103 protein-coding genes (2 of these 103 cut by a window edge) are annotated in these 115,343 nt (G+C 43.8%); 70 read left to right on the top strand and 33 right to left on the bottom strand.

Going from position 1 to position 115,343, the window contains the following annotated elements; all coding sequences use genetic code 11:
* Nucleotides 1–482 carry the end of a hypothetical protein gene (locus KIT51_00955; protein UYN86885.1) on the top strand. Its footprint begins 742 nt before the window's first position, so the window shows 482 of its 1,224 coding nt (coding positions 743–1,224); the start codon falls outside the window, past its left edge; its stop codon occupies nucleotides 480–482.
* Between the two features lies 1 nt (nucleotide 483).
* Here the strand turns inward: KIT51_00955 and KIT51_00950 are convergent, their stop codons facing one another.
* Nucleotides 484–675 (bottom strand): hypothetical protein, encoded by a 192-nt coding sequence (locus tag KIT51_00950; protein UYN86884.1) that lies wholly within the window; start codon nucleotides 673–675, stop codon nucleotides 484–486.
* An 87-nt stretch (nucleotides 676–762) separates the two neighbouring features.
* Between KIT51_00950 and mfd the strand changes: the two genes are divergently transcribed.
* Both mfd and gldJ read left to right on the top strand, forming a co-directional pair.
* Complete coding sequence (gene mfd / locus KIT51_00945) at nucleotides 763–4,137, top strand: transcription-repair coupling factor (protein UYN86883.1); 3,375 nt, start codon at nucleotides 763–765, stop codon at nucleotides 4,135–4,137.
* A gap of 482 nt (nucleotides 4,138–4,619) precedes the next feature.
* Entirely contained in the window at nucleotides 4,620–5,870 is a 1,251-nt protein-coding gene (gene gldJ, locus KIT51_00940; GenBank protein UYN86882.1) for a gliding motility lipoprotein GldJ, read from the top strand.
* Nucleotides 5,871–5,921: 51 nt separating this feature from the next.
* Here gldJ and KIT51_00935 read toward each other — a convergent pair whose 3' ends face one another.
* The gene (locus tag KIT51_00935) at nucleotides 5,922–6,479 is read right to left on the bottom strand and encodes a ComF family protein (protein UYN86881.1); all 558 of its coding nucleotides are present in this window, start codon (nucleotides 6,477–6,479) and stop codon (nucleotides 5,922–5,924) included.
* Nucleotides 6,480–6,696: 217 nt separating this feature from the next.
* Here KIT51_00935 and KIT51_00930 point away from each other — a divergent pair, with 217 nt between their 5' ends.
* From KIT51_00930 to KIT51_00870, 13 genes are all read left to right on the top strand, one after another.
* Entirely contained in the window at nucleotides 6,697–7,038 is a 342-nt protein-coding gene (locus KIT51_00930; protein ID UYN86880.1) for a carboxymuconolactone decarboxylase family protein, read from the top strand.
* On the top strand, nucleotides 7,031–7,405 hold the full coding sequence (locus KIT51_00925; protein UYN86879.1) for a hypothetical protein: 375 nt from the start codon (nucleotides 7,031–7,033) through the stop codon (nucleotides 7,403–7,405). Before KIT51_00930 ends, KIT51_00925 begins: the two co-directional genes overlap by 8 nt.
* A gap of 109 nt (nucleotides 7,406–7,514) precedes the next feature.
* Entirely contained in the window at nucleotides 7,515–10,859 is a 3,345-nt protein-coding gene (locus KIT51_00920; protein UYN86878.1) for a hypothetical protein, read from the top strand.
* Nucleotides 10,860–10,876: 17 nt separating this feature from the next.
* The gene (locus tag KIT51_00915) at nucleotides 10,877–11,281 is read left to right on the top strand and encodes an ATP-binding protein (protein UYN86877.1); all 405 of its coding nucleotides are present in this window, start codon (nucleotides 10,877–10,879) and stop codon (nucleotides 11,279–11,281) included.
* The gene (gene ybeY / locus KIT51_00910; GenBank protein ID UYN86876.1) at nucleotides 11,281–11,700 is read left to right on the top strand and encodes an rRNA maturation RNase YbeY; all 420 of its coding nucleotides are present in this window, start codon (nucleotides 11,281–11,283) and stop codon (nucleotides 11,698–11,700) included. The genes KIT51_00915 and ybeY overlap by 1 nt, the downstream gene beginning before the upstream one ends.
* Before the next feature lie 127 nt (nucleotides 11,701–11,827).
* A complete protein-coding gene (gene mnmG, locus KIT51_00905) occupies nucleotides 11,828–13,690 on the top strand; it encodes a tRNA uridine-5-carboxymethylaminomethyl(34) synthesis enzyme MnmG (protein UYN86875.1) in 1,863 nt (620 codons plus the stop codon).
* A gap of 213 nt (nucleotides 13,691–13,903) precedes the next feature.
* Complete coding sequence (locus tag KIT51_00900) at nucleotides 13,904–14,572, top strand: class I SAM-dependent methyltransferase (protein ID UYN86874.1); 669 nt, start codon at nucleotides 13,904–13,906, stop codon at nucleotides 14,570–14,572.
* Nucleotides 14,569–16,296 (top strand): Ig-like domain-containing protein, encoded by a 1,728-nt coding sequence (locus KIT51_00895; protein ID UYN86873.1) that lies wholly within the window; start codon nucleotides 14,569–14,571, stop codon nucleotides 16,294–16,296. The genes KIT51_00900 and KIT51_00895 overlap by 4 nt, the downstream gene beginning before the upstream one ends.
* 295 nt (nucleotides 16,297–16,591) lie before the next feature.
* Nucleotides 16,592–18,505 (top strand): tetratricopeptide repeat protein, encoded by a 1,914-nt coding sequence (locus KIT51_00890; GenBank protein ID UYN86872.1) that lies wholly within the window; start codon nucleotides 16,592–16,594, stop codon nucleotides 18,503–18,505.
* Between the two features lie 199 nt (nucleotides 18,506–18,704).
* Nucleotides 18,705–20,117, top strand: a complete 1,413-nt coding sequence (locus tag KIT51_00885; GenBank protein UYN86871.1) for a fasciclin domain-containing protein — start codon at nucleotides 18,705–18,707, stop codon at nucleotides 20,115–20,117.
* Nucleotides 20,118–20,203: 86 nt separating this feature from the next.
* Nucleotides 20,204–21,229 carry a histidine kinase gene (locus tag KIT51_00880; protein UYN86870.1) on the top strand — a complete coding sequence of 342 codons (1,026 nt, stop codon included), beginning with the start codon at nucleotides 20,204–20,206 and terminating at the stop codon, nucleotides 21,227–21,229.
* The gene (locus KIT51_00875; protein UYN86869.1) at nucleotides 21,226–21,987 is read left to right on the top strand and encodes a response regulator transcription factor; all 762 of its coding nucleotides are present in this window, start codon (nucleotides 21,226–21,228) and stop codon (nucleotides 21,985–21,987) included. The genes KIT51_00880 and KIT51_00875 overlap by 4 nt, the downstream gene beginning before the upstream one ends.
* Nucleotides 21,988–22,020: 33 nt before the next feature.
* The gene (locus KIT51_00870; GenBank protein UYN86868.1) at nucleotides 22,021–22,374 is read left to right on the top strand and encodes a hypothetical protein; all 354 of its coding nucleotides are present in this window, start codon (nucleotides 22,021–22,023) and stop codon (nucleotides 22,372–22,374) included.
* Here KIT51_00870 and KIT51_00865 read toward each other — a convergent pair.
* Complete coding sequence (locus KIT51_00865; GenBank protein ID UYN88453.1) at nucleotides 22,371–23,459, bottom strand: site-2 protease family protein; 1,089 nt, start codon at nucleotides 23,457–23,459, stop codon at nucleotides 22,371–22,373. The genes KIT51_00870 and KIT51_00865 overlap by 4 nt on opposite strands.
* A gap of 25 nt (nucleotides 23,460–23,484) precedes the next feature.
* On the bottom strand, nucleotides 23,485–24,294 hold the full coding sequence (locus tag KIT51_00860) for an alpha/beta hydrolase (protein UYN86867.1): 810 nt from the start codon (nucleotides 24,292–24,294) through the stop codon (nucleotides 23,485–23,487).
* 132 nt (nucleotides 24,295–24,426) lie between these two features.
* Here KIT51_00860 and KIT51_00855 point away from each other — a divergent pair, with 132 nt between their 5' ends.
* The 6 genes from KIT51_00855 (at nucleotide 24,427) to KIT51_00830 (ending at nucleotide 31,450) form a co-directional block, all read left to right on the top strand.
* The gene (locus KIT51_00855; GenBank protein UYN86866.1) at nucleotides 24,427–25,758 is read left to right on the top strand and encodes an amidohydrolase family protein; all 1,332 of its coding nucleotides are present in this window, start codon (nucleotides 24,427–24,429) and stop codon (nucleotides 25,756–25,758) included.
* Nucleotides 25,759–25,777: 19 nt separating this feature from the next.
* Entirely contained in the window at nucleotides 25,778–27,223 is a 1,446-nt protein-coding gene (locus KIT51_00850) for a M20 family peptidase (GenBank protein ID UYN86865.1), read from the top strand.
* Between the two features lie 86 nt (nucleotides 27,224–27,309).
* Nucleotides 27,310–29,382 carry a S9 family peptidase gene (locus tag KIT51_00845; GenBank protein ID UYN86864.1) on the top strand — a complete coding sequence of 691 codons (2,073 nt, stop codon included), beginning with the start codon at nucleotides 27,310–27,312 and terminating at the stop codon, nucleotides 29,380–29,382.
* Nucleotides 29,379–30,041, top strand: coding sequence for a fused MFS/spermidine synthase (locus tag KIT51_00840; GenBank protein UYN86863.1), 663 nt, complete (start codon nucleotides 29,379–29,381; stop codon nucleotides 30,039–30,041). The genes KIT51_00845 and KIT51_00840 overlap by 4 nt, the downstream gene beginning before the upstream one ends.
* Before the next feature lie 124 nt (nucleotides 30,042–30,165).
* Nucleotides 30,166–30,987: a universal stress protein gene (locus tag KIT51_00835; GenBank protein ID UYN86862.1), complete on the top strand. Its 822-nt coding sequence runs from the start codon at nucleotides 30,166–30,168 to the stop codon at nucleotides 30,985–30,987.
* 55 nt (nucleotides 30,988–31,042) lie between these two features.
* On the top strand, nucleotides 31,043–31,450 hold the full coding sequence (locus KIT51_00830) for a hypothetical protein (protein UYN86861.1): 408 nt from the start codon (nucleotides 31,043–31,045) through the stop codon (nucleotides 31,448–31,450).
* Nucleotides 31,451–31,579: 129 nt separating this feature from the next.
* On the opposite strand, the gene KIT51_00825 is transcribed toward KIT51_00830, so the two are convergent.
* Nucleotides 31,580–32,818: a sodium:proton antiporter gene (locus tag KIT51_00825; GenBank protein UYN86860.1), complete on the bottom strand. Its 1,239-nt coding sequence runs from the start codon at nucleotides 32,816–32,818 to the stop codon at nucleotides 31,580–31,582.
* Nucleotides 32,819–32,975: 157 nt separating this feature from the next.
* On the opposite strand from KIT51_00825, the gene KIT51_00820 reads away from it, so the two are divergent.
* The 3 genes from KIT51_00820 (at nucleotide 32,976) to KIT51_00810 (ending at nucleotide 35,076) form a co-directional block, all read left to right on the top strand.
* Nucleotides 32,976–33,641: an NAD-dependent epimerase/dehydratase family protein gene (locus KIT51_00820; protein ID UYN86859.1), complete on the top strand. Its 666-nt coding sequence runs from the start codon at nucleotides 32,976–32,978 to the stop codon at nucleotides 33,639–33,641.
* Nucleotides 33,642–33,676: 35 nt separating this feature from the next.
* Nucleotides 33,677–33,901, top strand: a complete 225-nt coding sequence (locus KIT51_00815; protein UYN86858.1) for a CDGSH iron-sulfur domain-containing protein — start codon at nucleotides 33,677–33,679, stop codon at nucleotides 33,899–33,901.
* A 191-nt stretch (nucleotides 33,902–34,092) separates the two neighbouring features.
* Nucleotides 34,093–35,076 carry a cytochrome C gene (locus KIT51_00810; GenBank protein ID UYN86857.1) on the top strand — a complete coding sequence of 328 codons (984 nt, stop codon included), beginning with the start codon at nucleotides 34,093–34,095 and terminating at the stop codon, nucleotides 35,074–35,076.
* Nucleotides 35,077–35,108: 32 nt separating this feature from the next.
* On the opposite strand, the gene KIT51_00805 is transcribed toward KIT51_00810, so the two are convergent.
* From KIT51_00805 to KIT51_00780, 6 genes are all read right to left on the bottom strand, one after another.
* Nucleotides 35,109–35,642, bottom strand: coding sequence for an SHOCT domain-containing protein (locus tag KIT51_00805; protein ID UYN86856.1), 534 nt, complete (start codon nucleotides 35,640–35,642; stop codon nucleotides 35,109–35,111).
* A gap of 19 nt (nucleotides 35,643–35,661) precedes the next feature.
* Nucleotides 35,662–36,588 carry a hypothetical protein gene (locus tag KIT51_00800; GenBank protein ID UYN86855.1) on the bottom strand — a complete coding sequence of 309 codons (927 nt, stop codon included), beginning with the start codon at nucleotides 36,586–36,588 and terminating at the stop codon, nucleotides 35,662–35,664.
* Between the two features lie 105 nt (nucleotides 36,589–36,693).
* Nucleotides 36,694–37,167 carry a hydrogenase maturation protease gene (locus tag KIT51_00795; protein UYN86854.1) on the bottom strand — a complete coding sequence of 158 codons (474 nt, stop codon included), beginning with the start codon at nucleotides 37,165–37,167 and terminating at the stop codon, nucleotides 36,694–36,696.
* Between the two features lie 67 nt (nucleotides 37,168–37,234).
* Nucleotides 37,235–37,960, bottom strand: coding sequence for a Ni/Fe-hydrogenase, b-type cytochrome subunit (gene cybH / locus KIT51_00790; GenBank protein UYN86853.1), 726 nt, complete (start codon nucleotides 37,958–37,960; stop codon nucleotides 37,235–37,237).
* 10 nt (nucleotides 37,961–37,970) lie between these two features.
* Nucleotides 37,971–39,686: a nickel-dependent hydrogenase large subunit gene (locus KIT51_00785; protein UYN86852.1), complete on the bottom strand. Its 1,716-nt coding sequence runs from the start codon at nucleotides 39,684–39,686 to the stop codon at nucleotides 37,971–37,973.
* Nucleotides 39,687–39,688: 2 nt separating this feature from the next.
* Entirely contained in the window at nucleotides 39,689–40,819 is a 1,131-nt protein-coding gene (locus tag KIT51_00780; GenBank protein UYN86851.1) for a hydrogenase small subunit, read from the bottom strand.
* Nucleotides 40,820–41,006: 187 nt separating this feature from the next.
* Here KIT51_00780 and KIT51_00775 point away from each other — a divergent pair, with 187 nt between their 5' ends.
* The 12 genes from KIT51_00775 to KIT51_00720 all read left to right on the top strand — a co-directional run bounded on the left by KIT51_00775 (nucleotide 41,007) and on the right by KIT51_00720 (nucleotide 53,859).
* Nucleotides 41,007–41,219 (top strand): hypothetical protein, encoded by a 213-nt coding sequence (locus KIT51_00775; GenBank protein UYN86850.1) that lies wholly within the window; start codon nucleotides 41,007–41,009, stop codon nucleotides 41,217–41,219.
* 46 nt (nucleotides 41,220–41,265) lie between these two features.
* The gene (gene hypA, locus KIT51_00770) at nucleotides 41,266–41,610 is read left to right on the top strand and encodes a hydrogenase maturation nickel metallochaperone HypA (GenBank protein UYN86849.1); all 345 of its coding nucleotides are present in this window, start codon (nucleotides 41,266–41,268) and stop codon (nucleotides 41,608–41,610) included.
* A gap of 39 nt (nucleotides 41,611–41,649) precedes the next feature.
* Nucleotides 41,650–42,429 carry a hydrogenase nickel incorporation protein HypB gene (gene hypB, locus KIT51_00765; GenBank protein ID UYN86848.1) on the top strand — a complete coding sequence of 260 codons (780 nt, stop codon included), beginning with the start codon at nucleotides 41,650–41,652 and terminating at the stop codon, nucleotides 42,427–42,429.
* Between the two features lie 21 nt (nucleotides 42,430–42,450).
* Entirely contained in the window at nucleotides 42,451–44,781 is a 2,331-nt protein-coding gene (gene hypF / locus KIT51_00760; protein UYN86847.1) for a carbamoyltransferase HypF, read from the top strand.
* A complete protein-coding gene (locus KIT51_00755; GenBank protein ID UYN86846.1) occupies nucleotides 44,759–45,025 on the top strand; it encodes a HypC/HybG/HupF family hydrogenase formation chaperone in 267 nt (88 codons plus the stop codon). Before hypF ends, KIT51_00755 begins: the two co-directional genes overlap by 23 nt.
* 48 nt (nucleotides 45,026–45,073) lie before the next feature.
* Entirely contained in the window at nucleotides 45,074–46,174 is a 1,101-nt protein-coding gene (hypD, locus tag KIT51_00750; protein UYN86845.1) for a hydrogenase formation protein HypD, read from the top strand.
* 17 nt (nucleotides 46,175–46,191) lie between these two features.
* Nucleotides 46,192–47,223, top strand: a complete 1,032-nt coding sequence (hypE, locus tag KIT51_00745) for a hydrogenase expression/formation protein HypE (protein ID UYN88452.1) — start codon at nucleotides 46,192–46,194, stop codon at nucleotides 47,221–47,223.
* 150 nt (nucleotides 47,224–47,373) lie between these two features.
* Nucleotides 47,374–47,820, top strand: a complete 447-nt coding sequence (locus KIT51_00740) for a MarR family transcriptional regulator (GenBank protein UYN86844.1) — start codon at nucleotides 47,374–47,376, stop codon at nucleotides 47,818–47,820.
* A 73-nt stretch (nucleotides 47,821–47,893) separates the two neighbouring features.
* Nucleotides 47,894–50,293 (top strand): 3-hydroxyacyl-CoA dehydrogenase/enoyl-CoA hydratase family protein, encoded by a 2,400-nt coding sequence (locus tag KIT51_00735; GenBank protein UYN86843.1) that lies wholly within the window; start codon nucleotides 47,894–47,896, stop codon nucleotides 50,291–50,293.
* 94 nt (nucleotides 50,294–50,387) lie between these two features.
* Complete coding sequence (locus KIT51_00730; protein UYN86842.1) at nucleotides 50,388–51,563, top strand: acetyl-CoA C-acyltransferase; 1,176 nt, start codon at nucleotides 50,388–50,390, stop codon at nucleotides 51,561–51,563.
* A 28-nt stretch (nucleotides 51,564–51,591) separates the two neighbouring features.
* On the top strand, nucleotides 51,592–51,873 hold the full coding sequence (locus tag KIT51_00725; protein UYN86841.1) for a four helix bundle protein: 282 nt from the start codon (nucleotides 51,592–51,594) through the stop codon (nucleotides 51,871–51,873).
* A gap of 183 nt (nucleotides 51,874–52,056) precedes the next feature.
* Nucleotides 52,057–53,859 carry an acyl-CoA dehydrogenase family protein gene (locus KIT51_00720; protein UYN86840.1) on the top strand — a complete coding sequence of 601 codons (1,803 nt, stop codon included), beginning with the start codon at nucleotides 52,057–52,059 and terminating at the stop codon, nucleotides 53,857–53,859.
* A gap of 306 nt (nucleotides 53,860–54,165) precedes the next feature.
* Here the strand turns inward: KIT51_00720 and KIT51_00715 are convergent, their stop codons facing one another.
* Nucleotides 54,166–55,818, bottom strand: a complete 1,653-nt coding sequence (locus tag KIT51_00715) for a carboxypeptidase-like regulatory domain-containing protein (protein UYN86839.1) — start codon at nucleotides 55,816–55,818, stop codon at nucleotides 54,166–54,168.
* A 195-nt stretch (nucleotides 55,819–56,013) separates the two neighbouring features.
* On the opposite strand from KIT51_00715, the gene KIT51_00710 reads away from it, so the two are divergent.
* Entirely contained in the window at nucleotides 56,014–56,349 is a 336-nt protein-coding gene (locus KIT51_00710) for a hypothetical protein (protein ID UYN86838.1), read from the top strand.
* Here KIT51_00710 and KIT51_00705 read toward each other — a convergent pair.
* The 3 genes from KIT51_00705 to KIT51_00695 all read right to left on the bottom strand — a co-directional run bounded on the left by KIT51_00705 (nucleotide 56,339) and on the right by KIT51_00695 (nucleotide 58,238).
* Nucleotides 56,339–56,725: a hypothetical protein gene (locus KIT51_00705; GenBank protein ID UYN86837.1), complete on the bottom strand. Its 387-nt coding sequence runs from the start codon at nucleotides 56,723–56,725 to the stop codon at nucleotides 56,339–56,341. The genes KIT51_00710 and KIT51_00705 overlap by 11 nt on opposite strands.
* 122 nt (nucleotides 56,726–56,847) lie before the next feature.
* Nucleotides 56,848–57,828: a hypothetical protein gene (locus KIT51_00700; GenBank protein UYN86836.1), complete on the bottom strand. Its 981-nt coding sequence runs from the start codon at nucleotides 57,826–57,828 to the stop codon at nucleotides 56,848–56,850.
* Nucleotides 57,829–57,869: 41 nt separating this feature from the next.
* The gene (locus KIT51_00695) at nucleotides 57,870–58,238 is read right to left on the bottom strand and encodes a Rieske 2Fe-2S domain-containing protein (protein UYN86835.1); all 369 of its coding nucleotides are present in this window, start codon (nucleotides 58,236–58,238) and stop codon (nucleotides 57,870–57,872) included.
* A 17-nt stretch (nucleotides 58,239–58,255) separates the two neighbouring features.
* Between KIT51_00695 and KIT51_00690 the strand changes: the two genes are divergently transcribed.
* A complete protein-coding gene (locus KIT51_00690; GenBank protein ID UYN86834.1) occupies nucleotides 58,256–59,554 on the top strand; it encodes an amidohydrolase in 1,299 nt (432 codons plus the stop codon).
* Between the two features lie 2 nt (nucleotides 59,555–59,556).
* Here KIT51_00690 and KIT51_00685 read toward each other — a convergent pair whose 3' ends face one another.
* The gene (locus KIT51_00685) at nucleotides 59,557–59,937 is read right to left on the bottom strand and encodes a hypothetical protein (protein UYN86833.1); all 381 of its coding nucleotides are present in this window, start codon (nucleotides 59,935–59,937) and stop codon (nucleotides 59,557–59,559) included.
* Between the two features lie 53 nt (nucleotides 59,938–59,990).
* Complete coding sequence (locus KIT51_00680; protein UYN86832.1) at nucleotides 59,991–61,178, bottom strand: class I SAM-dependent rRNA methyltransferase; 1,188 nt, start codon at nucleotides 61,176–61,178, stop codon at nucleotides 59,991–59,993.
* Between the two features lie 66 nt (nucleotides 61,179–61,244).
* Here KIT51_00680 and KIT51_00675 point away from each other — a divergent pair, with 66 nt between their 5' ends.
* From KIT51_00675 to KIT51_00655, 5 genes are all read left to right on the top strand, one after another.
* Nucleotides 61,245–63,137: a tetratricopeptide repeat-containing sensor histidine kinase gene (locus tag KIT51_00675; protein ID UYN86831.1), complete on the top strand. Its 1,893-nt coding sequence runs from the start codon at nucleotides 61,245–61,247 to the stop codon at nucleotides 63,135–63,137.
* A 224-nt stretch (nucleotides 63,138–63,361) separates the two neighbouring features.
* On the top strand, nucleotides 63,362–64,843 hold the full coding sequence (locus KIT51_00670; GenBank protein UYN86830.1) for a Do family serine endopeptidase: 1,482 nt from the start codon (nucleotides 63,362–63,364) through the stop codon (nucleotides 64,841–64,843).
* 16 nt (nucleotides 64,844–64,859) lie between these two features.
* Nucleotides 64,860–65,033 (top strand): hypothetical protein, encoded by a 174-nt coding sequence (locus KIT51_00665; GenBank protein ID UYN86829.1) that lies wholly within the window; start codon nucleotides 64,860–64,862, stop codon nucleotides 65,031–65,033.
* Between the two features lie 104 nt (nucleotides 65,034–65,137).
* Nucleotides 65,138–66,358, top strand: coding sequence for a 4-hydroxy-3-methylbut-2-enyl diphosphate reductase (locus KIT51_00660; GenBank protein UYN88451.1), 1,221 nt, complete (start codon nucleotides 65,138–65,140; stop codon nucleotides 66,356–66,358).
* A 119-nt stretch (nucleotides 66,359–66,477) separates the two neighbouring features.
* Nucleotides 66,478–68,196 (top strand): alpha-glucosidase, encoded by a 1,719-nt coding sequence (locus tag KIT51_00655; protein ID UYN88450.1) that lies wholly within the window; start codon nucleotides 66,478–66,480, stop codon nucleotides 68,194–68,196.
* A gap of 4 nt (nucleotides 68,197–68,200) precedes the next feature.
* On the opposite strand, the gene KIT51_00650 is transcribed toward KIT51_00655, so the two are convergent.
* Nucleotides 68,201–69,412, bottom strand: coding sequence for an alkaline phosphatase family protein (locus tag KIT51_00650; protein ID UYN86828.1), 1,212 nt, complete (start codon nucleotides 69,410–69,412; stop codon nucleotides 68,201–68,203).
* Between the two features lie 71 nt (nucleotides 69,413–69,483).
* A complete protein-coding gene (locus KIT51_00645) occupies nucleotides 69,484–69,714 on the bottom strand; it encodes a hypothetical protein (GenBank protein ID UYN86827.1) in 231 nt (76 codons plus the stop codon).
* A gap of 212 nt (nucleotides 69,715–69,926) precedes the next feature.
* On the opposite strand from KIT51_00645, the gene KIT51_00640 reads away from it, so the two are divergent.
* From KIT51_00640 to KIT51_00610, 7 genes are all read left to right on the top strand, one after another.
* Nucleotides 69,927–71,975: a TonB-dependent receptor gene (locus KIT51_00640; GenBank protein ID UYN86826.1), complete on the top strand. Its 2,049-nt coding sequence runs from the start codon at nucleotides 69,927–69,929 to the stop codon at nucleotides 71,973–71,975.
* A 3-nt stretch (nucleotides 71,976–71,978) separates the two neighbouring features.
* On the top strand, nucleotides 71,979–72,863 hold the full coding sequence (locus KIT51_00635) for a fructosamine kinase family protein (GenBank protein UYN86825.1): 885 nt from the start codon (nucleotides 71,979–71,981) through the stop codon (nucleotides 72,861–72,863).
* Between the two features lie 41 nt (nucleotides 72,864–72,904).
* Nucleotides 72,905–76,009: a hypothetical protein gene (locus KIT51_00630; protein UYN86824.1), complete on the top strand. Its 3,105-nt coding sequence runs from the start codon at nucleotides 72,905–72,907 to the stop codon at nucleotides 76,007–76,009.
* A 65-nt stretch (nucleotides 76,010–76,074) separates the two neighbouring features.
* A complete protein-coding gene (locus tag KIT51_00625) occupies nucleotides 76,075–76,737 on the top strand; it encodes a PorT family protein (protein ID UYN86823.1) in 663 nt (220 codons plus the stop codon).
* 1 nt (nucleotide 76,738) lies between these two features.
* Nucleotides 76,739–77,365: a response regulator transcription factor gene (locus KIT51_00620; protein UYN86822.1), complete on the top strand. Its 627-nt coding sequence runs from the start codon at nucleotides 76,739–76,741 to the stop codon at nucleotides 77,363–77,365.
* 76 nt (nucleotides 77,366–77,441) lie between these two features.
* Nucleotides 77,442–79,838: an ABC transporter permease gene (locus KIT51_00615; GenBank protein UYN86821.1), complete on the top strand. Its 2,397-nt coding sequence runs from the start codon at nucleotides 77,442–77,444 to the stop codon at nucleotides 79,836–79,838.
* Between the two features lie 42 nt (nucleotides 79,839–79,880).
* Nucleotides 79,881–82,043, top strand: a complete 2,163-nt coding sequence (locus KIT51_00610; GenBank protein ID UYN86820.1) for a S9 family peptidase — start codon at nucleotides 79,881–79,883, stop codon at nucleotides 82,041–82,043.
* A 93-nt stretch (nucleotides 82,044–82,136) separates the two neighbouring features.
* Here KIT51_00610 and KIT51_00605 read toward each other — a convergent pair whose 3' ends face one another.
* On the bottom strand, nucleotides 82,137–83,495 hold the full coding sequence (locus KIT51_00605; GenBank protein ID UYN86819.1) for an amidohydrolase family protein: 1,359 nt from the start codon (nucleotides 83,493–83,495) through the stop codon (nucleotides 82,137–82,139).
* An 85-nt stretch (nucleotides 83,496–83,580) separates the two neighbouring features.
* Here KIT51_00605 and KIT51_00600 point away from each other — a divergent pair, with 85 nt between their 5' ends.
* Nucleotides 83,581–84,147, top strand: a complete 567-nt coding sequence (locus KIT51_00600; protein ID UYN86818.1) for a 2'-5' RNA ligase family protein — start codon at nucleotides 83,581–83,583, stop codon at nucleotides 84,145–84,147.
* 11 nt (nucleotides 84,148–84,158) lie between these two features.
* Here KIT51_00600 and KIT51_00595 read toward each other — a convergent pair whose 3' ends face one another.
* From KIT51_00595 to mutY, 6 genes are all read right to left on the bottom strand, one after another.
* The gene (locus KIT51_00595) at nucleotides 84,159–84,809 is read right to left on the bottom strand and encodes a hypothetical protein (protein ID UYN86817.1); all 651 of its coding nucleotides are present in this window, start codon (nucleotides 84,807–84,809) and stop codon (nucleotides 84,159–84,161) included.
* Between the two features lie 91 nt (nucleotides 84,810–84,900).
* Nucleotides 84,901–86,049 (bottom strand): aminotransferase class V-fold PLP-dependent enzyme, encoded by a 1,149-nt coding sequence (locus tag KIT51_00590; GenBank protein UYN86816.1) that lies wholly within the window; start codon nucleotides 86,047–86,049, stop codon nucleotides 84,901–84,903.
* Between the two features lie 196 nt (nucleotides 86,050–86,245).
* The gene (gldD, locus tag KIT51_00585; protein ID UYN88449.1) at nucleotides 86,246–86,836 is read right to left on the bottom strand and encodes a gliding motility lipoprotein GldD; all 591 of its coding nucleotides are present in this window, start codon (nucleotides 86,834–86,836) and stop codon (nucleotides 86,246–86,248) included.
* A gap of 19 nt (nucleotides 86,837–86,855) precedes the next feature.
* A complete protein-coding gene (gene gldE / locus KIT51_00580) occupies nucleotides 86,856–88,181 on the bottom strand; it encodes a gliding motility-associated protein GldE (GenBank protein UYN86815.1) in 1,326 nt (441 codons plus the stop codon).
* 25 nt (nucleotides 88,182–88,206) lie between these two features.
* Nucleotides 88,207–88,650, bottom strand: coding sequence for a single-stranded DNA-binding protein (ssb, locus tag KIT51_00575; GenBank protein ID UYN86814.1), 444 nt, complete (start codon nucleotides 88,648–88,650; stop codon nucleotides 88,207–88,209).
* Nucleotides 88,651–88,762: 112 nt separating this feature from the next.
* Entirely contained in the window at nucleotides 88,763–89,824 is a 1,062-nt protein-coding gene (mutY, locus tag KIT51_00570; GenBank protein ID UYN88448.1) for an A/G-specific adenine glycosylase, read from the bottom strand.
* Nucleotides 89,825–89,917: 93 nt separating this feature from the next.
* Between mutY and KIT51_00565 the strand changes: the two genes are divergently transcribed.
* The 3 genes from KIT51_00565 to KIT51_00555 all read left to right on the top strand — a co-directional run bounded on the left by KIT51_00565 (nucleotide 89,918) and on the right by KIT51_00555 (nucleotide 92,843).
* Entirely contained in the window at nucleotides 89,918–90,226 is a 309-nt protein-coding gene (locus tag KIT51_00565; protein ID UYN86813.1) for an integration host factor subunit beta, read from the top strand.
* 38 nt (nucleotides 90,227–90,264) lie between these two features.
* Nucleotides 90,265–91,071 (top strand): tetratricopeptide repeat protein, encoded by an 807-nt coding sequence (locus KIT51_00560; protein ID UYN86812.1) that lies wholly within the window; start codon nucleotides 90,265–90,267, stop codon nucleotides 91,069–91,071.
* 218 nt (nucleotides 91,072–91,289) lie between these two features.
* Nucleotides 91,290–92,843: an Rne/Rng family ribonuclease gene (locus KIT51_00555; GenBank protein ID UYN86811.1), complete on the top strand. Its 1,554-nt coding sequence runs from the start codon at nucleotides 91,290–91,292 to the stop codon at nucleotides 92,841–92,843.
* Between the two features lie 28 nt (nucleotides 92,844–92,871).
* On the opposite strand, the gene KIT51_00550 is transcribed toward KIT51_00555, so the two are convergent.
* The 6 genes from KIT51_00550 to KIT51_00525 form a co-directional block, all read right to left on the bottom strand.
* Complete coding sequence (locus KIT51_00550) at nucleotides 92,872–93,567, bottom strand: DUF1211 domain-containing protein (GenBank protein ID UYN88447.1); 696 nt, start codon at nucleotides 93,565–93,567, stop codon at nucleotides 92,872–92,874.
* 135 nt (nucleotides 93,568–93,702) lie between these two features.
* Nucleotides 93,703–94,410, bottom strand: a complete 708-nt coding sequence (locus tag KIT51_00545) for a PrsW family intramembrane metalloprotease (GenBank protein ID UYN86810.1) — start codon at nucleotides 94,408–94,410, stop codon at nucleotides 93,703–93,705.
* A 3-nt stretch (nucleotides 94,411–94,413) separates the two neighbouring features.
* Nucleotides 94,414–94,956 carry a hypothetical protein gene (locus KIT51_00540; GenBank protein UYN86809.1) on the bottom strand — a complete coding sequence of 181 codons (543 nt, stop codon included), beginning with the start codon at nucleotides 94,954–94,956 and terminating at the stop codon, nucleotides 94,414–94,416.
* A gap of 126 nt (nucleotides 94,957–95,082) precedes the next feature.
* Nucleotides 95,083–96,615 carry an alkaline phosphatase D family protein gene (locus KIT51_00535; GenBank protein UYN86808.1) on the bottom strand — a complete coding sequence of 511 codons (1,533 nt, stop codon included), beginning with the start codon at nucleotides 96,613–96,615 and terminating at the stop codon, nucleotides 95,083–95,085.
* Nucleotides 96,616–96,858: 243 nt separating this feature from the next.
* Complete coding sequence (locus KIT51_00530) at nucleotides 96,859–97,464, bottom strand: thioredoxin family protein (protein UYN88446.1); 606 nt, start codon at nucleotides 97,462–97,464, stop codon at nucleotides 96,859–96,861.
* A gap of 23 nt (nucleotides 97,465–97,487) precedes the next feature.
* Nucleotides 97,488–97,964, bottom strand: coding sequence for a TlpA family protein disulfide reductase (locus KIT51_00525; GenBank protein ID UYN86807.1), 477 nt, complete (start codon nucleotides 97,962–97,964; stop codon nucleotides 97,488–97,490).
* Between the two features lie 349 nt (nucleotides 97,965–98,313).
* Here KIT51_00525 and KIT51_00520 point away from each other — a divergent pair, with 349 nt between their 5' ends.
* Entirely contained in the window at nucleotides 98,314–99,264 is a 951-nt protein-coding gene (locus KIT51_00520; GenBank protein ID UYN86806.1) for a nitronate monooxygenase, read from the top strand.
* 3 nt (nucleotides 99,265–99,267) lie between these two features.
* Nucleotides 99,268–99,660 carry a VOC family protein gene (locus tag KIT51_00515; protein ID UYN86805.1) on the top strand — a complete coding sequence of 131 codons (393 nt, stop codon included), beginning with the start codon at nucleotides 99,268–99,270 and terminating at the stop codon, nucleotides 99,658–99,660.
* Nucleotide 99,661: 1 nt separating this feature from the next.
* Here the strand turns inward: KIT51_00515 and KIT51_00510 are convergent, their stop codons facing one another.
* Nucleotides 99,662–99,925, bottom strand: a complete 264-nt coding sequence (locus KIT51_00510; GenBank protein ID UYN86804.1) for a hypothetical protein — start codon at nucleotides 99,923–99,925, stop codon at nucleotides 99,662–99,664.
* 132 nt (nucleotides 99,926–100,057) lie between these two features.
* Between KIT51_00510 and recG the strand changes: the two genes are divergently transcribed.
* The 13 genes from recG to KIT51_00445 all read left to right on the top strand — a co-directional run.
* Nucleotides 100,058–102,151, top strand: coding sequence for an ATP-dependent DNA helicase RecG (recG, locus tag KIT51_00505; protein UYN86803.1), 2,094 nt, complete (start codon nucleotides 100,058–100,060; stop codon nucleotides 102,149–102,151).
* 39 nt (nucleotides 102,152–102,190) lie between these two features.
* Nucleotides 102,191–104,917, top strand: a complete 2,727-nt coding sequence (locus tag KIT51_00500; GenBank protein UYN86802.1) for a hypothetical protein — start codon at nucleotides 102,191–102,193, stop codon at nucleotides 104,915–104,917.
* Nucleotides 104,901–105,422 carry a DinB family protein gene (locus KIT51_00495; GenBank protein ID UYN86801.1) on the top strand — a complete coding sequence of 174 codons (522 nt, stop codon included), beginning with the start codon at nucleotides 104,901–104,903 and terminating at the stop codon, nucleotides 105,420–105,422. Before KIT51_00500 ends, KIT51_00495 begins: the two co-directional genes overlap by 17 nt.
* Nucleotides 105,419–106,717, top strand: a complete 1,299-nt coding sequence (locus KIT51_00490; GenBank protein ID UYN86800.1) for a D-alanyl-D-alanine carboxypeptidase — start codon at nucleotides 105,419–105,421, stop codon at nucleotides 106,715–106,717. The genes KIT51_00495 and KIT51_00490 overlap by 4 nt, the downstream gene beginning before the upstream one ends.
* A 2-nt stretch (nucleotides 106,718–106,719) precedes the next feature.
* Nucleotides 106,720–107,976 (top strand): glycoside hydrolase family 3 protein, encoded by a 1,257-nt coding sequence (locus KIT51_00485; GenBank protein ID UYN86799.1) that lies wholly within the window; start codon nucleotides 106,720–106,722, stop codon nucleotides 107,974–107,976.
* A gap of 18 nt (nucleotides 107,977–107,994) precedes the next feature.
* Nucleotides 107,995–108,306 carry a hypothetical protein gene (locus tag KIT51_00480; protein UYN86798.1) on the top strand — a complete coding sequence of 104 codons (312 nt, stop codon included), beginning with the start codon at nucleotides 107,995–107,997 and terminating at the stop codon, nucleotides 108,304–108,306.
* A 5-nt stretch (nucleotides 108,307–108,311) separates the two neighbouring features.
* A complete protein-coding gene (locus KIT51_00475) occupies nucleotides 108,312–108,584 on the top strand; it encodes a hypothetical protein (protein ID UYN86797.1) in 273 nt (90 codons plus the stop codon).
* On the top strand, nucleotides 108,572–109,384 hold the full coding sequence (locus KIT51_00470) for an N-formylglutamate amidohydrolase (protein ID UYN88445.1): 813 nt from the start codon (nucleotides 108,572–108,574) through the stop codon (nucleotides 109,382–109,384). The genes KIT51_00475 and KIT51_00470 overlap by 13 nt, the downstream gene beginning before the upstream one ends.
* A 793-nt stretch (nucleotides 109,385–110,177) precedes the next feature.
* A complete protein-coding gene (gene tnpA, locus KIT51_00465) occupies nucleotides 110,178–110,642 on the top strand; it encodes an IS200/IS605 family transposase (protein UYN86796.1) in 465 nt (154 codons plus the stop codon).
* Nucleotides 110,643–111,932, top strand: coding sequence for a formimidoylglutamate deiminase (gene hutF, locus KIT51_00460; GenBank protein ID UYN86795.1), 1,290 nt, complete (start codon nucleotides 110,643–110,645; stop codon nucleotides 111,930–111,932). It begins immediately after the preceding gene.
* 175 nt (nucleotides 111,933–112,107) lie between these two features.
* The gene (locus KIT51_00455; protein UYN86794.1) at nucleotides 112,108–112,725 is read left to right on the top strand and encodes a redoxin domain-containing protein; all 618 of its coding nucleotides are present in this window, start codon (nucleotides 112,108–112,110) and stop codon (nucleotides 112,723–112,725) included.
* 9 nt (nucleotides 112,726–112,734) lie between these two features.
* Nucleotides 112,735–114,675, top strand: coding sequence for a GAF domain-containing protein (locus KIT51_00450; GenBank protein ID UYN86793.1), 1,941 nt, complete (start codon nucleotides 112,735–112,737; stop codon nucleotides 114,673–114,675).
* Between the two features lie 101 nt (nucleotides 114,676–114,776).
* Nucleotides 114,777–115,343: the 5' end (the start) of a glycosyl hydrolase gene (locus KIT51_00445; GenBank protein UYN86792.1), read on the top strand. 2,589 nt of this gene lie beyond the right edge of the window; the window shows 567 of its 3,156 coding nt (coding positions 1–567); the start codon lies at nucleotides 114,777–114,779; the stop codon falls past the right edge of the window.

Genomic DNA, 115,343 nt, shown 5'->3' with positions numbered 1-115,343 from the left:
TATGCCATTCATCCTGGTTGGGTGAGCCCACAATTCATGCGGTCAATTTACAGGATAACGATAAAGAAGAATTCTCCTTTACACAAACTGAAGAAAGGGCTGCGGTTGCAGAATTCTCGGAACCCCTGGCCTATCTATACGAACCCAACGCTTCTATTCTTAAAGCGGGTGCCTTCAAGCTGGTGTCAGCAAAATTCAGATTGAATAAATTACATGCAAACACACACCTATACACCAGTAATGAATTTGTGAAGGATTTTCCGGGCCGTGTTTATAAAGTTAATGCCGTTGTAAAGCCTGAGCCTGCTGCAATCAGGGCATTTTTTATAACCGGCAAGGCCAACGTTGTTACCCGAAATTATCCACTCACCGCTGAGGCGCTGAAGAAAAAATTAAAGCTAAACGATGGGGGCGATCACTACCTGATTGGGTTTACAGCATTGGAAAAGAAATACACGGTTGTGGCTGATCGGCTGAAATAGATTATCCCACAAAACGAAGTCCGAGATATACCAGGTAACTGAGAAGCGCAATGCTTCCATACAGTTTTATCACCTTTCTTCGATTCTGTACATCCTCCCACCACAGCAGTAGCCACGGCTTAAACAAACCGGCCACCATAAATAACAGGGCGGCTAAACTCAGCAGCAGAAAAAAGAGGCGAACATTGTCCATTTACTAAAAGTAAGAAATTTAACATGGCTTTTTTGTAAGGAGAGGGTAAGCAACAGTACATTTACGCCTCGCTTTAAGCAGCACGATTTGAGGGCGAATGAATTTTTAGGTCTGTACTGTGCGGATGGTTTAGTGAAGACCGTAGCCGCAGGGATCGCTGCGCCCAATCACCAACCTATTCGAATTAAAGGTTTATCCGGCAGCCTGGATGCAGTATTGGTGGCCGCAACGTTTACACTGCACCCGCAGGATTACCTGGTTGTTTTACAGGATAAGGAAGAAGCTGCCTACTTTCAAAACGACCTTCAAAATTTATTAGGGCGCGAGATTCTCCTGTTCCCGATGTCGTACAAACGGCCCTATGAGTTTGACGAAACGGAGAATGCCAATATTCTCATGCGCACCGAAGTGTTGAATGCGCTTGCGGCAAAAACTTCTCCTCAAATTATAGTTACTTATCCGGAAGCCTTGTCGGAAAAAGTAATCAGCAGGCGATCACTCTCCTCTAATACATTCGCTATAAAAACTGGTGAACAACTTAATGTTTCCTTCCTGGAGGAATTCATGCACAGTTACGATTTCGAAAAAACAGATTTCGTTTATGAGGCAGGGCAGTTTGCGGTGCGTGGGGGAATCATTGATATTTTTTCATTTGCTCACGAATTGCCTTACCGGATTGAGTTGTTTGGTGATGAGGTAGAAAGTATTCGCTCATTCGATCCCGGATCGCAGCTTTCGGTCGATACGGTACAAGCCATTAATATTATCCCGGATATTCAAACGCGCTTGATGCACGAAGAGCGACAATCATTATTTGAGTTTATCGGAAGTGAAACCCGGGTTTGGTTTAAAGATTTTCGTTTGACTGTTGATGTTATTCAGAAGTCCTTCGACAAAGTCAGCGAATCCTTTCATCGCATTGTCGCCTCCAGCAATACGCAGGTGGTGTTAAGTCCGGAGAAACTTTTTGATGACAGTAATTCTTTTTTAAAGCTGACGAATCCCTTCACAAAAATTGAATTCGGTAATCGGTTTGAACTAAAGAATGCAGTAGTTTTTGAATGGCCATCATCCGCACAGCCTTCGTTCAATAAAAATTTCGAGTTACTTGCCAACAATCTCATCGAGCACCAAAACCAGGGATTTGTAAACTTTATCGCGGCTGATGTGCCCAAACAACTCGACCGCCTGCGTGGAATTTTTGAGGAGATTCATCCTGAACTTCACTTTACTGGTTTGGAATTTTCGCTCCGCCAGGGATTTGTCGATGCCACCTTAAAAATCCTTTGTTATACCGATCACCAGATTTTTGAGCGTTTCCATCGCTATCGTGCACGGGAAAAATTTTCGCGTTCAAAGGCCCTTACCCTGCGTGAATTACAAACGTTGCAGCCGGGCGATTTTGTTACCCACATTGATTACGGCATTGGAAAGTTTGCCGGGTTAGAAAAGAAAGAAGTAAACGGGCACGAGCAGGAAGCCATTCGCCTGGTATACCGCGATGACGATGTTTTATTTGTGAGCATACATGCGCTGCACAAAATATCAAAATACTCGGGCAAAGAAGGTGCTCCTCCACTCATCAGTAAACTTGGATCGCAGGAGTGGGAAACAAAAAAATCAAAAGCCAAAAAGCGTGTTAAGGACATTGCCAAAGAACTCATAGAGCTATATGCCAAACGCAAAGGTGCTCCTGGTTATGCTTTCACGCCCGATGGTTATTTGCAGGCCGAGTTGGAGTCTTCATTTTTATATGACGATACCCCCGACCAGGCCAAGGCTACAGAAGATGTAAAATATGACATGCAGCAACCGCACCCAATGGATCGGTTGGTGTGTGGAGATGTTGGATTTGGTAAAACGGAGGTGGCCATTCGTGCGGCTTTTAAATCCGCCACAGAAGGAAAACAAGTGGCTGTGCTGGTGCCCACCACTATTTTAGCGATGCAGCATTTTCGTACCTTTAAAGAAAGGCTTTCAAATTTTCCGGTAACCATCGAATACATTTCCCGGTTCCGCTCTGATAAAGAAATAAAAAAAATCATTCAGCAGGTGGGGGAGGGAAAAGTTGATATTCTCATTGGCACCCACCGCATTGTCAGCAAAGATGTTGGGTTTAAAGATCTCGGGTTACTGGTTGTGGATGAAGAACAAAAGTTTGGTGTTAAAGTTAAAGACAGGCTAAAAGAACTAAAGCATAATGTTGATGTGCTTACCCTCACCGCTACGCCCATACCGCGTACCCTGCACTTTTCATTAATGGGCGCACGCGACCTAAGCATTATTGCTACACCTCCACCCAACCGACAACCAGTAACCACAGAGTTGCACACGTTTAATGAAACCATTATTCGCGATGCTGTAAGCTTTGAATTGCGCAGAGGAGGGCAGGTCTTTTTCGTACATAACCGCGTAAACGATATTGAAGAAGTAGCAAACATCATCTACAAACTGGTACCAGATGCCCGCATCGGTATTGCACATGGACAGATGGATGGCGACAAGCTGGAGAAAGCCATGATGAAATTTATTGATGGCGAATACGATGTGCTGGTGTCAACCAACATCATAGAATCGGGTTTGGATATACCCAATGCCAACACCATCATCATTAACCAGGCGCACATGTTTGGTTTGTCCGATCTTCACCAGATGCGCGGCCGCGTTGGGCGCTCCAATAAAAAAGCATTTTGTTTCTTACTCACTCCACCGGCTTCACTGCTTACCTCCGATTCGCGGAAACGTTTGGCTTCGCTCGAAGAATTTTCAGATCTGGGTGATGGCTTTAAGGTAGCTATGCGCGATTTGGATATACGCGGTGCAGGAAATTTATTGGGTGCGGAACAAAGCGGTTTTATAAATGACCTTGGGTTTGAAACGTACCATAAAATATTGGACGATGCCATTCAGGAGCTAAAGGAAACTTATTTCAAAGATTTGTTTGCCAACGAACTGGCCGCGAAAGCAAAGCTTATTGTTCAGGATTGCATTATTGAAACTGACCTGGAAATACTTATTCCGGAAAGCTATGTAAACAATACGAGTGAGCGCCTTCAATTGTATGCGCGGTTGGATAACATAAAGAATGAGGAACAGTTAGAAAAATTCATTGGTGAACTTCGCGACCGGTTTGGGGAAATCCCTGTGTCGGTTCGTGAATTGATCAACTCCGTTCGGCTAAGGTGGCTGGGAGAAAAGGTCGGGTTTGAAAAGTTAACCCTAAAAGGAGGAAAACTTCGTGGGTATTTTGTGTCCAGCAAAGAAGAGTATTTTAACTCTGAAGTTTTCAGCAAAGTGTTACAGTATGTCCAAACACATCCGCGCAGTTGCAAATTGCGTGAACAAGCAGGAAAGCCTCTTTTAGTTATTGATTCGGTCGAGCAGGTAGAAAAAGCTATAGAAATACTCCATCATATGATTGGTCTTGAGTATAAATCAGCTAAGGAAATTGTGTCCAGGTAAGGTTCCAGGCCACGTGTACTTTCAAACGCATTTATCATCAACACTTTTTGATACTTGGTAGTGTAGTACACCTCTACAAAAAAATTATCAGTGCTGTAGAGAAAAACTTTACAATCACCTAATTGGCGAAAGGTTAAGTACTGCCCATCGTAAGTTACAATGTCGCACTTCTTCTCAAAGGGCATGGTGCGGAACTCTTGAACTGAAAGCATTTTATTGGTCTTTTGCACATGAGGCCGCTTAAATTTCATGCCATCCGATAGGCCCTTAATTTTAACTGCTCAACCCTCGGTTTTGATCGTTTATCGTTGCTTGCGTTTCCTGTTTTGGGATGGCTCCTTCCCGAAACAATACCCGGGTCGCCAATGCGTTCTTTAACACCAACCGTTATTGGATTAATGATTTATGAATAAAATGGCTTCTGCTTGGAAAACATGCATTTATGTCCATATATTAGCAGTTGCTTTAAAATCAACGTTACAATGAACAACTATCTTAAGGCTCTTCTATTTTTAGCCATCAGTTCAGTCGTGCTTTCGGCCTGTTCCCTCTTTGGCAGGGGCGGTGGAAAGCCAACCGCCCAAAACCCAGGGCAAGTAAGTACCGCCACTGGTCTTCGTTTTAATAACGAAGACGAAGGGGGCTTCATGGTCAATGCATACAAAGGCCAGCCCGATGCCCCAAACATGGTATTTATTGAGGGCGGCCGAACGGTAATGGGTTCTTATGAAGAGGATGTCATGTCTTTCCGCGACAATATTGAAAGAACGGTTTCTGTTGCCTCCTTTTATATGGACGAAACTGAAATCGCCAACATCCATTGGTTGGAATATCTTCACTACCTGGCGCGCGATTCTTCTCAGGAAGTATACCAGGCTGCCCTTCCGGACACAACCGTATGGGTTGGAAAACTCGCATTTAACGATCCTTATGTTGATCACTACCTGCGCTATCCCGGTTTCCGCTACTTCCCCGTGGTGGGTGTTAGCTGGACTCAGGCTACAAATTATTCCGTTTGGAGAACCCGCGCTGTAAACATTCAACTTGCTAAAAAAGCCGGCACGGAATACGCTGAAACCGATGGTCGCATACCGTTAGAATCGGGCTTTGTTATCCCTGCATACCGCCTTCCTACCGAAGCGGAATGGGAATATGCTGCCCAGGCCATGATCGGCACACAGTGGTTAGAAGAAATGCAAACCCACCAGCGCGTTTATCCTTGGGATGGCCACGCTGTTCGTAACCCCTATGGAAAACAAATGGGCTTTATGCTTGCAAACTTTAAGCGTGGTCGTGGCGACTATGCTGGTATTGCCGGCCGCTTAAACGATGGCGCCCTTATTACTTCCTATATTTATGAGTTTCCTCCGAATGATTTCGGGTTGTATAACATGGCCGGAAATGTTAGTGAATGGGTTCAGGATGTTTACCGCCCGCTCTCTTTCCAGGATGTGGATGATCTTAACCCGATGAGGCGTGATGGATTTTTAGATGATGCCAGCGGCTACAACAACCGCATCCTTAAAGATCCTGCAACGGGTGAGTGGACCGAAAGAAACCCTGAAAGCTTTACATCGCTTATTACCGACAAAGCACGGGTTTATAAGGGTGGAAGCTGGAAAGATGTTGCGTATTGGATGTCTCCGGGTACACGCAGGTTCCTCGATCAGGATAGCGCTACAGCAACAATTGGTTTCCGTTGCGCGATGATCAGGGCCGGATCAAACTACTAGAAAACTAATAAGTAATTATAAAAAAGCCCCCCTGAAAACAGGGGGGCTTTTTTATTCCTCAGCATAAGCCATGCTACAAATGCTTATCGTTTTGCAATGCGCCTGCCGCAAAGAAAGAGCACACGCTTCAACCGTTGCCCCGGTGGTAATCACGTCATCTACCAATAAAATACTTTTGTTCTTTATTACTTCCTGATTTTGAACCACAAAAACATCTTTTACATTTTCCCACCGTTTTAGTTTTGATTTTCGCGTTTGGGTATCCGTCTTTACCTGTCGGTGCAAAGCTTCGGTTACACAAGGCACGCGTAACTTATCGGCCAGGCCCAGGGCAAATTTTTCACTTTGATTATACCCTCTTTGCCTTTGCTTGGAGGGGTGGAGCGGAATCGGCAAAATCAAATCGAACATGCCGGCAAAACCATCCTTTGCAAGTTCGTCACCATAAACTTTGCCCATAACCATGCCAATTTCCGGGTGGTTATTGTACTTGAGCTCGTGCATGAGGCGTTGCACTTTACCTCCTTTGCTGAATATCAAAAATGAAAAAGCTGATTGAAGAGGAATGCGGCCAAATAATCTTTTATAAAGCGGGTTTTCCTTTGTCAAGTGGTAACCTGTTTTGGGCAAATCGTGTATGCAGCGGGTACAGATTAGTTCCTCACCTTTAACCAATCCCTCCGAACAAGCCAAGCAGTACCGGGGATAAACCAGGCTAACGAAGTCATTGAATATTTCCGTTAGGGTGGGCAAGGAGTAGTATATTTACGCGTTCAAACAGTTTTCGTATTTATAAATCAAGATACTAAAAGTTAATTGCCATCGCATGGGTATTGTTCAAGACTTTAACAGTTACCGAAGTAAAATGAATGATAAGATCATGGCCTCTGACAGCCTGATCATCAAAAGGATTTTCAACCTGGATACAAACGCCTATACCGAAGGGCACCTTGATGTTCGAAGCAAGGAGCTTATTGGATTAACCTGCTCATTGGTTTTGCGTTGCGATGATTGTGTGCGGTATCATTTGGGAAAGTGTAAAGAGGTTGGTTTAACCACCAATGAAGTTAACGAAGCGATGGGTATAGCTACATTGGTTGGGGGGACGATAGTGATACCACACCTTAGGAGGGCTTTCGAGTATTGGGAAGAACTTAACCATGTTTAAACGCGACCTTGACCAGGAAAAAAGCTGGCAGGAATTGCTCCGGTTTATTGAACACACGTTGGGCAAAAAGCCAAAAGACCTTAACGGGGTGCTTTTTCTTATTGGCGTTCAGGAGTTGGGGCAGGGGTATCGCCTCTTTTCAAAGGAAGAAAAACAAGACCTTCTTCACATCGCTATTTGCAAAGTACTAAGCCTGGCGGGGTATTATGAACTTGAGGGACTTGATCGGGAGGGTTGGCCACATTGGAAGTTAGTTAAAAAATTACCACACTTTGATTTACTGGAGCAGGAAAAGCTGCTGAAAATGCACGTGCTCGAATATTTTGAAATTGAGCACCAATGGAAATTCCGACCCGGGTCTATCTGATCTCGCTTATATAACCAGCATTGCTTGCATAAGGATAAGCCACTATCTTTAGTGATCGTGCAAACTTTAAAACAGGTTGGCTCGTTTTGAATTGTATTAACCCCGGGCAATGCAAGGAGGATTTGAAAAAGTTAAAGCAAACATTAATTCATTCAGGCGCAGGTATTATACCGACCTGTTATTGAGAGGGGCTTTGCTCTCCATTACCATACTAACTTTCTATTTTATTGTTGCGGCCTTGCTTGAGCATGCGCTTTGGCTTGCCCCTTGGGGCCGGTTGTTGCTCATTGTGACATTTGTCGCAACAGCCATTTTTTGCATTTATCGTTTCCTGAAAGAGCCCATTGAATTTTGGGTCGCAAAAAAGGGAATGGGCGAAGAAGAGAGTGCGCGGCTAATTGGAACTTACTTTCCTCAAATACAAGACAGGCTACTAAACCTTATCCAGCTAACAGGACTAAATCAAAAATCACCACTTGCCATGGCCAGTGTGGCGCAAAAGTCAGGTGCCTTTGAATCCTTGCGGTTCGATTCGGCAATTGATCTTCGTCAAAACAAAAAGTACATAAAGGTTTTGCTTGTACCGGTTGGTGTTATTGTTCTCGTTGCCTTTTTCAATAAGAATATATTAACACAAAGCACCCATCGCATTGTAAACTTTAACCAGCAGTTTGCCCCACAGGCCCCATTTAATTTTGTAATCCAAAACAAAGAGCTTGTTGGTTTCTTTAATGAAGACTTTACGCTTTCGCTTTCGCTGGATGGCAGCGCTATACCAGAATCGTGCTATCTGGTAACGAATACCCAACGCCTGAAAATGGATGCCCTTGGCAATGGAAATTTTCAATACACTTTTAACAAACTGCAGGAAGGAAAGAAAATTCAATTTGAAGCGGCCGGATTTTATTCCCGGGCATTTGAAATTACGTTGGCCAATCGACCAGAACTAACACAACTCAGGCTAAGCCTGGAGTACCCGCGGTACCTTCAGCGAAAAAATGAACAACTTGTTAACGCTGGCAATCTCGAAGTTCCGGAAGGCACGGTGGCCACGTGGCAAATACATACGGCCAACACCGTCACTGCCTCCATAGCCTTTGGTTTAACAAACCAACCCAGCGGCATGCAAAGCGTTGATAATCAGGTTTTTAAATTCAAGAAAGGGCTGCAAGATCCGGATCAGTATGAAGTTGTTTTGGAAAACGAACACAGCAAAAACAAAGAACGCATAAGCTACCGTATTGACGTTATTAAGGATCAATACCCCCAGCTTTCAGTCAACAATTTTCGCGACTCCATTCTTTATCAACGCATTGTATTGGGGGGCATCGTTTCCGATGATTATGGCTTAAGCAAACTGACGCTTCAGTTCCATGTGAAAAGCAGTACACAGCAAAAAGTTTCAAAAGGTTCCGTAAATCTACCTATCGGTGCAAACCAAATTCAACAGAGTTTCTTTTACAATTGGCGATTGGATTCCCTCAAGTTAAAACCGGGCGAATACCTTGAATATTTTCTACAGGTTTGGGATAACGATGGTGTGAATGGACAAAAGTCAACACGTTCGTCTGTCTATACATTCTACGTTCCAGAAAAGGATCAACTGGTAGGTGAGATTTCTAAATCACAATCACAAACTGAGCAAAAAATTGAACAGAGTTATTCCAAGGCCCGTGAACTCCAAAAACAGATTGAAGACGCCCAGCAAAAAATGAAAGGCAAGCAGTCGCTCGACTGGCAAGACAAAAAGAAGATTGAGGACATTCTTGAGCAAAAGAAAAACCTGGAGAAAATGCTCAACGAACTGAAGGAGCAAAACAAGTTGCTTGAACAAAAGAAAGACGCTTTTACGGAGCAAGATGAACGCATACGTGAAAAAGCGGAGCAAATCCAAAAATTAATGGAAGAGCTGCTTGACGATGAAACCCGAAAACTTCTTCAGGAACTGGAGCGATTGCTAAAAGAGAATGCTGATACAAATCAGCTTCAGCGCTTAATGGACAAGCTCAACAAAGATTCAAAAAACCTGGAGAAAGAATTGGAGCGAACCCTGGAGTTGTTCAAGCAAATGCAATTTGAATACAAAGTTGACCAGGCTATTAAAGAGCTTGGCAAAAACAAGGAAGAGCAAAAGGCGCTATTGGAAAAAACTGAGTCGCTGGAAAAAGAACAAGAGAAATCCAACAAAAGCAGGAATCAGGATAAAGGTTCAGAAAACCAAAATGCTGAAAAATCTAAAGAGCTGGCAAACGAGCAGGAAAAATTGAAGCAAGATTTCAAAAAAACTGAAGAAAAGCTCGAGGAGCTACGAAAGCTTAGCGAAGAGTTGAAAAACAACGATGAAATACCGGATCAAGATCAAACCCAGGAGGTAGAGGACTCTCAACAAAACAGCCAACAGAACCTCGAAAAAGGAAAACCATCCCAATCGAAAGGGGATCAACAAAAGGCCATCAAAAAAATGGAGCAAATGCAACAGCAAATGGAAAGCATGCAAAATTCCATGAGCATGCAGATGGATATGCAAAACCTGGAAACCCTTCGGCAAATTATCCATGGACTGATAAAAGTATCGCACGACCAGGAGGGGCTTATGAAGCAATTCAGTGAATTGCAGGCTAATGATCCTCGCTTTAATGCATTGGCACAACAGCAACTAAAACTCAAGGATGATGTTAAAGTATTGGAAGACAGCTTGTTAGCTTTAGGCAAACGCGATCCCATGATGGGCTCTTTTATTACAAGAGAAGTAACCGAATTAAACGACCGGTTAGATAAAACTATTGAGGCTTACAGGGAAAGAAGGAGGCCTCAGATATCAACGGAAATGCAATTCAGCATGACTTCTATAAATAATCTTGCCCTAATGCTCGACAGCCATTTTGATATGATGATGAACATGATGGCAAATGCCAAGGCCTCAGGCAAAAAGGGAAAGCAAAAGGGCAGCCAGCCGAATCTTAGTCAAATGCAACAACAGCTTAACAATAAAATCGAGCAATTAAAGAACAGCGGAAAGGGTGGGCGAGAACTTTCAGAGGATCTTGCTGAAATGGCTGCGGAACAAGAACGAATAAGAAGGGCGCTCCAAGAGATGCAGAAGAAAATACAGGAAAAGGGAATGGGGCCACCGGGTGGTGATCTATCGGAACGGATGGAAGAGACGGAAATCGACCTGGTGAATAAAAAGCTGACCGATCAGCTTATTCAACGACAGCGCGACATTTTAACCCGGTTGTTGGAAACAGAGAAAGCACTACGCGAACAGGATATGGACGAAGAGCGTAAAGGAGAGAGAGCAAAGGATTATGATAAGGAAGTGCCCAAAGCAATTGAAGATTATTTACGGTTAAAGGAAAAAGAGGTAGAATTGTTAAAAACTGTGCCCCTTAAGCTTTACCCTTTTTATAGAAAAGAAGTGAATGATTATTTTAAACGCATTCGGGAGAACTAAAACTTTTTAACCACCAGATGAACACCATCAGCATTCAGATTCCCTCCATTATTGATAATATCCGGATGATCGAAAGCTTTATTGACAATGCCAAAGAGCGCTTTCATTTGGATGATGATATTTATGGGAACATAATGATTGCTGTGACTGAGGCCGTGAATAATGCCATAAAGCACGGCAATGCGGGGGATTCCCTTAAAAATGTTTACCTAAGCTTAATGCTAAATGATAACCTGCTGAAGTTCGTTGTGAAAGATGAGGGCGAAGGTTTTAACTATCATAACCTGCCAGATCCAACGGCACCCGAAAACATTGAAAAGCCTGGTGGAAGAGGGATTTTCTTAATGAAGCACCTTTCTGATGAGGTTGAATTCAAAGATGGGGGTAAAGTTGTGGAGTTAAGCTTCTACATGAATGCCTGATGGGCTCCGTTTTCTTCTTCTCTGAAAAAACAAGGTTTAAACTACAAAACCCCAGAAAAACCTCGGGCTGGCTAAAAAAAGTTATTCGCGCAGAGGGAAAAGAACTCTCCTCTTTAAACATCATTTTCTGCTCTGACAGCTATTTGGGCCGAATAAACCTTCAATACCTTAATCACAAAACCCTAACAGACATTATCACCTTTGATCATTCAGGTTATGAAGGGCTAATTGCGGGTGATATCTTCATCAGCATTCCAAGGGTTAAAGAAAACGCCAAAAAATTTCACTGTCCGTTTGACATAGAGCTGCACAGAGTAATGGTTCATGGAGCACTGCATTTATTGGGCTATAATGACAAGTCAGATCGCCAAAAGGCCGAAATGCGTAAAAAAGAGGACTCTTATCTATCTTTGCGTTAAAGATTAGGTTCCACGTGAAACCAATATTTACCGCTCAAAACCATTGTGGATAATATTTGTGGAAATGTGGAATACCTCGGAAGATTGAATACTAAATCAAAGGATTGTTTCACGTGAAACAAAAGGCATGTTCCAGAATTATGATGTAATTGTTATAGGTGCCGGGCACGCGGGTTGCGAAGCTGCAGCTGCTGCCGCAACTATGGGCTCACGGGTATTATTGGTTACCATGAACATGGGCACAATTGCCCAAATGTCGTGTAACCCAGCCATGGGAGGTGTTGCAAAAGGCCAAATTGTGCGCGAGATTGACGCCTTAGGAGGGTTATCCGGAATTGTTTCCGATAAGTCTATGATCCAATTCCGCATGCTGAATCTTTCCAAGGGGCCGGCCATGTGGAGTCCACGAACCCAAAACGACAGGGCGCGCTTTGCTGAAGAATGGCGGCTAGCGTTGGAAAAAATGCCAAATCTTGATTTCTGGCAGGAAATGGTAAGTGAGTTGCTGATTAAGGATGGTAAGGCTGTTGGCATTAAAACATCACTAGGAATTGAAATACAAGCAAAGGCTGTAATCTTGACAAATGGAACTTTTCTTAACGGTAAAATCCACATAGGCGAAAAGCAGTTTGGTGGTGGCAGAACTGCAGAAAAAGCCGCCACTGGACTTACAGAACAGCTTGTTTCGATTGGCTTTGAATCGGGCCGGATGAAAACAGGAACACCGCCACGCGTAGATGGCCGATCGCTCGATTATAGTAAAATGGAGGAGCAAAAAGGGGATGAGCATCCCGGTAAATTCTCCTATGCTGATACTAAACCGCTTACCCGGCAAATAAGCTGCTGGATAACCTACACCAACGATGAGGTACATGAAACCCTGAAGTTGGGGTTTGAACGCTCACCCATGTTTAGCGGGCGCATCCAGGGTCTGGGCCCACGGTACTGTCCATCAATTGAAGATAAAATCAATCGCTTCGCAGAGCGCGAAAGGCACCAGATATTTGTTGAGCCCGAAGGATGGGAAACGGTCGAGATCTATGTGAACGGATTTTCAACTTCACTTCCGGAAGACATTCAGTATCAAGCTCTTAGAAAGATAAAAGGGTTTGAAAACGCTAAGATGTTTAGGCCCGGCTACGCCATTGAATATGATTTCTTTCCGCCTACACAACTTAAGCTAACACTGGAAACACAACTAATTGATAATCTGTACTTTGCAGGACAAATTAACGGTACCACAGGGTATGAAGAAGCCGCCTGCCAGGGCCTGATGGCAGGAATTAATGCACATAACAAAATCTCAGAAAAGGAACCCTTTGTACTAAAGCGCTCCGAAGCCTACATAGGTGTACTTATTGACGACCTTGTAAACAAAGGCACGCAAGAGCCTTACCGGATGTTTACTTCACGCGCAGAATATCGAGTGCTGCTAAGGCAGGATAATGCCGATATCCGATTAACCGAAAAGGGTCATCAAATCGGGCTTGCCAGTGATAAAAGATTGGACAAGGTTTTAGATAAAAAGAATGGTACCCGGAAACTTGCCGAACTGCTTAAAAAGACCAAAGTCGATCCTGACCAGGTCAATGAAAACCTATCTCAAATCCAAACGGCTACAATTCGTGAAAAAATAGCTATTGCTAACTTGCTTAAGCGGCCAGAAGTAAGCATACGTGATATACGAAACTTAAACCCTGAGCTTGACAGCATCATCAATGAATTTAGTGATGAAATTCAAGAACAGGCGGAACTGGAAATCAAATACGAAACCTACATTGAGCGCGAGCAGAAGTTGGCAGAAAAGATCGGAAGTTTGGAGAACTACAAAATCCTTTCAGATTTTGACTACGATCGTGTAAAAGCACTATCCTCGGAAGCTCGCGAAAAACTCAAAAAAATAAAACCTGAAACAATTGGTCAGGCATCACGCATCAGTGGGGTTTCGCCTGCAGATATATCCGTGTTAACCGTTTACATGGGCAAATAAATGGTAGAAGTAGCCGAATGCCCGGTATGCACAAGTAAAGACTTTGCAGATCATTACACCTGCAAAGACACAACTGTTTCACATGAAACATTCCATATTAAGGTTTGCCAAAATTGCTCACTTGCCATAACTTCCCCCAGGCCTGAAGAAAAAGACCTTGGTAAATATTACCTATCTAACACCTACATATCACATTCAGGCAAAGCATCCGGATTGATTGGTTCAGCATATAGAGTTGTCAGAAAATTTACACTCAACTGGAAATACCGGTTGGTTGCATTACATAGTAAAAAAGGCACACTGCTTGACTATGGTTGCGGAACGGGTGAGTTCCTAAAAACCATGCAAACGTATAATTGGGATGTATGTGGTTTGGAGCCATCTGAAATCGCCAGAAAAAAAGCCAGACTATTGACGGGTAAAACAATTGCAGAAACTCAAGAGCAACTGCCAAAAAAATTATACAATGCCATCACGCTTTGGCATGTGCTTGAACATATACCTGATTTGAACCTGGTGCTTCAAACGTTTAAAAATTCCCTACACCACAATGGCATCATTTTTATAGCAGTGCCTAACTACCAATCACCTGAGAGTTTACACTATAAAAACGATTGGGCCGGATACGATGTGCCACGGCATCTATGGCACTTTTCAAAAAAGAGTATGGAGCTTTTGCTCGATCAAAATAACTTTAAACTGCATGCCGTTTGTCCAATGCCTATAGATGCATATTACATAAGCCTACTTAGTGAAAAAAACAGAGGAAATACAGGGCTGAATGGAATTCTACGCGCTATAATTCAAGGTATGCACTCCAACACTGTGGCAAAAAAGACATGCAACCACTCCAGCCTTATCTATATAGCTAAGCTAAAATGAAGATTTCTAAATTATATATATTAAGTATTGTGTTCCTGCTTGCACAATGTGCCAAACAAACACAGCCCACCGGTGGGGCAAAGGATGATACACCACCAAAACTTATTCGTTCCAATCCTGCAGACAGGCAAACCAATTTCAAACAAAACGAAATTGAACTCTACTTTGACGAAATGATACAGGTGAACGGGGCGCGCGAACAATTGATCATTACACCCGCTGTAGGTAAAAAGTTCGAAGCAGAGGCAAGGAAAAATAAAGTTACTTTGAAGCTTAATGCAGACTTAAAAGAAAACACTACCTACACCATTTCCTTCCGAGATGCTATTCAAGATGTTACCGAACGAAACTCTGTAGTCAATCTAAAATTAGCCTTTAGCACTGGTGATCATATTGACTCCCTCTCCATTAGCGGCATGGTATATAATCCCTTGGAAGATAAAGCCCTAAAAAATTACACCGTGGCTGCCGTGTTACATCATGATACAATAAACATCTTTAAACATGAGGCCCAATGGATAACCTTTACAAATGAAAAAGGTGAGTACATACTAGACAATCTAAAAGCCGGCACGTATACACTCTATACCTTTGAGGATAAAAATAAAAACCTGATTGTTGATAGTAAGACAGAATCCTATGGGTTTATCGGTGAAACGTTATCGATTACTGAAGGAAACATAAAGAAAAATATACCTGTAGTCCGCTTAGATTCACGCGATCTAAAACTGATTTCATCACGTCCCATAGCTACATATTTCAACATCAGGGTAACCAAAGGGATTAAGGAATACACCTTGCTGAACACAACCAACGATTCGACGCTTTATCATACCCTTGAAGATGCCTCCACTATTAAAGTGTTTAACACGATTCATAACCTGGATAGTATAGGAGTTAAGTTATCCGTTAAGGATAGCATAGGAAATCAACTGGATACATTATTGAACATAAAATTTGATACACGCTCCACATCACGCGAAAAATTTACAGCCAAGGTGGAATACCTTGACTTTCTAAAAAATAAATCACTCCTCAAGGGAGAAATAAATTTTTCAAAACCGGTAGGATACGTTTTGATAGACAGTTTTTTCATTAAGTTAGATTCTGCCAACTTCTTAAGATTTAGCAAAGCCGATTACACATTTGACGAACACAAAACACAATTAACATTTGAGAAAAAGCTAACCAAAGAGATAGACTTTACAACACAACGGACTCCACAAAGCCGCGGTACAAGGGAAAGATCAGTATCTAAAGAAGAACCAAAGAGCCAGGTTAAAGAAATACCCCTAAACAACCTTATTGTTCCAAAAGGTTCTATCATATCTATAGAATATGACACCGCTTCTACTATTCAGTCGCCCATTAGGGTGATAACTCCCGAAAATTCAGGAACTATAATATTAGAAACCGACTCGAAAGATGAAGAACAGGTCATCATTCAAATCGTGGACAAAAGTTTTAAAGTTGTTCAATCATCAATATCCAAAAAAGCCAGATTTGAAAACCTACCACCAGCAGATTATATGATCAGGGTAATTGTTGATACTAATGCAAATCAAAGTTGGGATGCCGGAAACTACTTTAAAAGAATTGAGCCTGAGCGAATAATTTATTATAAGAACGAAAAAGGAAACCCATCTGTAAACCTAAAAGCAAATTGGGAGGTAGGGCCATTGTTGATAAGTACGCAACAAACTGTGGAAAACCCGAAGAATTAAACAATTAAGGCCTGAAGTTCCCCAAATTCGTAATACTACTGTACGCTTTGTGAATAAAGGGGCCTCAAACCAAAATCATCCACAGCACGTTTAGTAAACATAAACCCCTTCTAAGGTAATACACAAATGTTTACAACTCCTTTAAACCGCTGATTACAAATTGAATACAATCCATATTAAATTAACGTAATTTCCACGACTAAAACCCATTGCTCCTTGTCCACATATCAACATGCTTAATAACAATAACAAAATATATAAATATATAATAGTAATTACTCTACTCACCCAATTTGTGTACAATTTCGCGTTTGCGCAAAATCAGTCAGAAATACAATTAGCAAATGAGTATTTACTAAAAGGCGATAAGCAAAAAGCGATAGAACTTTACCGGGACCTTGCAAAAAGCGATGGTAACCTTCCGTTTATACACAACAACTATCTAAACACACTCTTGGATTTGGGCGATGGCGATGAGGCCCAAAACTACATGAAGCGTGTTTTGCGAAAAGATCCGGACAATATTCAATTTAAAGCCGATGTTGGGATCATCTATGTTCGTACCGGTGACTTGACCAAAGCCGAAAAGTATTTTAAGGACCTGATCAGTAATTACAAAGGCAACGTTTCCCGCATTAAAATCCTGGCTGATTATTTATCAGGAAAATCCCTTTCGGAGTACTCGATTATGGCACTTACAGAGTGCCGCCAAACAGTAGGTAATCCATACTTATTTTGCCTTGAATTGGCCATGCTTTATCGCATAAAAGGCGAGAAGGAAAAAATGGTCCAGGAATACCTTAATTATGTAACCCAGAATTCGGCCAATATCCAATATGTTAAAAATGTTATGCAGGCGCTGCTTACCAAGCCCGATGAGTTGGAGAGCTTGGAGAAAATTTTGTACGATCGTGTTCAGCGCTACCCCGACCTGGATGTGTACTCGGATTTGCTGATTTGGGTAACGATGCAACAAAAGAATTTCTATGCATCATTCATACAGGCCAGGGCATACGATAAACGCTACAAAAAGTTGGGCGAACGTTGCATGGAAGTGGCCCGTGTGGCCCTGGATAATGAAGACTATGACAATGCTTTCAGAAGTTATAATTACGTAGCCAGGGAATACCCAACAGGCCCATACTTTTTACAAGCCCGCCTTGGCCTGGTAAAAACCCGCGAAGCCCGCGTGCGCAATACATTTCCTGTTTCGCCAGATTCCGTAAAGCGATTGATAATCGATTACCGGAAATTTATTGAAGAATACAGGGATAACCCCAATGCCCATGAAGCACAACGCAGTGAAGCCTTGCTGTACGCAAACTATCTGGATGAAAAAAATAAAGCCATTGAGTTGCTCAATAACCTGATTGATAACCCACGTGCATCCCTGCAGATAAGGTCAAAATCAAAATTGGATTTAGGTGATATCTATTTACTAACCGGAGAAACGTGGGAATCATCGTTACTATATTCACAGGTGGAGAAGGCCCTTAAAGAAAGCCCTTTGGGGTATGAGGCCAAATTAAAGAATGCCAAGCTTTTTTATTACCGCGGAAATTTTCGACTGGCACAAGAGCACCTAGACATATTAAAAGAAGCCACAACGCGCGAAATTGCCAACGATGCCATGGAGTTGAGTATGCGTATTAAGGAAAACATTGCTTTTGATTCCATAGGCGATGCGCTTAAAGCATATGCATCGGTTGAACTTTTATTGTACCAAAATAAAACCGAGGAAGCACTTGAAGTGCTTCACGAATTGCGCGGGGGCTATGTTCTTGTGCCAATTTACAATCAGCAATTATTGATTAGCCATGATTGGGAAGCAAAACTTTTCAAAGCAAAAGTTGGTGACACTGTAAAGGTAGCGGGCCAGGCAATCAAAAAACCCATTTCAAACCACACCATTCTTGACGATGTGTACTGGCTTGAGGCCAACCTGCGCATGCAGCGTGGTGAATTTGAACAATCATTGGGGTTGTTACAAAGAATTTTGGACGAATACCCGGAAGATATCCTGGCCGATGATGCCTATTTTTTACAAGGCGAAATTTATGATCGTCAATTGGCCAACAAGGATAAAGCCATGGAAATATACCGGGAGTTTCTAAACAAATACCCCGGAAGTGTTTTTGCCGCAGAGGCGCGCAAGCGCTTCCGTACACTTCGCGGGGATTTTATCAATGCCGAACAACCGCAGCTATAAATCGGCCCCGACCAGGATTGCTACCAAATAGCTGAACAAATTGTAAAGAGGCTGCAGCCTAGCAGCGCTGGTTCACTCCGCTGATTCGTCAATCCACTCCTTTTTAAATGCCACTTGATCTGTAACGTATAGCCGGTTATCCATTTACCGGGTTTAAGAGTTGTTGAATTTTTAACCAATAACTTTAAACATACCCATTATGAAAGCAAAACAAAGTCTTCAAAAAAATTGGCTTGCCCGTGGTAAAGCCTTATTACTTGCACTTGCCTTTGTATCGTTTACAATTTCCAGTTGTAACGATGATGACAACGGGGCAATGCCCACCCAAAGCATTGTAGCCCTTGCACAGGGCAACAGCAACCTATCAACACTGGTTGCAGCACTTGTGAAATTTCCCGACTTAGTTACAACGCTCAGCGGTAGCGGTAGTTTTACCGTATTTGCACCCACTAACGATGCATTTGCCTCTTTATTAACGGCAATCGGCCAAAGCAGCCTGGACGATATTCCTGAAGATGTTCTGCGCGATGTCCTTCAATACCATGTTATTGCGGGAGCCTCTGTTAAATCAACGCAGTTAACGGCAGGTCCTGTTGCTACGGTAGGGGGTGAGAATATTACTGTAAGTTTAACTGGGGGCATTAGGCTAAACGGAACAGTAAACGTTGTTGCGGCCGATGTTGAGGCAACTAATGGCGTTGTGCATGTAATTGATGCTGTTCTTGTGCCGCCTTCTATCACCCCAATTGTTGGCACAATTGTGGCTCCCGCTTTCTTTAATAAAAACTTCACCACTTTGATTGCCGCGGTTAAAGCAGCATCTCCCACAGTTTTACAAACATTACTCAACTCCGAAAAGAAAACCTTGTTTGCACCAACTAACGCTGCTTTTTCCGCAGCAGGAATTACCTCGTTGCCAAATCAGGCCACATTAAATGCTGTGCTCACCTACCACGTGCTAAACGGTGAGGTGCGTGCAGCCGACATTACGAATGGCAGCTCTTCAGCGGCAACGCTAAACGGAAACATCTTCCTAAGTAAAGGTTCGGCCGGTGTATTTATAAATGGAACAACACAAGTAACGGCAACGGATATTTCAGCCTCCAATGGAGTTGTTCATGTAATCAATAGAACCTTATTGCCACCATCACAAACAATTGCAGAGATCGCTGTAGCAGCGTCAACAGCTTCATCGCCCCAGTTCACCCAACTGGTAGCGGCTCTGGCTAAAGTTCCTTCGCTGTTAGATGCGGCAAGTGCTCCCGGTAACCTTACGGTATTTGCCCCAACGGATGCTGCATTTCAGGCACTTTATGCTGCCGCTGGCGTAGCCGATATAAATGCTCTTGAAGCAGCCATCGGCAACACCAAACTGGCCGAAGTATTACAGCACCATATTGTTGGCGCACGGGTATTTTCAACGGATTTATCAACGGGTTCAGTCACCACACTTAATCAAAATGTAACGGTAAACGTGGGCAACCTAACCATTACCGATGGTAGCGGTAGCACACCGGCCGCAAACCTGGTTGGCGCTTCTTTGAACATTCATGGAACAAACGGGGTTATTCACACGATAGATAAAGTGCTTATTCCGACAGGCATTTTGTAGGGTTGAGGGGTAGGTTTAGGAGGGAGAGTCCCGCACCTTGTGCGGGACCTCTCTGTTAAAATGTATCGCACATTCGGCTAAATTTTATGTTTAAAGTCCGCTATCGATATATCTTCATTTTAGGATTGGCCGTTTATTCTTTCCTGAATATTCGCTATACGGTAGGCGACAAGCTTTTTGATTTCACCATTTCAAACACCTTACTTTTTATAACCCTTACTACGGTAATTTCAGGGATTTGGGAGCTTAACCGTTTAGTTGAAGCCCGGCTCGGCACGCTTTATCTTTTTTTCAAAAGAAAACTTCATCCCCTGTTAATACTTTTTGTTTTAAGCCTGCTTAATGTAGCAGCAGTCTGCTTCATTGCCATGGAGGCGTTATATGCGTTAGCCGATATACCGGTTCAAATAAATACAGCACACTTAACTTTGTTAATGGCTTTCGGTTTTCGCGTTAATCTTTTTTTGAATTGTATTAATGCCATCGTGTTTTATATGAACAAGCTAAAAAAAACACAACTGGAAGCCGAGCAGCTGAAAAAAATTTCCATTGAGGCTCAATTCGAAGCCCTGCGCAACCAAATTAATCCACATTTTTTATTTAACTGCTTCAACGTGTTGTCAACCCTTGTGTACAGGGATGCGGAAACTTCGGCAAAATTTATTGATCAGCTTTCATCAGTATACCGTTACCTGCTATACAATCAGGAGAAGAAAATTGTATCCCTGAAAGAAGAGCTTGCATTCATTGAATCCTACCTGTACCTGCTCAAGATCAGGTTTGGCGAAAACATTTCAATTAAAAATGAAATTGATCGGGAAGGTGAAAAATTTTACGTAGCCCCTGCGGTTCTTCAAATGCTGATTGAAAATGCGATAAAACACAATGTGGTTTCGCGTAAAAGCCCGCTTGAAATCTCCCTTACGGCTGTAAATGGCTCCATTATAGTAAGCAACACACTGCAGCCAAAAGCAGTAAAGGAGGAATCAACCCGGATTGGCCTCAAAAACATTCAGAGCCGTTATGAGTTTTTAAGTAACCGAAAGGTTGAAATAAGCAAAACTGAAAATCGCTTTACGGTTAAAATTCCATTATTGGAACTGGACGAATGAAGGTTTTATTAGCAGAGGATGAGCCCCTGGCAGCCGATCGACTGATTGGCCTGTTAGGAGAATGCGAACCAGGAGTTGAGGTAGTTGACCATGTGGACAGCGTGGAGGACCTGATACGTTTTTTTAAAAACCCGGCCCCGGTTGATTTATTGCTGCTTGATATTCAATTGGCCGATGGAAAGAGCTTTGAAATTTTTGATAAAGTTCAGGTTGATGTACCCATTATCTTTACCACGGCCTTTGATCAATACGCGTTGCAGGCATTCAAGCATTTTAGTATCGATTATTTACTAAAGCCCGTTCGAAAACAGGAACTGTGCTCAGCCCTGGTTAAATTTAACAAGCTGGTTTCGGCTCCGAAACAAAATGTGCCACTGGAAGAACTGAGGGAATTTTTAAAACGGTCAAACACAACTTTTAAGGAGCGTTTCCTGATCAAGTCGGGTAACAAACTCCAATTTAAACCGGCTGCCGAAGCCGCTTATTTTTTTGCCGATGGCAAAGTAGCCTTTCTTGTTACCAAAGGCGATAACCGAAAGTTTATACTTGACCACACCTTGGAAGAGCTGGAACGATTGCTTGACCCACGCATGTTCTTTCGCATTAGCCGTAAATTTATTGTGAATATTGATGTGGTTGTGGAGGTGAAGGGGTTAATGAGTTCGCGACTGGAAGTAAAACTAAACCAGCCTTGCGAACACGATTTGTCAGTAAGCCGCCACCGTGCAAGTGAATTTAAAACTTGGCTTGATCGGTAACGGAAATTATCTTCGCAATTACTTTAAGCGTATATGAAGGCCGTTGTATTTATCCTGTTTTTGGTTGCACCTCTTTTTGTTTTTGCCCAAGATGTTGCTACAGACGTTGATGAATTGAAGAAGGAGATCCTGCAACTTCGAAACGATGTTGACCACATTCAACTTAACCTGCAAACATCGCAAAATAAATTTAAGCGAGGCATTGCCATTGCTACTATTGGCTACTCAGTTACTATTGCCGGGGGGTTAATGCTCGGCAGAAAAAATGATGACCTCGGTAAAGGCCTCTTGATTGCCGGGGGCGCAACCGGCATAACCGGCACTATTCTTATGGTAGATGCTTTTAAATACCTGGGCAGATTTAACAACAAAAGCAGAAAGCGTTAGCCCTGTTGCCTGGCGCGCGCTTCGGTGATCATCAGGAACTCAGCCACATTTTCAGTGTCCAACATCCCTACCAGTATTCCGTTTTCGAAAACGGGCGAGACAGATTTTTTCATGGTCTGGAGACGCGTCCAGGCCTCTTCAAGCGAGGATGTTTTTTCAAGGGCAAGGAAATCACGGCTCATGGCCTCAGCTACCGGGTGACTGGCCTTCCCCTGACGAAGGGCTTTGATAATTTCATCGCGACTTAACGTGCCCACCACCCCGGCTTCATCAGCAACTATAAAATTCCGGTTTTGTGTGTCCAGCAGCCGATCCGAACTATGTTCAATGGTATCGGTGGGATTTAACAAAGGCACATCACGCATTAGTGCATCGGCAACGGTATAACCTTTTAATAACGACTTTGCTTCGGCAAATTGTGCCTCGGCCTGTGCTCCCAGAAAAATGAATATACCAATAAACACCAGGAACGGGTTATAGAAAAAGCCAATGAATACAAAACCCACAGCCAACAACTGGCCGACTGATGCCGCTATACGCGTGGCCACATTCCGCTCAAACTTAAAGGATAACAACGCACGGAAAACACGACCACCATCCATAGGAAAAGCGGGAATCATGTTGAAAACCGCCAGCCAGATGTTTACCACCATTAATGAAAATAAAAAATTATGATGGCTGAGGCGGCTTAAGTCCATCTCTTCAATCAGGCTAAGGCTTAGTTTAATAAAAGGATACAGCACTGCTGCAATAACAATATTTACAGCCGGTCCAGCCAGCGCCACCACCAACTCCTCTTTGGGTTTCTCAGGTATCGATTCGAGTTGGGCCAATCCGCCAATGGGCAACAGGGTTATGTTTCTGGTTTTAATGTTGTACCGTTTGGCAGCTAAGGCATGCCCCAGTTCGTGGGCGGTAACGCAGGCAAACAAAGTAAGGATAAAAAGCACGCTCCAGATGATATCCACCGTGCCCATGCCTTGCTTTAGGTTGATGTACACAATCCATCCAATCAAGATCAGAAATGTCCAATGAACAAAAATCTGTATTCCGGCAACACGGCCTAACGACAAGGAATATTTCATTTTCATAGAGCGAGAGTTTAGGGGCTTACGAATAATGGCCAGTTTTTACATGGCTCAAAAACCTTTCAAGAGTAGCATTAACCAACTTAGGTTGTTCAATTGTTGAACTATGACCGGCACCAGGAATAATTTCCAACACCGATCCGTTAATTTGCTTATGTATGCGCCTGGCTTTTTCGGGTGTTGTGGCCACATCTTCATCACCAACAATAACCAACGTTGGTTTTTGAATCGATTTAATTTCGTCAAACACACCGCTTCGGTTAATCACACCACTTACGGCACGGGTAACGGTTTTTGGTAAAGTCATCATTTTGCTTTCCCAGTATGATCTTTCCCCGGCCCTTTCCGGATCGTTCATGAATGTTTTTCCGAAAAGGATATTCATGATTTTTTTTGCAATGGGCTTACTTCCGGCAACTTTAAAAATCATATTTAACGCATGGTATTTCAGTTTATTCACTTCTTCATCGGCCGAGGTTTCCATAAGCGTTAGGCTCTTTATCAAGTGCGGTTTACGGGCCGCCAAACGCATGCCCACAAAACCACCCATGCTTAAGCCAACAAAGTGAACAGCGCCCAACTGTAAATTTTCAATCAGTGCGGCCGCATCAATGAACAAACTGTCCATATCATATCCGGAATCGGTAACCTCACTATCGCCCTGTCCGCGATGGTCGTATGCAATACAGCGGTAGCGGTCTTTGAAATAAGCGATTTGCGCCCGAAACATTTCATGTGAAAAGAGCAGGCCGTGAGAGAATACAATGGTCTCCTCACCGGTTCCTTCATCGCTATAATATAAACTGGCGTTATTACAGTTAATGTGTGGCATACGAGCTGGTTTTGGTTAAAAGTATTACAGGATAAGAAGTATAACAAGGACATTTGTCAGTCACCATCCATCACAGTAGGGTTTTATTTGAGTTTTGTTAGTTGTACTTTTCTTAACCGAATACACCTGAACATGAATTACCGGATTTTAATCCTTGCATGTATTCTGCCCGCTGCGGCATCGGCCCAATTAGTGGTGAAAGCGCTTGTTGGCGGAACGCTAATCGATGGTTATGGAGGGAAGCCTTTGCAGAATTCAGTCATCATCATTGAGGGCGAGCGTATAAAGGCAGTCGGGCAACTCGGCTCGATTGAAATTCCTAAAAATGCAGAAATCATTTCCACCGAAGGCATGAGCGTTTTGCCCGGCCTGTGGGATATGCACGTGCACCTGATGATTAACGGGCATAGTGACTATACACACTGGGATAAAACTTATATGAAAATTGCAAAAGATGTTATTATGCCCTCATCGGCACACCAGCTTTTGCTGGCCGGTGTTACCAGCGCACGCGATTTGGGCGCACCACTTGAGGCGAGTATTAACGTTCGCGACAGGATCAACAGAGGCGAAATACCAGGCCCCACCATGTACATGAGCGGGCCGTTTATCCAGCACGAACCCTATCCGGGCACGGCAGAGTTTCGCTGGGGGGTAAAAGGGGAAGCCGATGCAAGGGCTAAAGTACAGCGCCTGGCCAAAGCCGGAGTGAATTGTATCAAGCTCATCGATCAGGATGAAATGACCGAGGCCGAATACCTGGCCGTAGTGGATGAGGCGCACAAGAATAAATTAAGGGTTGTTGCACACGCGCACCGCCCCGATGAAATACGCAGAGGATTAAAAGCAGGTGTGGATTGTTTTGAACATACTGGCCTTGCTGCTGCGCCTGAATATCCGGCCGATATTATTGCCATGATTAAAGAGCGGACTGCGAAAATGAATTTAGGGCCATTATTCTGGACGCCCACCGTTGAAGGGCTTTATAATTACGACTATGTACGCGACAACCCTGAGTATTTGGATGATACCTCGTGGCATGTGGGCTTACCCGATTCCATTGTTGCGGACATTCGGCAATCCATTAAACATCCGGGCAGGCTTTCCTATTTCGGGTTGAACCCCTTGCGCAAGCCAACACTGAAAACAAAGATCAATCAACTCAAAAATGCAGGCGTGGTGTTGCTGATAGGAACCGATAGCGGCATACCGATGAAGTTCCACAGCCAGAGCACCTGGAACGAACTGGATGTGTGGGTTAACAAATTTGGTTTCGACCCGATGTACACCATCCGCGCGGCAACCTACTGGCCGGCCGTAGCGATGGGCGTAGAGAAAGATTTTGGAACCATCAGCGAAGGAAAGTATGCCGATATTATTGCCGTGAAGGGCGATGTGCTCCGGTACATCGCACTATTGCAGCGAGTGGATATGGTAATTAAAAAAGGGAAACGCTATAAATAAACTACAAAACAAACCTGTCATGATTAAAAAGTTCTTCCTCTTCCTGTTGCTACTGTTTCTTGTTGTTATTGGAATCGTGTTGTTCAACACCTTTCGTTTTCAACCCAATCAACAAGCGGTTGAGTCGGTACCTGCTCCTGAATTAACAGAAGCATCCTTACAACATTTTCAACAAGCGCTTTCTTACAAGACCATATCCTATGGCGACCCGTCATTGTTTGACTCCACACAATTCATCGGGCTCCGTCAGTTTCTGGAATCAACTTACCCGAAAGCACACCAGGTACTAACGCGCGAAATTGTAGCCGGCTATAGCCTGCTCTATAAGTGGGAGGGAAAAAATGCTGACTTAAAACCCGTTGTACTAATGGCCCATCAGGATGTGGTGCCTATTGAAGAAGCCACCAAATCTATGTGGACAGTCGACCCGTTTGCAGGCGTAATTAAAGACAATTTCATCTGGGGGCGCGGTACTACCGATGATAAAATCAATGTGGTTTCCATTATGGAAACGGTTGAGAAACTGGTCAGCGAAAACTTTCAGCCCGAGCGAACAGTCTACATTGTTTTTGGTCACGATGAAGAAATCGGAGGCAAGGGCGCTACAGCCATTGCCAAACTTTTAAAAGATAGAAACATCGCGGCCGAGTTTGTGCTTGACGAAGGCGGATTGATCACAGCCGAGAAAGTTCCGGGAATGACAAAGCCCATCGCCTTGCTTGGCACAGCCGAGAAGGGATACCTTTCATTAAAATTAACGGTTAGCCTTCCGGGGGGTCATTCGTCTATGCCCGAAAAAGAAACGGCTATTGATGTGTTGGCTAAAGCACTAAACACGCTTCGCAGCAAGCCTTTCGAACCGGAGTTTTCCGAACCGATGCACGGCCTGATGGAAAGCCTCGGTCCCGAAATGCCGTTTGTTCAACGCATGGCATTTGCTAATCCATGGTTATTCAAGAAAATGATTTTAAGCACGTACTCCCAAAGCAACACGGGCGATGCCATGATCCGCACCACCATTGTACCCACCATCATTGAAGCCGGCATTAAAGACAATGTGGTGCCCACCGTAGCAACAGCCGTTGTCAATTTCAGGTTGTTGCCAGGCCATACGTCAGACCAGGTAATTGAAGAGGTGAAAAAGAAAATAAACGATGAACGCGTTAACGTGGCGCCATTAAATAAAAATGTTTCAGAGCCATCGCCAGTAACGCCAATTAATGGTTTTGGGTATCAAAAAATTGCCGGCACCATTAAGAAAAGTTATCCGCAGGTAATTACCTCGCCATTCCTGGTTATTGGCGCAACCGACTCCCGGCATTTTACGGAAGTATCATCCAACATCATCAAGTTCAGCCCGATGATTGACCCGATTGGTTTTCATGGCATTGACGAACGCGTGAGTTTGGAGAGTTATAAAACAGCCTTGTGGTTTTATGAACAGTTGTTAAGGGATTTGAATTAAACATAAACGCTCTGTGCTCTTTGTGTAAAACTTTGTGACCTCTGTGGTTTTGCATTTAGGGTACTTTAAAAGAAAAAATCACTGACATGAAAAAGATAAACCTCCTTATCGCGCTGCTCACGGCACTATCTGCAGCATTAGCCCAAGTCACCATTGATAACCTCCTCAACGTACCCTTCCCGACAAACCTTACCGCCAGTGCCGATGGCAAACGTATAGCCTGGGTGTTTAACGATCAGGGCGCGCGTAATATTTACGTGGCTGATGCCCCGGATTTTGCACCACGAAAGGTTACCAACTACAATCAGGATGACGGACAGGAAATAGCATCGGTGCAGTTCACGAACGATAATGCGAAAATCATTTTCATACGCGGAGGCGCCCCAAATAGTGCGAATGAACTACCCAATCCTATTGCGTTGCAGCCCAGCGTTGATCGCGCCATCTGGATTGTGAATGCAGACGGCAGCGATTTGAAAAAACTGTCCACCGGTTTTTATCCCAAACTTTCGCCCGATGGAAAATCATTGGCGTATTTAAGCAGCGGCCAGGTGTGGCTAGTTAAACTAGACTCAGCCGGCAAGGGCAAAAAACTTTTTCATTCACGCGGCTCGCAAAGCAATATGCGCTGGTCGCCCGATGGCCGTAAACTGGCTTTTGTGAGCAGCCGTACCGACCACTCGTTTATTGGTGTTTATGATTTTTCAACCAACACTATTCAGTTTCTTGACCCGAGTGTTGATCGGGACGGTAATCCGGTTTGGTCGCCCGATGGAAAGCAAATTGCTTTTATACGCACGCCCAATGTGCGTAACCGCCTGCCCTTTGTGCCGGCACGCGAGGGCCATCCGTGGTCTGTACGCGTTGCCGATGTAAGCACCGGAAAAGCAAAAGAAGTTTGGGTCGCTAAACCGGGTAAAGGCAGTGTGCTTCACACCGGCATTCCGGTAGTGGATAACATGCTATGGTGGATGGGTGATCGCCTGGTGTTTCCGTGGGAGCGCGATGGCTGGCAGCATTTGTATTCGGTTTCCACAAACGGAGGCGAAGCAGTATTACTTACCCCGGGCGATGGCGAAGTGGAGTCCGTGGATGTGGCGCGTGATGGAAAAAGCCTCATTTATGTAACCAACATTGGCGACATCGACCGGAGGCATGTTTTTAAAGTGGCCGCTACCGGAGGAAAACCACAACAACTTTCCACAGGCGATGGCATTGAATACGCACCGGTTGAAACAACAGCCGGATTAGTCTGCCTGCGTACCGATGCCACTACGGCTGCCTGGCCGCATATTGTGGCAGCCAACGGACAATCAAGAATGATCGCAACTGATTTATTCCCGAAAACTTTTCCCAAAAAAGATCTCGTAACCCCTCAGGCTGTGATGATCACCGCCACGGATGGCATGAAAATACCCGCACAGCTATTTCTGCCAAAGGGCGCCAAGGCTGGCGATAAGCGGCCAGCTGTAATCTTCTTTCATGGTGGCTCGCGCAGGCAAATGGTGCTGGGGTTTCATTATAGTCAGTATTATCACAACGCCTATGCACTCAACCAATACTTTGCCAGCCAGGGTTATGTGGTGTTGTCGGTGAACTACCGTAGTGGTATTGGGTATGGTTTGGATTTCCGCGAAGCCATTGATTACGGTGCAGCCGGGGCCAGCGAGTATCGCGATGTGGAAGGAGCAGGATTATACTTAGCACAGCGTCCGGATGTTGACCCGAAGAAAATCGGGTTGTGGGGAGGAAGTTATGGAGGCTACTTAACCGCGATGGGGCTGGCCAGGGCATCCGATTTGTTTTCTTGCGGGGTGGATATTCACGGTGTGCACGACTGGAATGTAGTGATCCGAAATTTTGTTCCCTCCTATCAGGCAGAAAAGCAGCAGGCGTTCGCACGCCTGGCCTTTGAATCATCGCCCATGCATTTTATCAAAGGCTGGCGATCCCCGGTGTTACTTATTCATGGCGATGATGATCGCAACGTGCCCTTTAGTGAAACCGTAAGTCTTGTTGAAAACCTACGCGAACAAGGTGTGTATTTTGAGCAATTGGTTTTTCCGGACGAAGTGCACGGATTTCTGCTGCACAAAAACTGGTTAAGTGCCTATAAAGCCTCAGCCGATTTCTTTAAGCGCATGTTTGATAAAAAGTGAAATCCATAAGTCAACAGCTACTCAGCTATGTTTCCGGAACCATTGTTGAAAAGCGACCAAGTGCGGTAAGCGGAGAATTGGAAGTATGGTATCAAAACGGAAAGTATGTTCTGCATTCTCCCGATGCGAATTATTCTTTCGACACGCTGCATAAAATATTTCAAAAAGCTTTCAAAAAGCTTGAAGTAGATAAACGAAACCTTGAAACTGTTTTGATACTTGGGTTTGGGGCAGGAAGCATAGCGACTATTTTGTGTGATGAGCTAAAACTTGCCCCACAGCTTACAGGTATAGAGCTCGACCCAGAGGTAATAGCACTAGGAAAAAAATACTTTGATCTGGACAGGTACAACAACCTTACACTTCATATGGCCGATGCCGCTGATTTTGTAGCCGTGTGCAAAACCCGTTTCGATATGGTAGTGAGTGATGTTTTTGTGGATAAGCACATTCCATCAAGAATGCTGAAAACAGAATACGTAATGCATCTGGTACGGCTTACAACGCATGGAGGCCTTGGCATGATGAACATCATAACCGAAACAAAAGAACAGCACTGTCAACTCGAATTGTTTCTGAGAGCCCTAACAGCCACTGGCGTTCGTCACAAAACCCACCGGGTATCGTCTGTTAATTCAATCATTTCCTGGATCGGTTAAACCTACTGATAAATGTCATAGCTTCCGTTGATCCGGATCAGTCAAAATAGATTTCAGGGGTAATATCTTGTCTTTCAGAAAGGGGCGATGCAACTCGCGGGTTGGCATTTAAAAAATCCTAATCATGAAAAAGATATTAATTCCAACAGATTTTTCAGCATGCGCAGAAAATGCATTTTATGTAGCACTGGAAACTGCGCGTAAGGCGGACGCTGAATTGATCATACAACACCTTTACGATGATAAGTCGGGCAGCATGCATGTATTGCTGAACAAGCCATTGGAAACTGATCCTGTTCTAGGTCAGGCAAAAGCAAAACTTGATGAGCTCATTACGTTGGCCGAGCGGGCAGGTGTTAATGCAAGGCCTTTGCTGGTAATGAACAAGGGCACAGACAAAATTGAAAATTATATTGAGCCCCTCGGAATTGATTTGGTAGTAATGGGTTCGCATGGTGCAACGGGCATTCGCGAATGGGTTATCGGGTCGCAAACCCAACGGGTTGTTCGCCACTCCTCCGCACCGGTTCTTGTTATCAAAAACAAACCCGGTACCGTTAGCTTTGAAAGGATTATGTTTGCCTCTACATTCCATGAAGATCCTTCGAAAGCCTTAAACAGCCTGGCGAAGCTAACCGGCCTTTGGCGCAGCACCATTCATATGCTCTACATTGGGCTCGAAAATGACAAACAAACCAAGGCTGAGGTGGACGAAAAGATGAATGTACTGCAGGCCCAGTTCCCGGGCACAAACTTTACCCGCAATTTCATTACCACCAACGATCCGGAGTGGGGCATTAAATATGCCGCAAAAGATATTGCCCCTGATATAATTGCACTCACGGCCCAACTAAAAACAGGTGCTTTTATTTTTTCACATAGCCTGGCCGAAAGCTTGGTTAACCACGAGCAACTCCCAGTACTTGTTATTAATGTGAAGGGCTAAGCAGTACGTTTTAAAAGTTCATCTAATTTTAGGGGATCAACAAACATGAACCACCTTGGCCAGCACTGAACATCCGCCCGTAAAAGCAAAACCGTTTGTTGATGCGGATAGTCTGTTCTCCATTCATCCCGAGTTATTAAATGACGCGTTCATTTATGTGCACGGTCACGTAAAACCACACGCGAACGAAACGCTGATCAGGATTTGGCAATCAACCTATTTAATTGGTAAAGAAGCTGGTGAACGGGCCGAACTCATACATGCCGAAAACATAACATATGCTCCGGTATGGACAATTGTACCCGATAAATTGCAATTCAATTTCTTACTGATATTTTCCGCGTTACCCAAAACATGCCGTGTGTTTGACCTGGTTGAACAGATACCGCAACCCGGAGGATTTTTTGCTCCAAACATCAGGCGCAATCAAACTGACATATACCATATTAGCTTTGATTTTTGATTTCTCGATCGGTCAGAGAATTATTCGTTTTAATTAAGATTTAAGATAATGTTAGAATAGATCTTTTTTCGTAAAAGCAGTTTCAAAGGGCGGGTGAAAAGTCTTTAAGTGTAAAAAGCAGTGCGTGAATTAAACCTGTATAGCCTTTTTAATCACCCGTTCTATAGAAAGCCCCTGCACAACAATAGAGAATAGCACTACCGTATAGGTTATCACCACGATTAACTCTTTGTACGGGCCGGCCGGTATAGTCAGCGCCAAGGCAATAGAAATACCTCCGCGCAAACCTCCCCACGTCATAATCGTAAGCGTTTTTGGTTCAAATTGTTTTTTAAACCCGAACGCATAGGTAGGCAACGCCAGGGAAACATAGCGTACTATCAAAATGATAAGTACAGTAAGTAATCCTAATAATACATACTCCCACGATAATGGAATGATCAACAACTCCAGCCCAATGAGTACAAACAGGGCGGCATTCATAATCTCATCAATAATTTCCCAAAACTTGTAGGTGTAATCCAACGTCACATCCGACATGGCACTTGCTTTTCCTTTGTTACCGATGATAAGCCCGGCCGTAACCATGGCGAGCGGACCGGATAAGTGAAGGGCCAACGCCAGGGAGTAACTACCCATTACCATGGCAAGCGTTAACAACACTTCGGTTTGATAGTGGTCAATGCTTTTTATCAAACGATAAACGACCAGGCCACAAACAATGCCCAGTACAATGCCGCCTATAATTTCTTCGGCAAACAATAGGGCTACTTCATTAAAGGTAATAGTGCCCAACCCGGCTGTGGCGATATGAAAAATAACAATAAACAGCACTACTCCCGTGCCATCGTTAAACAGCGATTCACCCACGATTTTTATTTCCATAGGTTCGGGGGCGTTGGCTTTTTTCAAAATGCCCAACACGGCAATGGGATCAGTTGGTGAGATGAGCGCACCAAACAGCAAGCAGTAGATGAATGGTAATTCGTAGCTTACAAGCTTGAGTGCAGCAAATAATAATACGGCAATAAGGAAGGTAGAAATAGTTACCCCCAATGTTGCAAACGAAGCAATGGGCCAGCGCATGCTTTTCAGTTTGTGCCAGTCGGTGTGGAGCGCGCCTGCAAACAACAAAAAGCTTAGCATGAAGTCGAGCAAAATATCAGAGAAGTCAAGCCGCTCAAGCGCTTGCTCAGCCAGTCCTTCCAGCCCGGGGAAGATAACATTGGCCACCTGTATGCCTACGGAAAACAGCAGCCCCATGAGCATGAGGGCAATGGCTGCCGGTAACTTAAGGTAGCGCTCATTAATAAAGGCGAATACGGCCGAGAGGACAAGAACAGCGCTGAAGATTTGGAGTAATGACATAGGGCAAAAATATAAGTATGAACGAAGCTAAAAAACCCACCCGCTTCAACGCTTACCCTCAACACTACAATAACTTGTTTGAATTAAAGCAAAGTACGCGTACAATAAATACTGGTTGCGTGCGACTTTTCCTTGAAATGAAGCTACCTTTATTTGTATGGAAAAGATCAGGGCCATTATTACAGGGGTAACCGGTATGGTGGGTGAAGGTGTTCTTCACGAATGCCTTAACCATCCCGATGTTGAAAGTGTGCTGGTGATTAACCGTAAACCTTGCGGGGTTGTGCATCCAAAGCTGAAAGAAATAATTCACCCCAATTTTCACGACCTGTCGGGCATTGAAGATCAACTCCATTCCTACAATGCTTGCTTTTTTTGTGCGGGTGTTTCTGCGGTGGGCTTAACGGAACAGCAGTATTATCATCTCACGTATAACCTCACCTTGCAAGTTGCGCAAACCCTGCTGCGCAAAAACCCGGAAATGATTTTTTGTTATGTTTCAGGCTCGGGAACAGACGGCAGCGAAAAAGGCCGCATGATGTGGGCGCGTGTAAAGGGAAAGACAGAGAACGCTTTGCTTCGGCTTGGCTTTAAAAGGGTTTACATGTTTCGGCCCGGGTATATGCAACCCACAAAAGGTTTGAAAAACACGTTGCGGTGGTACAGTGCTATGGCGTGGTTATATCCTTTATTGAGCGTGTTGTTCCCTGCTTATGTGTCAACCCTGAAAGAGGTAGGTACAGCCATGATCAGGGTGGTTACGATGGGGTATGAAAAACCAGTTCTTGAAGTTAAGGATATCGTTAAGCTTGCCCGTAATTGAGTAGTTTTGAAGAGATTTTTTAAGTGCAAAAGGATATGGCAACGACTAAAATTACGGTAAACAATAATGGTTCACTAAAAATTGAAGGCGATTTTGAAATCGTAGACATGCAGGGTACTGCGTATGGTTTACAAGGACGAACATTGGTATCGCTTTGCCGCTGTGGTCTTTCTAAAAACAAGCCTTTTTGTGATGGTTCGCACAAAGGCCATTTGGAGCATGAAGCCAAAGCTTTTGACCTGCCACCACGCAAAGTATAAATCTACGTTTCCCGGCTATTTAATAATCAGCACCCTTTCTTTGGTTATGCGAAGGTAATTTGTTTAACTTCGATTAGCCTTTGTTACCAAATCGGCTACAAACCCTAAACAGAACCTGTCTAAGGTTTCTGCCAAACTAATTGATTCGTGTCGTTTCGGTAATGGTAGGTTAAAATCTAATCCCATTCACTATGCTTAAAAAAATTCTGCTTGGCATCGTGCTGGTGGTAGTTGCGGCCGTTGCCATTTTGTTTGTTACTGTAAATCTTCGCTACAATCGCACCTTTGATGCACCTTATCCCGACATCCAGGCCAGCACGGATTCCGCTATGATCGCAAGAGGAAAGTATCTCGCATACGGTCCGGCACATTGTTCATTTTGTCATGCACCTATGACGGAGTTCCAACGTGTGGATCGGGGGGAGGAGGCTCCGCTTAAAGGTGGATTTGATTTCAAGATGCCTTTTGGAAATATGTTTGCTCCTAACATTACACCTGACGAAGAGACGGGAATCGGAAAACTTACTGATGGACAAATTGCCCGTGCGTTACGCTATGGAGTTGCGCATGATGGACGGGCCATTATAGACATGATGCCTTTTTATGATATGAGTGATGACGATCTAAAGGCCATAATCTCTTTTCTTCGTTCGCAGGAACCTATTCACAATCCCAGGCCAAAGCATGAGCTCAATTTTATAGGCAAAGCAGTTTTTTCATTTCTTGTTAAGCCCATGGGCGATGGAGATGTGCCCCCTGCCCCTGCGCCTGATTCAACAGCCGCCTATGGTGCATATATCGCCAACAGTATTGCTAACTGCGGGGGTTGCCACACCCCACGCAGCATGATGACCGGAGCGTACATCGGCCCCGAGTTTTCAGGCAGAAACAAATTTGAAATCATCGATGAAAACGGAAACATTGTAAAAGGCAAACATGTAATGACACCGAACATTACTCCCGACAAGGAAACCGGGCGCATGGCCGATTGGACACAACAAGATTTTATTAAACGCTTTCGTGATGGCCGGGTCATTCCGGGCACACCCATGCCTTGGGGACCGTTCAGCCGGATGAGCGACATGGAGCTTATTGCACTTTATAAATACCTTCAAACAGTAGCTCCGGTAAGAAGTGAGTACACGCTCGGTATTCAGGATGGAGATCCAGATTAATCTTTAGGCAAAAGAAACCACAAGGCGGTTATCTATTTAATAAATGGTGACAACTCTGCTTTTAACTTTTCAAACTCTTCCTGGGTAATCAGGCCCAGGTCGAGTTTGTCTTTAGCTCGTTTAAGTTCAGTTAGTGCGTCATCGCTACTCATCACCGAAGATTTTATTTCTCCTGTTGCCAGGGCATTTTCAATAGGGATTATAAATGTTGAGGGACCCCATACGCCTTTGGTATAAAAGTTTACTGCATAGCCAATGCGCTTATTGCCCACCACGCGAATTCGTTTCAGTTCTGTTTCAAATCCGCTATACCCTGCGGGCAGGTTGGCCGATCCGGTAAGCGCATCTTGTTCAATAATGTAAACAAAGGTTTGGTTTACGGAAGACGGTCTTCCAATTTTAAGTCGATCACCAACGTTATAAACAGTGCCCTCCCGGCAAACATAGGCAGTGTATTGTTTTTCAAATTTTGTACCTGCTTTCAGGTCTGTGAATCTAATCTCCTGTGCATGGGAAGTCGGGGCACATAAAATAATTAGAACCACCGTGTATAGTAGCGATTTCATTTTCTTTTTGTTCTGATGCTTATTTCGTTTTTACAAATAGGTGCGGAGCCGGTATTGTCTTGTAGTAGATCACACTCAAAAATCCTTTATCGGAGGCACGTTTGATTTCCATTTTTATGGCATCACCCTTTTTGAGTCCGCCTAGTTCTACTGGCTTTTGAGCCACTAACGTTGCGGTACAACCATTCCAGGTGAGTTTGTAATCCTCTGTCATCTTTCCATCTTTAAATTCACTATACCGGTTGGCGGTTACAACAGCCTTAACATCTCCTAGTATAGTTTCGGTTACGTATTCGCCCAGCACCAACTTGTTACAACCATTGGTTACGGCAGGATAAGCTTTAAGTGGCGCAAAAGTCTCATCGTTTTCCAATGCAGCACAATTATCCATAAGGGTCATGGCCAGATCTAATCCCAGAACAGTCATGGCTTTGAACATATTGTCAATCTCTTTGTAATGCGTTGTCAGCCGCTCTTCCAATGATTCTTCATTGGCCTCAAATACGCGCTTCATGCATTCGTCCCAATCCTTCTCTTTGGTAACTTCAACACAGCGGCAAATCGCATCGCCAAAGCCTTTTATTAAATCTGTGTTTGCATCAATTGCAAGCAACTTAGGATCAACCTCTACTTTTTCTTTCTTTTTATTAAGTCGCGCAAATTCATCGGGGCAGTTTTTGTAGGCCTCGTTACGCACAGCGGTCATGGCTTCAAACGGCTCATCTTTAAAGGTGCCCTGTTTACGCAACTCAGTCTCAACCTCATCGGAGTACTCCGACAAGCATCCCAGAATTTTAAAGGGAAGTTGTTTTTCTGTAAAGTCATCCGTGTTTATACTCTTTAAACATTCACAGCCTTCAGCCGCTGCTTTGGTAAGGATATCTTGTGCAGACAGGGACGAAACGCCCCACACAACTAAAGTGAGTAGTAGAAAAAGCCGGTTCATTTCATTTTTGGGTTTAATGATTTTATTAAAGGTATGAACCGTGCACGGATAAATAATGCGTACACCACCTACATAAGCATGTAGGTGAGGGGGTGTGTGGATCGTTTAATTTACCTCAACAGGACGAAGACAAAGCTCCAGTATTCTTTTCTTCAATTCCGGGAATACAACTTGAACGTCAGGGGAAAGATCAACGGAAAGGGGCTGAATAGTTTTTACAGAGACGACAAACAAATACACATCCGGTAGCTGATCGAGCAGCGTGAGTGATTCAACTAAGTCTTTTAACCCGATTTCATGCGTGCTCATGGCTTTCGGGAAATCAGAAGCAAACTTCGGGCGAATTAATTGAATCGTACCCGCTGGCTTATCATCCAGGGTGGCATCAATAAGAATAACCCGCGGATACGATTCAATATACTCCATCAATTGAAAACCGGCCGTACCGCCATCCAGCACATCGGCAAGTCCTGGCAAAATTTCATCTTTTAATTCCTGCGCCAGATGAACACCAAGGCCCTCATCGCCCATCAGGTAATTTCCCACGCCAAGAATCAAAGTGTCTGATGAACGCTCCATTTTTTTATCTGCTTGAAATAGGTCTCACACTCCCCTCTCCAGTAGGAGAGGGGTTGGGGGTGAGGCATTACTTTTTCTTTTCTTCAACTTTCTTATTCGCCTCAAAAATTTCTTCTTCAATAAATTTCCATCCGCCACCCATCGAAGAAATCTCTCCGCGGCCTTCTACGTAGTCGTGATAGAACACCAGATACACATGCACTACTGTGAACAGGATGAAGAACCACATCGTCCAGTGATGGATTTGCCGGAGCATGAAATCACCCCCCACTACGGCAGGAACCCAGGCGAATAAATTCGGGAACCACCAGTCGCTGGTGGCCGAGTACAACCCAAAGCCGGTGAGGCATTGAATACCAAATGCAATGAAGGTTAAGAAATAGATGAAACCAGCCACACGGTTATGACCGATGGTGTGCAACTCACTTCCCTTCGTCATAAAAATGTCAGTCTCAATAATGGCCCACATGTCTTTAAAAAATTGCTTGTTGGTAGGAATAAAATTTTTCCAACCGGCATACTTATTTCCAACAAAACCCCAGTAAATTCTGAACGCAAAGTTGAAGAAGAAAATATAGGCAGCTACAAAATGAATGAACCGAACGGTGCCCATAATATAAAGATCAGACGCTTCCTTACCAGACAGAATGGCTAATGGATTACCAATATAAAAGCCGGTGGCGATCAGCGCCAGAATACATAACGCATTCAACCAGTGGTATACCCGTACAGGCAATTGCCATACAAACACGCGTCTTAGTCTGTGCGGTTTTGATATTACAGTTGTGTTCATAACGCTAACATTATAAAACCTTCACTTTATTAATATGCTTTCCTTCTTCATCGTACAGGTGCACGGCACAGGCCAGGCAAGGATCGAACGAGTGAATGGTGCGCAGAATTTCAAGCGGTTGATTCACATCGTGCACAGGTGTGTCTTTCAGTGCGGCTTCATAAGCCGATGGCTTTCCTTCTTTATCACGTGGTGAAGCATTCCAGGTAGAAGGCACAACAAGTTGATAGTTGGCAATCTTCTGGTCTTCAATTACAATCCAGTGTGCTAATGCACCGCGTGGTGCTTCGGTATGCCCAACACCCATCGCTTTTTTCGGCCAGGTTTCGGGTTTGAACTTTTCTGTATTGGCCATGCGGGTATCACCATTTTTGATGTTGTTGATCAGTTGGTCATAGAATTCCAATCCCCAACCGGCAACAAGCTTGGCTTCCAGTCCGCGGGCGGCTGTTCTTCCTAACGTAGAGAATAATGCGGTAGCCGGAACATTCAATGCTGATAGTGCATAATCTACCACTTCTTTGAATTCGGGTCTTCCACTGGCATAGCCAACAAGCATCCGCGCCAGCGGACCAACCTCCATGGCGTGTCCCTTCCAGCGTGGAGTTTTCAGGTAACTGTATTTGTCTTCGGTGTTAAGAAAATCAAACGGAGGTTTTGGTCCGGTGTACTTTAATTTGGTTTCACCTTTCCACGGGTGCAAGCCTACGCCATCACCACCGGCATATTCATACCAGCTGTTGGTGATGTATTCTTCAACTTCGGAATCGTTACGCAGGTCCACTTCGTGTATCTTGCTTAGATCTTTATTAAGAATTACCCCGGAAGGGAATTTGTAATTGCCCACATCGCGATATCCGGAAGTGGACAAATCGCCATAGGCCATGAAGTTTCCTAATCCGCCACCAATGGCACCCCAATCCAGGTAGTAAGGAGCAATGGCGAGAAGATCAGGAATGTAAACCTGTTCAACAAACTGCTGTGCATCTTTTAAGAGCTTGCCCACATAGGCAAGACGTTCAGCATTAATACCGCTGGCATCGTCTAAACTTATCGAACAAGCCATGCCGCCCACCAGAAAATTCGGGTGAGGATTTTTACCACCAAAAATGGTGTGCACTTTGGCAATTTCTTTTTGCCACTCGAGCGCTTCGAGATAGTGAGCAACACCAATCAAATTAATTTCAGCGGGGAGTTTGTAAGCCGGGTGGCCCCAATAGCCATTGGCAAAAATCCCAAGTTGTCCGCTTTCTACAAATTTTGTTAAACGCTTTTGCAGATCGGAGAAATACCCGGGCGAACTTTTTGGCCAGTGTGAAATGCTTTGTGCAATCTCAGATGTTTTTTTAGGATCAGCCTTTAATGCACTTACTACATCTACCCAATCCAATGCATGCAGGTGATAGAAGTGAATGACGTGATCTTGTACATTTTGTGCGCAGAACATCAGGTTACGAACCAATTCGGCATTGGGCGGAATGGTAATATCCAGTGCGTCTTCAACGGCACGTATAGAAGCGAGTGAATGCACCGTGGTACAAACACCGCACACCCGGCCGACAAATGCCCAGGCATCGCGCGGATCACGGCCACGAAGAATCTCCTCAATTAAACGAACCATGGTGCCTGAGCTGAAGGCATCGGTTATTTTTCCGTTGTTTATTTCTGCTTCAATCCGCAAATGGCCTTCAATGCGGGTAATAGGATCAACTACTATACGTGTCATGGTTAGTCTTCTTTAAGTTGTTGTTCAGATTCTTTTCCCTCGGAAATCAGGTTGTCGATCATTTTGCCTTTTCGCAAATTGGTAACTACCGCATGCGCAGCGATACCCGCTGCCGTAACACCCAAGGCAACCTTGCCAACGGTGTCTGCCGTGGCCTCAATGCCAAAGCCCGCAATATTGGGGAGACGTTGATAGAGCGGTCCGTTATCCCAGAAACTTTCCTCGCTACAACCGAAACATCCATGACCGGATTGAATCGGGAAGCTAACACCATTGTTCCACCGCATAACACCACAGGCATTGTATGTGCTGGGACCTTTGCACCCAACTTTATACAAGCAGTATCCGCGTTTAGCATTTTCATCATCGAACGATTCCACATAAAGTCCGGCATCATAGTATGGCCTGCGGTAACAACTGTCGTGCACACGTTTTGAGTAAAAAGCTTTGGGTCTTCCAATGCTATCCAGCGCAGGAAGTGTTCCGAATGTGAGTATATGCACAATCGTGCCCGCCATTACTTCTCCGATAGGAGGGCAGCCGGGCACTTTTATAATAGGTTTGTTCTTTATGATTTTATGAATGGGCGTTGCTGTTGTTGGATTTGGTTTCGCGGCCTGAACACATCCGTTGCTTGCGCAGCTGCCCCAACAAATAATAGCTTTAGCACCGTCAGCCACTTCGTGTAAAATATCAAGCGATGATTTTCCACCAATCATGCAATACACGCCATCAGCACCTAAAGGAACAGAACCTTCTACACACAAAACATATTCACCGTAGTGCTCCTTCATGGTTTTGTGCATGGCTTCTTCGGCCTGGTGGCCGGCAGCTGCCATGAGTGTTTCTGTATAGTCGAGTGATAGCTTGTCGAGAATGATATCGGCTACAATAGGATGCGATGAGCGAATGAAGGATTCACTGCAACAGGTACATTCCTGGAAATGCATCCAGATAACCGGTAGTCTGGGTTTTGTCTTTAGTGCCTCAGCCACCTGGGCAACACCGGATGATTGCAGGCCCATGTAGGCGGCAATCATGGTACAAAACTTCATGAAATCTCTTCGGGAGTATCCTTTCTCCGAGAGTTCTTCGTAATAAGTTTTGCGTTTGGTAGAAGTCTCGATGATCATATTAGTTGTTTTATGTGGAACAAGTCTAAATAAGTCCTCGGTTTGCGTTGGGGGAGCTAAAGCATCTTGAAAAATATATTGCTTGATTAATTTTTTGACTGATGATTCTCAGCAGCAACCAATGATTTTGCTCATGAGGATTTTTGAGAAAAATGAAGTGATTTGATTTCATCAAAATTCAAATGCTATGAAATCCATTCGCACAATTCTGCTGGCAGTAGCTGCGGCATTGCCCTTTGTATCACTGGCACATGAAGGACATGGTCATGAACACCCCTGGAGCCCCGGACATTTTCTGGCTAACCCGGAGCATGCTATTCCATTAGCCCTTGCTGTGGTGTTGATCACCGCGTTTGTGGTGAAGCGTTATGTAGTTGCCAAACGGGCCCGTAAAGAGTAATGGTATGTATTGAAAATTGTTCATTGCGAATTGTTAAGTAAAAAGTATGCACGAGCTATCCATTGTAATGAGCATTGTTGAAACCGCGGAAGAGCAAGTCAGAAAACATCAGGCGAAAGCAGTGGAATGCATTGACCTGGAAATCGGAAATCTATCCGGAATAGATGAACATGCTCTTGAATTTGCCTGGGAAGTTGGCGTGAAGAATACTTTACTCGAAAGAGCAACCTACAACATTAACAAAGTAAAGGGATGGGCGCGGTGCTCTAATTGTGATTGTGAATTTGAAATAAAGGAATTGTTCGATCCTTGTCCGCTTTGTGGCGAATACCTGATTAATATTTTGCGTGGCAGGGAGATGAAAATTCAATCGATGACCCTCTTAAATTAAAAGACAATGTGCGCAACATGCGGATGTGACCAGCCCGGAATGATAAAAATTACAAGCTTGCGTGACGCGCTCTTTCCGCAATTGCATCATCATAACCATAATCATGATGTAGAACAACACATCCACACGTCACAAGACCACAACTCAAAAAGAACTCAAATAGATTTGGAGCAGGATATTCTGCATAAGAATAATTTACTGGCCGAGCGCAATCGCGGTTATTTCGAAGCCAAAGAAATTAAAGCCTTTAATTTGGTGAGTTCTCCCGGCTCAGGCAAAACAGCTCTGTTGGAATGTACCCTGCGTGATCTTGGTAAGGAACTGAACTTTTATGTAATCGAAGGCGATCAGCAGACCACCAACGATGCCGACAGAATAGCCAAGTACAACACACCCGTTATTCAAATTAACACCGGCAAAGGTTGCCATTTGGATGCCACCATGGTGAAGAATGCATTGGCAGAATTAAAGCCAAAGGAACATTCTGTTGTTTTCATCGAAAATATTGGCAACCTGGTGTGCCCTTCCATGTTTGATTTAGGAGAACAAAAAAGAATTGTCATCATCAGCGTTACAGAAGGCGAAGACAAACCCTTGAAATATCCTGACATGTTTGCCGGAAGTCAGCTGTGTATTATTAACAAAATTGATTTGCTGCCCTACCTGAAGTTTGATTTGCCAAAACTGAAAGCATACGCCAAACGAATAAATCCTGCGCTTGAGTTTATTGACTTGTCGTGCAGTACAGGTGAAGGACTCGGGCTTTGGTATGAATGGCTGAAGAAAGAATTGAAAATAAATGAGCTAATCGCCAACTGAATGGCGGATATCAAAACATAAATGAAGACACTCCACATCCATATCGAAGGCCAGGTTCAGGGTGTGGGATTTCGTCCATTTGTGTATCGGCTGGCTAAAGAACTTAAGCTTAACGGATGGGTGAATAATGGTGTTGATGGGGTTCACATTGAAGCAGAAGGACATCCTGAAAAAATCGTAATTTTTATCAGCCGGCTAAAGGAGGAGGCTCCACCGGTATCACGTATCACTTCCATTACTTATCGAGAGATAAGCCATCAACATTTTTCAAGATTTGAAATTATTGAAAGCAAAGCTGATGGAGCTCCGAATTTGCTCATCACCCCGGATATCGGCTTGTGCGATAATTGTAAATCGGAAATTAATGATTTGAAGAACCATCGCTATCAGTATCCATTCACCACGTGTACACACTGCGGTCCGCGTTACTCTATATTGAAATCCCTTCCGTATGATCGGGCCAACACTACCATGAAGTCGTTTACCATGTGCCCGCAATGTGAAAAGGAGTATTATAATCCGGCAGACAGAAGATATTATTCACAAACCAATTCCTGCCCCAATTGTGCTATTCAAGCATGGATGCTGAATTCTGAAGGAGATCATATTGCAAACAGTTGGGAGGAGTCATTTCCACTACTGGTCAATGCACTGGCGCAAGGAAAAATTATTGCCATGAAGGGTATTGGTGGCTATTTGCTATTGGCAGATGCGTGCAATGAAGATGTTATTCGAACGCTTCGCGAGCGTAAGCACAGGCCAACTAAACCCTTTGCGTTGATGTATCCCGACCTTGAAACTCTTCGGTTGGATGCTGAAGTAAGTGAACAAGAGGCGTTGGAATTCACCAGCATTCAAAGTCCAATTGTGTTGGTTAAATTAAAAGCAAAGCCGGCATCAAATCTTTGTCGGGTATTACTTGCGCCCGCACTGGATACAATTGGAGCCATGCAGCCTTATACGGCCATGTTTGATTTGCTCATGAAAGCCTGGAAGAAGCCATTGATTGCCACCAGTGCAAATTTAAGCGACTCACCTATCTTCTATAAAGATGATGAGGCGATAAGATCCCTCGGCTCTATCGCAGATTATTTCCTGGTACATAATCGAGAGATTGAAATCGCGCAGGATGACAGTGTAATAAAAATTACCCCTAAACACAACCAACGCATTGTATTGCGCAGGTCACGAGGCCTTGCACCGACTTTGGTGCGGAAAGCGTTTTCAACCGAAACTATTCTTGCGCTTGGCGCGGATATGAAAAGTGCATTTGCATTGCAGGCCAATGGAAGAATTTACGTCAGCCAATACCTGGGCGACCTGGAGTCTTATGAAAGTCAGGAAAGTTTTAGGGCAGTACTGAATCATTTGATTAAGCTGGTTCGTGCTAAACCCGATCGAATTGTTATTGATGCGCATCCAAATTATTATTCCTCCCATTTGGGTAAACAACTGGCCGCAGAGTGGAAAGTGCCGATGGCCAAAGTACAGCACCATAAAGCCCACGCCTATGCGGTATTGGCTGAAAATGATTTGTTGAATAGCCACGAACCTTTATTGTGCGTGGTGTGGGACGGAACAGGCTATGGAGATGATGGCAATAGTTGGGGCGGAGAATTTTTTGAATGGAACAAAGGGGATTTAATTCGCATAGGTCACCTCGCATATTCCCCGGTTTGGTTGGGCGATCGTATGGCGAAGTATCCGAAACTGGCAGCTTTATTCATAGCAAGGGAATCAGCGCATCTTCAAAACCTGATCCGTGATAAATTTTCGCCAACCCAATGGAATTATTATTCTAAGGTTATTCAAACCGAGCCAGAAGTTTACACCTCAAGTATGGGCCGGTTGATGGATGCCGTAGCGTGCTTGCTGAGTGTTTGTGAGTATAATTCCTTTGAGGGACAATCGGCTATGTATTTGGAAGAATTGGGCCGGACAGGCAACACAACAGCGCGCTATCCGGTAACCTGGAAGAATGCATTTCTTGATGTTGCAGATGTATTGGAACACATTATTAACGACATTGAACAATCAATACCCTCAGAACAAATTGCATTTAAATTCCATGCCTGGCTGGCAGATGTTGTTTATTCCATTGTTAAAATAAAGGGGTACAAAAAAGTACTTTTCAGTGGAGGCGTATTTCAAAATGCCTTAATGACTGATTTAATTATCGACCGGCTGAAGAAAAATGAATTGTTCTTCCACAACGACCTTTCACCAAACGATGAAAATATTTCATTTGGTCAACTCGCGTGTGTAACACATGCAAAAACTGAGCGAACCAAAAAAACAGAACAAGAATTAAAAGATAACCCACTAGAATATGTGCTTAGCCATACCGGGTAAATTAGAAGAGATCACCAACCAACTGGACGAAACATTTCGTTTTGGAAAAGTATCGTTTGGGGGCATAATGAAAGAAGTCAACCTCTCCATGGTGCCCGAGGCTAGCGTAGGCGATTATGTATTGGTACACGTGGGTGTTGCCATTGGCACCGTGGATGAAGAAGAGGCAAAGAAGACCTTTGAATACATTAAACAGATTGGCGAACTGAATGAATTAAATGACGATAAAACCAACGTGGTATAAAAATAATCTGTCAGGTTGAGCTTGTCGAAACCTGACATTAAAAGCAACATGAAATACTTATCAGAATACCGAGACGCAGCACTGTCCCAGGAACTCCTGCATGATATTAAGTCTATTGTTACCAAACCCTGGACATTGATGGAAGTATGCGGTGGCCAGACACACAGCCTGGTAAAGAATGGTATTTTAAAAATGTTGCCGGAGCAGATCACCATGGTACACGGACCGGGCTGCCCGGTATGTGTAACGCCCATCCACATTATTGATGAAGCCATTGAACTCTCACAAAAGCTGAATGTGATTATGTGCTCGTTTGGCGACATGCTTCGTGTGCCGGGCACAAAGATTAGTTTGCTCGAAGCCAAGGCCAATGGTGCCGATGTACGGATGGTTTACTCACCCTTAGAAGCGGTAAAAATCGCCCGGGAAAATCCCGACAAGGAAGTGGTATTTTTTGCGGTAGGCTTTGAAACTACAGCGCCCGCCAACGCGCTTTCTGTCGTGCAGGCAGCGAAACAAAATGTAAAAAACTACAGCATATTAACTTCTCATGTTCTGGTTCCGCCAGCCATGGAAGCTATTCTCTCTGATCCGGAAACAACCGTGAACGCTTTTCTGGCAGCCGGTCATGTATGCACCATCATGGGATATAATGAGTATGATCCGATTGCTGAAAAGTATAAAGTGCCTATTGTAGTAACAGGATTTGAACCCATCGATTTATTGCAAGGCATTTACATGGCCGTAAAGCAATTGGAAAACGGTGAAGCTAAAGTTGAGAATCAGTATATTCGATACGTGCAACGTGAAGGAAACACACATGCCCGTCAAGCTATTGATGAAGTTTTTGCTGTTTCTGATCGGGAATGGCGCGGTATTGGAACTATTCCGAAGAGTGGTTGGGAAGTAAATGAAGCATACAGACATTATGATGCACGAAGAAAGTTTAATTTGGTTGAAGAAATTTCAGAAGATAACACTACATGTATTGCCGGTGAAATCATGAAAGGCAAAAAGAAACCATTTGATTGTCCGCATTTTGGTAAAGACTGCACGCCCGAAAAGCCCTTAGGCTCTCCGATGGTTTCGTCTGAAGGCGCGTGTGCTGCCTACTACCATTTTTCACAAGCTGAAGCATTACCATCGTGAGTCAGCAAAAACTTTCCATCCAGTTAAATTGTCCGCTCCCCAAACTTGATTTTGATGTGATCACATTGGGCCATGGAAGCGGTGGTGTGTTGACGCACCGTCTGCTCGACACTGGAGTTTTCAATGTTTTAAAAAACGATTTGCTCAACGAGCAACACGATGGTGCAATACTGAATTTTAGCGGACCGGTTGCATTTACCACAGATAGCTATGTGGTGACACCGATTTTTTTTCCGGGAGGAAATATTGGCGAGTTAGCCGTGAATGGTTCCATCAACGACCTTGCAATGTGCGGAGCCATACCGGAATATCTTTCCTTAAGTTTTATTTTGGAGGAAGGTTTGCGCATGGAGGAATTCTGGGAAGTATTGCTCGGCATTAAAAAGGCAAGCGAAGAAGCTGGCGTTTCCATTGTAACAGGCGATACCAAAGTGGTTGATAAAGGAAAGGGCGATAAAGTGTTTATCAACACTACCGGTCTGGGCCGCCTTCATCCTAAAGCAAACATTCACGCCAATCGGGTAAAGCCAGGTGATAAAATTTTAGTGAGCGGACCGGTAGCACAACATGGTGTAGCCATATTATCCGTGCGCCAAGGTTTGGAGTTTGAAACCACCATAACCAGCGACACCCAATCCCTTCACCGACAAGTAATAAAACTATTAGATGTACTAGGTGAAGATGTGAAATTTCTTCGCGACCCTACACGCGGTGGTGTGGCGACAGTGTTGAATGAACTGGCCGCCCAATCAGGATATGGAGTAGAAATTATTCAAAAGGATATTCCGGTAAGCGAACAGGTAGAGGGCGCCTGCGAGTTGTTGGGCCTTGATCCGCTGTATGTTGCTAATGAAGGAATTTTTATTGCCGTAGTCGCTGAACACAAAGCGAATGAAGCGCTGAGCATTCTTAAAAGCTTTCACCCACCCACTTCTATTATAGGAACTGTTACCCATGAGCACCCTAAGCAGGTTATTCAGCATAGTCGCATTGGCGGCAGGCGCATTGTGAGCATGCTGCCGGGGGAACAGTTGCCCCGTATTTGCTGAACCGCTTTAGTTGTATCCCCATATTATTTCGCTTAAAAGTCTTTTTGCAGCATTATTTTGGCAATAATACGCTGCATGCATAATATTTTTTGCTGTTTAGTATGCGTGCATAACAAACTTTTATATATTCGTATCCCTTTCGGGGATGTTATGACGAAAGAAGAAACAGTAGACTATCACATTCGCTCAGCCTGGCTGGCCATAGCCCGCATGTATAACCAGCAGGCGGCAAGGCACAATGCTACTATGGCTGAAGGTTTTGTGTTGCTGAATATTGATGAGGAAGGAACGCCTGCAACGAAAATTGCACCGCTCATGGGTTTGGAGCCCAGGAGCCTGACGCGATTATTGAAGTCGATGGAAGAAAGAGGAGCGATTTATCGTAAAGTGGATGATAACGATAAGCGTTCAGTACGGATTTTTTTGACTGAGGAAGGTAAGAATGCCCGTGCCCGTTCGCGTGATACGGTTCTTCGTTTTAATGAAGCTGTACGCGAAGAGGTGCCACAAGAAAAACTGAATATGTTTTTCGATGTGATTCAAAACATTAACAAGATCATCGAACGAAATAATATTTACGAACAAACGTATAGTTGATCGTTGTTGGTTGTTCGAAGTAATATCAAAAGCGAACAACCAATAACGAACAACGAACAACTAAAAATAAAATATGAAACGATCTATCCGCAAAGTTGCCGTTCTTGGTTCAGGTGTTATGGGTTCTTCCATCGCATGTCACTTCGCTAACATTGGATGTGAAGTGTTGCTGCTTGATATCGCACCGAAAGAACTTACCGAAGAAGAAAAAGCAAAAGGACTTAGCTTAGATAACAAGCTGGTGAAGAACAGAATTGTTCAGTCATCATTTGATAAGTGTATCAAGTCTTCACCCGGTCCGATTTACAGTAAGAAATTTATTTCACGCGTTTCACTGGGCAACTTTGACGATGATCTGGCCAAGATTAAAAACTACGACTGGACAATTGAAGTTGTGGTTGAGAATCTTGACATCAAGAAAAAAGTATATGAACAAGTAGAGAAATACAGAACCCCGGGAACACTTATTACTTCCAATACTTCGGGTATCCCAATACACCTGATGGCCGAAGGCAGAAGTGATGATTTTAAGCGCCATTTTGCGGGTACACACTTCTTCAATCCGCCCCGTTACCTGAAATTATTCGAAGTTATCCCTACTCCGCACACCGATCAGGAAGTAACCGATTTCTTACTCCATTATGGAGATCTGTACTTGGGTAAAACTTCTGTACTGTGCAAAGACACCCCTGCTTTCATCGGAAACCGGGTTGGTGTATGGGGTCTTTTAAAGGTTATAGACTCCATGCAGAAATACGACCTGAATGTGGACGAAATTGACAAGCTAACCGGCCCGGTAATCGGTCGCCCGAAGTCGGCAACGTTCAGAACTTCTGATGTGGTAGGATTGGATACACTCGTGAAAGTGGCGAACAATTTATATGCAGGTTTGCCCAACGATGAAGGCCGTGAAATTTTCAAGTTGCCCGATGTGGTGAACAAACTTGATCAGAATAAATGGCTCGGTGATAAAGCCGGTCAGGGTTTTTATAAGAAAGCAAAAGACGCAAAAGGCAAGACTGAAATTCTTACACTCGATTTAAAAACACTTGAGTACAAACCGAAAGCAAAGGCAAAATTTGCAACACTTGAAACCACGAAGACGATCGACAACTTGCGCGATCGTTTCAAAGTGTTGCTGGCGGGTAAAGACAAAGCCGGAGAATTTTACCGCGATTGTTTTTATGGATTGTTTCAATATGCATCAAACCGAATTCCTGAAATCAGTGATGAACTTTTCAGAATTGATGATGCAGTATGTGCAGGTTTTGGTTGGGAGCTCGGACCGTTCGATACATGGGATGCACTTGGTGTAGAGAAAACCGTGCAAGCCATGGAAGGCATGAACTACAAACCCGCACAATGGGTGTACGACATGCTGACAAGCGGCAACAAATCATTTTATAAAGTTGAAGGAGGTCAGCGCAAGTATTACGACATCCCTTCAAAGTCATACAAAGTAATTCCAGGAAAGGAAGCGTTTATCATTCTTGAAAATCTGAGTGACAAAGTCGTTTGGAAAAATGCGGAGAGTAAAGTCACTGATTTAGGCGATGGTGTAATCAACTTCTCCTGGAGCAGCAAGAGCTACACCTTAGGCAGTGCCGTAATTGAAGGCATGAATAAGGCCGTTGACATGGCCGAAAAGGACTACCGTGGCCTGGTGGTAGGTCATCAGGGGCCTGATTTCTCGCTTGGGGCCAATTTAGGGCTGGTTTTCATGTACGCCATTGAGCAGGATTATGACGAAATTGACTTTATGGTGCGGGCTTTCCAGAATTCGGTGATGCGCCTGCGCTATTCTTCAGTTCCTGTAGTGGTTGCCCCACAAGGCCGAACCCTGGGCGGAGGTTGCGAAATGACCATGCATGCCGATATCGCGGTAGCTGCCGCGGAAACGTACATCGGATTGGTAGAAGTGGGGGTTGGTTTGATCCCCGGTGGAGGCGGAACGAAAGAATTTACCAAGCGCGTAAGCGACCGTTTCCTGGAAGGTGATGCCGAAATGAACGCGTTACAAGCTGCATTCATGAACATCGCTACGGCAAAAGTAGCATTGTCAGCCGAGGAGGCCCGTGAAATGGGTGTATTACGAACACAAGACCGCATTACCATCAATAAAGACAGGCAAATACTGGATGCAAAATCAGCTGTACTGGAATTAGCCGAAGCCGGCTATACCATGCCTGTTCAGGCTCGCAATATTAAAGTGTTGGGAAGGGCAGGTATGGCACTGTTCGCTGCCGGTGTTAACGGCATGAAAATGGGCGGCTACATATCCGATCACGATATGAAAATCGCCATGAAGATTGCGAACATTATGTGCGGTGGTGATTTAACGGCTGCGCAGGAAGTAAGTGAACAATATTTATTGGATCTGGAACGCGAAGCATTTGTTTCACTTTGCGGAGAGCGGAAGACGTTGGAGAGAATTCAGAGTATTTTGACGGGCGGAAAACCTTTAAGAAACTAGACATTAGACGAGAGACACAAGTAGCAAGACTTAAGAAATTTGCTGCTTGGTCTTGCTACTTAATACTTAAGTCTTACTACTAAAAAAGAAAAATATGGACGCATACATCGTAGCAGGTTTCAGAACCGGAGTAGGCAAAGCCAAAAAAGGCGGCTTTCGATTTGTAAGGCCCGATGATTTGGCGGCAGATGTGATCAAGCATCTTGTTAAATCCGTACCCGGATTGGAAAACAACATGATCGATGATCTGATTGTGGGAAACGCTGTGCCCGAAGCAGAACAGGGCATGCAAATGGGAAGGATGATTTCCCTGCTTGCGCTTGGTATTGATACGCCTGGTATGATTGTGAATCGCTACTGCGGAAGTGGTGTTGAGACCATTGCCATCGCTAGTCAACGCATACAGGCCGGCATGGCGGATGTAATTATTGCCGGAGGAACAGAATCGATGTCACTGGTTCCGGTAATGGGCATCAAGACAGCGCTCAATTATAAAATTGCTACTGAGAATCCGACATACTACACAAGCATGGGCCTCACAGCCGAGGAGGTTTCGAAGCAATTCAAAATTTCGCGTGAAGAGCAGGATCAGTTTTCGTATGAATCGCACATAAAAGCTGCAGCCGCCTGGAAAGATGGAAAGTTTAAAGATGAAGTCGTGCCCATCACCGTTAAGGAAGTGTATGTGGACGAGAACATGAAGAAGAAAACCCGCGAGTTTGTAGTAGCTACCGATGAGGGTATTCGTGCCGACACGACCGTAGAAGGATTATCAAAATTAAAACCGGTATTCGCTATGGGCGGAACGGTTACGGCCGGCAACTCTTCGCAAACATCCGATGGAGCAGCGTTTGTTTTGGTAATGAGTGAGCGGATGATAAAACAGTTAAGCGTAAAGCCGATTGCACGCATGGTGAGCTATGCCGCGGCAGGAGTAGATCCGCGTATTATGGGTATAGGTCCGGTGGCGGCAATTCCGAAAGCATTGAAACTGGCCGGTATGAAACTGGACGATATCGATCTGATTGAACTCAACGAAGCCTTTGCAGCACAAGCTTTGGCAGTAGTGAAAGAACTGAACATTGATCGTAAGAAATTAAATGTTAACGGTGGCGCCATTGCAGTCGGGCATCCATTAGGATCATCAGGCGCGCGCTTATCCGTACAATTATTTAATGAACTCCGCAGACAAAACAAGAAATATGGGATGGTAACAGCCTGTGTTGGCGGTGGACAGGGCGTGGCGGGGATTTATGAATTACTCAATTAGTTGTTGGTTGATAGTTTTTAGTTGTTAGATGGGAAAAGTTGAGACATACCAGGATTTAGAAGTTTGGAAACAAGCGAAAAGTTTGGTTCAGCGCATCTATGAACTAACCAGGAGTTTTCCGAAGGAAGAACAATTTGGATTAGTCAATCAACTAAGGCGCGTAGCAGTCTCCATTCCATCTAATATTGCTGAAGGCTGTGGAAGGAATCATTTTAAAGACTCAATTCAACTATTTTTTATCTCCAGAGGCAGCTTGTATGAAGTTGAAACACAGGATACTGATTGCAGCAGATCTGAAATATATTTCTAAGGAAGAATTGGATCAAACAATAGCAGACGTAAAATCTTGTAAGAGATTACTGAACAGATTTATCAATTATTATCAAAGCAAAAGCACCGAGAAATTTAGTCAGGTGCACGAACATTTAGGTGACCACAATCTCGAAAACTAATAACTAACAACTAACAACTAAGAACGAACAACTTATACAATATGGAAGCAGCAGTAAAGACTAACAGCGCAATTAAAGGAGGCGAATTTTTGATTCGCGAAACACAGGCAAATGAAATCTTCATTCCTGAAGAATTCAATGAAGAGCAACTGATGATCAAGCAGCAGTGCGAGGATTTTTTGAAAAAGGAAATTCATCCACGTCTGGATGAGATTGATTCCATGAAACATCCTGAGTTAATGCCTTCATTACTGGATAAGGCCGGTGAGCTTGGATTATTGGGAACATCTGTTCCGCAGGAATATGGTGGCTTCGGTATGGATTTCAATACGGCTATGCTGGTGGCGGAAGTGCTGGGTGCGGGCCACTCTTTTGCCGTGGGTATTTCGGCACACACCGGCATCGGCACATTACCGATTTTGTATTATGGAAATGAAGAGCAGAAGAAAAAATATATTCCCAAACTCGCATCGGGTGAATGGAAAGCAGCGTACTGTTTAACCGAACCCGACTCGGGCTCGGATGCCAACTCCGGTAAAACAAAAGCCACGCTCAGCGCGGACGGTAAGCACTACATCATCAACGGACAAAAAATGTGGATTACCAACGGAGGCTTTGCCGATGTGTACGTGGTGTTTGCCAAGATTGATAACGACAAAAACCTGAGTGCCTTTATTGTGGAAAAAGCTTTTGGGGGCATAACTATGAACGAAGAGGAAAAGAAGATGGGGATTAAGGGTTCTTCTACGCGCCAGATTTTCTTCAACGATTGCAAGGTGCCTGTAGAAAATATGCTGAGCGAACGCGAAAACGGTTTCAAGATTGCCGTGAACATCCTCAACATCGGCCGTATTAAACTTGGCGTTGCCGCGGTTGGAGGAAGTAAGAAGACTATTTCAACGGCTGTAAATTATGCCAAAGAGCGCAAACAGTTCGGAACATCCATAGCCAACTTTGGCGCAATCAAGCATAAAATTGCTGAGATGTGCACCAAAGTGTTTGCTTCTGAATCAGCCCACTACCGGGCCTCGCAGAACATTGATGATGCGTACAATGCCTATGTAGCCGGGGGCATGGAGCCGGGTAAAGCCAGATTAAAAGCGCTGGAAGAATTTGCCATTGAATGCGCCATTCTGAAAGTTCATGGTTCCGAAGTACTTGACTTTACCGTTGATGAAGGCGTACAGATTTATGGAGGCATGGGCTTTTCGGCCGAAGGTCCGATGGATCGCGCGTACCGAGATGCACGCATTAACCGGATATTTGAAGGCACCAACGAAATCAACCGCCTACTTACTATCGATATGATTTTGAAGCGGGCCATGAAAGGCTCGCTCGATTTGATGAACCCGGCCATGGCCGTTCAGAAGGAGTTGATGTCGATTCCGGATTTCGGAGCCAGCGAAGAGGAAGGGGTGTTTGTGAAAGAAAAGAAAGTACTGACCAACCTGAAAAAGGCCGGACTGATGGTAGCCGGTGCGGCTGTGCAAAAGTTTATGATGAAACTTTCGGATGAGCAGGAAATTTTAATGAACCTTGCCGATATGCTTATTGAAGGGTATGTGGCTGAATCAACGTTGCTACGCGTGGAAAAATTGATTGGCCAGCGAGGCGAAAAGGCTTGTGAAATGCAGCAGGAAATGGCGATCATCTACTTACACCATGCGGTGAACAAAGCTGCCGCTGCCGGTCGCGAAGCAATTACATCCTTTGCCGAGGGTGATGAGCAGCGCCTGATGCTGATGGGCCTGAAACGCTTTACCAAAATTGAACCCTATAACCTGAAGGAAGCCAGAAGAAAAGTGGCAAATTATGTGATTGAGAAAGGGGCATATCCTTTTTAGTTGTTAGTTCTTAGTTTATAGTTGATAGGAGCGTCCTAATAACTTTCAACTAACAACACTAAAACCCGGGAATAATTCCGGGTTTTTGTTTTTTAATTAAGCTGATAGTCCGTAATCATACCACTATAATTCACTAACTATTTGAACGTGAATTTATTTTCAGTATACTCAGAAAACGCCTTGGCCAATCTTCGGACTGGCGAGGCAAGTGCGGATTGGGCACAGCGTTGGATGAGTATACGGGGCCATGCGGCCCTGGAGCATATTCGTTTTAGGTATCTTTACGGATTATCAGATTAATTAATGTTATCTCTGGTCGATCAAAACCCTGATCTCATTTTCTAAAAGGGCATTGCCAGGGCGCAAGGTTTCACTATGAACATCACCACTACTGTTGAGTAAAATGTAAGCTGGGGTTTCTTTAATAGTATACAATCGCTTAACCTCTGAATGGGAATCAACCCGGTAGTTTATGATTCCATCTGCAAACAAATTGTATTTAGAAACGAGTTGTTTCCATTTGGCCTCATCGTTTTCTAGAGCAATCATTACCACAGCAAGGTTTTTTCTGAACTGTCTTTGCAGGCGCTTGGCATGTTCAAGTTCTACAACACACGACAAATCACACGGATTGCCCCAGAAGACAAGAAGTAGAATTTTACTGCCTGCGCTGTGATCTTTTAGCCATTTAAATTTTTCTTCTCCGTTTTGCCCTCCGTCTGTTGTGCTCCACTCGTATTGTTGATAACGGTAAAATTGTTTATTTAATGATTGACCACCACCCAGGTCACGAATAATTTTATCTTCCAATGGCGTTGTTTTTAGAACGGTGTTGGTTTTCCAATAACCTGAATCGTAGGGTATTCTCAACAACTCCTCTTTGCCTGGTTCTTTGCCAACAAACTTTTCTTCAATGCCAAACCGTATTTCCGTTGACATTAACTCAATATGATATTGATGCACACTGTTATCTGAAGCCCGGCTCTCACCTTCACGGATAAAATGATAAGGGAAGTATTTATCGTCTGTCTTTCGGTAATAGGCTGAGGTGCGGATAACATTGGGTCCATCAGATTTTGTTTCTTCGGTTTTTACAATGGCGTAGCGATCGGTTGTTATGTATAACAGCCCCGTAATTTTTGGTGAATCAATGTAGCCTGAGGTAGTAGGTATAGAATCCTTTTTACTGGCATAGGCGATAAGGTATACTTCTTGTCCATCGTAAACCGTGGTAGCATCGTAGGAAAAGTTATAGCGATCAAAGTCTGCCCTGAGGTTGCTTACCGTATTATAAAATGAAAGTTGTTTCCCCTTTTCAACGATTTGATAACCTACGATATCGGCTTGCAAAACATTGCCTATTGCAATGGGTTCATGGCCTTGAGCGGCCACTGTATTATCCAGGCTCCTGCGAAGTTGGGTAACCCGGATTTCTTCTTTTTCACCGGCTATTTGTTGAGCAGATTTGTAGCCCCGGTGTTTCCAAACATCTACAGAGGCTTCTATTAACCGGCCATATTCATCATCATCTTTACAGTAATGACGATAAAAAAATTTTTGCAAAAAAGGTTGCGTACTGTAATTTTTTATGACGTTGGCGAAAGCCCGTTGTACAATTCTGCCCGGGTTGATAGTTTTCCGGAAGATAACAATTTCACTCAGTTCTATCGAAGCAGGTTTTAACTTGATGAGTAAAGTATCTTCAGTAGATTGAATGGTTTGCGATTCGTAGCCGACACAACTTATTTTTAAGGTAAAGGGAAATTCAACCGATAACGTAAACTGCCCATTTAGATTTGAGCTTGTGCCTTTAGAGGTGCCAACGATACCGATCGATGCAAAAGGAACAGGCTGATGAGTTTCCTTGTCAATAACCCTGCCTTCAATTACCTGCTGACCAAAGACAGCAATGTGGGCTATTGCAAAGAGAAATGTCCATTTAAATGCGGTGCTTTTCAAATCAAACTTGCTGTATTAATACGGATTGAAATTTACTAATTGATTTGCTTTCTGGGTACAATTACGAACACCGTGCCTGTACGAAAGTGGACAAATCTATCGGATGCTTTGATACGCAATTTCAAATTTCAAGCAAATTGAGGGATTTCAATTTTTGGATAGATTTTTGGAAACCTTTTTGAGAAAAGTCAAGCCATGTCAAAATCTGCTTCAAATGCTTTAGTGCTCATTATTCTTTTGGTAACCTTTCCCCTATGGATCGGTTTAGCAGGCGGATTGTTCGGTTTAGCTATTGGATTATTTGGCGCTGTAATAGGAATTATCGCAGGCTTTTTCGGCATACTGGGTGGTATTTTAGGAGCAATGTTGGGTGCGATTGCTGAAGTGTTCAACTGGATTTTTGGCGGAGTTTTTAGTTGGAGCGGGCATTATTTTCCCCACGTTTATTTCCCAAGGCCCTTTACTGTACTATTAATTGTTTTAGCTATTGTGTGGCTAACCCGTTCGCGAAAAAAGGAGGTTAAGAAGTAGGGTGGCGGTTATACAATGCCGGGTTTAAAAAATAATGGCTGTAAACAGGATAGGTTCTGATAGCCTTAAGCTTTGGTCGTTGCCCTTCGGAAAATTCGATTTTGTAATAATACTCAAAGCCCTTTTCAATACGCACGGCCTGGCGAACCATATACCATTCCTTGTCGTAAGGATTTAGCACCTTCACTTCAATTTTATAAGAACCCGGATTACCTTTAACACGCACGAAATTTTCTGGCTGCTTATTGTAAAGCTTTCCATTTACATATACCTGCATGGAAGATTGCTTTGAGGTTTGAATGGCTATGCTTGAGGAGTATGCAAGCACGGGACCAAGGGTAAGGGCAAATAAGCCAAGTAATACCAACTTCTTCATATCTTTCTGCTTTTGTTAAAAACCAGTTGCAAGCATCATGCCAATGGGAAATACTTCCTAACCAATTCAACGATAATGATGAAATAGGGTTTTCCGGTATCTCCTGCAAAAGCTAATTAACGCTAATTTATTCTCAATTCCCGCTTAAAGCCTACGATAAAATTTCTCAAGGCTTGCTGCCAGGTAATGTCTGCATCCCAACGGGTTCCCAAAAAGACATTGTTGAATTGTATTTGCCGGGCATAGAATTTAAAAACAGGCATAGTAGCAGGGATGGTTTTCAGTTGTTCAAGCCCATTCGGGTAGGTAACCGAAACGAGTGCCGTCTCTGCTTCACTTACTTCAAAACCCAGTAACTGTTTGGCTACGGGTCCCCGGGAATGAATCATGCATAAAATGTAGAACATCCCTTGTTTACGCAACTCACTTTCCGGAATGTTGCTATCCACAAGGGTGTATTTGAAGGGATAATCTTTCATTATTTCCTCCAGTTCGCGATCCAATTGCTCATCACCAAATTTTTGAACGGCCAGCCGGTCAACTTTTAAATCGGTGGCAAAGGCTTCCGTTCGCCTGCCGGAAATAACATTAACAGTTAACCGCGTTTCCGCAACATCACTGATCAACAAATTCTGTTTTCGGTAAGCATTCAATGCCGTGCTATACAGCACACGAAGGGCATCTTTTAAATAAACATCTTCAATTGTCCAAGCACTTTGGCCTGCCTGAATCAAGTTTTCTCGGCCGTTGAAAGTGGTAATGGCCAGCTTGTAGCCCGGGTTTGATTTTTCAACGATTAGGAAATTAACGATTTCACGCGTGGTGAAATACTCGCTAAAGGCGAGTTCAATGTCACGTCCGGCAAAAACCCGATCAATTTCAAAATAAGCAACGGCATCAATGCCTGTTCGTGAAAGTCCGGTATGCAGTTCATCAATTTCTTTTTTTGTGAGGTTGGGACTGTACAACACGGCACTTCGTGTACTAAGGATTTTATCCGGTAGTGAACCGGCAGGCTTCAGTTGATTCAATATAGCCTGATGGTTCAACTGGGCCTGTGTTAGTTCCGGAATAAGAAGAAAAAGAATTAGAAGAAATTTCATCTTAACGATAACGCAAGTTGGTTGTTTGTATTTTTCACCGGTCAAAAGATACCAATAAAAAAGCCATCTTCATTTATCCTGATGGGGTAAGAGATCAAATCGGCCGAACGCGATGAGGATTCACGGCCGGTTTGGAGAGAGAACCTGTAGTTGTGCCACGGACAGATCACTTCACCCAGGTAATTCACGTGCCCTTTGCTTAATGATTCGCCATTGTGTGTACACCGATCCTGAACGGCAAAAAAGATATTGTTGTGAAGGGTCAGGCAAATACGCTTTTCCCCGATTACCACCAATTGTGGTTTGTCAGCAATAATCCGTAAACGTGCTGTTGCTTCATCCGGAAATATTTTTATCCACTGCATAACTAAGCCTTTGGCGAAGGTTACCTTTTTTCTACCTTGATTCAAATTAAAAGCAGTTTGAAATGAAAAGCATCATTAGCGGAATTTTACTTCTCTTCACAGCATTCTGTTTTGCACAAATAAACCCTAAGCTTCAGGCAAAAGTGGACCAAATGGCCAAGACCATTGAGCCACAAATGATCGAGTGGAGGAGGCATATCCATCAATACCCGGAGTTGGGCAATAGGGAATTTAAAACATCCGCTAAAATTGCCGAACATTTAAAATCATTAGGCATAGAAGTTCAAACCGGTGTTGCCCATACAGGTGTGGTTGGTCTGCTGAGGACAGGAAAACCAGGACCGGTAATAGCCTTGCGTGCAGATATTGATGCATTGCCGGTAACGGAACGAAACAGCCTGGCGTTTGCTTCAAAAGAACGAACTGTTTTTAACGGACAAGAAACAGGTGTAATGCATGCTTGTGGCCACGATACCCATGTAGCTGTGTTAATGGCCACGGCAGCGGTACTTGCCAAGAATAAAAGTGAGTTAAGGGGCATCATCAAATTTATTTTCCAACCCTCAGAGGAAGGACCACCAGCAGGAGAAGAAGGCGGAGCGGACTTGATGGTAAGGCAAGGGGTTTTGGACAATCCAAAAGTGGACGTGATTTTTGGAATGCATATTTCGTCTATTACCCCGCTTGGAAGAATCACGTATAAACCTGCCGGTGTTATGGCCGCATCCGATTGGTTTTCGATAACTGTAAAAGGCAGGCAATCACACGGGGCTTATCCGTGGATGTCAGTTGATCCGATCGTGGTAAGCGCACAAATTATTTTGGGCATTCAAACCATCGTAAGCCGGCAAACAGAGCTAACAAAAGAAGCGGCTGTAATAACCATTGGCAGGATACAGGCAGGTATTCGGGAAAATATCATTCCGGAAGAAGCATTTATGGCCGGCACCATTCGAACATTGGACGAAAGCATGCAGGAAAAGATCCATGAGAAGATCAGGCTTACAGCCACGAATATTGCGGAAAGTGCCGGTGCAACGGCCGAAGTGGTAATTGATAAAAAGACACCGGTTACATTTAATGACCCTGCCCTTACTGAAAAGATGGTGGCCAGTTTACAAAAGGCAGCGGGTGAAGGAAACGTAATTCGTATTTCCCCGGTAACCGGAGCTGAGGATTTTGCTTTTTATCAAAAGAAAGTACCGGGCTTTTTCTTCTTTGTTGGTGCTATGCCTGCCGGTCAGGATCCGACAAAAGTGCCCGCACACCACACACCCGATTTTATGATTGATGAGGGCGGCTTGCTTACCGGTTTAAAAGCCATGCTTAATGTAACGTTGGATTACATGTTTATGAAGTAAACTTAGTTTGTAGGCATAGGATACGGCCCTTCCTTAAGGCATGTGATTTTTACGGTTTTGCCGGCCATGCAAACAGTGGCGAAATCTTTTCGTTCAACGTACTCCAGTAATACAGCCCGGCCTTCCCAAAATTCAAAATTATAAAGAGGGTCTTGCGATGCCCCCTGAGGTACGGGGGGCGTTCCACACCAACCCCATTCCCAAACAGGAATAAGTCTTGTTCCATCATTCAGTTCGAACACAAAACCGCAACCGTCCAACCCGGAAAGGTCGCGAACAATGGCCGGAACAGAACAATTCGTTGGTGAAGGATCGGTACCACATTGAAAAGCAGTGCCGACAATTGCAGTAATTGTTATAACGTAAACGAATAACGGCTTCATGATTCTTTAGACACCTATTCAAGCGAAGCGGTTGCAATGGATTGAAATAGATTTTAAACAACATATAGTACCAGGCCTTTCAGGTACTCGCCTTCCGGATGGTACATGGAAACAGGGTGATCGGCAGGCTGTGACAAACGGTGCAGCACTTTTACTTCACGCCCTGCCTGTATAGCGGCTGATGTTACCGTATCGTAAAACAATTGCTTATCAACCACCTGCGAGCAGGAGAAGGTGAAAATGATGCCACCGCTTTTAACAGCTTTTATCGCTTCAACGTTTAGTCGCTGATACCCTTTTACAGCCTGATGACGCGCATCGCGGTGCTTGGCAAAAGCAGGAGGATCAAGTACGATTAAGTCGTATTGGTTTTCTTTTCCTTTTAAAAATTCAAAGGTATCAAGGGCAAAGCATGCGTGCTTTGCTGCGTCAAAGCCGTTCAGTTCAATATTCTTCCGGGTGATATCAATTGCCTTTTCTGAGGCATCAACAGAATGCACAAGTGAAGCACCGGCCTGAAGCGCATAAACTGAAAAACCACCGGTATAACAAAAAGTGTTTAAAACATTTTTTCCTGTTGAAAAGTCGGCAACCAGTTTTCTGTTCTCCCGCTGATCTAAAAAAAAGCCGGTTTTCTGTCCGCTCTCCCAATCCACAAAAAATTTCACGCCATGTTCATAGACAATGTGAGGTACTATGCCCATGCCTGAAAGATAGCCATCGGGTTGTTCGGCTTTGAATTTTTCAGGAAGCGTGGACTTGCTTTTATAATAGATTGCGGTAAGTTGTTTTTGTAAAGCATTATGAAGTGCCTGGCTTATGTTATAACGGTCACTGTGCATACCAGCAGAGTGTGCCTGCATAACCACTATGCCATTGTAAAAATCTACAATCAATCCAGGTAAGCCGTCAGCCTCGCCATGCACCAGGCGAAAAGCATTGGTGGTTGCTGATGGCAATCCCGCGGCCTTCCTCAAGTCAACAGCCTGATGGATTTTTTTTGTCCAGAAATTTTCATCCGGTGCGGATTCCCCAAACGAAAGCATTCGAACCGTAATACTTCCCTTTTGCCAATGCCCAAAACCGAGTGTGCGGTCTTTATGATCGGCAACGCGAACCCAACCACCATCGGCAAGATTATCGGAGGCAGATTGAACAGCTCCCGAAAAGATCCAGGGGTGAAATCGTTTTGCAGCTTGCTCTTTACCCGGCTTTAGAATTATCTGACCTGATATTTTCATTTTGGCTTTTGCTTGAGTAACTTGGAATCACCCACTGATTCCTTTTTGCAAATGTGCCAAAAATTTATGTTGCGCACATGCTGTGCTTATGCTTGTTTGCTCATCTGTTTAACAGGTTTTGCGCAATCCCACTATGTAGATAGTTTACAACGCATTGTTGACAAAGGTCAGACAGACACCCTGGCCGTGGACGCACTTGTTGAACTGGGCAGGGAGTTCATCTTTATTTCAAAGGAAAAATCGTTGCAATACACGGCCGATGCCATGCGCATGGCAACGAGCCTGCATTACGAACGTGGCATTGGCTCGGCTTATCGAAACATGGCTGGCATTTATTCAATAAGCGGCTATTACTTTGCAAGCCTGATTTACGTAAACAAAGCCTTGGCCTTGTTCAACGCGCATAATGATTTGCTGGGTGAAGGTAATTGTTATGTTACCATGGCCAATACCTATCGAAGACTTGGAGCGTACGAGACATCCATTGGCTATCACCAAAAAGCTTATCAAATCTTTCGATCCCTAAACCATGCCGAACGCGAGGCTATAACCGCGCATAATTTAGGGCAAGTATACCTGGATGTTGGTGATATTGAAAAGGCTGAAAGCTTTGCCCGATTATCCCTACAGAAGCTTGACTCTTTAAATCTCAAAACGCCCCTAACAGCGGCACATCGGCTGTGGGGAGAAATAGAGGTGGCAAAAAATAACCTCACGAAGGCCGAGGAGCATTTCATAAAGGCGCTGTCTATTTCGGATGAACTAAAGGACTTGTCGCAAAAGGATGCAACTGTTAAATCGTTGATTGGCTTAGCCAGGCTTTACCGCACTCAAAATAGGCCGTCAGATGAAGCCCGGATTATTTTTAAGGCTATGCCTTTAGCGAAGGAAAGCCAGGATGCAAAAGACTTACGTGAACTTTATCGAATCGCTTCGGATTTTCATACGCGCTTTGGTAACTACAAGCTCGGCTATCAATTTTTAAATGATTATTTGGTTTATATGGATAGTGTTGAACGGGAAAGACCCAAGGAGGTATTGACTTTGATGCAGGCATTGCAAAGCACATTTGAGAGTGAGGTAAATTTTGAAAAACTTAAAACCGAGAAAATTGAACAGCAGCAAAAACTGGATTTGCGTAACGCCCAGGTATTATACAGCACAATATCTTTGATCATACTGTTTGTTACCACCGTGCTGCTGATTGTTTATGTTCGTGATAAACGAAAAACGAACCAAGAACTGAAAGCACTAAATGAAACAAAGACCAAGTTTTTTACCATTGTAGCGCACGACTTAAAGGCTCCCTTAAATTCTTTGCTTTCTTTTTCATCGCTGATATCCAGGCATGCCGAATCATTAACAACCGAGGAAATAAAAGTAATGGGGCAAAAGCTACAGGAATCTGTCGGGAACAGTTTAAAGATGACAGAAAATTTAATGATGTGGGCACGATCGCAGATGAACGACTATTCCGTGAAACCCGTTACGGTTAACCTGAAACAAGTTGTTGAAGAAATCCTTATGATCTTTAACCCCATTGCAGTCCAAAAAAGGATAACAATGAAGCATACAATAGTTGAGGGGATTTATGTGCTGGCGGATTACGATCACATCGGCTTTGTTATGCGTAACCTCATCAATAACGCAATTAAATTTACCGGTGAGAATGGTACAATAGTTATTTCCGCTTTAGTAGAAAATGAGGTGGTTCAAATTCAAGTAACGGATTCCGGTGTTGGAATGTTAAAGGCGCAACTTGACAAGCTTTTTGATTTAGAGAAGAAAACAAGTACTACCGGTACGGCAGGAGAGAAGGGGACCGGTTTGGGACTGCGGTTGTGCAAAGAGTTTCTTGAAAAGAACAATGGTACCATCCAGGCCGAAAGCCAACCGGGAAAAGGAACCACCTTTTTGGTTCAGTTACCCCAAGCCAAACCTATGGCCGGCTCCGGTTAATTTGCATAGCTGCAAAAGCCCTTCTATATTGACCGAAACTGAACAAAAAGCATAGTTTTTTCGTAATGTAGGTATCCTAGCAGATGGTGTGTGTTGAAGATCACGGTAGAACATTTTGACAATCAATTTCTGACAAAATTTCCCCTTCGGAGCCCGGAAGGCACCCTGCATCTCAATTTGCCGGATTTTTGCTTAAAGGAAACTAATAATTTAAGTTGACAGCCATGAAAAAATTCACATCACTTTTTGCGGCAGCTATTTTGGGCAGTGTTTTAACCCTTGGCTGCTATGAATACCTGAAGAAAGATGAACCGGTGACGATACAATATGTTACCGAACCGCCTATATCGAAAGTAACCTACCTGGATAAGGCAAACAGTACAACTACTGTACCCACTGATTTTACGGCCATTGCCGAAAAGGTCACGCCTGCTGTCGTGCACATTCGATCTACCCAAGCACGAAGTACACGGGAGCAGAACCAGTCTTTTGATCCCTTTCGTGATTTCTTTGGAACACCTCGAAATTTTGGACCAAGCCAGAGTTCAGGTTCAGGGGTAATTATTAATGCCAATGGTTACATAGTTACCAACAATCACGTAGTGCAGGGAGCCGATGTGGTTGACGTTACGCTGAACGACAATCGTTCATTCAAAGCCGAAGTAATAGGCACCGATCCGGATACAGACCTGGCGTTGATAAAAATCAATCAATCAAATCTTCCCTTTATTCCTTTCGTCAATTCTGATAACGCCCGTGTGGGCGAATGGGTATTGGCTGTAGGCAATCCCTTCAACCTTAACTCAACCGTAACGGCAGGAATTATAAGCGCAAAGGGAAGAAACATCAATATCCTCGATCGGAACACTGAGCAGGGGAATACAGCAATTGAATCATTTATTCAAACCGATGCCGCCATTAACCCCGGAAACAGCGGAGGTGCGTTGGTGGATATGAATGCTGGTTTGGTAGGCATAAACACAGCCATTGCCAGCCCAACGGGTGCTTACTCAGGTTATGGATTTGCAGTACCCTCAAACATTGTTAGCAAAATTGTTGAGGACCTGATGAAGTTTGGGGTAGTACAACGCGGCTGGCTGGGTATTCAAGTAGGCAGTGTGAACAGCGAACTGGTTAAACAATACGATTTAGAAGTGAACGAAGGCGCTTTCGTTTCCGGTTTTGCCGAGGGGAACAAAAGTGCAGCAAAAGAGGCGGGTATTAAGGAGCATGACGTTGTAGTAAAAATCAACGAAACACCCATCCGCTCCAGTGCTGCCTTAATTGAAACCATTGGCCGTCATCGCCCTGGTGACAAAGTGATGATTACGGTTAACCGCAAAGGAAAGGAAATCACCTATCCCGTTGTGCTTAAAAACCGTGATGGCAATGTTGGTGTTATTAAGCCCGAAGAGCGTACGGGTTTTGTAGCGTTGGGTATTGATGTTGAAGATATTGATGCAAAAACATTAAAGCGCCTTGAACTTAACAATGGTGTACGCATTAAAACGCTAGGCAATGGTAAGTTAGCAAAGAGCACAGATATACGCGAAGGATTTATTATTACCAAAGTAAATGATGTACCGGTTAAATCGGTAAAGGAATTCAATGAGGAAATGAAGAAAAAGAAATCAGGCGAATTGGTCATTTTAACGGGAACTTACGAAGATTTTCCGCGTGAATTCAATTATGCCTTCAGGATGTAGAACTAATTTTTAAGCGATGAGAAAACTGTTTCGAAAAGGGGAACGCGTACGCAGCAAAAGCGATGGTAAAGTGATGGAGGTATTGCGGTACCTGAAAAATAACCTGGTAGAAGTAATGACCTTTGACCTTGAGTCAAGGGAAGTGAGGAAAAAGCAAATCAAAGAAGACAAGCTTTCACGGGCAGCATGATGGCAACTTTTATCCAGGCTGTTTGATAATCGACTGGGGTTATCAAACAGCCTGGAATAAAACAATTGCGTTACCTTTACGGTTAGTTTTAAAAATTAGCTGCCATCAAAAAGTTTGACATACCCGCCTATTACCGGTCTGCCATTACCGGAAAGATAAAGGAGCTACGAAGGTTAAAGGATCAACGTAAGCAAGACTTTTCCCCTACTTTTTTGGATTTTGGCCCTGTTGGGTTTTATATCGCCCGCCATTTCGGCTTTTGCTATGGTGTTGAAAATGCCATAGAAATCAGTTACAAGGCACTTGAAGAAAATCCGAACAAAAAGGTTTACCTGCTCAGCCAGATGATCCACAACCAGGAAGTAAACAACGATCTGCAAAACCGCGGCATAAAGTTTATTATGGATACCGATGGCACGCAGTTTATTCCCTGGGATGAAATTGATTCAGATGATGTGGTTATCATTCCGGCATTCGGCACAACCCTGGAAATCGAGCACCTCCTTCTTGAGAAAGGTGTGGAGGTCCATAAATACAATACTACGTGCCCGTTTGTTGAAAAGGTTTGGAACCGGGCGGATAAACTTGGCAAGGATGATTACACCATAATTATTCACGGAAAGCCAAAGCATGAAGAAACCCGGGCAACCTTTTCGCACAGTGCGAATAGCGGGGCTTCCGTTGTCGTGCGCGACATGAGCGAGGCAATAAGCCTCGGCCTATATATGACCGGGAAAAAGCCACTCAACGAATTTTTTTCTGAGTTCGCAGGTAAGTTTTCGACTGGCTTTGATCCTGTGCAAAACTTGCAGCGTGTTGGTGTAGTGAACCAAACCACTATGCTGGCTTCCGAAACCCAGGCCATTGCCGATTATTTCCGGACTTTAATGTTGGAGAAATACGGTGAGGACAACATAAAAAAACACTTTGCCGACACCCGCGACACGTTGTGCTACGCCACTAACGATAATCAGAACGCTACATTTGAATTGCTGGAAACCGATGCCGACCTGGCTTTGGTGGTTGGAGGTTATAACAGTTCAAACACCTCCCACATTGTTGAACTCTGCGAACGGAAATTCCCAACCTATTTCATTAAGGCTGATACAGAGATAAAATCGGCAAACGAAATCCATCACTTTCATTATTCCCAAAAGGAGTTACAGGTAACGAAAGATTTTCTTCCTCAAAAGAAGCAGGTAAAAATTGTCCTCACCAGTGGAGCATCATGCCCGGATACCCTCGTTGACCGTGTACTACAGAAGGTAGTTGGATATTTTCCAGGGAGCCGCTCGGTAGAGGAGGTAATGAAGGATTTTTTGTAGCCATTTAATTGCCAGAAGCTTTTTGCTCATGAATAAGTCAGGCAATTTTTGAGCCCTCTCGATAAGCCTTTAAATTCCCTAAATTTTACATACTTATGAAAGTTCATGCCTTGCTCTTAATGCTGATCGTGCCCGCGGCAATTTCCTGTAAAAAACGTGGCGCAGAGCTAGCAAAACCCTCCGAAGCATGGTGGAAGGAAGAAATTATTTACCAGGTTTATCCGCGCAGTTTGAAGGACACCGATGGTGATGGCGTGGGTGACCTGAAGGGGATTATTGAAAAGCTTGACTACATAAAGTCGCTGGGCGTTACGGCTGTATGGCTTAACCCCATCTACAGTTCACCCAATGCCGATAATGGCTATGATGTAAGTGACTACCGCGGCATCATGAATGAATTTGGCACAATGGAGGATTTTGATGTGATGTTAGCAGAAATGCACAAACGAGGCATAAAACTTATAATGGATGTTGTGGTAAACCACAGCAGCGATGAGCACCCTTGGTTTCAACAGTCGCGCAGTTCACGCGATAACCCGTACCGCGAATATTACCATTGGTGGCCGGCCGAGAAAGGCAAGCCAAACTATCGATACAGCTTGTTTGATGAGCGTGGCGATGCATGGAAGTACGACTCCCTTACTCATGCCTATTACCTCCACTACTTTGCGGCTAAACAACCCGACCTGAAATGGGAGAATCCTAAAGTGCGGCAGGAGGTTTATGACATTATGCGCTTCTGGGCCGAAAAAGGAGTAGATGGTTTTCGGCTGGATGCATTTCAGTTTGTAGCAAAAGACACCACCTACCCGAAATTTCCGGAGGGATTTGAAAAAGATTTTATTCAATACTATGCTATGCAAGAGGGTATTCACAATTACCTTAAGGAAATGAACCGTGAAGTATTTAGTAAGTACAACGTGATGAGCGTAGCCGAAGGTGCCGGTCGTAATTTTAAGGATGCACACGACCTTGTGGATAAAGAGCGCAACGAATTAAATATGGCCTATGCTTTTGAAGGTGTGGACATCGCCAAGCCACAGGGATATGACCTGGTTCATTTTAAAAATGTGTTCACCAAGTGGGACAGTGCTTTTGCACATGACGGCTGGCTCTCCATCTTTTTGGCGAATCATGACCAGGCCCGGTTGGTTAGCCGTTTTGGAAATGACAGCCCAGCGTTTCGCGAACGCTCGGCAAAATTGCTGAACACTTTTATCCTGAGCATGCGCGGCACACCGTATTGTTATTATGGCGATGAACTTGGAATGACCAACATCGGATTTGAGCGGATTGATCAATATCAGGATATCGCAGCCATTAACGGTTATAAGAAAGTAAAGAATGATGGAGGTGATTTGGAGAACTATTTGCTAGACCTGAAATTCAGCTCGCGCGATAATGGCCGAACCCCTATGCAGTGGGATGATACCAAAAATGCAGGTTTCACTTCTGCAACACCGTGGCTACCGGTTAACCCAAATCATGTTACGCTTAATGTGAAACACCAGCAGGAAGATCCGAACTCCGTGTTGAATCATTTCCGTAAGCTCACGGCTTTACGAAAAGGTGAGCCGGTATTGATCTACGGTGCCTATGAAATTATCCTGCGTGAACATCCTGCTGTTTATGCTTATGCGCGTATTCTCGGAAATAAAAAGGTGCTTGTCCTGCTAAATTTCTCTACAAAGGAGTCTGTGATTGAACTTCCACAAACAAAAATGGGCAGGGTTTGGATTAACAATTACGATGAACTTAAGCAAACCGGAAATACCCTGGCGCTAAGCCCTTACCAGGCGGTGATTGTTGAGGCAGATTACTCAGAAAACCGGAATTGACTTCTTAATTTTTGTAAACAGGCAACAGCACACTTAACGATCCATCGGTTTTTGGCGGAGTTAATCCTAACAGATAAGCAACGAATGGATATACATGAATGTTTTTAAAAACTGGTAGAGTGATTCCTGCTTTTATGTTTGGCCCATTGGCGTAAAAAATACCCTGCATTTCTTTTACTTCATCGGGGTCGTAACCATGCACACCAAATACAGGCGACTGAAGCCTGCCGAAATGGCGACTGTTCATTTGTATGTAATAACCGGGCTTGGCGACAATCATTATATCGCCTACTCGATCATTTCTATAATTCCATCGATCGGGAAAATCCTCCCGCTTAAAAATCTCAAAATTTGTCTCAACAGATTTTAGAATATTGTAAAGTGAATCCACATTTTTGGTATACAAGTGTGCCTGCGTTCCGCCATTGATAACACGCACAGTGGTATCGGCCAGGTTTAAAAATTTGCTCAGCGTAATGTAGGTTCCTTCCTTCTGCTCCAATTCATACATACCATGATCTGAGACGAGAATAACATTTACCGGAAGCCTGATCTTTTTCAACCCTCTCATCAGGTAACCCAGCAAACTGTCGGCTTCCAGTACGGTTTTTTTTAACTCTTCAGAATTTGGCCCCGTGTTGTGCCCTTCGGAATCCACCAATGAAAAATACAGGGAGATAAATTTGGGACGGTCTTTCTTTCGCAGTTTCAGCCAGGTCAATACCTGGTCAACACGTTTTGTGTTTGACACACTTTCATCATACCGGAAATAATAGGTTGGGAATTCTCCCTGCACGGGTGCCTCCGATCCCACCCAAAAGCACGAGGCGGATTTCAAGCCTTGTTGTTGGGCAAGTTGCCATAACGGAATGCCTCCGTAAAAGACTGGATTCTCAACCATAGTACGGTTACGCATAGAGTAATTCAAATCAAGTGTTTTGTCGTAGAAATAATTGTCGACTAACCCATGATGTCCGGGGTATAAACCAGTAACCAGTGTGTAATGGTTAGGAAATGTTTTGCTGGGGAAGGATGGGATTAGCCCATCAGCAGCGGCACCGTTTTTTACAAAGGCAGTGAAATTCGGCAGTTCAAATTTTGATGTATAGTCGTACCGGAAACCATCGAACGAAATGAGTATTACGTAAGGCTTTTCATTTTTTTGAGCGCTGGTGGTAAGCCATGCCAGGAGAAACAAAACAAAGAAATACCTCACCGAATGCATTTTTCGGCTGAAAATAGAAAAGATTAGTGAAGGTGGGGGAAATAAAAAGGGGCAACCGCCCCTTATTTTACTTTAGCGGAACTCTTTTTCTTCGACTCCTCCACACGCTTGCCATTGCGGTGTTCGCCAAGAATGGTAACGTCTTTTGTGATTTCGTACATGCGCGCGGCTTGCATCATGGCCTCGCGACTATCGCGGATAATAATTGTTCCTGCAGATTTTGATCCTTTATTGCGGATTTCGATATAAAACCCGTCTTTTTTCTTCTTTGGTAATACTGGAGGTCTTCCCATGATTTGTTGTTAATTATTGATGAATAATGGCCTTTTTTAGAAGCATTTTTATAACCGAGCCTTGGCCGAATTAGTTCGACAACCTGCAAGATGGCTATTTTTTTCGGATTTTTAGTGTAAAACCTTGCCTATTTCACTGTATTACAGGTTATTGGGCTTGTTGCCAGATTTGGAGTACATCGTTTGGAAAGGGCCTGCTATCGCCAAAAATAATGCTTCGCTTTTTAGTTTTTTTCCTGTGTGTTTTAACCCTCTTCAGGGCTTCATCGCAAGAGCTACCTGTTGTGCGCGACACCATTCGAGAGTTGGATGAGGTGATCATAAACGCCTTCGTCTACAACCGACCACTTAAAGAAATTCCAGCTTCAGTGGCCACCGTTGGACAGCAAGATTTCCAACGGTTTAATATCTCTACACTAGTTCCGGCTATGAACACCGTACCTGGAGTTCGCCTTGAAGAACGATCACCCGGCAGTTATCGCGTATCCATTCGCGGCAGTACGCTTCGTTCACCTTTTGGAGTGCGTAATGTTAAAGTTTACTGGAACAACATTCCGCTTACGGATCCCGGAGGCAACACATACCTGAACCAGCTTGATCCGGCCATGCTTGGATCGCTGGAAGTGTTAAAAGGCCCGGGATCAAGCTTGTACGGAGCAGGAACCGGTGGTGTTTTGTTGCTGAGTAGCCCTTATCCTGAAAGAGGGCATACGCTTAAAACAGCTTTTCAAGTTGGTTCATTTGGCAGTGAGCAACTTTCTGTTTCGTACGAGGAAGGAAGGGAACAGTCAAGTCACCAGGTGCAGGTTATGCATCAGCAAGCTGACGGTTACCGTAATCAAACAAGATTTTCGCGGGATGTTGTCAATAGCGTTTTTCGTTTTGAAACGGGTGACAATCAGGTTTTGGAGACTTTTATTTTTTATAGTGACTTGTTTTACGAAACCCCCGGGGGCCTTACATTAAGTGAATTTACAGCTAACCCAAAACAAGCTCGACCCGCTACGCAAACCTTACCTGGAGCAGAAGAACAGAATGCTCACGTTTCGCTTCGATCGTTTTATGTTGGCGTTTCACACAAATATGCTTTTAGCAAAAAACTTCAAAACCAGACGAGTGTATATGGTAACCTGGTAAATTTTAAGAATCCTTCGATCAGGAACTACGATCATCGTAGTGAACAAAGCCTGGGGGCCCGTTCAGTAACAACGTTTAAACAAAACGCAGGTAACGTTGCTGTTACCTTTTTAGGTGGAGGAGAATTTCAATATGGATTTTTACCCGTGAAGTCGTATGAAAATTTACAAGGCAAACCTGGCGCTTTGCTGTTGGACGATGAAACAGATGTGTTGCAATACAGCCTGTTTGGCCAGGGAGAGTTACGTTGGAAGAATTTCAGTGCAACCGCGGGATTGAGTATGAACGGATTGCGATACAATTTTCATCGGCTTTCGGGTGTAGGTTTAGCTCCGGAAAAAATCACATATGATCCTGAGTTTATGCCACGACTGGCTTTTATAACGACACCCGGTAAAAACGTTTCGATTTACGGAAGTTTAAGCCGTGGGTTTTCACCGCCTACACTTGCCGAGGTTAATGCTTCGAACGGTATTTTCAACCGTGATCTTCAGCCCGAGACAGGCACTAATTATGAACTGGGCGCCCGATCGGAATTTTTCAGAACCCTGAAGACAGATGCTACATTCTATTCGTTCGGATTAAAAGAAACCATTGTCATCAGACGAGAAGAAGACGGTGCTGAGTATTTTGTAAATGCCGGAAAAACGAAACAAAAAGGGATTGAGTTTTCTGTTAACTACAATCCTGTATTAGCATCGGGTGGACTGGTGAACAAAATCGTGGTGTGGTCGAGCTTTGCTTATAATCATTATCGCTTTGGAGATTATGTAAAAGGGCAGGATGATTTTTCGGGAAACCAATTAACGGGCACGCCACAGCATGTGTGGAGTGGTGGTGTTGATGTTGCCTTGCGGATGGGATTGTATGTTCGCACAACAGTTATTTATAACAGTAAACTTCCATTGAATGACGCCAACACGGTGTATGCAGCATCATATACTTTGCCGGGTTTTCGGTTGGGCTATCAACACAAACGTTTTGAGCTTTATGTTGGTGGTGATAATCTGCTTAATGCAAACTATAGTTTAGGCCACGACTTGAATGCGGCAGGAGGCCGATACTTTAACGCAGCACCAAGACGGAATTTTTATGGTGGCATAAAAGTTAATCTCGCCTTTTAATTTTTGAAGCTCCTTGACATGCATCAATTTCCTGTTTCAGTTAAGGCACATGTTGAGAATCAACTTCGTTGTAAGGTCACGAGTTTCCGTCCGGCATCAGGGGGTTGTATTAATCAAGGCGGAGAACTCGTTACCGACAACGGCAATTATTTTTTAAAATGGAATGATGCCCATCGCTACCCGGGCATGTTCAATGCTGAAGCAAAAGGATTGACGCTGCTCAACTCGGCAAAATCTATTCACCTTCCAAAAGTTGTGCTGGTTGATGAAACTCAAGCCAATCAGTTTATTGTTTTGGAATTTATACACGCTGCCCGTCCGTGTAAAAACTATTGGGCATTGTTAGGTGAACGGTTGGCACAACTTCACCGAAACACGAATGCTCAATTTGGACTTAACCATAATAACTACATTGGTTCTTTGCATCAGTCTAATTCTTTTCATGGCAGCTGGATTCAATTCTTTATCGAACAACGCCTTGAAAAGCAGGTTTCATTGGCCGGGCAAAACAATAGCCTGCATAGAAAGTACCGATCAAAGCTTGATGATCTTTATAAAAAATTACCCGACCTGCTACCGGTTGAATCGCCCAGTCTGCTCCATGGCGATTTATGGTGCGGCAATGTTATGGTAGATGAAAAGGGTGAGCCTTGCCTGATTGATCCAGCGGTTTATTACGGACACCGGGAAATAGAATTGGCCTTTACCAGATTATTTGGTGGATTTGGAAGTGAATTTTATGAGGCTTATAACAACTCTTTTCCGCTTCTTTCCGGATTTATTGAGCGCGCGGACATTTATAACCTGTATCCACTTATGGTTCATGCCAATCTTTTTGGTGGAGGTTATTTAAATCAGGTTGACCGGATTTTAAAACGATATTCATAGCCGGGTTTATTTCTATCCGCTACTTTCAGTAAATTCAAAACATGGTTATCCGCCAGTCTAGTTTTGTGTTTTTATTGATTGCATTTTGCACCAATGCACAGCAATTCTCCACCCGATTCAGAAGGATTGACCAGGTTACACGTGCACATCACAATAACCTTTTTACGACACTAAAGGATAGTGAGGGGTATATCTGGTTTAGTATCGATAATGGAGTGGCACGGTACGATGCATCCAATGTTGTGCGCTATACCGGAAAATCATTGTTAGATGAAAAGAGAGAACGACCTGTTGCCAGAATACTTTTTGAGGACTCCGCTAGAAATCTTTTTACCATTACATCAACCGGAAAGTTGCTTCAATACGACAGGTTAAAGGACAGGTTTTACCAGGCCAATGACAGCGCAACATTACTGGGCAAGACAGCGAAGGACTTGCTCATCCAGGGTAATAAAAAATTTTGGGTGGCTCATTTAGGTGAAGGTCTCGCATGTGTTGATCTAAGCAACAGATCAATCAGGTGGTATAAAAACGATCCAACTAACCCCAGAAGCCTGCCGAACAATTTTGTAACAGCATTAGCCCGGGATAAGCGCGGAACAATGTGGGTAGCAACAACGGCAGGGCTTTTTCGATTTAACAGCCAGTCGGATGATTTTGATTTTGTTGAACTTAAAAACAAGAATAAAGAAGACACTTATCGCTTTAGGGTAATTCGTTCATTAGCGTACGATAGCTTATCCGATCACTTATTTATCGGTACCTACGGAGGACTCCATGTGTTTAACCTTACAAATAATACACAGGAACATCTTATTCACAATCCCGGAAATAAAAACTCACTCTCCATCAACTCAATATTTACAGTATTATATGACCCACGGGACAACGGACTATGGATTTGCACTTATGGAGGCGGACTTAACTATTATAACCTTAATACACGCACATTTCAACGTTGGTATCACGATCCGGCCGACCATGAATCAGTTGGATCGGATAATATTCCCGGTATTTACCTGGATCGCGAAGGATTATTGTGGGTTACTACTGCCGAAGCAGGATTTTATGTGCTCAATACAAAACCAGAAATTTTTCATCGTATTGTACACCAGGCAAAAAATCCAAACTCTATTTTAAACGGACTTCCCCGCGCAGTATATGCAGAAAATGATTCGATAATCTGGATAGGTTTTAACGGTACAGGGTTAAACCGAATGAATCTTAAAACCGGGTATACCACCCGTTTCGTGTGTGATCCTTCACAACCGGGTAGCCTTGCCCACAATGCTGTGATTGCCATTGATGAGGATCGCTATGGCCGAATTTGGGTTGGGCTGGAAGGAGGCGGTGTTGCTATTTATAATTATAAAAAGGATTCATTTGAACACCTTCGTTACCAGGCCGGAAAAACCGGAATCCTTAATGATGCTGTTTCGTCCCTTCTCGTGGATGAAGATTGGGTGTGGATCACGGCTTTCAACTCACCGCTTACAGCTTACAATATGGAAACCGGAGTCTACAAGCATTTCAATGCTGACTCACTTTGGAAGCTGGGTATAAGTTTTTATTCTGTTAGAAGAATGCGAAAATTTGACAACAACATTTGGTTTGAAACCAATCATGGAACAGTTGTTTTTGATAAGGAAGCCCGGGTATTTCAAAAACTTTCTAATAAAGATGAGCAGGTCTACACGGTATTTGTTAACGAAGGTTCAGAGGCTTTTAATACGGTGCCCCGGGAAGTGCAGTTGTTGCTAACCGGTAACCAGGTACACGTAACGGAGTATCGCACAGGGGATTCATTGAGAACCCGTTTGATTTATGACGGGAGCCATCATGTCCATCGTTTTGCTGATTTGGTAATGGATCGAAATAGGGTACTTTGGCTTGCAACGGAGGGAAATATTGTCAGCTATAATACCCAAACCCGGCAAGAGCGAATTTTTGACGCAGCCCATGGGCTGGAAGTTGCCGATCTTTATATGGGATTTGAAACCGACAAGCAAGGTAGAATTTACACAAAGTCAACCAAAGGGTTGGTTTGGTTCGAGCCTTTGGCTTTAAATGAAAGAACGGAAGACCGGTTTGATATTAAATTCACAACCTTGAAAATCTTTAATCAGGAAATAGGTGTTGATACAAGCTCTTCAAAAAGAAACAGAAGGTTTGACAAACACATTTCCTTTGCCCGGCAAATCAACTTGAAGCCATCAGAAAATTTTTTTAGTCTATCCTTTACCGCACTCTTTTTTGAAAACCCCTCATTGGTAAAATACAGGTACAGGCTTAAGGGCTTCAGTGACGATTGGGTTGAGACAGGTACAACAAACTTTGTAAGCTTTACAAGTCTTAGCCCCGGCTTCTATACCCTCGAAGTAACGGCCACAACAAATCCCCAGGTTTGGGACAGTAACCTCGCTTCCATTACGATTCGTGTACTGCCACCCTTTTGGCGTACCTGGTGGTTTATGGTGGGCATGTTGGTGCTGGTTGGCATTTTACTATATGGGGCTCACCAGTACAGGGTCAACCAAAAGCTTCAATTGGAACGGCTTCGTACCAAAATAGCGAGCGACCTTCATGACGAAGTAGGGTCAAGCCTTACGCGGATTTCTATTTATTCCGATTTACTTGACAATGGAGTTGACGAGAACGAAAAGAAAAATTACCTCACCAACATCCGCGAAACAAGCCGCGAAGTAGTCAGCACGATGAGTGATATTGTGTGGTCGGTTGATAACCGCAGCGACCGATTGGGCGATTTGTTGTTACGCATGAAGGACTTTGCTGCTCAATTGCTGGTTCCAAAAAATATTGAATTTGAATTTACGGTGCACACCCATGACGATAAAGTGCTGCTTTCCCCCCAGGTAAAGCAAAACCTGTATCTTATTTACAAAGAGGCTTTGCATAATATTGTAAAACATGCTAAGGCTAAACATGTAAGCATACGTGTTGACCAGTCTTCGCGCAATATTGTTATGCAGGTTGCCGATGATGGCGTAGGGTTTGCAGAACACGATAACAACAAGGGCAATGGCCTGCGCAGTATGCGAAAGCGTGCGGCTGATATCCATGCCCGGCTTGACTTGAAAGTACAGAATGGAACCGCTATACAATTAGACTATACTATAAACGCATAACCCCCCCCATTTATGGGGTTGAAGGGCTTGAGTAATAGCTGGAATTTTAACTAAAAAATACAGCTATGAAAAAACTAATTGCGGTTTTGGTGTTTGTTATTTGTATCGGTACCGGGGCTAATGCCCAGGTTAAAATCAGTGTATTGGGCGGCCCCAGTTTCACAACATTTGGCGGTAAAAAAGCAAAAGACTGGGGCGGTGTTGACAAAAAGCCAAAAATGGCCGTGCGGTTTCATGGCGGCCTGGTTGTTCAGTACCCCATCAACGATAAGCTGAGTGCTGTTTCAGGTTTGCAATACGCAGTGAAAGGTGCGGTTTATGAAGGCCCTGGATTTGGCCAACAGGGAGAATTTACTGCCGAGTATAAAAAAGTACTAAGTTATATCGATATTCCCCTGGCCATACAATATGCGATAACAGATAAACTGGCCATACAAGGTGGCGCACAGGTGAGCATGCTGGTGAGTGCTAAAGTAAAAAACAGCAAAGAAGTTCAGGATAACTTTGGATTGCCGGCAAGTGAAGATGTAAAGGATAGTTATAAAGGACTCGACATGTGCCTGTCGTTGGGCCCGGTTTACAACGTTACCGAAAAACTTTTATTGCAGTTACTTTACCAACACGGTTTAATGAAGATTGGACAGTATAAGGAGTTTGGCGCTGATGTAACTTACGATATCCGCAATCAGGGTTTTAAAGTATCTTTGATCTACGTGCTAAAAAATTAGTATGATTTTGGTCGGTATTGTTGAAGATGATAATCAGATACGCAGCCTGCTACAACAATATCTGGATCGCCAACCAGGGTTTTCATGTTTGTTGGTTCATAGTTCGGTAGAAAGTTTTCGCAAGGCCCTCTCGCCCGAGAACCAACCCGATGTCCTGTTAATGGACATCGGGTTGCCGGGCATGTCGGGCATTGATGGGATGAAGCTTATTAAACGTGATTATCCGGGTATCGACATCATTATGCTCACGGTGTATAATGATCCCGATAAAATTTTTCAATCCCTTTGTGCAGGTGCCACCGGATACCTGCTTAAGAACACACCACTGGAAGAAATTAAAGAGGGAATTGAATTGCTGACCCGTGGGGGCTCACCCATGTCGCCACAAATCGCGCGCAAAGTGATCGATTTTTTCAACACCGAAAAGAAGGCGGTTTCATCTCCGCTATCTGAAAAGGAAAAGGAAATTGTAATTGGTTTGGTGGATGGGCTCAGCTATAAACTCATAGCGGACCGCATGAACATCTCCCTGGAAACGGTTCGTTTTCACATCAAAAACATATACCGCAAGTTACACGTACACAGTAAAGCAGAAGTTATCAGTAAATCGCTGAAGGGTGAAATCTGACGTTTTTTAACTAAATATTACACGATAATAAAAATATAGACTGAGTTGGGTAAGTTGGATTGCCTAAACCCCCGTCATGATCAGCAATTTTTTCAGGATTGCCCTTCGCAATTTTCAACGCAGAAAATTTTATTTCTTTCTGAATCTTCTCGGTCTTTCTATTGGGTTTGCTGCATTCGGGGCTTTGTTCCTGTTCACGGCCTATGAAGCATCGTACGATAACTTCCCGGGAGCCCACCAAGTGTTTCGAATAAAAGGTATCCGTGTTAACCAGGATGGATCATCGCGCGAATCTGTTTATGCGCCTTTTGCTGCAGGGCCGGATTTAAAAGCTTCATTCCCCGAAGTAGAGCACGAAACAAGAATCATAAAAACAGTGGGTATGTTTCGGTATGCCGATCGGTGGACCAAGTCGGAAGAGGTGGCCTATGTGAATGAAGATTTCTTTCGCGTGTTCGCGATTTCGTTACTAAAGGGAAGAACCGATGATGCTTTATCAGAAATCAATACAATGGTTATGTCATCAACTTTTGCCAAAAAAGTTTTTGGTGATGAGGATCCGATAGGCAAGCAGGTAAACTACAAAGGCCGATTGTATTACGAAGTGGTTGGCGTTTTTCCTGATTTCCCCAAAAACAGTCATTTGAAGTTTGATGCGCTGCTTTCCTTTAAAAACTATGAAGCCGTAATGCGCAAGGACATCGTGCTTGAACCCTGGCGATGGGATATACCGGTTACATACCTGCGATTAGGTATTGACGTTGATCCAACCGTCTTGCAGGAAAAAATTCCCCGATTGATTGATGAGAAGACGGGCGAGTACTTGCGACAGGTGAGTCAACAGTTTCGAATTGAGTTGCAGCCGGTAGCGTCTATCCACCTGTATTCCAATCTGGAGGGTGAGTTGGGTATAAACGGAGACGGAAAACTGGTGATGTATTTGAAGAACATTGCGCTGATCATCTTGTTGCTGGCATTTATAAACTACGTCAGCCTTTCCACTGCAAAATCAATTGAGCGATCGCGCGAAGTTGGCGTACGAAAAGTGTTGGGGAGTGCACGCGCGCAATTGGTTATTCAATTTTTAGGAGAATCGTTGATGCTGCACAGTGTAGCTTTGATTTTTGCGATCATTATAGTGATTATTGGCCGGTCGTATTGGCCGGAGTTTATTTTACCCGTTGAAGAACTTTTAGAGATACCCACTATATACTGGATACTTCTGATAACCATCTTATTCCTGGGTATTGTGGTTACCGGACTTTACCCCTCCTGGATGATATCGGGTTACGATCCGGTAAGCGTATTAAAAAGAGCGCCACGCGGAACGGGTCGTGGGGTAAATGTCCGGAAGGTTTTGGCAATCACACAATTTGTAACCTCACTGGTGTTAATTGTATGGATTTTTGTGGTGGTGGAACAATTACGGTTGATGCGCAACACACCTCTTGGATTTGAAACTAACCGTTTGGTGATTCGTGATTCGGAAGTATACGATTCCCTGTTCGACAGAAATTCAACACAATACAGGAAGGAGTTAACCAGGCTCTCGGGTGTACGACAAGTCTCTTACGTTGGAATGATACCCGGTGACCATAATCTCGCCTATTCAAGTAATGTAAGAACACTATCTGCTGCGGCTGAATCAGCCATCACACTTGAATTTATTATGGTAGATCAAAATTTTGATTCAACCTATGGATTGAAAAGTCTGGCAGGCACAGGATTTAAAGAGGAAAGTACTTCATGGAAGGAAATTATCCTGAATAAAAGCGCCATGCGAGCCGTTGGCTTCACAGACCCTGAAGATGCTATTGGTGAACGAATTCTGTTCTATAATGATACAGCAAAAATTGTTCGTGTAGTTGAAGATTTTCATTTTCATTCACCCCGCGAACCCATAAAGCCCATGGCTTTCTTATTTGTTCCGCATCTGGGGTATTATTTCACCCTCGATACAGAGCCCACGGCAACGCCTTCAGTAATTCAAGAAGCAGAAAAATTGTTTTCCACCATTTATCCGGGTCAGCCTTTTGTATATAAAATGCTGGATGATCATTTTGCCACACAGTACACGTCTGAACTTTTACTTGAACGCCTGCTTTATTTCTTTTCAGGTTTGTCCATCTGGATTACCTGCCTTGGCCTTATTGGTATGGCAACCTATGCTGCGCAGTCCCGCAAAAAGGAAATCGGAATTCGCAAGACATTAGGGGCCACCTCAGCAGAAGTATTAGTGCTGTTGTGGAAGGATCATTTTATTGTGGTTTTGATTTCGGCCCTTATTGCCACACCAATAGCCTGGTATATTGCACGCGAATGGCTCTTGGATTTCGCCACCCGCATTGAGCTTTCGGTGATGCTTTTTCTTATTCCGGTGATTGTACTTTTGTTGATTACCATGCTGGCCGTTTCTTTTCAAACCATAAAAGCAGCAGTATCCAATCCTGTGGATAGCATCCGTTACGAGTAATTTTTTTCTTTGTAGGTTTACGCACCTTTTAAATTAATCGATATGAAAAATATTTTTCTGGTTGCTCTTTTCCTTTTGCCCACACTCCTTGTTGCACAACGGGAAATTACGATTGATGATTTTACCACCCGAAATACGTTTGCCCAGCGTTCGGTGTATGGAATAAACTGGATGAACGATGGTAAATTTTATTCTTCACAAGACGGAAATAAGGTCGTTAAGTTTAATATTACCACAGGTCAGGCCGTTGAAACACTGGTGGATGGTGACGCGCTGAATACCAAACTCAATATTCAAAGTTATGAGTTCAGCAGCGATGAAAAGAAGCTGTTATTACTTACAGAGCGCGAAGGAATTTACAGGAGATCGTTTAAAGCTGAATACTACATTTATGATCTCATCAGCAAGTCGGTTCAAAAGCTTTCGGCCGGAGGAAAACAATCCTATGCAACGTTTTCACCCGATGCCACCAGGGTGGCTTTTGTTCGAGAGAACAACCTGTTCTATGTGGATCTGGCCACCATGAAAGAAATCCAGGTTACACGCGATGGCAAGTTTAATCACATCATCAACGGAAGCACGGATTGGGTGTACGAAGAGGAATTCAGTTTTGCCCAGGCTTTTTACTGGTCGCCCGATGGTAAAAGGTTGGCCTTCCATCGCTTTGATGAATCGAATGTGAAGGAATATAATTTGCAGAAGTGGAACAAAGGCGCACTTTACCCGGAAGATTATCGCTTTAAATACCCGAAGGCCGGTGAAGATAATTCGGTTGTTGAAATCTGGATACATGACCTGGCTGGCGGAACTAACACGAAGGCCGATATCGGAACGAATAAAGATATTTACATTCCTCGTGTAAAATGGACGAACAATCCTTCCGTACTCTCGGTACGAAGAATGAACCGCCTGCAAAATGTTTTGGAAATTCTTCATGTCGATGCAGCATCCGGTCGTTCAACTGTGGTGTTAACGGAGAAGAACGACAAGTACGTTGATATTGATTATTGCGATGACCTCACCTACCTGAAGGATGGAAAGCATTTTATTTATTCGAGTGAGCAAAGTGGGTACAAACATTTGTACCTGTACACCATCGATGGCAAATTGGTGAACCAGATCACAAAGGATAACTGGGAGGTAACTTCCGTAGTAGAGGTTGATGAAAAGTCAAAACTCGTCTACTACATATCAACTGAAGGGGATTATTTAAACCGCCAACTTTATTCCATTTCGCTTGACGGTAAACGGAAGACAGCGCTCACTTCAACCCTTGGTGTGCACACCATTAATATGAGTAATGATGCGCAGTACTACCTTGATTACTTCAGCAATGCATCACAACCTTTGTCTGTACGGTTGTTCCAGACAAAAGGCAACAAACAGTTAAAAGTACTCGAAGACAATGAAGCATTACGCAGCCGTATAGGTGAGTATGGTTTAGCCACAAAAGAATTTTACAAGTACCCTTCGGCTGATGGGGTAACCCAAGTGGACGCCACCATGATGAAACCACGTGATTTTGATTCGGGTAAGAAATACCCGGTAATGGTTTTTCAATACAGCGGGCCGCGCGCCTCGCAGGTTCGAAATGGTTTTAATCCTGATGCGTGGGGTCAGCTTCTTGTTCAGAAAGGATACATTGTTGTAACCATGGATACCCGCGGCACGGGTTTCCGAGGCGAGCAGTTTACCAAGCAGACGTATAAAGAAATGGGCAAACTGGAGCTTGAGGATTTGTTGGCCGGTGGAAAACATTTGGCTTCTTTACCCTATGTGGATGGCAACCGGCTTGGTATTTATGGCTGGAGTTATGGTGGCTTCATGGCCTCGTTGGTCATGACAAAAGGTGCGGGTGTTTATAAGCTGGGTATTGCCGGGGCGCCAGTAACAAACTGGCGATACTATGATAACATTTACACCGAGCGGTTTATGCAACTGCCGAAGGACAATGCTTCCGGGTATGATGATAACTCGCCCATCAAATATGCTGATAAACTTCAGGGGCATTTCTTATTGATACACGGCACCGGTGATGATAACGTTCATTTTCAAAACTCCGTAGCCTTACAAGATGCGTTGATCATGGCGGGCAAACAATTTCAATCCTTTTATTACCCGGATGATCCGCACGGAGTGCGCGGGGCAAAAAGGCGCCATCATTTACACACCATGATGACGGATTTTATTCTGAAAAATCTTTAATTTTTTGCTGGGATTGCTGCTTGTTAGAATAACATCTGAATGTTAGTTAAACTAAGCATGTCAAAGGATATGTCAGCCTGAGCTTGTCGAAGGCTACTTCTCAAGTTTCTTCAGCCCGGCATCAATCTCTTTTTTTGAGAGCCATTTACCATTCAACACAACGCCCTCAATAGATTGGGTGTGTTTGATGTCAGTAAGCGGATTGTTGGTTAGGAGAATAAGATCCGCAACAGCACCAGTGCGGATTACTCCGCTATCAGGGAGCTTTAAATACTTGGCAACATTAACGGTGCCCGTTTTAATGGCTTGGTATGGCGTTAGTCCGCAATCCACCAGGTAGGCAAGTTCGTGGTGTGTTGAAAATCCCGGAACATTAAATACCTGTGGTGCATCGCATCCTAAGAGCAACCCAACATCGTTTTTCTGACATTCAAGAATAAGTTTTCTGCGGAGCTTGATAAAGCTCTCTATAGTAGTCGCATTGTAGTTTGGATTAGCCTGTAGTGTTTTCTTACTCTGAATCCACTGATCAACAACCTTAGGATTCATGTATTTGCTATGCGGATCGTTGCGAAATTCTTCAGCATCATAGGCGGGTGAGAACCAACGCTCGGCAAGCGATTGCGTGGGGACCACCCAAATATTTTTTTCTTGCAGTGCTTTCATAAGTTTTGGAATACCGGATTCATCGGCACGGTGGCCAACAAACATTCCAAACAGACCGGCTTGTTGTTCAGTAAGCGTATCAATGCCCGGCACCAATGCTTCTACAAATCCATCGAGGTGATCGATGGAAGAATAACCTGCATCAATGGCGCGCCACACCCCAACCGCGAAAGACACGTGCCCCGCAAACGGAATTCCTAGTTCGTTAGCGGTTGAAGCAATGGCAGGAAACGTCTCAAGGTTAAGACCTGGATGTAATTTCAGAAAATCATAGCCTGCTTCTTTTTGCTTGCGAACCATTTCCGTACCAGCTTCGGCAGTTTTTACACTGATGCCATTAAAGGATGGCCCGGTGGTATAGAATCGCGGCCCGTTTATTTCCCCGCGTTGAATCATGCTTCGAAGCTCAAGGTGACGTGTGTGCCCCAGCATGCCGCGTATAGTAGTAATACCATTGGCCGCGAAAAGAAACAAAACTTCTTTCATGGGCTCCAGGTCATCGATGGGAGGCACATGCGCATGCATTTCGGCCAATCCTGGCATGAGGTACTTACTCTTGCCATCAAGTACCAGGGCATTTTTTCCGGACTTTACTTTGCTGCCCATCGCAGTAATTTTGCCATCTTTAATAAGAACGGTTTGATTGGCAATCACGCGTTCTTCATCCATAGGAATTACATTTACTGACCGGATGACAATTTCCTGCTGACGCGAGTCAACCCATTGCTGAGCCATTACATGGGAGGCTATGAACAGAAGGATAAGGGAAGATGATGAGCGGATCATAAGGTTACGGCAAAAGCCTTTTTTGATTTGAAGGATAAGTTATCAAACTTTAACCGTACATACGTATCATTTCGTATTTCTTACAATGCCGGAAAAGAAAGAAGATAGAAGGAAATTTTATTTTATTGCGATCGTACCCCCATCTCCTTTTTTTGAAGAGGTCTTGAACATAAAACGCTATTTCAGTGAGCAGTATGCGAGTCATGGTGCGTTGAAATCGCCTCCGCACATTACCTTACACATGCCATTCAAATGGAGGGAGGATAAAGAGGAAATGCTGATCGGTAAGTTGGAAAACTTTCTGCAGTCGCAGAATACGTGCTCCATCCGCTTTCAAAATTTTGGTTGTTTTCCTCCACGGGTAATTTTTGTTGACATTGAAAGGACGGAGGCATTGCAACAGTTGCAACGAAATCTTCAGCGTTTTTGTAAACAGGAATTAAAGTTGTTCAATGCAAACTACAAGGAATTGCCTTTCAACCCGCATCTTACCGTTGCCTTTCGCGACTTAAGGAAACCAGCCTTCAAAAGGGCATGGGAAGAATTCAGTAAAAAGAAATTTGAGGGAGAATTTAGTGCAGAGGCTGTTGCGCTATTAAAACATACAGGCAAACAATGGGAAGTTTTCAGAACGTTTCGCCTTGCAGAATAACTACTACAAGGTTACTGTTCACAGAAGGCCCCTTTCGCAACCCATAACTTCTTTACCTCAAACAAAAGTGTACCGCCTTTTACAGCAGGATCATTTTCAAATACTTCAGCTTGTATATCGCCTTTCATAATCAGAATTCCTCCCTCCTGATCGTCAAAAATCCCTTCAGTGATTACGTTTCCGTTTTTTGCTAATTGCTTGAGGTATTCATCATGCTTTTTCAGAAGCATGGGGTAATCACCCACAGTTTCTTTATGAATGTTGGAGCGGAAGCGTATGAAATTATACGTCACCATTTCGTAAGGTTCTTTTGCTGCACACACACCGCCTATGCGTGGTTGATACGGGAGCACATCAAGTTTCCAACGGTTAGCCTGAATGCCCGGATCGGTGCTAAGCCATGCGTTGGCTTCATCAATGGAAGTTGTGTTCAGAATAAAAATTCCACCGCCACCATCAAACGGTCCAGCCACAATAAGTTTTCCTTCTTTTGCCAACCGTGTGATGTTGGCCAGGTGCCCTTCCATAAGTTTGTCTACTTCTTCTTTGGGTAATTCTGTCTTGTCTGTTCGGGTGTTCAGAAAAACAAATGTGTACTGCTTATTTTGAGCAACGCCAGACAGGCAGAACAATAGAAAGAATGTTATGAAAATTGGGCGCATGGGTTATTTTGTTTAGACTATTAAGTCAGTCAGTTTTTTTGCCACTAAAACACAAAGACACAAAATACTCTATGAAAATAGTGTATGCACTCTATTTAGTTAGGGCTTTCAATAATTTTTGAAAATCTTTCTCTGTGTTATACACATTAGGAGCAACCCGAATGGCATTTCCCCGAAAGGAAACATATACTTTATTGCTGACTAATGACTGTTTGATTTTTTCCAGATCAAGGTTGACCGGCAGACGAATGCCAAACAAATGAGCTCCCCGCCAGTTCTCTTGTTCAATCAAAAATCCTTTTTCGGTAAGCTTTTCAATGGTGTCTTTTCCTATTTCCCCACAATACTCCTGTACTCGTTCAGGCCCCCAGTTATTCAATTGCTTGATGGCATTGAGTAGCATGGGCACTAAAATAAAATTGCTGCGCTCGCCAACTTCATAGCGTAAGGCACCTTCATGATAGGCTTGTTGATAATTAACTAGACCCGTAAAATCCTCACTGTGCAAACGGGTAATCCAGTTTTCTTCAACAGGCTTTCCATTGTTAAAATATTCACCATAGTAAGCCAGACCGATGGAATAAGGTCCCAGTAACCACTTGTACCCTGCACACACCAAGGCATCAGGTTTAATTTTTTGTACATCAAAAGGCAGTGCACCAACCGACTGTGTTCCATCCACAATAAGCAGTGCGCCTACATCCTGTGTGCGTTTTCGAATGGCTTCCAAATCGAAACGCGTTCCATCGGCCCAATGCACATGACCAATAGCTACGGCTTTTGTATTGGTGTTGATGGCCTCAAGAATTTTTTCGTTCCAACGTTTACCCCGTTCAGTAAATCCATCCGGAGGAGAAATGCTTTTTACTTCTGCCCCGTTTTCATCACACAAGCTTTTCCAGGGATAGTAGTTGCTGGGAAATTGTTCAGCGGCCACAATGATATGTTGCCCTTTTTTAATATTCATGTTTCGCACCACATTGGCCATGCCGTACGATACTGATGGAATGATAACGATGCGGTTCGGATTTTCTGCATGGATCAGGCGCGCATATTCTTTGCGAAGCAACTCCGTGTCGGAGAAAAAATCTTGCTGCGAAATGGAAATAGGATTTCTTTTTTTCCGAAGCGCCTTTACACCAACTTTTTCTGCGCTTTTCAAAAGGGGTGACATGTAAGCACAATTCAGATAACTGACATTTGGGGGTAAACTGAATTTGGCACGTTTGGAGGTCAGCATGGTTTTATCCCGGAATTGTCATTAGAAATAAGTCAGACGTAAATATATGACGAATCCTGACAGCAAACCGTCAGGATTGTCAGGATCAACCCTGACATTGAAAATGAAGGAAGACTTACTTTTAGAAGTAACTTTCAACTGCTTCATTTTCAATCGTCAGCACCTTGTGCAAAAAGGTCTAATGACTTTTTTGGGTTTATTTTTTTGACCAATCAAAAGTGTTCACCAGATGCATGATGTCTTTCTTCATGTACTCGATGGCCGGTTTTAAGGAGTCGTTGTGTACCTTGGTATTGAAGTAAAGCGCGCCACGAAGAAAGTTTTTAGTTGAATCGGTAATCGTGAACTGCATCTGACTGGGTACTTCACCTTGCAACTCAGCAACGATGGCCGTTCGGCCGAATGGGTTTTGGGTAATTACTTCATCGATGGCTGATGCTTTGATCTGATGTTTGGCAACGAGTGTATACGCATCGTTCATGAATTCTTTTAGCAGTTGCTCGTTGCTGTTAATTTCCTTGTAGGTGATATGAATATTCGATTTTAATGCGGGGTAGTACAGCTCAATCCAGTAGCGCTCATGAAAGCCGGCCGTGTCGGGCAACAAGCGCGCGTGTTTGGAAAATTCGAAGGTGTACGGAAAAGAGTCGGGCAATACCTGGTAGGAGGGTTCAGGTAAAATCAATCGGTTATACCCCATCGGCTTGGGTAAATAATCCCGCTGGCATGAAGACAAAATGATAAGAACAAGCCCAAACAAGAAAGCGCGGAACAAACGGCCACCCATAACCCGCGACCCGTAACCCTTAAAGACTCTTTTGTTCATGAACATGCACCTTCACCCGTTTTATGCGCTTCTTATCCACGGCCTCAATGGTAAAGGTAAATTGATTATACTGAATCTGATCACCGGCTTTTGGAAAACCTTTATTTATTTCCAGTATAACTCCACCCAGTGATTCGCTTTCACCCTTTATTTCATCAAAGGTGTTTGGCTCAACATCCAACGCTTTGCAAAAATCATGAAGTGAAGTTTTTCCTTCAAAGGCAAAAGTATGCTCATCAATTTTCTGATAGGCCAGTCCGGCCTCATCAAATTCGTCATTGATTTCACCGATAATTTCTTCAATCACATCCTCCAGGGTTATGAGGCCGGCCGTACCACCATATTCATCAACAACCAATGCCATGTGAATTCGTTTTTCCTGAAAATCCTTTAGTAGGGAGTCGACCTTTTTGGTTTCCGGTACGAAAAACGGAGTACGCAACAATTTTTGCCAGGCAAAACCGGCATCCTGATCCAAATAGGGTAGCAAGTCTTTTATATAGAGCAGTCCCTCAATCTTATCCAGCGACTCGCGATAGACAGGTAATCGCGAAAAGCCCGATTTATTGATGAACTCCATGAGTTCAAAGAAATTCAGCTCGCTATCAACAGCAGAAATATCAACGCGGGAACGCATGACTTGACGCACGCTGAGCGTACCAAAGTTTACAATGCCGCGCAAAATTTCTTTTTCTTCAGCGCTGGTTTCATCCGTGCTGGTGGCCAGTTCAAGGGCTTGATTTAATTCCTCAACCGTGGTTTGATAGCCTTTTTTCTCCACCCGCCTTTCCACAAAATTACTCATGGTCATTAACGGTGCGGAGATGGGCTTGCAAATTACGATAAGTACACGCCAACCGGCTGCCATGAAGCGTGCAAAGGAGAGATTATTTTTGGTGGCATATACTTTAGGAACGATCTCTCCGAAAAAGGTGAGCACAAAAGCGATCACAAAGGTTACAACGCCTACAATAATCTCTTCGGGTCTGCGTGTTCCTGAAAGTTCCCACATCAGAAAAGTAGCCAGTGTTACAATGCCTACGTTGACCGTATTGTTCATGATCAGTATCGTAGCCAGGAGTTGACGGGGTTTGCCGAGGAGTTCAAGAATTGTCTTGTCACTTCGCTCCTCACTTTCGCGACAACGGTCAAGATCTTCAGGTTTAAGAGAGAAAAAAGCAACTTCCGATCCGGATACAAGTCCGGAAATAATCAAAAGCATTGCAATTACAGCAATGCTGATCAGGTGCATCAGGCTAAGGCCCGACAAAAGTTGAAGTAGCGTATAACTGGGAGGCTCGTCCAAGCGATTTTAAATTTGGTGAAACAAATCAGAAGGGAAGATCATCCGATCCGCCTGTTTCGGCAGGCATGGACATTCCTTCTGATGAAGATGGCTTAGATGCAGGAGCATAATTTGATTCTGCACTTGAGCCACCACTGCTTTTGGTGGAAAGCATAGTCATGTTATCAGCAACCACTTCAGTGATATAACGGGTAACACCTTCTTTCTCCCATGAGCGGGTACGAAGTTTTCCCTCAATGTACACCATGTCGCCTTTGTGTAAATATTTTTGAGCAATCTCGGCCAGGCCTCTCCACAACACAATGTTATGCCACTCGGTAATTTCTTTTTTTTCGTTGGTGGTCTTATCGCGATAGGTTTCGGAGGTGGCTATGCTAAAATTTGCCACAGCAACACCGCTATCCAGATTTCTTACTTCTGGATCCTTGCCGAGTCGCCCTACGAGTATTACTTTATTTACACCTGACATGTTACTATGTTTTTAATGACTTGCTGTAACGAAAGAAGTCATCGCAACAGCAGTGTTTCGATGCCGTTGCAATGACCACTAAATCTTCACAAAAGTACCAATCTTAAGGCAACTATAAAAGGCGGAAATCGCTCAGAAAACGGCTAATGAGCACAGGTTTAGGGAGTTCACCTACCTTTTTCAGGGAATAAAAATTCAAATTGACCGAAACAGTTGATGGCTTTTCTGCAAGATTAAGGGTGATGAATTTAGCTCGAATTGATTGGTGGCTGAGTATATGTTTGTACATAACTGATGTGGATACATCGATTGTAATGGGCTTTAGTTTTTTTAAGAACAGATCATCGTTCAGCAGGTGTTCGGTTTTTACCAGGCGGGATTTTTCTATCAGGTAAAAGTCATAGAGCCCCTTCCATATATCGTTGCCCTTTCGCAAATTCATGAGTAGAGAATTTCCTTTTCGGATAACGATATAATAAAAGTATCGTCTTCTGCTTTTTTTAGAGGCCAGCTTGTAGGGTAATGCTGATTGAAGATTGCTTTTGTTCGCTATGCACGTAGCATTAAAGCTGCACGTTGAGCATTGCGGATTTTTGGGTGTGCAGTGCAACGCCCCAAATTCCATAACCGCTTGATTAAAAGTTGCCGGTTGCTTCTTGTCAAGCAATTGGTTAGCCAATGAAGAAAAATATTTTTTCCCTTCCTGTGAATTGATTGGTTTATCAATACCGAACACGCGTGCTAATACCCGAAAAACGTTACCATCAACAACCGCCACCGCTTCACCAAATGAAATTGATGCAATTGCCGCAGCAGTATACTCACCAATGCCGGGTAATTTTTTCAACTCCTCGAAGGAGGATGGGAAAACGCCCTTGTGTTTTGTTGAAATTTCTTTGGCTGCTTTGTGCAGATTGCGTGCCCGGGTGTAATAGCCGAGTCCCTGCCATAACCGCAGAACTTTTTGCTCCGAGGCAGACGCCAGGGCGTGCACATTCGGAAATTCCTGTACAAAATTTTGGTAATACGGAAGCCCCTGACTAACCCTTGTTTGTTGCAGGATTATTTCAGATAACCAAATCTTATAAGGGTCTTTAGTGTTGCGCCAGGGCAGGCTTCGCTTGTTTTGTTGATACCATTCAACGACTTTTTTAGAGAAATACCGAGCCTCCATCCCCCTGATTATCAATTTTTTCAATATTAATTTTTAATTCTGAAGCCACAAATTAACTTTGGCGTCCCATTAAGATTTTAAACATTTACGAACGTGACCAAAGCAGACATAATAAACGAAATCGCTGAGAAGACCGGGGTCGATAAGGCAGATGTAACCGCATCGGTTGAGGCTTTTTTCAGTGTTGTAAAAAACAATATGTCCAACGGCCATAACATATACATTCGCGGGTTTGGCAGCTTTATCAATAAAAAAAGAAAGAAGAAGATAGCGCGGAACATTTCCCGCAACACTGCCTTGGTAATAGACGAGCACTACGTTCCCAGCTTTAAGCCAGCTAAAATTTTTGTTAACAAAATAAAGGGTAGCGAAAAAGTAAAACTCCACGCTGAAAAAGCTTAACAGCACTATTGCTTAAGCGCCCGGCCGGGCGTACTTGTATGCTAAGAAATCGGATTATTTTAGTCGTTGTCAGTATTGCACTGATCATTCTCTTGTTCATGCTGCCCAAGGTGGTTGTGAAGAGTGATGAGCAGTCTGTATCCACTGAAACCGGGGTAAATGCTACGGCTGATCCCCACGCTGCTGCCCCGGTAACCTTGCAGCAGGCCATTGCACGTTTACGGACCGGACATGCCGCTTCAGGCTCTGGTGAAAAAAGTGCTATCTTTGCCGACTCTTTAGCAGACCTGTATTGGGAAGCCGGTAAGTTTGATAGTGCTGCCTGGTATGCCGATAAAGCTGCAACGTTCTTTAACACCATGGAAAGTTGGATCAAAGCCGGGGACAGTTATTACCAGGCGTATACCTTCGCGTTGGATCAACTCAAGCAGGATGAACTGGCTGAAAAAGCCCGACAGTATTTCACCCAGGTATTGAAAAAGAATCCTGGCAACCTGGAGGTAAAAACCAAAATGGCAATGACTTATTTGTCATCCGCAAACCCCATGCAGGGTATTACTATGCTGCGCGAGGTGCTGAATGAAGACCCTACAAATGAATCAGCGCTCTTCAATTTAGGCATGCTTTCGATCCAATCCGGTCAGTACGACCGGGCCATTGAGCGGCTAAAGGAATTAACGGCCATAAACCCGGGCCATATTCAGGCGCAGCTATTGCTGGGTGTTGCCTACGTTAACAAGGGTGAAAAAAAGCTCGCGCGCGAGCAGTTTGAAAAAGTAAAACAATTGGATACCGATCCCGCTGTACAAGCAACAGCCGACTCGTATCTGAAGGACTTAAAATAATTGTTAAACCGTCCTTTTCTGTAAGGAAAGGGACAAAAACCAAAATCATTTTATGCCAAGCGGAAAGAAAAGAAAGAAGCACAAAATGGCAACCCACAAGCGTAAAAAGCGCTTGAGGAAGAACAGACATAAGAAGAAGTAATCTCTCCATGAGGGAGGTTGCTTTCTGTTCGGGAGCCGTACACATCCGATTTTTTTAACCTTAAATCATCAACGTTTTGAGTAACGAACTAATTATCAGTAGCACTCAAAATGGATGTCGTATAGCCCTGCTGAGAGATAAAACCCTTGTCGAATTTCATGATGACCAAGAGGGAAGCAAATTCACCGTAGGTGATATTTACCTGGGCACTGTAAAAAAGGTAGTGCAGGGCCTGAATGCCGCATTTATAGATGTTGGCTATGATAAAGATGCTTTTCTCCACTATCTTGATTTAGGGCCCCAATTCAGTTCGTTACAAAAATTTACGAAACTGGTTAGGGCCAAAAAGATTTTCGGCAAGCTGGAAAAATTTACCCTTGAACCGGACATTGACAAGCATGGCAAAATAGGCCAGCAAGTGGCGAAAGGCCAGCTTATTCCGGTGCAGATCGTAAAGGAACCCATCTCTACAAAAGGGCCACGATTATCCTGCGAGTTATCATTAGCCGGGCGCTACCTGGTGCTCGTACCTTTTTCGAAAACCGTAAATGTTTCGAAAAAAATTACCAGCAGCGAAGAGCGGAAGCGCCTGTTGCGATTAATCCAATCCATAAAACCCGAGAACTTTGGTGTAATTGTTCGCACCGTAGCCGAAGGGGCCGATGTTGCCGAACTTGACAAAGACTTGCGTTCGTTGGTAAAGAATTGGGAAGATGGCATCGCCCGATTGCCCGAGGTTCAGCCCAATGAAAAGATTATCGGTGAGCTCAACAAAACCTCATCACTACTCCGCGATTTATTGAATGAGTCGTTCGACAACATTCATGTTGACGACAAGAAGATTTATGACGAAGCAAGGGCATACATTCGATCTATTTCACCCGAACAGGAAAAAATAGTTAAGCTCTATAACGGGCGCGCTAAAATTTTTGAGCATTACGGGGTTGAGAAGCAGATCAAATCGGCCTTTGGGCAAACCGTAAGCCTTCGTGCCGGTGGTTACCTGATTATTGAGCACACGGAAGCATTACATGTTATTGATGTAAACAGTGGCAATAAATCAAACCGTGAAGAAAACCAGGAAACAACCGCATTATCGGTAAACATTGAAGCCGCGAAGGAAATTGCCCGTCAGCTTCGCCTGCGCGATATGGGCGGCATTATTGTGGTAGACTTCATTGATATGAAGAACCCCGATAACCGCAAGCTGATTTATAAAACCATGCGCGATGAAATGGCGGCTGATAAGGCGAAATCAACCGTGTTGCCGTTGTCAAAATTTGGGTTAATGCAAATTACCCGCGAACGGGTAAGACCACAAGTGAATATTGCTACACTTGAAGCCTGCCCTACCTGCAATGGAACGGGTAAGATTACAGCTTCTATTTTGGTTTCGGATTTGATTGAGAAAAACCTGGATCATTTATTGGTAAAGCAAAATGAATCTAACCTGGTGTTGGCTGTTCATCCTTACCTGTATGCCTATTTCACCAAAGGAATTTTTTCGCAACGTGTAAAATGGTTTTTCAAATACAAACGCTGGGTGCATCTTGAAACGGATACCTCCATGGGGGTAACAGAATATAAATTTCTCAACAGAGAAGGTGAAGAAATTCTGGTAAAAGAATAATCAACACCTTGATAGAATAGCATAGGCATTAAGCTCCTTGGTTTTCGAGGAGCTTTTTTCTTTGCCGGGCAACCCTACTGCCATGCATGAACATGACCGGCATGTACAGAAAATAGACAAAGCCTGACAGATTATTACCCAAACGTGTTTCGCCAAAAGAAAGAGCCAGCACTACGGATAGCGCAGGGATACTCGCCATCAGCAGGTTGGTTTGAATACTCATGCGGGTGTCAAATTTTTCAAGCTCGTTGAGTTCAAGCTCAGGTGCCTTTTTAAGTGCATAACGATACATAAGCATGAGCACCAGAAAGATGGACATTGCTCCGATTCCATAGATGGCCATTAGCTCTGAAACCGTACCATCCTCCATTGTAAAAAGGAATGGCTGCCAAATCTCATTACTGTTTCCATGCTGCATGATGTGAATAAAATTCGTGAACAGCATTACTAAGAGCCGAACAAGAAATTTTAAGGGATAAACATAGAACAATACAATAAAGAGCAGAACCGTGTTCAAAAACACAATATAGGCATTGCGAAAGCCGTAGCGGATAAAGAAAGTAAAATGCTCATACCAGATAATCGAAATTAATGCAATACATAAAGCAAAGGGAATGATGTCTTTGGTGAATTGCTTAAGTTGATAATACGATACGGGTGGAGTCGTTGAGATTAATAACAAACCAATGGCAATGGCAAAAACAGCATCACTGAGCGTTTCTATCCGGGTGGTTCTTCACCCCGGTAGCGAAACTCCTTGTTCATGCCGATGTAATGACCCTTAAGACTACTGCGCATACGATCAGGATAACTCAATAAACCTACTTAAATAAAGGTTTATTATCAAAAGAATGGATTTCTATACTTGTTTATCGGAAGGAGGCGGGTTATTAATAAATGGCGATGACTGTTGGTGTAACCGGATGGCTTTGCGCGACAGAATTATTGCCACGATTAGCGAGGCCAGCGCACCTAACCATATTCCAGGAATGAATGAAATGAATAAGAAGTAATCATATGCCCCATGAAAAAGCGTAGCTACACCTAATGCTAAAACGCTATACCAGATTTCTTTACGATGGGTGAACTTTGCTTTTCCTAAAAAATAGCCCATTAGAATGGCGAAGGTGGCATGGGCAGGAACGGCCGTGAACATACGTACAATGCCAGTGGCCACACCGTATTGGAAAACATAAAGAATGTTTTCTAATGTAGCGAAACCCATTCCCACCATAATGGCGTACACAATTCCATCAAAGGGCTCGTTAAAGTTTTTGTTGTTGTACAGAATGAAACGAATAAAAATGAATTTGCTGAACTCTTCTACAAGGGCAACTTTAAAAAAGGCATTGGCAAATTGATGGGCAACATCGGTTTCCGAAAGGGTAACAATAAAATCCAGCGGCCAGCTAATGGAAAGCGTTACAATGGTGCTGGCCCCACCATAAATAAAACTGGTTAACAACAACCCGAGCGGTTCGGGTTCGTGTTTGTCTTTGAGGTAAATGTAAACACCAATAGCAATACCGGGAGCAAGAGCGAGCGCAAGAAGGATAAAGAAATTCATAATTTATTCAAGCACCTCTTCTACTTCATCCATTTTGGCTTTGCTGTATTTGCCACTGGTTGCATAAACGATTTTTCCAGTTTTATCAAGGACAAAAAAGTAAGGCACATCTTTCTTTTCAAAGTCAAGCGCTTCTTTATACGACTTTAGTTCACCTTTGTAAAACAAGATGTAGGGCAACAACTGGGGGTCAACATTTTTAATGGCCTTGCGTTTTGCGGTTCCTGTAGCAGCAGCATTCACCCCCGTAAACATTGGGATAAAATAAACATTAACATCATGCCCAAAGCTTTCAAACAGTCCTTTGTTTTTTTGGATAAACTTTTCAAACACGGGCTGGAACCAACTGTTCAGTTCATCTTCCGATTTCTTTGAATAAGCCAAGCCAAGAAGTGTAAATTTACCCTGAACCGCTTCGGGTAATTTAACAACCTGGTCTTCAACGGTCTCAGCTTCCATGTAAGGGAAGTTTTTTCCAATAACCTGCGAAAGGCTTTGTGTGGCGCCAACCAACAAGACAATAAGTACAAGACAAGATGATTTCATTAACTTAAAGTTAGCGAAACAAACGGAATATTGAATCACTGATTTAGTTAGTATGCCTTGGTGATTTTGTGCTTTAGGGGCTTGAGCAAAGGCTGACGATCCTGCCACACCAGACCAAGATTAAAACTACTTTAGCGTAAAGCTCCCATGATTTACACGAAGTTCTTTTTTAAGTGCTTCGCGCGCATCAATCGTGCGAAGTGTTTCAACATAGTACCACTGTGCTTTTGCCTTTTCAGGGTAAACGGTTAGTATTACATACCCATGGTCGATTCCATTTACATATTTTAAATGGGGATTGAATTTCTGATAGAGTTGTTCGCCCAGTTTGGCAGTATCTAACGGATAAAACTCATCCCAGTTTGATGATGAAATGCTGGGCGTTCCAAATTCTACGGCCAGTGCTCCTGATGAGGTTTTAGAGTTGTATTTTTTCAAATCGGCAACTACTTCAAAAGCCCAGGAAGCATGCGTATCGCCCGTAAGGAATATTATATCCTGTATTTTATTTTCAACGATATAATCTGAAATTTTTCGCTGCTCTACCGGGTAGCCATTCCAGTTGTCGGTACTCTTGGCGTTGGGCCTGAAAGATTCATCAAGTGCTGAGAAGATCACCTGGTTGCCAATAATTTTCCACGTTGCCGTTGAATTTTTCAGTCGTCCTAAAAACCAATCGCGCTGTTCGGCACCCAGCATGGTTCGGTTCACGCTCCACAATTCCGGATCGTCTTTTCCCTCGGCTTGCTTGGTTCGGCCTTCCAGCCGTTCATCCAGCATTATAATGTCAGCAAGTTTACCATATGAGAATGCCCGGTAGTGTTTGTCGCCTTCGCGGATGGGGATCCATTCATAATAGGCTTGTTTGGCGGCTTCTTTTCGTGACTTGAAATCACCTTCTTCCGGTTGGTGATTTTGTGCGCCCTCAGCATAGGTGTCATTGGCCACTTCGTGATCATCCCAAATGGCAATAAAGGGATGGCGCAAGCTTATCTGCCGCAATCCCTCATCCAGCCTGTATTGTGAATGCCGTGTACGGTAATCTTGTAAAGTAACAATTTCATGAAGGGGCATATTAATCCGGCCAATGGTAGTGTCGCCATATTTTCCGGTGCCGTATTCATAGATGTAATCACCCAGGTGAAGCACGGCATCTAGCTCTTTTTCGGCAATGCGTGCATAGGCATTGAAATATCCGAACTCCCAGTTGCTGCAGCTCACCACAGCAAACTTTAGGCTGTCCTTCATTTCGAGCGGAGTTGTTTTTGTTCGACCCGTCATAGAGGTAGCGTCAAGGGCTTTAAAGCGATAGTAATAAGTTTGATCTGCAGACAGACCAGCAACATCAACTTTAACAGTATAGTCGTGGGCCGGGCTTGTTGTGAATACTCCTTTTGCGGTCGGGGCAGAAAAACTCTCATCCGCAGACACCTCCCATTCAACATCAATGGACGGGAGGGAATCTTCAGGCGTTACACGCGTCCAGATGATAACCCTGTCGTGCAGCGGATCGCCCGAAGCAACACCATGGTAAAAGGGTTTTAGTGAGCTATCGAAAAGAACGGCTACAGGCTCAACAAGCGGTTGGTATTTCTTTTCTTCTTTTGTTGAGCACGAAACGATAAGGAACAAAAGACTGGCGTATACGGATAACCTCATAAGCTGAATTTTTTTTAAAGCTAATAGACAGGCATTAAAACTCCATTATCCCGAAATCAACAAGTGATTAAGAATCAGTTTTACTTGGTTTTTAGCAGTAAATGCCCATTGCGGGATTGAAGAAGAGCCATTGGTTTCACACGTGAAGCTAAGGGCTTCAATTAACAACCTCTCCACATCCATATTAAAGCAAAAAGGCCACTTCATATGAAGTGGCCTTTTCTCAATTAGGAATAATTTCAATTAAGCATTCTTCCACTTGATGGTACAACCAACTGCTTTTGTTTTGGTAGCAGGAACTTCTTTAGAAGTCATTAAGGATTCGATTGCTTCTTCAACATATTTTTTTGTTACAGCCGAAGCATCACGGGAGTTGTCATCAATAGCCCCGATATAGGCTACAGTGAATTTTCCACCATCGTTCTTTAACAGAAACACGTGTGGTGTATTGGTAGCACCAAAAGCTTTAGCCACTTTTTGGGTTTCATCGAACAAATATGGGAAGTCGTACTTCTTTTTCTCGGCAAGTTTCACCATTTCATCAAATGAATCACCCGGTGAGATTGACGGATCGTTAGGCTGAATAGCAATTACTGGAAATCCTTGTGAAGCGTATTTTTTGTTAAGGGCAATGATTCTGTCGTTGTAGGCTTTGGAGTAGGGACAGGTGTTGCAATCAAAAATTACGATGGCACCTTTTGAAGAAGCGTAGTCTGACAACGAGACCATTTTACCGGTTACGTTTTTCATTTTAAAATCGGCAACGGTGTCGCCAATGTCATAACCACTTTTTAGAGGGCTTGCAGCCACGAACAACACACAAGCCAGGGCAGCAAAAATTGTTTTCATCATATTCATATCATTTTGGTTTATTATAATAGCTCTGCAATTAGTTTCTCAAGATCGCCTTCATGGAGTTCTTTTTCAACAAATTTTCTTTGACCGGTTTTTCCATTAATAATGATGGTGGCCGGTATAGCTCCAGACCAGCTTTTTTCGATCTGGTTGATCCATGAGTTTGGATCTTTTTCATCCAGTATAAGCACTTTTGATTTTATCTTTTTCCGTTCAACAAACCGATGCACAACTTCAGGTTTGGGGTTAAGGTCAAGGTCGAGGCTTACCAGGGTAACTTCAACATCTTTTCGCTCTGCACCTAGTTTCTCAAAAAGTGGCATTTCTTTAACGCATGGCCCGCACCAGGTAGCCCAGAAATTGATGACCTTTATATTGGAAGTTTCGCGGTTGATATGATCCTGCAACTGTTTGAGTTTTACGATCTCAGCCCCGGATTGGGCAAACACGCTTAGGGGCAAAAGTGCAAACAGAATGGTAAAGGCTTTTTTCATGGTGTAAAAGTAACCCTCTTGGGGCAAAAGTTGTTCCGGCTTTTTGTTCAACGGTGCCTTAGTTTAGCTTTATGTTCCTAGGTTGCAAAATGGCTAAAATTCAAGCACTTATAAATGGCCAAACTGGCACCCAAAAAGAAATCCACAAATTCCTTCAGTTATCCACATTACGGCAATGTTTTCAGTTAATTAGTTATAAATCAGAAAGTTACATTATATAGAATGAATCAATTCTTTGTGGACAACTTTTTGGTTTTGGAAAAAAGCATTGAAATACTTGCCCCTTCTAATTCACAGATATTCAGAATCGTAGCAAAGCATTTGTAGGCTTTTAGTTAATTTTTACACCATGGAAAATTCAACAAACCGGGTAACAAAACTTTTCAACATTAACAGGCCAATTATCCAGGCCGGCATGGTATGGTGTAGCGGGTGGCGCCTGGCTTCGGCTGTAAGCAATGCCGGGGGCCTTGGCTTAATTGGTGCCGGTTCTATGCATCCGGAAACTTTGGAGGAACACATCCGGAAGTGTAATTCGGCAACTTCAAACCCCTTTGGCGTAAATGTGCCCTTGTTGTATCCGGAAATAGACAGGCTTATGAGCATTATTGTACAAGAAGGGGTAAAAATCGTGTTTACCTCGGCCGGTAATCCCTCCACCTGGACCAGCTATCTGAAAGAGAAAGGGATAACAGTAGTGCATGTGGTTTCAAGTGTAAAGTTTGCAAAAAAAGCAGAACAAGCCGGTGTTGATGCGGTAGTGGCCGAAGGTTTTGAAGCAGGGGGGCATAATGGCCGGGAAGAGACTACAACATTTGTGCTTATTCCACTGGTTCGGGAAGCAGTTTCAATACCCCTTATTGCTGCGGGCGGCATTGCAACCGGTCGAAGTATGCTGGCTGCCGAAGTGCTCGGTGCCGAGGGTGTGCAGGTGGGGAGCAGGTTTGCGGCCAGTGTGGAGTCATCGGCACATGAAAAATTTAAAGAAGTGATCGTGAAAGCAGGAGAAGGAGACACGCTTCTTACGATGAAGCAACTTACTCCTGTTCGACTCGTGCGTAATAAATTCTTCCATCAGGTTATTGAAGCTGAACAACGCGGAGCCGGCATGGATGAAATGAAACAGTTGCTGGGCAGGGGTCGCGCAAAGAAGGGAATGTTTGAGGGCGATCTGGATGAAGGAGAGTTAGAAATCGGCCAGGTTGCGGCAGCCATACACGATGTGAAACCGGCTGCAGAAATTTTGCATGAAATATGGAATGAATATAAAGTGCTTAAGCAACAACTTTGTAAGCCTTAGCCGATGAAGTTTCTAAAAATAAAAGAAACCTGCCTTTACGTTAACGATCTGGAGCAAGCCAGAAAATTTTACAGTGAAATCCTGGAACTCCCGGTTATTGGCTATGCAGCAGGCAAGCATCTTTTCTTTCAGGCCGGATCATCAGTATTGTTGCTTTTTAATCCGGAAGATTCAAAATCCAAAACCAGTCCACCGGCACATTATGGTGCGGGTAAACAACATTTTGCCTTTGAAGTTAGCAGTGTGGAGTATGAAAAAGCAAAGCTTTGGGTGCTTTCGAAGGGTATTAAAATAATTGACGAAGTAACCTGGAAGGAGGGTGTCCGGTCGTTTTATTTTGAAGACCCCGAGGGTAATGTTTTGGAAATCGTTCCCAACAATGGGGTTTGGCCGTAAATCAGACCTTCGCCATCACCTTTTCCACCAGTTGTTTTTGTTCAGGAGAGCTTTTTAGTATGCCAGGGGCAACAGAGGTTTGGAACACATGGGTGTACCACTCGGTATAAGGTTCATATTGAATGCAATTGCGGATAATTTTGCCATCGATCAGAATGCTTATCCTTTCCGGATAAGTGAAAGACATTTGCAACAAGGCCTGTTGTTCAGCGGGCAGATCATCCACGCGTACATATTCAATGCCCCGGTAAAATCTTGGCTTCACATTCATCGTGTGTAAATCGGCACCGTGCAAAAATAGTAACCTTTGTTTGCTTAGAATAACGTAACAGGATAAGGTTTAATTTAAAGTCGGGTTAACTTCGTGTTAATTTTTATTTTTTGTACGGAATAAATCATGCCCGGATTTTTTGAAACCCCAATCGAATTCCTGAAGGGCGTTGGTCCGCAGCGGGCAGCGTTGTTAAACAAGCAGCTAAACATTTTCACGTTCGGTGATTTAATTCAGTATTATCCTTTCCGGTACGAAGACAGAACCCGGTTTTACACCATTCGTGAATTGACAGAAGAAATGCCTTTTGTTCAGCTTAAGGGCAAATTAATTAAGCATGAAATAATTGGTACAGGCTTTAAAAAACGGCTTGTTGCATACCTGGCCGATGAAACCGGTGAAATGGAATTGGTTTGGTTTCAAGGTATAAAGTGGATGCTTGACAAAATAAGACCAGGCGCTGAGTATGTGGTTTTTGGCAAGCCCATGAAGTATGGTAAGCGGTATAGTATTGCCCACCCGGAGATGGAACCGCTGACCACCAAAAACCAAAGCGGAGGATACCTTCAACCTGTTTACTCTATTACCGAAACGCTGCGAAAACGACATTTCGACAGCAAGGCTATCTCCAAATTACAACAGGAGTTGTTGCAGCAAGCCAAAGGTAAATTCCACGAAACCCTTCCACAACCTATTCTTGATCAATTCAGGTTACTGGACAAGCGCAGTGCCATGGTCAACATTCATTTTCCTGAAAATCAGGAACAGCTTGCGTCCGCCCAACAGCGCTTAAAGTTTGAAGAACTTTTCTACATCCAGCTACGGCTTATTAAACTCAAACTTGTCCGAAAAGAAAAGTACAAAGGACAATCGTTTAACGATGCCACGTTGCTAACCAAATTCTATAACGGGTTCCTCCCTTTTCAACTAACCAATGCCCAAAAAAAGGTGATCAGGGAAATTTATGCTGATATGAAATCAGGCAAACAAATGAACCGGCTGTTGCAGGGCGATGTGGGCAGCGGAAAAACAATTGTGTCGTTTGTTTGTATGCTCATTGCCCTGGGTGGAAATACACAATGTACCTTAATGGCACCCACCGAAATTCTGGCGCAGCAACATTTTAAAACATTAAGCAGGTATGCCGACCAAATGAAGATTACCATTGCATTGCTTACGGGCTCAACAAAGAAATCCGAACGCAACGAAATCCACCGGGGTTTGCGTGAGGGTTCGTTGAAAATTTTGATCGGTACCCATGCGTTGTTAGAGGAGGAGGTGCAATTCCAAAACCTGGGCCTGGCTATAGTGGATGAGCAGCATCGGTTTGGCGTTGCACAACGATCGAAACTGTGGGGAAAAAACAAAACCGTTTACCCCCATGTGTTGGTGATGACAGCCACACCCATTCCAAGAACATTGGCCATGACCTTGTATGGCGACCTGGATGTTTCGGTGATTGATGAACTTCCTTCGGGCCGCAAGCCCATCAAAACAATTCACAAGTATGACTCACACCGGTTGGAGGTGAACGGTTTTTTACAGCAACAAATCAAATCCGGAAGACAGGCATTTATTGTGTATCCGTTGATCGAAGAATCAGAAAAGCTTGACTTAAAACACTTAATGGATGGTTACGAAAGCATTTGCCGTGCCTTTCCGGATGAGGCCATCAGCATTGTGCACGGTAAAATGAAACCCGATGCCAAGGAGTATGAAATGGCACGGTTCGCAAAAGGAGAAACCAGTATAATGGTTGCCACTACTGTAATTGAGGTGGGGGTAGATGTACCCAATGCATCGGTAATGGTTATTGAAAATGCCGAGCGCTTCGGGCTTTCACAACTGCACCAGTTGCGTGGCCGTGTGGGCCGTGGGGCCGAACAATCGTATTGTATACTCATGACAAGCCTCAAGCTTTCGGCTGATTCGAAGAAGCGTATTGAAACCATGGTGCGTACAAACAACGGTTTTGAAATAGCCGAAACCGACCTTCAGTTGCGTGGACCCGGTGATTTGATGGGCACCCAACAAAGCGGTGTGCTTGATTTGCTTATTGCTGATTTAGGAAAGGATACCAAACTTTTGCAGGCTGCACGTGAAACGGCCCTTCAGGTTCTGGAAAGCGACCCCGAATTGAAGAGCCCCGCTAACCAGGTGATCCGCGAACAGGTAGGGCGAATGCGTAAATCAGTTGTGAACTGGAGCCGGATAAGTTAGCACTAAAGAATTGCTTAACTTTGGTATTCATCTTAGTGAATGAAAGTAAAAGCGGTCGCTTATTGCCTACTTATCGTTGTTGCCACCAAAGCCCAGCAGGGCAATTTCTTTCTTTCGCACTTTACACCCGATAAGGAACATTTTAGTAATGCCTGCTTTGACCTGGCGCAGGATGAACGCGGCATCTTCTTTTTCGCTACCCAGGGTGGCGTACTACAGTTTGATGGCCGCAACTGGGACATGATCCGGACCTCAGGCGCAGTTTACGCTATCGAAATCGTAAACAATCAACTGTTTGTAGCAGGCTCAAAAGGATTTGGCAAGATTGAGCCCAATGAATCCGGCCTTCCATCATACCAGCCAATCTATGAATCAGCCGATGCCCGGAATATTTTTCAGCTTCGGTTGGTTGGGGACCAATTGCTTTTTTTGAACGACCGAAACCTGTTTGCGTATTCACCGGGAACAAAGCAGGTCCTTGTTGTAGCGTCTACACCCGATGAAGATTGGATTGGCCTTCACGAAATTTTCGGAAACGCATTTATTAGTACGGAAGATCGGGGCATTTTTACGTTAGGGAAAAATGCGCTTATACCGGCTAAATTATTCCCGGAACGGACATCACTTTTGTTTGCCGAGCGCCAGGACAATGTATACCTGTTTGGGACATCTGACAATCGACTGGTACTGGGCTACGAGAATATGCGCCTCAAAGAAATCAAGGCAATCGATTCAGTGTACTTATCGGCAAGCGTATTGATTAGTGCCGCCTGGGTTAATAAAGATCTTGTTGCCTTGGGTACGCTCCGTGGAGGTATTGTATTTATCAATCCCAACACAGGTGAAACGGAAGAAATAATTAACTACAATACGGGCCTTCCCGACAACGAGGTTTACACGCTCATTAAAGACCGTAATCAGAATATATGGGCTTCGCATACCTATGGTTTTACCCGCATTGCGCCTTACCTGCCATTTCGTTCATTTCGGTATTACCCCGGCCTGCAGGGAAATTTGTTGTGCGCTACTCAGTACAACAATGATGTGTATGTTGGTACCTCGTTGGGCTTGTACAAGCTTGTGAAGGAAGAATTCTACGATGAAATAACCTATTTCGTTGATGTTCCTGTAAAAACCACCCGTAAGGCACAACGTAGTGTGCCCACTGAGCCCGAGCAACGGGCAACAGAACCCGTAAAGCAAGAATCGCAAAAGGGAGGCTTGTTCGGCTTTCTCAAAAAGAAAAAGAAAATAGAGGAGGAGCCTGGTTCTGCTACTGCACCAACACCTTCCGCAACAATTATTGAAGAGACCTTAACAGACATTACCTATCGGCAAGAAAAGCGCACAAAAAAAATTCTCCGTGCTTCACATTTTGCATACAAACGTGTGGAGGGAATAGATGCCAAGGTTACACAACTTGTGCAGTGGAAGGGCAGGTTGTTCGCAGCCGGTTTAAGCGGTGTGGATGAAATAACCAAAAACGGGATTGTTCCTGTTATGGAATATCCAACCCGATTCCTGTTTGCCTCTGAATCATCCGGCAAACTTTTAATATCAACCTACGATGATAAAATTCATGACGTGGTGTTTGACAAAGGTTGGCGGGTAGAGAGGCTGGTATCCAACATTGATGATCCGGTTAATTTTATTTTTGAAGAACCCGAAAAAGCTTTTTGGTTGAGCGGTTTGGATAAAGTGTTCCGCGTTAGTAAGGACCCAACCAAACCGGTGGTAAGTTTTACGGTTAACAACGTCCGCTTTGAACGGTTGCTGGGCACGCATTACAACGGCCATGTATTTTTTTCCAGCGCATCGGGCTTTTATGTTTACAATTTCCAGCAACAGGTTTTACTGCCTGTTGACACCTTACCGCAACCCGATGTTGCATTTGCCACGAACAATGGTTTATGGTTTAGAGACGACCACGGTTGGTTTACTTTAAAAGATCAGTACACGAATGATAATATTGGTTTACTTAATCTCTTCGCTGATATACGTTTTATCACGGTTGATGATCAAACGGGTTATTTATGGATCATCACGGGCAACAATGAGTTGATCCGCTTCAACCCCAGGAGCATTTTGCCCACAGAATTCTCGTACCCGCTTTTTTTAAGGGCCATCGAGCAAGAAAATAAACGGATGCGGAAGGGTAAACTCAGGATGGATCAGGAAAACAGTGCCTTGCGTGTGGAGGTGGTGAAGCCAGATTATATCGGGGCACGTTCGGTAGAATACCGGTATTTCCTGGAAGGATTGCATGCGCAATGGTCGGAGTGGTCGGTGAACAACAATGTTATAGATATTCCCTACCTGCCCAATGGCGATTATACATTGATGGTACAGGCTAAAGATATTTTTGGTCGCATCACTGAAATGGAGCCGTTAAAGCTGGATGTGTTGCCGCCTTATTGGAAACGCTCATGGTTTTATGCGTTGGAGTTTATTGTTTTTGCATCGTTGGTTGTGTTGTCCTTCCGGTTAAGCAGTCGTTTCCGGTTTGTAAGCCGGGTGCTTTCGTTGCTCTCCATTATTATATTAATTGAATTTATTCAAACGGCCGCTGGCTCAACCTTCGAAACAGGGAGCAGCCCGGTAATTGAATTTTTAGTTCAAGTAAGCATAGCCTTCTTAATCCTTCCGGTTGAAAGCTTTTTAAGGCGTTTTATGCTTCGTTCAATTGATAAGAGCAGTCAATATAAATTAGAAGAGCCTATAAATGATAAAACCATTAATGTACCCCGAGATGAAAACATCACCTGATTTTAACACCCTGCCGGCATTTTACCGGAACTATGTTTCGCATGTTGAGAAGCAGGACATGCTGGAAGCTATGGGTGCTTCGGGCGAAGCCATGCAAGCCCTGCTGAGGGACACCTCAGAAGACAAAGGAGTTTTCAGGTATGCGCCAGAAAAATGGAGCGTAAAGGAGTTGTTGTGCCACATGATGGATGCCGAACGCATTTTCGCTTATCGTGCACTTCGCTTTGCAAGGAATGATAAAACACCTCTTGCTGGTTTTGAAGAGAATGATTATGCCCCACAAGCCAATGCACATTCCCGCAGCCTGCAACAACTGGCCGCAGAAATGAAACGCCTGAGGGCATCAACGATTGATTTGTTTGCCAGTTTTAGTAGTGAAATGCTGGAGCGAACAGGTACTGCAAACAATAATATTGTTTCGGTGGTGAATATTGGATACATTATTTCCGGGCATGAAACCCACCACCGAAAGGTGTTGATTGAACGTTACCTGAATTCGCGATGAAAAATATTTTCTACTTTTCAATTATTGCTGTACTGGCAGGCTGCTCTCCACTATCAAGGCAAAAATTAAACAAGAGCTTTGCAGAAGCAGAAAGAAAGTTTCAGGACCATATCGGGTTTGTTTTGTACGATCCGCTAAAGAAAGAAACCCTGTACACCTACAATGGAGAAAAGTATTTCACCCCCGCCTCGAACACAAAAATTTTTACACTCTTTACTTCACTTACTGTATTGGGCGATTCCCTGCCGGCCCTTCAATACATGATCAAAGGCGACTCACTTATTTTTTCGGGCACCGGTGACCCATCCTTTTTTTATGATCAGGTATACAACAACAACCGAACCGTTGATTTTTTAAAAAACACCACCAAAGAATTGTATTACGCAAGTGATAATTTCTACACGTCATCGCTCGGCCCCGGTTGGGCATGGAGTGATTACAACTACGCCTACTCAGCAGAGCGTTCTCCCTTTCCGATTTACGGAAACACCTATAAAGTAACACAGCCCACATCAGCCGGCATTCGGGTTACGCCAACCTATTTCAAAAAGTATTTTTGGTTGGCCGACAGTACGGAGCGGGCCTCTGCGTTTGTTCGCGAAGTAGGCTCAAACCGCACGGATTATTTTCCGGGTAAACAAACCAGTTTAGGCCGAGAATGGTATATTCCATTTAAATCAAATGCGTTGTTGGTAACCGATTTGCTGGCCGATACACTAAAGCGACCAGTTAATTTGCTTGGTAAACCTGCTGAATGGAAAGATCGGAAGACATTATTCAGCATACCTGCCGATAGTGTTTATAAAGTAATGATGCAGGAGAGCGATAATTTCCTGGCTGAACAGTTGTTGTTGGTTTGTGCCGGTATGCTTAGCGATACGTTGCAGCCTGAGATAGCCATGCAGCACATTACTAAAAAGTATTTGTTCGATTTGCCCGACAGCCCCGTTTGGGTTGATGGCTCCGGTCTGTCGCGGTACAACCTGTTTACACCGCGAAGCATAGTAGCCTTATGGGACAAGCTTTATTTAAAAGTCGAACGCGAACGGTTATTCCATTTGCTGGCGGCAGGCGGTAAATCCGGTACGTTACGAAATTCATATAAGCATGAACCACCGTATGTTTACGGTAAAACCGGAACGTTGCGCAACAATCATTCGCTTAGCGGATATTTAGTAACGAAAAAAGGCCGCACTCTTATTTTCAGTTACATGAACAACAATTACACTGTGCCCGTGACTGACGTACGAAGTGAAATGGAACGGTTGTTGAAACAGATTTACGAAAACTACTAAGAATGAAGAAGCGATTGGCGTTAGCTATAATCATGCTGTCAACTGTCAATTATCAATTGTCAATTGCCCAGGATAGCCTTGATATAAAAATCGGGCAAATGATTTTGATCGGCTTTCCAAAAGCAGAAGTGGACAAAACGGTGTTGGAAGAAATCCGGCAGGGCAAAGTTGGTTCCATTATCATATTTGAGAAAAATATTCCTCCAAAAAATTCATATCACGCATTAAAAAAAATTACCTGGACTTATCAGCAAGCAGCATCAATCCCACTTTTAATTGCTATTGATCAGGAAGGGGGTCGCGTAAACCGTTTAAAAGAAAAGTACGGATTTCCACGATCGGTAACGGCTGCACAACTCGGCAAAATGCCGCTAGACTCCGTCCGGTTTTATAGTGAATCCACGGCCGCAACATTAGCAGGGCTTGGCATTAACTTAAATTTTGCACCGGTGGTTGATCTTGCTTCAAACCCGAATAATCCCATCATTGCAAAAGTTGAGCGGGCCTATTCCGCCAACCCCGATTCGGTCGCCTTATATGCGAAAGAGGTAATTAAAGCCCACCGGAAAGTTGGCGTAATTACCACACTCAAACATTTTCCCGGACACGGCAGTTCAAAAGACGACACTCACCTGGGCATTGCCGATGTTAGCAATACATGGAACGAAGCAGAGTTAGTTCCGTATCGCGCACTTATACAACAAGGCTATGTAGACGCCATCATGACGGCACATATTGTTAATAAGAAACTGGATGATTCCGGAAACCCGGGCACGTTATCCGGTAAAATGATTAATGACTTGCTGCGCAAAAAGTTAAACTACAAGGGTGTGGTGTTTTCTGACGATATGCAGATGCATGCGATCGCAAAACACTATGGTTTAGAAGAGGCCATCAAACTTTCCATTCTGGCGGGGGTCGACATTCTGACTTTCTCAAACAATATTTCCGGAAGCCAGGAGCGTACCGTGGATGTGGTTCATCGGATCATTCGTAAATTCGTACAGGATGGAACCATTCCGCAAGAGCGGATTGACCAATCGTATAACCGCATACTTGCGTTGAAGAGAAAATTAAGTCAAACCTCAGCCGAGTATTATCGGGAGCAATTGGCCGAAACAAAAAAAGAGGTTTTGAAAGCAGAAGAAATTTCGCGTGATAACGTGCGGAGGGCCATGGAGAGTGAGAAGAGTGCCCAGGAAGCATATGAGAAACTAAAGGAACAGCAGCCTAAATCGAAAAAGAAGAAAAAGAATTAATGGATTAACGCTACTACCATGATTGCTCCCAAAGACCGACCACAGCCTGATAAAAATGCCTTAGTCCGTGCCCGGGTTACAGCTTTGGCTTTAGGTTTGCTAACAATTATTTCGCTTTTACTTCTTGTTTATGCATTTATTCAGAAGGCTGAAGCTGAAAAAAATATGCAGGAAGCACTGGCACAAAAGCAATTGTACGATCAGTGTCAACAGGAAAATCAAAAGGCTATGCAGGCTGCTCAGGAGAGCCTGATGATCGCAAAAGCTGAACGTGCACGGGCTGAAGAAGTTCTTCTGGAATGTGAAAAGACAAAATCGAACCGAAAATAAATTTTATGAACTCAAAACTCACCACTTATATTTTGGTAGCCATTATTGTTGTGCTGGCAGGCTTTGCCTATTACACCAGCAGTCAGGTTAACGAATTGAAAAGGGAAACCACCGTGTGGAAAAATAAATATGAAGAGGCATTGGAAGATATGGAAGATGCCTTTAAACGATTGGAGGAAAAAGATAATCAGCTAAAAGGCGCTTTGGAAGAAGCTCAGATGGAAAGGCTAAGAGCCGAAGAGGCTCTACTATCAGCACAAAAATCATCGCGCAAGTAAGCATGAAACCTTTTGAGGTTATTGAGCCTGCACAGGCACGCGTACCGATTTTGCTCAGCGTTCCGCATTGCGGCACAGCATTTCCGGATGAGTTGAAATCAGATTACAAGCAAGAGCTTATTCAGGCGCCTGACGACACCGATTGGTTTGTTAACCGGCTGTATGATTTTGCACCTTCCATGGGCATCACCATGATCCATGCAATGTATAGCCGTTGGGTGATTGATTTGAATCGCGATCCGCAAAGCAAACCGTTGTATGCTGATGGACGAATCATCACGGGCCTTTGTCCCACCACAACATTTTTCGGAGAACCGATCTATAACGATGAGCGAACAGAAGTATCTGCGGAAGATATTAAGTACAGGGTTGAAAAATATTACAATCCATACCATGAAAAACTTAACGCGTTGCTTCAATCGCTCAAGCAAGCGTTTGGTGTGGTGTTATTGTGGGATTGTCATTCTATTCGTCAGCAGGTGCCCACCATTCACAAAGAAAAGTTTCCGGATTTGATATTGGGCGATGCGGATGGGACCTCGGCTTCACCGGGGTTGATTGAAACAGCCATTAAAAACCTTGAATCGGGTGGATATTCGTTTCAGCACAATTATCCGTTTAAAGGTGGTTATATCACACGGCATTACGGGCAGCCATCCGAAAACCAACACGCGTTGCAGTTGGAGATGAGCAAAGTGAACTATATGGATGATGAAGAAATGTTGTATGATGAAGGACGGGCTGAAAAAATACGGCACGTGTTACGGCATACGTTGGGAGAACTGATTGATAGGTTGTGAAGGCATAGAATTTAGATGTCGCTCCTACGGAGCTCAGGAATTTTGTTCATCCGGATTTAATTTAATGAGATGCCGCCCCGCTGGGGCTAGTGTGTTTTGTGGTTTTGGGCTAGTGAGATGTCGCCCCTCCGGGGCTGGTGGGTTTACTGTCTATAGAGTAGTGAAACGTCACCCATCGAGGCTTGAATCTTTGTTTAAGTTTTAAGGAGATTTTGTTTCGTTCCGAACTTATGGCATCACAGTACCACCAATATGCGGAGCCCCTTAGGAGCGAATCTTTAATTGTTTAAAAGCACCGAACTGATGCTTCTTCCTTCACACCTTTTTTCGGCCAAAGGATTTCCGGGGCAATAAGAAAATCAAAGCCAGCTCCGTAGGAGCGATATCTTTAATTCTTTTAAAACCCCGAACCGATGCTTTTTCTTTCAGGGTTAGACGTCCATTTTTGGTCACGGAATTTCGTTATTGACCGCACAACCCATCAAACCGAGCTCCTGTAGAACGGTATATTTTTATTTCTCTAATACATATTTTGCATGCCGCCCCGCGGGGCTAGTGTGTTTTGTGGTTTTGGGCTAGTGAGATGTCGCCCCCTCCGGGGCTTCGAGGTTTTGTTTTTTTGATCTAATGAGATATCGCCCCGCTGGGACTTGGAGAGAAGCTCCATAGGAGCGTAATTTTATTAGAAATATATGATGGTTTAACGGGAGCTCCGTAGGAGCGACATCTTGTTTTATCATACGTTTGCCTCCTCGTAATAATATATTTGTACCTTCATGATTCTAATTTCAAGATGCCAAACACCTACACTCAGTTGTACATTCAAATTGTGTTTGCGGTAAAAGGCCGGTTAAATCTCATCCATGAAAAAAATCGGGAGGAGTTGGAAAAATACACAGCAGGCATAATCTCCAATCTCAATCAAAAATTGTATGCCATCTACTGCATGCCAGACCATGTACATATTCTGGTTAGCATTAAACCCGATGTTCGCATTTCGGATCTCGTTCGCGATATAAAAGCAAATAGTTCACGGTTTATTAACGAAAAGAAATGGATTGCAGGGAAATTTCAGTGGCAGGAAGGTTATGGTGTGTTTTCATACAGCCATGCACAACTCAAAAATGTTGTGAACTATATTTTGAATCAACCAGCGCATCATCATGTAAAATCCTTTCGCGAGGAATATATTGAGTTGCTCGAGGAATTCAACATTGCATATAAACCAGAATATTTGTTTGAATTCTCTGAACACTAAATGAAATACTTCCAATTTAAATACCTGTTACAACAAGAAGGCTGGTTGCAAAATGCTTACGTTAAAACCGATCAGCATGGCATTATTCAATCGCTTTCCACCACATCTCCACAAGAGGCTGCGGCCATTGAATACGTTAACGGTCTGGCCTTGCCGGGTTTTCAAAATGCGCATTCTCATGGGTTTCAATTTGCTATGGCCGGAATGGCGGAAAAACATAAGCGCGGAACAACGGATGATTTCTGGAGTTGGCGTGAGGCGATGTATGAATGTGCCTTGCGCATGTCCCCGGATGAAATGGAGCAAGTGGCCACTGATTGTTATAAAGAAATGCTGCGCTGCGGCTATACAAATGTGGCCGAGTTTCATTATCTCCATCACGATCAAAACGGGAAACCGTATACCAACCTTGCTGAGATGGGCGAGCGGTTGTTGTCGGCAGCAAAAACAGCCGGTATAAAAATTACGCTCGTACCGGTTTTTTACCAACAAGGTGGATTTGGTATGGAGCCTCAACCCCGTCAACGAAGATTTATTTCTAAAACCATTGATGATTATTTTCATTTACTGGATAACACCGCACATGCCGTAACAAAATTTGATCATGCAAGACTTGGCTTTGGGGTCCACTCGTTGCGTGCCGTTAAGCCGGAAGATGTTATCCGCACGGTTGAGCAGGGCCCCAAAGACATTCCCTTTCATTTACACGCAGCGGAACAATTGAAAGAGGTTGATGACAGCTTAGCCTTTCTGAAAAAAAGACCGATTGAATGGCTGCTTGAAAATATATCCCTGAATGATCGTTTTCATATTGTGCATTGTACACACATGAATGACAGTGAAGTTGCGGGCCTGGCGAAGAGTAAAGCACACGCTGTGCTTTGCCCGGGTACGGAAGGAAATTTAGGTGATGGCATTTTCAGGTTAACCGATTATCACCGTCATGGCGGAAGCTGGTCAATTGGCACCGACAGCCACATTAGTTTGAATCCTTTGGAAGATTTGCGTTGGCTGGACTATGCTCAACGTTTCACTACCCACAAGCGCAATACTTTTGACGATGCTGCCACCATTTTGGTGAACACCACCTTGTTGGCTGGCAGACGTGCTATGGGAAATCCTGCACAAAGCTATTTTGCAGTTGGGCAACCTATGGATGCCGTTGTATACAATGCCAAGGCTCCATTGTTGGAGCGAGCAGGCTTTGAACATGCTTTGTCAGCAATTTTATACACGGCTGACAGCTCATGCATACTGGGTACATTAGTCAACGGCCATTGGATTGCTTAGACAAAACCCATTTTCAGGAAGAATTTTTTGATTTTTTGAACAAAAGCCGTCTTTAAACCTGCCTAATTAAGGCAATTTTTTCAACCGGATCGGATTTTCTTACATAGTTTTGAAAAAACTGATTTTCAGACAACTTACCGAAAACGGCACCTTAACTTTGAGCCTGATTTAAGTCATGCGCTACACCCTCTCCATATTCGCATTATTGGTTTGCTTTGGTGGCATTGTTGCCATTTTTTGGTACCAGGAATTAAAATATAGCCTGCCAACACCTGTTCCGGCCAATTATAAGGCTATTCCTGTTGGTCATGCGGTACAGGATGTAAAGCTTGTGTCAGCGCTCCCTGAAGGCCCGTTGTTTTTACACTTTTATAACCCTGATTGTCCCTGTTCAAGGTTTAACGCCAATCATTTGAAGTCACTGATCAGAATGTACCAGGACAGCGTTCAATTATTCATCGTTGTTCCTTCCACGAAGGCAAAGAAAAAGGCGATTAGTGAATTCGGTAAACACCTGGAGTACATTATTGACGAACATCAGAAAATTGCATCTGCCTATGGTGTGTACGCCACGCCACAGGCGGTGTTGGTGGATCGCGAAGGAAAATTATTTTACCGGGGGAATTACAACAAATCAAGATATTGTACAGCTAAGGCATCGAACTATGCTGAGCTTGCCCTAGTCGCACTATTAAATAATCAACGCCCACCGGTTTTTGATTTTTATGCCACTCAGGCATATGGTTGTGAACTGCCGGAGCTTAATGAATTATCAAAATTGAATTTTTTCTAACGTAACAACATGGAAACAAAAAAATTAACGGCAGCCGACCGGAAAGAGATCTTTGAATCGATCAAGAAAAAATCGGATGGAACGATGACTATTGCGCTGGCCGCGTATTTTATTTTCGGTATTTTCCTTTCATTCTTTTACGATACATACCTGGTAGCTTTTGGCGTGGGCGGGTTAAGTTTAGCTGCCTATTTTATTACCAAAGCGGTATTGCCCAATAGTAACTTGTATCAATATGTACTGGGTGGCGTGCTGGCTGTGTTTGCGGCACAGTTTATTTACCAGATGCATGGATTATTTGAGATGCACTTTTTTGTTTTTGTAGGGTCAACCTTGCTCATCACCTACCAGAACTGGCGCCTTCAATTACCGCTCATTATTCTTGTGGTAGTCCATCATGCTTCGTTTGCTTATTTACAATACCTGGGCAACAAGGAGATTTACTTCACCCAACTTGACTACATGGACTTACAAACCTTCATGTTCCACGGTGCACTGGCTGCGGTTATTGTTGCCATCTGTGGTTATTGGGCTTACGACCTTGAGAAAAAAACCATTTCTGAGTATGCCAATAAAACGGCACTTGAAGGGCAGCTTAAAAACGTTACCAATAATATTGCTTTTGCCGAACAGATCAGTTCAGGGAACTTAACCGTTGAATACAACCTGACCGATAGTGGTGATGAACTTGGCAAAGCCCTTGTTAAGATGCGGGAAAACCTGTTGGCTGCAAACACCAAAGAACAGCAGGAGAAATTTATAACCATTGGTATTACCCAGGTAGGCGATGTTATCCGCAATAACGCTGATTCACTTCAGAACCTTGCTGATGATTTTATACGCACGGTTGTAAAATATATGGGCATGAACCAGGGCGGATTGTTTTTGGTGGAATCAGAAGGAAGTGAACAATACCTGAACCTAACGGCCTGCTATGCTTACGAGCGTAAAAAGTATTTAAGCAAGCGTGTTGAGGTAGGCCAGGGACTGGTTGGCCAATGTTTCCTGGAAAAGGATATCATTTACATGACCAAGGTGCCTCAAAATTATGTTCAGATTACATCCGGATTAGGGGAAGCCACACCGGGCTGTATTGTTATTGTGCCCGTAATGACCAGCGATGAAATTGTTGGTGTGATGGAGTTGGCATCCTTTAAGCCGCTGGAGAAATACCAGATAGATTTCCTGAAAAAAGTTGCCGAAAACATTGCTTCATCGATTGTTTCATCGCGTGTCACCGAACGTGTAAAAAAATTGTTGGCAGAATCGCAGCAACAAACTGAAGAGATGCGCGCCCAGGAGGAGGAGATGCGCCAAAATATGGAAGAGTTGCAGGCTACGCAGGAAGAAATGCGCAGAAAGGAAGTTCACGTGCGAAAGGTCTTGGAAGAGGAACAGGCAAAGGCAGAACGCACCCGCGAAAGCAGGAATGTTTTGTTAAAGCTAACAAAAGATGAAGATGTTCAACTTGGCAACTGGGATACAGCCCTCGAGAAAATAACTTCCTCCATCAGCAAATTTTTAGGTGTTACCCGTACCAGCATTTGGACTTACCATGAAGATAGGCATTCGATTATAAGTGAAAAGCTGTACGTGAAAGCAGGGAACAAATTTGAATCAGGCGTGGAACTTTTTGGAAAGGATTTTCCTCGCTATTTCAAAGCAGTGCTGGCAGAGGAAAACATTGTGGCTGAAAATGCGCATACGCACCCGGCTACCAGCGAATTTTCGGAGATCTATCTAAAGCCATTGAACATTGAGTCTATGCTGGATGTGCCCATTTTCAATCAGGGTAAAATTTTAGGTGTTATCTGCTGTGAACACCAGCATGAACAAAAGAAATGGACGGATGAAGATGCAGATTTTCTGCGCAGTTGTGCCGACTTGATTACGGTTGTGTTTAAATCAAAGCAATTAAACAGCTTAAGTAAGTCATTGTCTGTTAACTAAGCCGATGCACATACTTTTAATCCAGTAAGATTCCAATAGTTTAATTTTTGCTTGTGGAAAGGTGGGTAATGTTTAAATTACCCATTCTTAAACCAAACCACATGCAAACTAAAATCACTTGCTTGCTGGCAGCCATAGTACTGGCAAGCACACTGTATGCCCAAAAGTCAAAACCCACCGCCACACCTGTAACGCCCGCATTTAATGCAGAGGATTACAAAAGCCTGAAATGGCGCAACATTGGACCGTTTCGCGGTGGCCGCTCCAACGCGGTTTCGGGTGTTATTAATAACAATCAAATCTATTATACCGGTTATACCGGAGGTGGTGTTTGGAAAACCGAAAATGCCGGCCTGTCGTGGTTTAATATTTCCGATGGTTTTTTCAAAACGAGTTCAGTTGGCGACATCGCGGTGAGCGAATCCGATCCAAATGTTATTTATGTGGGCATGGGCGAACATGCCATTCGTGGGGTGATGACCAGCTATGGCGATGGTGTTTACAAATCAACCGATGGCGGAAAAACATGGAAGAATACCGGATTGGAAAAGACACGTCATATTTCAGATGTAGTTATTCATCCCACCAATCCCGATGTTGTATGGGTAGCCGCCCAGGGTGCTGCGCATGGAGCAAGTGCCGATAGGGGAATCTATAAAACCACCGAT

This window comes from Cyclobacteriaceae bacterium, from assembly GCA_025808415.1.
Classification (GTDB): Bacteria; Bacteroidota; Bacteroidia; order Cytophagales; family Cyclobacteriaceae; genus UBA2336.
Note: the sequence above shows the minus strand (reverse complement) of the source record. Positions and strands in the feature narration are given on the sequence as shown.

Excerpts from the sequence above, each read along its gene's own strand:
- KIT51_00950 (UYN86884.1), bottom strand. The coding sequence starts at position 675 with ATGGACAATGTTCGCCTCTTTTTTCTGCTGCTGAGTTTAGCCGCCCTG.
- gldJ (UYN86882.1), top strand. The coding sequence starts at position 4,620 with ATGAACAACTATCTTAAGGCTCTTCTATTTTTAGCCATCAGTTCAGTC.
- KIT51_00930 (UYN86880.1), top strand. The coding sequence starts at position 6,697 with ATGGGTATTGTTCAAGACTTTAACAGTTACCGAAGTAAAATGAATGAT.
- KIT51_00925 (UYN86879.1), top strand. The coding sequence starts at position 7,031 with ATGTTTAAACGCGACCTTGACCAGGAAAAAAGCTGGCAGGAATTGCTC.
- KIT51_00920 (UYN86878.1), top strand. The coding sequence starts at position 7,515 with ATGCAAGGAGGATTTGAAAAAGTTAAAGCAAACATTAATTCATTCAGG.
- KIT51_00915 (UYN86877.1), top strand. The coding sequence starts at position 10,877 with ATGAACACCATCAGCATTCAGATTCCCTCCATTATTGATAATATCCGG.
- ybeY (UYN86876.1), top strand. The coding sequence starts at position 11,281 with ATGGGCTCCGTTTTCTTCTTCTCTGAAAAAACAAGGTTTAAACTACAA.
- mnmG (UYN86875.1), top strand. The coding sequence starts at position 11,828 with ATGTTCCAGAATTATGATGTAATTGTTATAGGTGCCGGGCACGCGGGT.
- KIT51_00895 (UYN86873.1), top strand. The coding sequence starts at position 14,569 with ATGAAGATTTCTAAATTATATATATTAAGTATTGTGTTCCTGCTTGCA.
- KIT51_00885 (UYN86871.1), top strand. The coding sequence starts at position 18,705 with ATGAAAGCAAAACAAAGTCTTCAAAAAAATTGGCTTGCCCGTGGTAAA.
- KIT51_00880 (UYN86870.1), top strand. The coding sequence starts at position 20,204 with ATGTTTAAAGTCCGCTATCGATATATCTTCATTTTAGGATTGGCCGTT.
- KIT51_00875 (UYN86869.1), top strand. The coding sequence starts at position 21,226 with ATGAAGGTTTTATTAGCAGAGGATGAGCCCCTGGCAGCCGATCGACTG.
- KIT51_00870 (UYN86868.1), top strand. The coding sequence starts at position 22,021 with ATGAAGGCCGTTGTATTTATCCTGTTTTTGGTTGCACCTCTTTTTGTT.
- KIT51_00865 (UYN88453.1), bottom strand. The coding sequence starts at position 23,459 with ATGAAATATTCCTTGTCGTTAGGCCGTGTTGCCGGAATACAGATTTTT.
- KIT51_00860 (UYN86867.1), bottom strand. The coding sequence starts at position 24,294 with ATGCCACACATTAACTGTAATAACGCCAGTTTATATTATAGCGATGAA.
- KIT51_00855 (UYN86866.1), top strand. The coding sequence starts at position 24,427 with ATGAATTACCGGATTTTAATCCTTGCATGTATTCTGCCCGCTGCGGCA.
- KIT51_00850 (UYN86865.1), top strand. The coding sequence starts at position 25,778 with ATGATTAAAAAGTTCTTCCTCTTCCTGTTGCTACTGTTTCTTGTTGTT.
- KIT51_00845 (UYN86864.1), top strand. The coding sequence starts at position 27,310 with ATGAAAAAGATAAACCTCCTTATCGCGCTGCTCACGGCACTATCTGCA.
- KIT51_00835 (UYN86862.1), top strand. The coding sequence starts at position 30,166 with ATGAAAAAGATATTAATTCCAACAGATTTTTCAGCATGCGCAGAAAAT.
- KIT51_00825 (UYN86860.1), bottom strand. The coding sequence starts at position 32,818 with ATGTCATTACTCCAAATCTTCAGCGCTGTTCTTGTCCTCTCGGCCGTA.
- KIT51_00820 (UYN86859.1), top strand. The coding sequence starts at position 32,976 with ATGGAAAAGATCAGGGCCATTATTACAGGGGTAACCGGTATGGTGGGT.
- KIT51_00815 (UYN86858.1), top strand. The coding sequence starts at position 33,677 with ATGGCAACGACTAAAATTACGGTAAACAATAATGGTTCACTAAAAATT.
- KIT51_00810 (UYN86857.1), top strand. The coding sequence starts at position 34,093 with ATGCTTAAAAAAATTCTGCTTGGCATCGTGCTGGTGGTAGTTGCGGCC.
- KIT51_00805 (UYN86856.1), bottom strand. The coding sequence starts at position 35,642 with ATGAAATCGCTACTATACACGGTGGTTCTAATTATTTTATGTGCCCCG.
- KIT51_00800 (UYN86855.1), bottom strand. The coding sequence starts at position 36,588 with ATGAACCGGCTTTTTCTACTACTCACTTTAGTTGTGTGGGGCGTTTCG.
- KIT51_00795 (UYN86854.1), bottom strand. The coding sequence starts at position 37,167 with ATGGAGCGTTCATCAGACACTTTGATTCTTGGCGTGGGAAATTACCTG.
- cybH (UYN86853.1), bottom strand. The coding sequence starts at position 37,960 with ATGAACACAACTGTAATATCAAAACCGCACAGACTAAGACGCGTGTTT.
- KIT51_00785 (UYN86852.1), bottom strand. The coding sequence starts at position 39,686 with ATGACACGTATAGTAGTTGATCCTATTACCCGCATTGAAGGCCATTTG.
- KIT51_00780 (UYN86851.1), bottom strand. The coding sequence starts at position 40,819 with ATGATCATCGAGACTTCTACCAAACGCAAAACTTATTACGAAGAACTC.
- KIT51_00775 (UYN86850.1), top strand. The coding sequence starts at position 41,007 with ATGAAATCCATTCGCACAATTCTGCTGGCAGTAGCTGCGGCATTGCCC.
- hypA (UYN86849.1), top strand. The coding sequence starts at position 41,266 with ATGCACGAGCTATCCATTGTAATGAGCATTGTTGAAACCGCGGAAGAG.
- hypB (UYN86848.1), top strand. The coding sequence starts at position 41,650 with ATGATAAAAATTACAAGCTTGCGTGACGCGCTCTTTCCGCAATTGCAT.
- hypF (UYN86847.1), top strand. The coding sequence starts at position 42,451 with ATGAAGACACTCCACATCCATATCGAAGGCCAGGTTCAGGGTGTGGGA.
- KIT51_00755 (UYN86846.1), top strand. The coding sequence starts at position 44,759 with ATGTGCTTAGCCATACCGGGTAAATTAGAAGAGATCACCAACCAACTG.
- hypD (UYN86845.1), top strand. The coding sequence starts at position 45,074 with ATGAAATACTTATCAGAATACCGAGACGCAGCACTGTCCCAGGAACTC.
- KIT51_00740 (UYN86844.1), top strand. The coding sequence starts at position 47,374 with ATGACGAAAGAAGAAACAGTAGACTATCACATTCGCTCAGCCTGGCTG.
- KIT51_00735 (UYN86843.1), top strand. The coding sequence starts at position 47,894 with ATGAAACGATCTATCCGCAAAGTTGCCGTTCTTGGTTCAGGTGTTATG.
- KIT51_00730 (UYN86842.1), top strand. The coding sequence starts at position 50,388 with ATGGACGCATACATCGTAGCAGGTTTCAGAACCGGAGTAGGCAAAGCC.
- KIT51_00725 (UYN86841.1), top strand. The coding sequence starts at position 51,592 with ATGGGAAAAGTTGAGACATACCAGGATTTAGAAGTTTGGAAACAAGCG.
- KIT51_00720 (UYN86840.1), top strand. The coding sequence starts at position 52,057 with ATGGAAGCAGCAGTAAAGACTAACAGCGCAATTAAAGGAGGCGAATTT.
- KIT51_00710 (UYN86838.1), top strand. The coding sequence starts at position 56,014 with ATGTCAAAATCTGCTTCAAATGCTTTAGTGCTCATTATTCTTTTGGTA.
- KIT51_00705 (UYN86837.1), bottom strand. The coding sequence starts at position 56,725 with ATGAAGAAGTTGGTATTACTTGGCTTATTTGCCCTTACCCTTGGTCCC.
- KIT51_00700 (UYN86836.1), bottom strand. The coding sequence starts at position 57,828 with ATGAAATTTCTTCTAATTCTTTTTCTTCTTATTCCGGAACTAACACAG.
- KIT51_00690 (UYN86834.1), top strand. The coding sequence starts at position 58,256 with ATGAAAAGCATCATTAGCGGAATTTTACTTCTCTTCACAGCATTCTGT.
- KIT51_00685 (UYN86833.1), bottom strand. The coding sequence starts at position 59,937 with ATGAAGCCGTTATTCGTTTACGTTATAACAATTACTGCAATTGTCGGC.
- KIT51_00680 (UYN86832.1), bottom strand. The coding sequence starts at position 61,178 with ATGAAAATATCAGGTCAGATAATTCTAAAGCCGGGTAAAGAGCAAGCT.
- KIT51_00675 (UYN86831.1), top strand. The coding sequence starts at position 61,245 with ATGTTGCGCACATGCTGTGCTTATGCTTGTTTGCTCATCTGTTTAACA.
- KIT51_00670 (UYN86830.1), top strand. The coding sequence starts at position 63,362 with ATGAAAAAATTCACATCACTTTTTGCGGCAGCTATTTTGGGCAGTGTT.
- KIT51_00665 (UYN86829.1), top strand. The coding sequence starts at position 64,860 with ATGAGAAAACTGTTTCGAAAAGGGGAACGCGTACGCAGCAAAAGCGAT.
- KIT51_00655 (UYN88450.1), top strand. The coding sequence starts at position 66,478 with ATGCTGATCGTGCCCGCGGCAATTTCCTGTAAAAAACGTGGCGCAGAG.
- KIT51_00645 (UYN86827.1), bottom strand. The coding sequence starts at position 69,714 with ATGGGAAGACCTCCAGTATTACCAAAGAAGAAAAAAGACGGGTTTTAT.
- KIT51_00640 (UYN86826.1), top strand. The coding sequence starts at position 69,927 with ATGCTTCGCTTTTTAGTTTTTTTCCTGTGTGTTTTAACCCTCTTCAGG.
- KIT51_00630 (UYN86824.1), top strand. The coding sequence starts at position 72,905 with ATGGTTATCCGCCAGTCTAGTTTTGTGTTTTTATTGATTGCATTTTGC.
- KIT51_00625 (UYN86823.1), top strand. The coding sequence starts at position 76,075 with ATGAAAAAACTAATTGCGGTTTTGGTGTTTGTTATTTGTATCGGTACC.
- KIT51_00620 (UYN86822.1), top strand. The coding sequence starts at position 76,739 with ATGATTTTGGTCGGTATTGTTGAAGATGATAATCAGATACGCAGCCTG.
- KIT51_00615 (UYN86821.1), top strand. The coding sequence starts at position 77,442 with ATGATCAGCAATTTTTTCAGGATTGCCCTTCGCAATTTTCAACGCAGA.
- KIT51_00610 (UYN86820.1), top strand. The coding sequence starts at position 79,881 with ATGAAAAATATTTTTCTGGTTGCTCTTTTCCTTTTGCCCACACTCCTT.
- KIT51_00605 (UYN86819.1), bottom strand. The coding sequence starts at position 83,495 with ATGATCCGCTCATCATCTTCCCTTATCCTTCTGTTCATAGCCTCCCAT.
- KIT51_00600 (UYN86818.1), top strand. The coding sequence starts at position 83,581 with ATGCCGGAAAAGAAAGAAGATAGAAGGAAATTTTATTTTATTGCGATC.
- KIT51_00595 (UYN86817.1), bottom strand. The coding sequence starts at position 84,809 with ATGCGCCCAATTTTCATAACATTCTTTCTATTGTTCTGCCTGTCTGGC.
- KIT51_00590 (UYN86816.1), bottom strand. The coding sequence starts at position 86,049 with ATGCTGACCTCCAAACGTGCCAAATTCAGTTTACCCCCAAATGTCAGT.
- gldD (UYN88449.1), bottom strand. The coding sequence starts at position 86,836 with ATGGGTGGCCGTTTGTTCCGCGCTTTCTTGTTTGGGCTTGTTCTTATC.
- ssb (UYN86814.1), bottom strand. The coding sequence starts at position 88,650 with ATGTCAGGTGTAAATAAAGTAATACTCGTAGGGCGACTCGGCAAGGAT.
- mutY (UYN88448.1), bottom strand. The coding sequence starts at position 89,824 with ATGGAGGCTCGGTATTTCTCTAAAAAAGTCGTTGAATGGTATCAACAA.
- KIT51_00560 (UYN86812.1), top strand. The coding sequence starts at position 90,265 with ATGCTAAGAAATCGGATTATTTTAGTCGTTGTCAGTATTGCACTGATC.
- KIT51_00545 (UYN86810.1), bottom strand. The coding sequence starts at position 94,410 with ATGAATTTCTTTATCCTTCTTGCGCTCGCTCTTGCTCCCGGTATTGCT.
- KIT51_00540 (UYN86809.1), bottom strand. The coding sequence starts at position 94,956 with ATGAAATCATCTTGTCTTGTACTTATTGTCTTGTTGGTTGGCGCCACA.
- KIT51_00535 (UYN86808.1), bottom strand. The coding sequence starts at position 96,615 with ATGAGGTTATCCGTATACGCCAGTCTTTTGTTCCTTATCGTTTCGTGC.
- KIT51_00530 (UYN88446.1), bottom strand. The coding sequence starts at position 97,464 with ATGAAAACAATTTTTGCTGCCCTGGCTTGTGTGTTGTTCGTGGCTGCA.
- KIT51_00525 (UYN86807.1), bottom strand. The coding sequence starts at position 97,964 with ATGAAAAAAGCCTTTACCATTCTGTTTGCACTTTTGCCCCTAAGCGTG.
- KIT51_00520 (UYN86806.1), top strand. The coding sequence starts at position 98,314 with ATGGAAAATTCAACAAACCGGGTAACAAAACTTTTCAACATTAACAGG.
- KIT51_00515 (UYN86805.1), top strand. The coding sequence starts at position 99,268 with ATGAAGTTTCTAAAAATAAAAGAAACCTGCCTTTACGTTAACGATCTG.
- recG (UYN86803.1), top strand. The coding sequence starts at position 100,058 with ATGCCCGGATTTTTTGAAACCCCAATCGAATTCCTGAAGGGCGTTGGT.
- KIT51_00500 (UYN86802.1), top strand. The coding sequence starts at position 102,191 with ATGAAAGTAAAAGCGGTCGCTTATTGCCTACTTATCGTTGTTGCCACC.
- KIT51_00495 (UYN86801.1), top strand. The coding sequence starts at position 104,901 with ATGAAAACATCACCTGATTTTAACACCCTGCCGGCATTTTACCGGAAC.
- KIT51_00490 (UYN86800.1), top strand. The coding sequence starts at position 105,419 with ATGAAAAATATTTTCTACTTTTCAATTATTGCTGTACTGGCAGGCTGC.
- KIT51_00485 (UYN86799.1), top strand. The coding sequence starts at position 106,720 with ATGAAGAAGCGATTGGCGTTAGCTATAATCATGCTGTCAACTGTCAAT.
- KIT51_00480 (UYN86798.1), top strand. The coding sequence starts at position 107,995 with ATGATTGCTCCCAAAGACCGACCACAGCCTGATAAAAATGCCTTAGTC.
- KIT51_00475 (UYN86797.1), top strand. The coding sequence starts at position 108,312 with ATGAACTCAAAACTCACCACTTATATTTTGGTAGCCATTATTGTTGTG.
- tnpA (UYN86796.1), top strand. The coding sequence starts at position 110,178 with ATGCCAAACACCTACACTCAGTTGTACATTCAAATTGTGTTTGCGGTA.
- hutF (UYN86795.1), top strand. The coding sequence starts at position 110,643 with ATGAAATACTTCCAATTTAAATACCTGTTACAACAAGAAGGCTGGTTG.
- KIT51_00455 (UYN86794.1), top strand. The coding sequence starts at position 112,108 with ATGCGCTACACCCTCTCCATATTCGCATTATTGGTTTGCTTTGGTGGC.
- KIT51_00450 (UYN86793.1), top strand. The coding sequence starts at position 112,735 with ATGGAAACAAAAAAATTAACGGCAGCCGACCGGAAAGAGATCTTTGAA.